This is a genomic window from Streptomyces erythrochromogenes (assembly GCF_036170895.1).
Taxonomy (GTDB): domain Bacteria; phylum Actinomycetota; class Actinomycetes; order Streptomycetales; family Streptomycetaceae; genus Streptomyces; species Streptomyces erythrochromogenes.
Genome location: NZ_CP108036.1, coordinates 7,767,454 through 7,879,955, shown reverse-complemented (window position 1 = coordinate 7,879,955; position 112,502 = coordinate 7,767,454). Strand labels below are relative to the sequence as shown.

The window sequence follows — 112,502 nt, the reverse complement described above, 5'->3', positions numbered from 1 at the left end:
GTGCGGTGCCGCCGGCGGATCGGCAGCGGTCGGTCATTGTCCTGCAGTAGCCGATGATCACGGGTATGTGTCTAGCGCAAGGACCCACGGCGCCGGTTCCGCTTGTCGTGTGGCGTGCCAACGCGTCCCCCTCACGGACCATGCCGGGCTGGGCAACCACGCCGCCAACCACGGCCAGGAGCCCGTACGCCTACCGCAGCACGCACACCAACAACCGGTCACGGTCCGGGGCCCGCTGTCCGGGTCAGGCCAGTCCTAACGCCCTGTCCATCGAAGAGTTGCGGCGCACGAGCGGACTTTGACCGGTTCCAGCACCCGCAGCCCGGGAAACACACCCGAAGCGCGGGGCGTCAGGTCGGGCCCGAGAGCCCTGCGGACGCACCTGACAGCGCTGACCACCACCGCGGCGAGGAGCAGCGTCCACGCGGCCGGGCCGCGCACCCCGGTCCCCGAGCCGGCGTAGCGGGCGCCGTAGTCCGGAGGGCGGCTGGTGCGCCCGGCCCGCGGCGCTCAACGCGAGACCGAGCGCGGTACCGGCGTAGAACTGCCGCAGGCTCACCACTCCTTCCCCCTTACATCCGGACGGCGCATTCCACCGAGGCCGTATCCGTGCCGACAACGGCCCGCGCCCTTCGCTCACTCGGCGGCAGTGGAGACTGCCCCGACCTGTAACGTGGCGATCTTCGGGCGGCGTGGGCCCCCGGAGTCCCAAAGGTGAATCCCATGACGATCGACGAGCTGCCCATCGCGTGGAGCCTGTCCCCCGAGGAGGTCCAGTCGGGGTGGCGTGCGCTGTGGTGGACGCCAAGGGCGGGCAGGAGTCGAGTCAGCGGTCGACCAGCCGTGGACGCGGGGCCCCGCCCGTGGATTCCGCGTCGGTGTCGTCGGTGCCGACCGGGCCGCGGGGAAGAATCCGGTCCAGCCACTTCGGCAGCCACCAGTTGGTCCGGCCGAGGAGTGTCATGGTCGCCGGTACCAGCACCATGCGTACGACCGTGGCGTCGATGAAGATCGCGGTGGCCAGGCCGAGCCCGAACATTTTGGCGGAGGGATCGTCGGCGACGGCGAAGGACAGGAAGACCGCCACCATGATGAGGGCGGCCGAGGTGATGATCCGGGCGGTGCGCGAGATGCCCTCGACGATCGCCGTGCCGTTGTCTCCGGTGCGCAGGTACTCCTCGCGTACGCGGGAGAGGAGGAACACCTCGTAGTCCATCGACAGGCCGAACAGGATGGCGAAGAGGAACATCGGGATGAACGACACGATCGGAACCGTCGCATCCAGCCCGATGAGTGCGCCTCCCCAGCCCCACTGGAAGACCGCGACCATGATGCCGTAGGCCGCGCCGATGCTCAGCAGGTTCAGCAGCACCGCCTTGAGCGGTACGAGTATCGAGCGGAAGACCAGCATCAGCAGCAGGAACGACATCGCCAGCACGGCGGCGACGAACGCCGGCAGGCGTTGGCTGGTGCGTTGGCCCACATCGGACAGGCTCGCGGCAGCGCCGCCGACGTGGGCCCTGGCCGGGCCGTCCCCGATCGCCGTGGGCAGCACGTCGGTGCGCAGCCGGGCGATGGTGTCGGCCGTGGCCTTGTCCTGAGGGCTGGTGGTCGGGAACACCACGAGGGTCGCGATGCCGGTGTCCCGATCGACGTGCGTCGGCGCGACGGATGCGATGCCCGGATCCGCCGCGACCGCGGCGACGAGACGGTCCAGCACGCCCGGATCACCGGCGGGGTCCGCGGCGATGACGAGGGGACCGTTGGTGCCCGGCCCGAAGCCCTCGGCGACGAGGTCGTACGCGCGGCGCTCGGTACGGCTGTGGGGCAGTGAGCCGTCGTCGGGCAGGCCGACGCGCAGGCCGAGCACGGGCAGCGTCGCGGTCAGCAGCAGCCCCGCCGCGCCGATCGCGTACGGCACCGGGTGCTGGCTGACGTGCCCGATCCAGCGACGCCACCCGGCGGCGTGGGCGGCGCCTGCCGCCGGGTCCCGCCGCCGTGCGAGTCGGCCCGGCTTCCCGGTCTGCAGAGCCCGGCCGACCCGGCCGGCCCGGGCCAGGCGTGGGCCGGCGGCGCCGAGGAAGGCCGGCAGCAGCGTCACCGACGCGAGCACCATGGTCAGAACGACGATCGAGACGGCGAGCCCGCCCACCGTCATGAACGGCACGTTCGCGACCGCCAGGCCGAGGATCGATACGACGACGGTGCCGCCGGCGAAGACCACGGGCCGCCCCGCCGTTGCCACCGCTCGCCCCGCAGCCTCGTGGGGATCGAGCCCGCACGCGAGGTACTCCCGGTGCCTGGCGAGCACGAACAGCGCGTAGTCGATGCCCACTCCGAGCCCGACCATGCTGCCCAGGACGGGGGCGAAGGTCGGGACGTCCGTCACCCCCGCCAGTACCGTCATCGTGGCGACTCCGATGGTCAGCCCGAAGACCGCCATGCCGATCGGCAGCGCGGCGGCGACGAGTGAACCGAACGCCAGGAACAGGATCGCGGCCGCGGCGAGGAGGCCGATCAGCTCGCTCGCGCCGCCGTCGGGGTCGGAGAAGGCGTAGAAGAGGTGCCCGCCCATCTCGATGCGCAGGGGCAGCTCGGCGCGCAGCCGGTCGCCGAGATCGACGAGGGCGTCGAGGTCTTCGGCCGACAGCCGGCTCTGGTCGGGGTACTGCACCCGGACGACCGCGATCCGCCCGTCGGCCGAAACGAGGCCGCCGCGCACGGCGGTGTCCCGGCCGGTGTCGAGCGCCCCCACCGGGTCGCTCGTGCCGAGCACGTGCGGCAACCGCTTCACCTCGGCCCGCAGCCGCGTGAGAGCGGTGCGCGCGCCGTCGTCGTCGAAGAACGTCGCACCGTCGTCGAGGGGTGTGACGACCATTTGGGCGGTCATCCCCTCCTGGCCGGTGCCGGCCCGCTCGATCAGTTCCGCGGCCCGTCCGGAGTCCAGTCCCGGAGCGGTCATCGAGTCCGCGGTACGCCCGCCGAAGGCTACGGCTGCGAGGACGGCGAGCGTGGCGGCGATCAGCCACGCCGCGATCACCCGCCAGGGATGGCGGGCGGCGCTTGCGCCCAGGCGCAACAGGGCTTTCGAGAGCATCGGGTCCTCCAACCACCTCGTCGGCCGTCCTTGTACGGCCGCCGATACCGAGGCTCGTCGCCGCGGCGCTCCGCGGCATCGGCCCGAAGGCCGCGGATCCGTCGGCCCCGGGGCGGAGTGACGACCCGTCCTTTCGGCCGATGCGCGGCACGCCGCGGTCCCTAGGCTGAGAACTGTGCTCCGAGACGACCTGCGAACCCTGTGGACCGAACCCCGGCCGCCCGACCCGCCCGCCCGGGTGCGGCGGGACTGGGCGCTGCTCGCCGCGGGCCTTGCCGGTGTGGCGCTGGAGGCCACCCTGCGCGAGAACGTCGTGTGGCGGCCGGTGGCGGTGGTGGTCGCCGTATGGCTGTGCCTGCTGCCCCTCTGGCGCCGGACCCGCCCGCTGGCGATGGTGACGCTGGCGTTCGGCTCGGTGATCCTGCTTCCGGTGGCCTCGCTCGTCGCCGCACCGCGCGAGCCCGTCGGCCTGTACACCGGCGCGGTCGTGCTCGTGCTGGTGTACGCGCTGCCCCGGTGGGGATCGGGACGCGAGATCGTGCTGGGCGGCGCGGTGATCCTCGCGGCCGGCGCGCTGTGCGTCGTCACGGACGGGACCCCGGTCGTCGAAAAGGTCGTGGGCTTCGTCTTCCTGCTGCTGCCCGGCGTGGTCGGGGCTGCCGTGCGGTTCCGGGTGACCGCTCGCGAGCGGCAGTTGGACCAGGTGCGCTCCCGCGAGCGCGAGCAGCTCGCCCGGGAACTGCACGACACGGTGGCCCACCACGTGTCGGCCATGGTGATCATCGCCCAGGCGGGCCGGGTGCTCGCGGGCACCGACCCGTCAGCCGCCGTCGAGGCGCTGGAGGAGGTCGAGGAGGAAGGGGCGCGCACGCTGGAGGAAATGCGCGCCATGGTCGCCGCGCTGCGCGACCGCGGGGTCGGCGCCGAGCTGGCGCCCCCTGCCGGAGTCGCGGATCTGGAGCGCCTGGTGCGCACCCCGGGGGGTCGCCTCAGGGTCGACCTGGGGCTCGAAGGCGAACTGGACGCGCTGCCCCCGGCCGTGGACGCGGCCGTCTACCGGATCGTGCAGGAGTCGGTGACCAACGCGCTGCGCCATGCGGTCGACGCGACCGAGGTCGTCGTCCGGGTCGCCGCGGAACGGCACACGGTGCGGGTGAGCGTGCGCGACAACGGCCGGCGCACCGGCCGGGGTCGCGACGGATACGGACTTACCGGATTGCGCGAGCGCGCGACGCTGCTCGGCGGCACACTACGAGCCGGCCCTGGTACCGACCGGGGCTGGCATGTCAACGCCGAACTGCCGAGAGCGAGGAGCGAGAGCGGTGTCCATTCGCGTCCTCGTCGCTGACGACCAGACGATCATCCGCAACGGGTTGCGGATCATGCTGAACGCCCAGCCCGGCATCGAGGTGGTCGGCGAGGCCGCCGACGGGCGGGAGGCGGTACGTCTGGCCCGCGAACTGCGCCCCGACGTCTGCCTGTTCGACATCCGCATGCCCGTACTCGACGGGCTCGAAGCCACCCGGCTGGTCGCCGGCCCGGGCGTCGCCGACCCGCTGGCCGTGGTCGTCATCACCACGTTCGACCTCGACGAGTACGTCTACGGCGCGCTGCGTGCCGGCGCCCGCGGATTCCTCCTCAAGGACACGGGACCAGACCTTCTGGCCCAAGCCGTACGGTCGGCGTCCGGCGGTGAGGCGCTCATTGCGCCCAGCGTCACCGTCCGTCTGCTCCAGACATTCGCGGACCTGCCCGCCGGCCGGCCCGTGGCCCAGCCGGTCTCCCCCGTCACCGCCCGCGAGGAGCAGGTGCTCCTGGCCGTCGCTCGCGGGCTGACCAACACCGAGATCGCCGATGCACTGCACATCAGCCTCAGCACGGTGAAGACGCATCTGGCCAGCCTGATGGCCAAACTCGGCGCCCGCAACCGGGTCGAGATCGCGATGTGGGCCTACGAAACGCGCCGTATCCTCCCCGGAACCTGAGCCGGGTGCCGGGCCATGTCCCATGAGTCCCCGCCCGGACATCAGTGCACCGGTCGGCTCGCGTCGGGTTGACATGCGGGGCCGCGGGCGGCGGCCCCGGCGCAGGGTGCGCCGGACATGACCGGCCGGACTGGCCACTGTGCTCCAGGGGCTTCAGGGGCTTCAGGGGCTTCAGGCAACCGCGCTCGGACGATGCCTGCAGGCGCGGGGTCGACGCCGATTCGGTGAGGATGCCGCGGCAGCACGGAGCATGCGCCTTGGGCTGGGCCTCCCGCAGACAGCTGGGCGGACGCGTACGCCGGTGCTGGCTTTCTCGTTGCAGTACTCATCCCTCGGCTCGCAAGCCCAGGTCAACCCGCGTCGACGGCAGGGGGTCGGGCCTTCGGCCTCGAAGGTCACCCCTCGCTTGTGAAGGGACGTAGCACCGGTCGGTGATAGCAATCACCCTGCACCGACCTACGTGCGGAGGGACCGTATGAACCCAAGGTGCTGCGCGGGGTGACGACTCAGGAAGTGCCTGCGTCGGGCCCGGAACGACGACGGAGGAGTCCGCGCAGATTCACCTGTCGAGGACCGTCGCGGCGGGTGCCCGTCCCGTGCCCTGGTCGGCCTGCCGTGGGCGGGGGGGTTCCGCTACTCGGCGGCCTTGGCGCAGGTCACCTTCGCGAACTTCGAGGTGACGGTGTACGTGTCGTTGGGGACGCCGGTGAACTCGAAGAACCCGTCCTGGATGGTTTGGGTGGTGTTCACAACGGCACCGGAGGAGTTCTTCAACGTGACCGTCTCCGCCACCGGGAATCCCCTGCCGGACACGCCGTAGGTCGTGCCCGGGCCCTTGGTCACGGTGCACTTGATCGCGGCCTCCTCGTCCGACACCCACTTCGGGCAGATCGCCGTGGCCCGACGTCCCGCGGCGCTGTAGGTGTCGTTCGGCAGCCCCATGACCTCGAAGAAGCCTCCTGTGATGGCTGTGGTCGTGCGCACCGTGGTGCCCTGTGAGTCCCTTACGGTGACGCGTTCGCCGGGCCTGAACCCTTCGCCCGACACGCCGAACGTGTTGTTGGGGCCTTCCGAGAGGAAGCAGATGGCGCCGGGTGCGGCCCGTTGCGCTGCATCGGCCGTGTTGACAGCGGTCCACCCGCTGAACGCCATAGCAGCTACGGCCGCGGTGGACAGGGTCCTTCTTCTCATGAGATGTCCTTCCCCCGGCTGACGGCAGTCACTTTGCTCAACGAGGGCCCCGACCGCGCACGTCTCCCGTGTCTCACGGAGGAGTGTCGGCGGTGAACATGTCAGCTCAGCGGCAGGCCTCAGAGACGACGGGTAATGCTCAGGGCCCGGTTCCTGCCGGTTGCAGTTGAGGGGACGGCGCCTTCGACCTCGGCGCGAGGGAGCGGAGATGCTGACGACACGTGAAGGTCTGTGGTCATCCACATCCCCAAGGGGCGCCTATCCGTTCCCCACTATTCCACTGGTCGGGACGGGCCGCATGTGGGCGTGGTCGGCAGCGCCGGGAGCGGCCAGAGCCCTGCCGCCGCCCCTCGACCGTCCGCCAATCGAGCGGCCCGGTCCCGTAGTCGGTGGTGGCGAGGGCCGCCTCGGAGCCGACGCCCACCGCTGCGTTCCCGGGGACGGCGGGCGAGGTACCGGGCAGCGCGCGAAATGGCGCTGCAACCGGGCGAGACCGCCGGGGTCCGGGAGGGCGGGGGCAGCACCCGCAGCCTGGCCGGTGAAGCGCTTCTGGGCGGCGCGGCGGACCGCGTCGGAGACGGCCGGCACCAGGCGGTAGGCCATCGCCGTCTGTGCCCGCCTCCCCAGTGATTCGGCGAACGGCTGGGGCAGCGGCGGGTATCCGGCCGGCATCAGCAAGGACTCCCTCAATCGGTCGGGGCGGGTCAGCGGGTACGGGCCGGCGGGGCCGGTCCGGCCGTGGCGGAACGGGGCGCGGACGGGCCGGCACACCGGGTACAGGCCGGGGGCGGCAGGCCACGGCCCGCCGCTCCCCCGGTGCCCGGGCTGCGCGCCGGCAGGACCGTGCCGGCGGTGCGCTGCGGGCCCCCGCCGTACGCGACGTCGGTCCCGCCACCGGCGGGCGGGTGCCGGTCAGGGCGGCGGCCTCACGCAGCAGCACGCCCGCGTCCGCGGCCGCCTCCCTATGCGCCCGGAACTCCTGCGCCGGTGCCAGGCCGCAGCGGCCTCCCACAGCAGTGGCGTGCCGGCCCGGGATGCGGGCCGGTTAGCCCAGGCCCTGAAGCAGGTCGGAGGCGAGGGCGGTATCGCTGGTCGTCCCGGGCCGGGGAGGGTGATGCGGCTGGCCTGCGGGGGTGCGCGGACAGCGCAGTGCGGGTGAAGGCGGCGTAGCCCCCGGGGCCGAGGACGACGGCCAGGCTTGCTGGGGCTGCCCCGCCCACGTGGCCGGCCCACAACACCGACCATGCGGCCCGGGACTCCTCCACGGAGATCACGCGTCGACGGTGCCGGGGCTGCGCGGGACGCCACGGCAGATGGGTGCCCGTCAGGCCCCGAGTTTCAGGGTCATGACCAGCAAGCGGTCGCTGAAGCCCAATGGATTCACGGGCCCAGCAGGGTCCCGCCGGGCAGGGCCGGTCCTCCCGGCCTCCCGGTCGTCCCTCATGTCAAGGAGCACCATCATGACCCGTACCACCCTGCCCCAGCGTCTCGCCCTCCTCGGCGCCTCCGGGGCCCTCGCCGCCGGTGGAGCTCTCCTGCCCACCACCGCCTTCGCCGCACCCGCGGCTCCGCAGGGCACAGGGGTCCAGGCGGTGCACCAGCAGTTGGCGCACACGGGCCGCAACACCACGACTACCAAGACCGAGATGGTGACCACGACACGAAACCTGCCCCACGGCAAGACCATGACCCAGAAGACCAAAACGGTCACCGAGACCACCAGGGACCACCACGGCAACAAGGTCAAGGTCGTCACGACCACCACGGTCACCAAGACCATAAAGAACCGCCTCGGCAAGGTCATCAAGAAGACGGTCACGGTGACCAAGCACCAGCAGAACCTCCCGGCCCCGAACAACAACGATGAGAGGACCACCGGTTACACCGACGGCTACACGGCGGTCAAGGAGAACTGCCAGGCCAGGAAGGGACGGCCCCAGGCAGGAGGCCCCACTGCGCTTTCGGCCTACGACAAGGCCTGGGATGAGGGAGCCTCCGCAGCGGCCGCCAGGTACTGCTGAGAAGACGATCCGGCCGGCGCGCAGGCCCCATAGATCAGCAACAGAATGCGAACGGCATCCCTCGCGGCATATCGTCACGGGCTACCCGGGCCCTAGCCCGGCCGGCGGCCCCGTTCACGAGGGTTGTTGCCCAGTGCCTGACCACCTGACGCGGACAGGTGGTCAGGAACTGGGCACGCCCCCGGGCAGACCCGTGGGGGAACGGATGAAGTTGCCGGGCAGTGTGTGTCGCGGCCGGTACAACGACCGCCCCCGCCAACGGTTCCGCTCCCCCTCCACAACCCAAGTGTTCGTCTACGCCGACATCAACGTCACCGACACGCCGCTCTTCACCGGCGTGAGATGCGCCCAGCCCGCCGGACGCGCCGCCCTCATCACCTGCGGCCCCCTCCCCGCCCGACACGGCAGACGCGAACCGTTCCGCGACGCCATCACCGCCATCCACGACGCCACCGAACGCATCCACTCTGTCCGCCAGAAAGCAGCCCGTCTGAAGGCGACTCTGGTCTGAGTGTGAGTCCGGACAGAGTGATCGGGCACTCTGTGCTGGGCGCCAGTGAGGACCCGCGCATCCGCCGGTGGGCGGTGCCGGGGCGTTGGGGCCTCCCGGTGGTACCGCTTCCCCCAGAGCGCTCTGGGTGCCGGGCCTCACCTGTGTACGCGCTCGGCTTCCGGGGCTGGCGGGACGCAGGTCGGACCTAGCGAGCACGGGACGTCGATTTGCTAACCCTGTGGGCCGAGGAATCCGTACGCATTCGAGCCAAGGCGACAACCAACAGCACAGCCCTCGGCCTAATGCCCAAGGGCGCGTCGGCTGCTGGCGTCGTCGACGGCTCCGGCTCCTACGTGCGCTACTTCGGCGGTGCGCACAACGTGTGCGACAGCAGGGGGTACATCGACTACAACCAGTGGAACAAGGTCACCTACGAGGGCATAACCGGATACGTGCCTGAGCCCTGCATGGTGCCCTTCAAGCCGTAGCCGCCCAAGATCCCGAACGAACGAACCGCGATCGTCCCTGTTGCCAGACGCCCACGGCTGCCCCTGGTCCAGACCGACGCGAGCACGGTAGGGGTACGGCCCAGTCGAGCATTCACGCGGCGAGCCCGTAGCCGGTGAGCCAGATTCGCCACCGGCTGCGGCGCACGGGCAGGCAGGGGCGCAGGCCGGGCGTCGGCTGTGCGACGGGCGTCCCAAACTCGCACTCCGGGCAACAGTCCCTCCCCACCCGTGCGGGGCCGTCCGCCTCCACCGCGCCTGGGTATGAAGGTGGAGAGCGCCAGTACGGCAGTTGAAGCGACGCTTTACGGCGGAAGGGGTCCGGGAGCCCGGTCCCCGGGTGCACCGAGCACGTGGGTCACGGCCGCACAGCTGCGCCCGCTGCCAGGCGTCGGCCTGGGCGGCGGGTTACCACGTGGATCCGGCCTGTCCGCTGCGTCCCCACTGCTGAATACAAGCGCCGTTGGTGGTCCCGGAGTTCTCGACGGAAGGCGAAGACCGTGACGATGGTCGCGATCCGCGTTTCGGTGACGGTGTGCAGGCCCGCCCCGTCGGCGAGGCGGGCCACTCGCGGCGGGGCATGAAGTGCCAGGCCCCGGGGCCCGAAGGTGGCAGTGTCGGCCCGGTCGCGCAGGTGCTCCACCAGGATGAGCGTGCCGCCGGGACGCAGGGTGCGGGTGATCTCCGCGAACAGCGCCTCCCGGTCGGCCGCCCGGCGCCGTTCGTGGGCCGCGAAGATTGCGAACACGGTGTCCTGCGATCCGGTGGCCACGGGCAGCCGGGAAGCGCGGCCGGGCAATGTCCCGGGACGTGGAGGAACGCGTCGGCAGGCACGGCGGATCACATCAAATGCGCTCCAGTGGGTCCCTTGTTGCTGCAGTTGCTGCAACTGCCCATTCCTACTCGACCATGGCTCACCGAAGGGCTTGCCATCAGGATGATTGGTATGATTTTACCTGAGTCTCGCGCGTTCAGCGTCGCGCTTCACCCGTACAACACCTCGAAGCTGAGCCGCGATCGGGCCAAAAGGCCAAGGCCCGACTCGCCACGGATGGTTGTTCAACGGGCTGCCTGATCCGTCGCCTTAGTTGAGTATAGGAACGCATCATGACTGATGAGTCGAGAGATCCTGCAACAGGAAAGCACTCATGCACGCCAATTCCTGTCGGAACTCACGTCATTCCGATACCGCCCCACGTGGGGGAACATTTGAACTCGCTGGCGGGAGGTCAACGCCCGTCAGTACAGGGGACACGGGTATCGATCTGCCGTTTGAGCGGCAGCCTCGAACTCCATTTGGGCGACGTTGATACTTCCACATCAGAGGAATGATCGCACCCGCCGCTAATCGACACCCCTCAGTTCACATCTGACCCACAAGCAAGCTGGCTACACAGAGACCTTGTCAAGGGAACTCCCGTAACCAACTCCAGCCAGTACCACTGACCGTTTGGGTTAATCTCCAGGAAGAAGTACTGGCCGTCCGGTGTAAGGACGAAATCAATCGCCCCAAAACGAAGTCCCAGGCGCCTGACCAGCTCCGTGCAGAACGAGTTCAGATGCTCAGGCAAAGTCACGATGGAGTGTGGGAGGTCGTAGACCTCGGCGCGACGGAAATCTACACGCGCTTCTTCGGACTCGGCTGACTTGATCCCAACGGCAAAAACTTCCTCACCAAACACGGTGACGCGCACGTCCATCGTCTTCTGTATGAACTCCTGCAGGAACGTTGGCCCGAAGCGAATGGACTCCACCTTGTCGAGGTCGTCGGCTGAGAGCAAGTGAGTGTAGAGCCTGCACCATCGATCAGAGTAGGCGATGAACGGGTCTGTCAGAACCTTGACGACGACCCCTTCGCGGCACGAGGAGATGAATTCCGTAGCGGAGTCGACGTCATTCGTCACCGTGTAGCGAGGAATGGTGAAGCCGATATCAGCGGCCACCTTGAGTTGCGAGACTTTGACGCTCGCGGATCTGATCGCCTCGGGGCGGCTGACCCAGCGCGAGCGCATGCCCGCCCACGCCGCACGAAGTAGATGGTTGCACTCCGATCGAATCCACTTTCCCTCTTCCGCTGTCAACTGGTCCGACAACGCAAGCTTCCCTGGCCGTCGGTACCATACGCTCTTGACGCAAGACAGATCCAGAACGTTCCCGTCCCAGCTAAGAGACGTTTTCGTGCCTGCGGCTGCACTCTCGATCGTAATCGTCGACGACGCGGGATACATCGCCGGATCATAGATCCTGAAATCTTCGCCCCGGCGTGACAACTCGGCCGTGACTGGCGCGATGTGGCCATCACAATCGGGTTCGGAAATGATGAGAATCAAACTTCCAACCCAATGTCAGAAAACTGCACGTCAGACCCGTCCGCCGTAACAGAGAGGTCTCCGGTCAAGGGGGCGCGACCCTGGAAGAGGAGGACGGAATCGCCCTCCTCAAAATTCTGCCATTCTGCCGCAACCCTCATGACGAACGGAAGTGGCCGGTCGTCATGAGGGGTTGACTTCGGTGAGAGCGGCACCTTCACTGCTCAGCGTCGCCACAGTGAACGTCGCCCCCTGCAACGTTTGTGCTCGCGCATGCCGTGCCCTTTCTCAGGAGCTTGTCGTATTCACTCCCAAGCGCCGCCTTCAGAGCTTCGTCCTGTTCTACCGGCAAAATGAGCAGGTATCTTCCCGAATTCTCTTGTGCGTCCGTCATGATGCTGCCTTCCTGACTAGACAGTCACTCTCCTTCATGCTAGGTCCAGCGCCAGTTGCGCGCATCTTGGTCTGCATTAGCGGTGCCCCGCCCGCACACAACTCGGACCCCACGTACAGGTAAGGGCCCAAGTGGTACGGGGCGGGGGCTGATCAGCAGTGGGATCAGCATCCTGCTGCGGGCCGAGGGATACCCGTACTGGGCCGGCCCGGGCTCGACGTGGACCCCGAGTCGACCCGGATCGATGGCCGGTCCTGATCTGCGGACGGCACACCGACCCCGAGATGCCAGTTGCACCCTCTCGGCACGGCGGCGTTCTTGCACGGTCTCCTGAGCGACACGGCGTTTCGGCAGAGGGAGACCAGCACAGAGCTGAGCGAGAAGGTGTCCTTCGTCAACTGGCGGACCGCTAGAGCGAGATGATCCGAAGGAAACGGCCGTCACGATTGAGCCGGCGGGGACGGCCTCCCGCCCAGCGAGGGTTCAGGCATGCGAGCCCGATCTCGTCCACCTCGTGGATCACGTCGCGGACGGTGTCCTCGTCCTCCTGGACCGGGCGGGCCATGCCGCGGACGGTGCCGCCGCCAGCCGAGGCCAGGAGCATCATCGCCCGCCGAAACCGCACCGAACTCGTTTAGAGGTACCAGGCCTGGTAGTTCGCGCCGCTGCAGGTGATGAGGCGGACGCCCTGGGAGACGCTGCCGTCCAGGCACCTCCCGGACTGGACATGCTTGACCACGTACCCGGAGAGGTTCGTGGTCCACTGCTGGTACGCCCCACCGTCACAGGTGACGAGGCGGATGCCTTGGGAGGCACTTCCATCCAGGCACTTCCCAGACTGGACATGCTTGATCGTGGCGGCCGACGAAACACTCACGATCCACTGTTGGTAGGCCCCACTGTCGCAAGTGACCAGGCGAACACCCTGGGAGAGGCTGCCGTCCAGGCACTTCCCGGACTGACTGTGCGTGATCGCGGTCTGGTACGCCTCCGCAGTTGCTGATGCCGGCACGGTCTGAGCCGCGCCTAGCCACGCAGCCGCCACCGTCAGCGCGGCCACACGACGCGAGACCCGTGACCCGAATACCCGACGCATTCGAACTCCCTCCGACGAGCCGCCTGAGCGGCGGCACCCTGTGATCGTCCGGGAGCGAACCTAGTGACAGATTCCCAGATTAGACAGAGCGCATGGGCGGCAAGCCGCGACTTCACCACGTCGGCACCGACAGACCGTCAGCCTCCCACCAGTCGGGATCCGGCGTGGTCGAGGGCGGGCAACTTCGGGCCGGGTGCGGTCAGTCACGGCGCCCGACGGTGTGCGGATGGGCGATGCCGAGCATCGCGTGGTGCACGCCATCGCCCTTGAGACGGCAGTCGCGCAGGAGCTTCCAGGTCTTCATCCATGCGAAGGCGTGCTCGACCCGAGCGGAGCGCGGTGCCGAGGCGTGGTTTACGTGGAGCGCTGCTGCTCCGGGGGCCGGAGCGGCAGCGGTCCTCGTGCGGTCGGCAGGCGCGGGTCAGGCCGCGTTCCGGGGCGTCCAGCCGCGTTGGGCGTAGGACAGGATGCCCGTGAGCGCGATCCTCAGCAGGGCGCGCAGCTCGACGTGGAGCGGGGCCCTGGACTCCGTGTCCTGGGTCCAGCGGTAGAGGAGGCCCAGGTAGGCGTCGCGGAGGAGGTTGCCGGCGAGCAGCGGGTCGACGTCGGCGGCCACCTCCCCGCGGGACTGCCCGGCCGCAATCACCTGGGTGAACACCGACCCGGCGTAGTGCGGCTCCTCCAGCAGCGGCTGACCCGACTTGACCCACGCGGTGAGCATCACCCTGGTCAGGTCCTGTTCCGCCTCGTTGAAGTCGGCGAGCGTGGACATGCACCGTTCCAGCTGCACCGTGACGTCGTCCTCCAGCGCCAGGGCCTTCTCCATCGCGCCCTCGAGGTTCCTGCGCCGGTGCTCGGCCCACGTGGTGACCAGGTCTTCCTTCTTCTGGAAGTGGTTGAAGAAGGTCCCCCGGGCCACATCGGCCCGTTCGGTGATGTGGTCGATCGTGGTGCCGTCGTACCCCTGCTCGGCGAACAGTTCCACCGCGGCGGTGTAGAGGTTGTCGTGCATGCGCCGCCTGCTGCGTTCGCGCCTGCCGACCGGTGGCACGTCGCGGGTGTGCTCGACGGTCATAGGGTGTCTCCTCCTGCGTCCCTGAAGGGCTCGTCACATGATTCCCGTTGACGGGTGGCGAGCCCCCGGACGCGTGGGCTGCACGCCACACTCACCCATAGGTGAACCATAGTTCATTGATGCATCAGAGTTCAACGTGTGCGGCGAGGGCGGATTCGATTCCCGCCACGGTTTCCCCGCCGAGCAGCCGACCCAGTGTGAAGTCACCCCCGAACTCCGTCATCAGGATGCGGCGCAGTTGCATCGCCATGAGCGAGTCCAGGCCGAGGTCGGTCAGTGGCCGCCGCTCGTCGAGACGTTCGGCGCCGGTGCCCAGCACGGCGGCGACCCGGGCGCGCACACCCGCGCCGGCGGGCGAAGCCATCGTACGGACGGACGGCGGCGCTGCGGCGGTTCGCGGCGCGGTCGGGGCGTCCTCGCGCGGCTCCAGGGCGATTCCCTCGAACGCCGCGATCACGTGTCCGTCACCGCTGCTCAGCACCACGTCGCAGCGGGCGGGCTCCTCGCCCCGCCCGGGGTCCGCAGGCCTCAGGAAGCGCGCGGTGCTCCAGAACTCCCCGTCCGGGTCCTGTCCGAGGAGCACCCGGTCGAAGGAGACGGGCAGGAAGGACGGGCCCCCCACCCGCCCCGCGCCGTACCGGGGCCACGACGCCAACATGGCCAGGAGTCCCGCCTCCGCCGCGACGGCGCCGCCCCCATCGGTGTGCAGGCGCGCCACGGCCTCGCCCTCGCGCCGCCACAGCTGCCGCACGGCGCGCAGCTCCGGTGCCACGGTGTACCCGTGGCCTTCGCCCCGCCGGTAGAACTCGGGCGCTGGCACGTACTCCCCGCACCGCGTCAGGGCGCCGTCCAGGTCCACCGGGTCCCGGCGGCCGCCGGACCGCGCGGTGCCCGAGACGCAGCGCACGTCCGTACCGGCGGTGTCCACGACCGCGTCCACCGTGAACCGGTACGCGTCCTCCGCGCCCACCGGCTCCAGCGCCACGCGCAGCGCGGTCCGCCGCTCCTGCGGGGAGCCGGGCGCGGGCAGCGGCAGGGCGCCCTCCAGCCGTACGCCTTCCAGTGTCACCGGACCGTCGTCGCCCGTGAGGTCGCGGACGGCCTCCGCGATCAGTCCCAGGTACAACACCGGAGGCACCAGGGCTTCCCCCGCCACCTCGACACCCCGGCCGAACGCGGCCGTGCCGAGCCGGGACAGCCGCACCCTCCGTTCGTACCCTCCCGGGACGACGGAGGGTGCCGGGGTCGGTACGGCCGGCACGGTCGGCACGCGGAAGTCCTCCGTGTGCCACGCGTACGCCGGCAGTGGCGCCCAGTTCCCGCCGCCCGCCGCCCGGTCCCCGTACACGCGCTGCCAGTCGACCGAGGCGCCCAGGGCGTGGGCCCGGCCGAGGGCGCACAGGGCGGACAGGGCCTCGTCCTGCTGCCGGACGAGCGTGCTCACGACGGCCACCGGTACGCCCGCCTTCTCCTGGCAGTCCGTCAGGGCCTGCGCCAGCAGCGGGTGCGGGGCGATCTCGACGAACACCGTTTCGCCGTCCTTGACGACGTGGTCGACGGACTCGGCGAACCGCACCGGCTCGCGGAGGTTGTCCCTCCAGTAGGCGCCGTCCAGCGTCGCGCCGCGCACGGCCTCGCACCGCACCGTCGAGAACAGCTCGATGCGCGGTTCCCTGGGCCGCAGCTCCCGGAGCCGGGCCGGGAGCTCCTCGCGCAGTTCGTCCATCACAGGGGAGTGGGAGGCCACGTTCACCTTGACCGGGCGGTTGAAGACGCCGGACCGGTCCAGCTCGGCCGCTATCTCGGCGAGCGCGGCGGCGTCACCGGCCAGGACCGTGGCGCGCGGGGAGTTCTCCACGGCGACGCACACGCCGTCCCCCTCGTGGTGCGCGACCAGCTCACGGGCGGCTGCGGGCGCGAGTTCGGTGGCGAGCATGGCGCCCCGCCCGGCCAGCCGCCGCATCAGCGTGCTGCGCCGGCAGATGACCCGGGCCGCGTCCCGTACGGACAGCGCCCCGCTGACACAGGCCGCGGCCGCCTCGCCCATGCTGTGGCCCAGGCAGATGTCCGGTTCCACACCCATCGCCCGCCAGTGCGCGGCCAGCGCCACTTCCACGGCCCACAGCGCGGGCTGCACCACCTCGACCGCGTCGGGTATCTCCTCGCCTCCGCGCAACAGGTCCGCGACGGACCAGCCCAGCTCCTCCTGCACGGCCTCGTCGCACTCCTCGAGCGCCGTGCGGAAGGCGGCGGAGGAGATCATCAGTCCTGTGCCCATGCCGCGCCACTGCGACCCCTGCCCGGGGAAGACGAAGGCGACCCGCCGCGGTGCGCCGAACCCGGCCTCGTGGACACCTCCGTGGGCGGAGGGCTCGTCGGCCGCCAGTTCGCGCAGGGTGCGGGCCACGTCGTCGTGGCTGCTGCCGACCGCCCAGAGACGGAACGGATGGGCGTCGCGGCCGGTGGCCGCCGACCGGCACAGTTCGCGCAGGGGGTGGGAGCGCCCCGCCCCGCCCGGCTCCAGGTGCGCCGCGTAGCGCAGGGCGAGCGCGCGCAGGGACGCGGACGAGCGCGCGCCGAGGACCAGCAGCTCGGGCGTAGCGGCGGGCGGTCCCGCCGCCGGGTGCGGCGGCGCGGCCACGACGGCCCCGGTGGGATTCGGTGCCGCGCCGGGCCGCGTCCCGGGCGTCCGCCCGGCCGCGTCCGTGCCCGCGTACTCACCGACCACGACGTGCGCGTTGGTGCCCGAGATCCCGAAGGAGCTGACGCCCAGGACGGCGCGTTCGCCGAAGGGCTCCAGCGGCCTGCTTTCCCGGACCACGTCCACCGGGAACCCGGCATCGGAGATGAGCGGATGGGGATTCGTCACGTGCAGTGAGGCGGGCACCGTGCGGTGGCGGACCATCAGGACGGCTTTGATCAGTCCGGCGATGCCGGCCGCCGCCTCGGCGTGTCCGATGTTGCTCTTCACCGAGCCCGTCAGCAGCGGGCGGGCGGTGTCCCTGCCCGTCAGTGCCTGTGCGAGGGCGCGGAGTTCGACCGAGTCGCCGACGGTGGTGCCGGTGCCGTGCGCCTCGACGTAGTCCAGTTGTTCGGGCAGGACACCCGCGCTGCGCCAGGCCGCGGCGAGCATCTCCACCTGTCCCGAGACGGCAGGCTGCAAGAGCAGGCCACTGCCGCGGCCGTCGCTGGTGACGGCGCTGCCCAGCAGCAGCGAGTGGACGGGATCGCCTGCGGCGAGCGCGTCGGACAGCCGCTTGAGCACGACCACGCCGACTCCCTCGCTGCGTACGAAGCCGTCCGCGGCGGCATCGGCGAACTTGCAGCGGCCGTCGGGCGAGAGCATCTCGCCCTGGGAGTAGGCGATGGCGTCGCGCGGGGAGAGGATGACGTTGACTCCTGCGGCCACCGCGAGGTCGCACTCACCGGTCAGCAGGCTCTGCCGGGCGGCGTGCACCGCGACGAGCGAGGAGGAGCAGGCCGTGTCCAGGGTGATGCTCGGCCCGCGCAGGTCGAGGGCGTGGCTGACCCGGCCCGACGTGACGGCTCGCAGGCCGCTGCCGGCCAGGGCCCGCACGTCGCCGGAGCCGACCGCGCCGAGCACCTCGCCGTACTCTGCGGTGGCCTGGCCGACGAAGACGCCGGCCCTGCTGCCGGCCAGGGAGGACGGCGGGATGTGCGCGTCCTCCAGCGCCTCCCAAACGACCTGGAGGAGCAGCCGCTGCTGCGGGTCCATGGTGCGGGCCTCACGGGGCGATATCCCGAAGAAGCCGGCGTCGAAGCCGTGGACGTCGTCCAGGAAACCGCCCCGCAGGGACCTGAGCCTGCCCGGCGCGGGAGCGGGCCCGGAGTAGAGGGATTCTGCGTCGAACCTGTCCCGAGGTACGGCGGTGACCGCTTCGCCGCCCGTCGAGAGCAGGTGCCAGAAGGCGGCGGTGTCCGCTGCCCCAGGGAACCGGCATCCGGTTCCGACGATCGCCATCGCGCCAACTGTGTCCACTGCGGGCCTTTCTGATCTAGGTGCAGTCCAAAAGTACACGCCAGGTCAAAGTTGCCCTCAGATCCCACATGAAGAGCGCGTTAAGCCTGTGCAACCAGGCGCGCCACGCCCCATGCCGCAGGGGCGAAGGCACAGTTCAGCACGGTCGCAGCCGACACCCCTGTCTTCGTCAGGACATGGTCAAGATCGAAACTAGCCTTCGGTAAAGAGTTGAATCGCAGTACATGTTTGTGTTTGAGTCCTGCTCGTGAGTGGCCGGTCCGGCTTCCCCCGCCCGGACCGGCCCCTTCTCCCAACCCCGAAACCCCGCAACAGGAGTGACGCATGCTTGGAATCAGGCAGCTGGGAACCCAAGGCCTCGAGGTCTCCGAACTCGGCCTCGGCTGCATGGGAATGAGCCAGTGGTACGGCGCCACCGACGACCAGGAGTCGTCCGCCACGATCCACCGCGCCCTGGAGCTCGGCTACACGCTCTTCGACACGGCCGAGGCGTACGGCCCGTACGACAACGAGGTGCTGCTCGGCAAGGCGCTCAAGGGGCGACGCGAACAGGCGGTCATCGCGACCAAGTTCGGCTTCCCCATGAAGCTCAAGGACGGCACCACCGCCGAGGCCGACAGCCGGCCCGAGCACGTCGTCGAGGCCGTCGAGGCCTCGCTGCGGCGACTGGGCACGGACCACGTCGACGTGCTCTACCAGCACCGCGTCGACCCCCGCGTCCCCATCGAGGAGACCGTCGGGGCCATGGCCGGCCTGGTGGAACAGGGCAAGGTGCGCTACCTCGGTCTGTGCGAGGCCGGTGCCGCGACCATCCGCCGCGCCCACGCCGTGCACCCACTGTCCGTGGTCCAGAGCGAGTTCTCCGTCTGGGAGCGCAACCTGGAGGCCGACGTCCTTCCCGTGCTGCGCGAACTCGGCATCGGGCTGGTCGGTTTCTGCCCGCTGGGCCGCGGCTTCCTCACCGGCGGAGTGCTCCGGGCCGAGGACTACCCCGAGGACGACTTCCGCCACCACGACCCGCGCCTGCAGGGCGCCAACTACGACCAGAACACCGCCGTCGCCGCCACCGTGCGCGAGCTGGCCGAGGCCAGGGGACTCACCCCCGCGCAGCTGGCCATCGCCTGGGCGCTGCACCAGGGCCCGGACATCGTGCCGATCCCCGGGACCAAGCGGCGCACGTACCTGGAGGAGAACACCGCTGCGGCCGCCGTCCGCCTCGACGCCGGGACGCTCGCCGCCATCGACGCGGCGGTCCGCCCCGACCAGGTCGCCGGACCCCGCTACAACGAGCGGATGATGGCCTACATCGACCGCTGACCACCCGCGGCCGCTCTCTCCCCGCTTCCCTCACACCGGCGTTCGAAACCCCTCCGGGCCGTCCCGCCCGGATCCCAGACCTTTTCGGGAGCAGTTGTGGACATACCGTATTGGCAGGAACACTGGCACGAACGGCGCGAGCCCTTCGCCGAGGAGTGCAGGCAGGCCCGTCAGGACCTGCTGGCCGACCTGAAGGACCCGGGCACCGCCCAGCGCCGCGTGCTCGCCGATGTCATCGACATGAGCGCGGGATCCGTGCACTGGCGCGAACGCGGCTACGACGTGGTGGCATCGGACCACGACCGGTTCCGCTCGGTCCTGCCGGTCATGCGCTACGAGGACTTCGTGCCCGAGATCGAGCGCGAGACCCGCACCAAGGGCGGCATCCTGACCTGCAGCCCCGTGATGCGCTGGCTCAAGACGAGCGGCACGACCGGGACCCCGAAACGGGTCCCCTACACCCTGCACTGGCTGCTCACCTACCGCATCCCGGCCATGAAGGCGATGTGGGGGACGTACCTGGAGCACCACCCCGAGCTCCTCGACCACCCCTACGCCACCCTCGACACGCAGACGGTCCGCGAGGACGTCCTCGACTTCGTCCACGGCATCGAGCACCAGGCAGTCAGCAACCGGCACCCGCAGATCAACAGCCGCGACTGGAACCCGCCGTGGTTCGAGTCCCCCTGGTTCGGCCCGGACGTGCCCACCGGGCACGAGGGCCGCATGTACCACCGGCTCCGCCACCTGGTCGGGAAAGACCTGCACTACATCTCGGCCATCAACCCCAGCACCCTGATCTCCCTGCGCGACCTCGTGGAGGTTCACGGCCCCGCCCTGGTGCGCGACCTGCGCGAGGGCACGCTGGAAGGGCGGCCGTACGGCGAACCGGACGAGCGGGCCGCAGCCCACCTCGAACAGGTGCTGCGCACCCCGGACTTCACCTTCAAGGACCTGTGGCCCTCGCTCACCCTCTACACCTGCTGGCTCTCGGCCTCGGCAGGACTGTACGCGGCCAAGCTCGACGCCGTGTTCCCGGGCGTGGCCAAGCTGCCCTTCATGAGCTGCGGCACCGAGGGCGTCACCACCATCCCGGTCGACGACTCCCTGCACAGCCAGCCGCTCGCCGTGGGCCAGGCGTTCTTCGAGTTCGTCCCCGCCGAGGTACCGCTCGGCGAACTCGTGAAGGTCGGCGGGCCGATCGACACCCTGCTGGTCCACGAGGTCGAGCAGGGCCGCGACTACCACCTCATCATGACGCAGGGCAACGGCCTGTACCGGCTGTGGACCGGGGACGTCTACCACGTGGACCGGATCGCCGACGGCACTCCCTGGGTCCACTTCGTCCACCGGGACGGCGTCTTCCACTCCTTCACGGGCGAGAAGATCACCGAGGCCCAGGTCACCGAGGCCATCACCCGCGGACTCGCCGCCTCCGGGCTGCGCACCGGGCTGTACATGTGCGGTCCCCGCTGGGGAGAGCTGCCCGGCTACGTGGTCGTGGCCGAGGTGCCCGAGCCCTCCCCCGAGCTGGGCCGCGCGCTCTCGACCGCCGTGGACGACGCCCTGCACGAGATCAACATCGAGTACGCGTCCAAGCGCGACAGCGGCCGTCTCGGCCCGATCGAGGTCCACCCTGTTCCGCCCGACGCCATCGCCGCGTACGTCGAGAGCCGCCGGCAGACGGGCAACGCCACCCAGTACAAGTACAAGCCGTTCCAGCGCGACACCGACTTCGTCGATGTCGTCAACGGCCGCTGAAGGGAACGTACCGAGATGATCGAGACCAAGAGGCCCCCGCAGAACATCCGCCGGGAAATCATCGGCCTGCCGGTCGAGGGCGCCGAACTCGCCCTCCACCTGTGGCGCCCCAGAGGCGAGGTGAAGGGTGCCGTCTTCTACTTCCACGGCCTGCAGTCGCACGCCGGCTGGCTCTGGGAGGTCGGGCCGCAGTTCGCGGACAACGACGTCGCCTTCTTCGTCCTGGACCGGCGCGGCAGCGGCATCAGCGGCGGCGCCCGCCACGAACTGCCCTCCGCCCGTACCGTCCTCGACGACTACGCCGCGGCCGTCGCACACGTCCGGGCCGTGATCGGGGACGAGGCGCCCCTGTCGCTGTTCGGCCACTGCCTGGGCGGCTCCTTCCTGGCCGCGCTGCTCCACGACCCGGCCTTCACCACGCGCTACGACGCGGCCGTCTTCTGCTCGGCCTGGCTCGGCAAACTGCACGCCACCCTGGACGAGGAGCAGCGCCGCGAACTCGCGGCCGACACCGCGGAAGAGCCGTGGGACGCCGGTCTGCTCGCCCGGGACTTCACCGACGAACCGCGCCACCAGCACTTCATCGACAACGACGACCTGGCCGTGCGCCGGTTGACCCGGCGTTCGCGTGCGGTCCTGCTGGAGCTCGAGCGCATGTACATGGAGCCGGCGCACACTCCGCCCTCGGTGCCGGCGGCCTTCGTCTCGGGGATCACCGACCCGATCGTCGACCTGGACGACGCGCAGCGCACCTTCCTGCGGATGACCGCGAGCGACGGTGCCCTCATCCGGTTCGCCACCGACAAGCACTACCTCTTCTACACCGACGTGCGGGCCCGCCTGGTCGACTGGGCCTCCGCCTTCACCCTGCTGCAGGGGCTGGACCGCAATGTCTGAGCCTGCCACAGCCGAGCTGTACCGGGTCGAGCTGCCCATGGCGGTCGGCTTCGACCACCCGGCCCACAGGCGCACCACCTCCGACAGCCTCGTCCTGCGGCTGACGGTCGACGGCTGGTCCGGCATCGGGGAGTGCGCCCCCCGGCGGTACGTCACGGGGGAAACGTCCGACCTCGTCGCCGACGCCCTGCGCGCGCTGCCCCTGGAAGCCATCGCCGCGAGCCTGCGCGACACCGGCCCGGCCGCCCTCCTGGCTCTGCTGCTGAACGAGGGCGCGGCCGCACACTACGCGCTGCCGGGCGGCAACAACCTGCACTGCCTGGTGGAGACCGCGCTGCTCGACCTGATCGGCAAGCGCCTGGGCCTGCCGGGCACGGAGCTGGTTCCCGGGCCCGGCGCGGTGAACGGCGCGGCCACCGCGTCGCTCCCGGTCTCCCAGGTGCTCGACCTCAGTCTCGACGTGGAGGAGTTCCTCGACACCCGCGGCCCGTTCCACTTCGTGAAGACCAAGGCTTCGTCCGCCATCTCCCGGGACGTCCGCACGGTCGCGGCGATCAGGGACCGCCTGGGTGACCGGGTCCCGATCATGGTGGACGCCAATATGAGCTGGGCCCCCGACGCGGCCGTCGGCCACACCCGGTCCCTGCACGAAGCCGGAGCCACGTTCGTCGAGGAACCACTGGCCAAGGGGGCGTGGCGGCAACTGGCCCGCCTCCGGAAGGAGGGAGCACTGCCGGTCATGCTGGACGAGTCCGTCCGTACCGCGGCGGACGCCCGGGCGGCCGTGGCCCACGGCGCGTGCGACGCCTTCAACATCCGCATCGCCAAGAACGGCGGTCCGGTCGCCGCGGCCGGCCTCGCCGCGTTCGCCCGCGAGCACGGCCTCGCCTTCCAGATCGGCGTACAGGTCGCCGAAGTGGGCCCGCTCATCGCCGCGGGCCGTGCCCTCGCCCTGCGCAACGCCGACGCGCTGACCGTCGAGGGCGGCCAGTCGGACCGCTTCTTCCCCGACATGGTCGTCTCCCCGCGGCCGGTCGTGGACCGGATCGGCAACACCGTCCGGGGCGTCCCCGGCACCGGCTTCGGGCTCGAACTGAACCACCACGCCACCCGCTGGGCCCGGGCCCGCCGCACCGAGGGCGACCCGCTCTGGCAGGTGACGGCTCCCGCCACCACCCACACCGCACGCAGCGAGGACCACGCATGACGACGCCGGCTCCCACCTACTTCTCCGACCTGGTCGTGGAGTTCCTGCACCAGCAGGACATCGACACGGTCGTCTTCAACCCCGGCGCCTCCTTCCGCGGGGTGCACGACTCGCTGGTCCACGCCGACAACGCGGCCATCGCCCCGGAGATCGTGATGGCCTGCCACGAGGAGATCGCCGTGGCCATCGCGCACGGCTACCACAAGGCCAGCGGTCGCCACATGGGCGTCTTCGTCCACGCCAACGTCGGCCTGCTGCACGCCTCGATGGCCGTCTTCAACGCCTGGTGCGACCGGGTCCCGCTGTTCGTCCTGGGCGGCAACGGCCCCGTGGACGCGGGCAAGCGCCGGCCGTGGATCGACTGGATCCACACCTCGCAGAACATCGAGTCCGTCGTCAAGGACTACGTGAAGTGGTGCGACCAGCCCATCGGCCAGCGCGCCACGGTCGAGTCCCTGACCCGCGCCTTCAAGCTGATGAACACCCCCATGCACGCACCGGTGTTCGTCGCCCTGGACTTCGACACGCAGGAGCAGCAGCTGGAGGAGGGCGTACGCCTCTACCCCGCGACCGCGACCGAGCCGACCCTGCTGCCCCCGCTCGACCGGGAGACGGTCGACGACCTCGCCCGACGGCTGCTGGCCGCGCGCACACCGGTCCTGGTGGTGGACTTCTCCGGCCGCGACCCCGAGACGGTGGCTCCGCTCGTGGCACTCGCCGAGGCTCTCGGCCTGGCCGTCATCGACCGGGGCAACCGCCTCAACTTCCCCTCCAACCACCCCCTGAACGTCAGCCACACCGGCACCGACGAGATAGCCGGTGCCGACCTCGTGATCGCCCTGGAGGTGCAGGACCTCGTCGGAGCCCTCGGCTCCTTCCTCTCCCTGACCGACCAGGGACTGCCCGAGAACGGCGCCGACATCGTCACCATCGGCTTCAACGACCTCCTCACCAGCAAGTGGGCCGCCGACTACCAGCAGCTCGTGCCCGTCACCCGGTCGGTCGCCGCGGACACCCGGGCCTCGGTCGAGGCGCTGCGCGCCGTCGCCGAGGATCCCCGGGGCCCCTTCGCCGCTCCCGGCTTCATCGAGCGCCGCGACCGGCGTGCCGCCGCCCTGGCCGACGTACACGGCCGCAGCCGGGCCGAATGGGCCCGCCAGGCGGAGGAGTCCAAGCAGCGCGAGCACATCCACGTCGCCGGCGCCGTCGACGAGATCCACCGGGCGGTCCGTGACGAGGAGTGGATCCTGACCAACACCGGCAGCCTGACCGTGGACGGCTGGGTCAAGAAGCTGTGGCCCCTGGAGCGTCCCGGCAGCTACCTCGGCCTCAACGGAGGCGGTGGCCTCGGCTACGGGCTGGGCGCCTCCGTCGGTGCCGCGCTCGCCCACCGCGACGACGACACCCTGTGCATCGACCTCCAGTCGGACGGCGACTTCCTCTACACGCCCAGCGCCCTGTGGACCCTGGCCGCGCAGCAGGCGCCGCTGCTCGTCGTCGTCATGAACAACCGCCTTTACCTCAACTCCACCCAGCACGCACAGCGGATCGCCGGCAACCGGGACCGCGACATCGACCGCGCGCACATCGCCACCAGCTTCTACGACAATCCCGTCGACTTCGTGACCATGGCCCGCTCGTACGGGATCCACGCGCTTCCCCGCGTGGAGAAGATCGGTGACGTCGCCCCCACCGTGGGCGAAGCGGTCCGTCACCTGAAGAACCACCGGGCACCGGTGCTGGTCGAGATCCTCATGGACTGACCTGCGGGTCCACAGGGTTCCGGTTCCGATCCCGGGGGCCTTCCGCACCGCCTCCCGCACACCCGCCGTACCGCCTCGCCACCCACCCCCCACCCCACACCCCAAGGAGTTCTCACCGTGACGGTGCTCTTCGAATGCCTCCACGACCAGGTCCGGCACGTGGGCCTGGGCATCCCCGACGCCGGTGAGCCGCTGCGCCTGCACCGCTTGCGAGAGGACGACGACCTCGCCGCACTGCTCGCCGGAGCACCCGACGAGGAGGCGCGCACCGCCGCGGTCACCGCCCTGCTGGCCGACCGGCCCCTCGTCGAGGTGGCCGCACAGGACCGGCACCGGGTGCGCCCCCGACCGCCCCTCCTGCCCGCCCACATCGGCGACGCGCTCGTCAGCGGCTTCATGATGACCCACAACGTCAAGATCGACACGGGCACGCAGGACCAGCCGAACTGGTTCGTCAAGGGGCTGGGGGACATCCTGCGCGTGCCGGGGGAACCCCTCTCCGTCCCCGGCGGTGCCGTGGCCGTGTGCGAGGAGGCCGAGGTCGTCCTCGTGTACGTGGGCGACGCCCAGGGCGTACCTCGTTACGCGGGCCACACCTTCGGCAACGACCTCACCGACATCGGCCGCTTCAAGCGGCACGCCGGACACCTCTCGTACGCCAAGCTCTGCGACGCGGGCATCGCCCCGTGGCTGCACCTGGGCCCGCCGCCGCGATCGGCCACGGGCGAGGTCGTGATCGAACGCGGCGGCTCCCCGGCATGGAAGGGCTCCTTCACCACCGGCACGGACGCCATCCACTACGACGTGGCAGCCATGATGGACCGTCTGTTCGCCCACCGCTCCCTCCACCGGCCGGGGCGCGTGCACTACGTGTACATCGGCGCCGACCGCAGCAGCTTCCACGACGGCTTCCGCACCGCCGACGGCGACCGGGTCGCCATCGACGTGACCAGCCACGGCGTCCGGTTCGCACACCCGCTGGCCTGGACCGGGCCCGCCGAACGGCCGGCCGCACAGGAGTGGGGACGGTGAGCGCGGCGGACGTCCCGCGCCGGCTGAGCGACATCGAGGCGGCCTTCGCGTACACCCACGCCCTGATGGCCGGCACCACACAGGTCACCACCCGGCTGTCGCTGGGGGAGGCCGTGCCGGACGGTGTCGTGGAGCGGGCGGTGGCGCGGTGGGAACAGGACGTGCCCCTGCTGCGACTGCGCATCGAGGAGCGGCCGGACGGTCTGTGGTTCCGGGAGGCGCCGGGTGCGGCGGCGGAGCGGGTGCGCCGCGGTGCGCCGCCCGGTGCGCGGACCCCTGACGACGTCCTGCGGGCGGAGCTCAACGACGTCCTGCCCACCGGGGGGCCGCTGTGGCGGCTGCGCGTCGTCCGCGAGGCGCGGGAGACGCACCTGTTCTTCACCCGCAACCACGCCATTTCGGACGGGCACTCGACGGGAGCGGTCCTGCGGGCGCTGCTCGATCACCTGCCGGGGCCGCCGTACGGTCCTTCCGGCCGTCGTGCAGGTCCGCCCCCGGAGGCCGCCGGGGCGGGGCCCTTCGAGGACGTGCGCCGGCTGCCGCCCGACGCGGACGCGCTGGAGTACCTGCCGCCGGCCGTGCCCGCCCCGGGTGCCTGTGCACCGCCCGCGGCCGATCCGGCACCTGTACCGTTCGACGCGACCGCCCGGTGGGCCGATCGTACGGCCGACTTCACCGCGCTCGACCTGTCCGCGGAGCAGACCGGGCGGCTCCGCTCGCGCTGCCGGGCCGCGGGGGTGTCGGTCAACCAGTTCCTGGGGGCGGCGCTCGCCGAATCCTGGACCCGGGTCACGGGTCGCGCGGACGTCCGGTTGCTCACCGCGGTCTCCCTGCGGGGCCGGTATCCGGGCCCGCTGCCCGACGTCGGCTGCTTCATCTCCGTGGCCGGCGTCGCCGTGGAGCCGCACGCCGCCGGGACCACCGAGACGGCGCGGAGGTACGGCGCGGCGCTGCGGGCCGCGGACGCACGGTGGCGGCCGCCGAGGCGCGGGCACGCCGAGATCCGCCGGGCGGTGGCCCGGACCGCGGGGGCCGCCGAGGCGTCCGGGATCTGCCTCACCAACGTCGGTGTGGCCGACACGGCGTTCGGCGCGCACGCGGCCCGCGTCACCGGGTTCCGTACGGTCGTCAACCGCACCGGCGGCAACTACGGGCTGGTGCTCCACGCCGCCACCTTCGCCGGGGCGCTCTCCCTCGCCCTCGCCCACGGGGTCCCGGCCACCGGTCGCGCGACGGCGCGCGCTGTCTCCCGGGAGCTGCGCGCACGCCTGTTGCAGCCGGCCCCGGCGCCCACCGGGTCGTCCGTCGGGGTGCCTCGGGTCAGTCCTGCCGCAGGGCCAGGTCCAGCAGACCGGGAAAGCGCGCTTCGAACTCGGGCCGCCGGAGCCGGTTGAGCCGCTTGGGGCCGGCATCGCGCTGCTCCAACAGCCCGGCGTCCCGCAGGACTGCGAAGTGCCTGCTCAGGGTGGCTTTGGTCACCGGCACGTCGAAGCTCCCGCAGGAGCGTTCCCAGTCGTCGGCCCCGGCCAGTTCGCGCACGAGCGTGCGCCTGACCGGGTCGGCGAGTGCGAGCAGGGCCGCCTCCAACGGAACCTCGGCCGGGTCCGTGTGGACCGGTGGGAGCCGGTGTCCGGGGCCGGGGGGCGTGTCCGCTGCCGTCATGGCGGTTCTCCGTCCGTCGGGGTGACCGGAACCAGCGGTCACCGATTGCAGAGTGTTCGATGATCTGCGTACACTCCCGAGTGTTCGTCTCGTAACGAACATTCTACGGGGGTCCGGCCCCGTCCCGCGCACCCGTCCCCCCGCACGGACGGCCCGCCTCCCCTCTCCCACCCCAATCCCCCTTCATCCAGCACGGAAGGACGAGCACGTGACTCGCCATGAACCCGCCCCCGGGGCCCGGCCCGGACCCACTCTCTTCGCCGCCTGCCTGGGCTTCGTGGTCGTCATCCTCGACGTCAGCGTGGTCAACGTCGCCTCCAAGGCACTCACCGCCGAGTTCGGCGACAGCCTCGCCGGCCTGGAATGGGTGATCAACGGCTACACCCTCACCTTCGCCGCCTTCCTCCTCACCGCCGGCGCACTGGGCGACCGCTTCGACCCCCGGCGCATCTTCGTCGCCGGCTTCGCCCTCTTCGCCGTGACCTCCCTGGCCTGCGGCGCCGCCCCCACGCTCGCCACCCTCATCGCCGCCCGCGTCCTGCAAGGCGTCGGCGCAGCCCTGATCGTGCCGTCCTCGCTCTCCCTGGTGAACACCAACTTCCCCGACCCGGCCCAGCGCACCAGGGCCGTCAGCCTCTGGGCGGCCGCGGGCGGCCTCGCACTGGCCCTCGGCCCGGTCGTCGGCGGACTCCTCGTCGACACCCTCGGCTGGCGTTCGATCTTCTACGTCAACATCCCCATCGCCGCCGTCGGCATCCTGCTCACCCAGCGCTACGCCCAGGCCGCCCCGCCGCGAGACCCCTCGCGCCGTCGTTCGCTCGACCTGCCCGGCCAGTTGCTCGCCATCGCCGGCCTCGGCGCGCTGACCACCGCCATCGTCGAAGCCAATGCCCGGGGCTGGGGCGACGCGCTCGTCGTCACCTGCATCGTCGTCTTCGCAGCCGCCCTGATCGGCTTCCTCGCCGTCGAACGCCGCAGCGCCGACCCGATGCTGCCCCTGCACCTGTTCGGCCGGCGGGCGTTCAGCGCCACCTCGCTCATCGGCGTCCTGCTCAACTTCGCCTTCTACGGCCTCATCTTCGTCTTCAGCCTCTTCTTCCAGCAGGTGTGGGAGTACTCCCCCATCACCGCCGGGCTCGCCTTCCTGCCCATGACCGGCGCCATCATGGCCGCCAACCTGGCCTGCGGCCCCCTGGTCAAGAAGTACGGCGCGCGCAGCGTGCTGCTCACCGGCAACCTCCTCGCCGCCATCGGCTACCTGGCCGTCGTCCCGGCCGTCGGAGCCGACTCGTACCCGGCGGTCATCGTCCAGTTCCTCGTCGCGGGATTCGGGATCGGCCTCGTGGTCCCGGCCATGACCAACGCCATGCTCGGCGCGGCCGACCCGGCCAACGCGGGCATCGCCTCCGGCGTCCTCAACGCCTCCCGCCAGCTGGGCGGCCTCGTCGGTGTCGCCGTCATGGGCCTCCTCGTCGGGCAGGCCGCCACCGGACACTTCCTGACCGGGCTGCGCGCCGCCCTCCTTTCCGCCGTCGTCGCGCTGGCGGTCGCCGCCCTACTGAGCGCCACCGGAATCCGCAGGGCCTCCGCTCCCGCCACCCGCGCCGCGACCGCCTCGGCCGCAGCGAGCCGCTGAGCGCGGCGGCAACCGCAGGAAACGGCGCACCAGTGGGCCGCGGCCGGCCCCGGCCGGTGCAACCGCTGGCCGCGCCCCTCACCGGCGGACCTGCGGCTCCCCCAACCCGAACCGAAAGGCCCACCGTGCCACACCTCGTCCTGGAGTACTCGGGCAACGTCCGCGACTCCTTCGACCCCGCCACCGTCCTCGCGGAGGTCCACGCCGTGCTCACGACCGCGGGAGGCTTCCGCCCCCAGGACTTCAAGAGCCGTGCGGTCCGCCAGGACACCTACGCCGTCGGTGACGGCAGCCGCGAACAGTCCTTCGTCAACCTCGACGTGCGGACCTTCGCCGGCAAGCCGCCCGAGACCAGGGCCGCCATCGCCGAAGCCGCGCTCGCCGTCCTCACCCGGGCCTTCGCCCGGACGATGAGCGAGACCACCTGCGATGTCTCCGTCCAGGTCACCGAACTGGACCGCGCCTCCTACGCCCGGGCGCGCTCGGAACACGCCTGACTCCTCCACCACCCTTCCGCACCACACCCCAGGAGACGCACACCATGAACAGCTACGCGGGCCGGCGCGCCCTGATCGTCGGCGGCACCTCCGGTGTCGGCCTCGCCACCGCCCGGGGGTTCGCCGAGCGCGGCGCCGAGACCGTCATCGTCTCCCGCTCGCCCCACAAGCTCCAGGCCGCCCTCGCCGAACTCTCCGCCCTCGCCGGCACGTCCACGGCCACGCCCCTCGACATCCGCTCCGACACCGAGGTCGAGGAGTTCGCCCGGGCCGCGGGCACCTTCGACCACGTCGTCGTGTCCGCCGCCGAGACGCCCATGGGCCGCGTCGACGCGCTCCCGCTGGCCGACGCGTACGCCGCCATGGACAGCAAGTTCTGGGGCGCGTACCGCATCGCCCGCTCGGTCACGATCGACCCGCAGGGCTCGCTGACCCTGATCGCCGGCTACCTATCGCAGCGTCCCTCGAAGGCCTCCGCCCTGCAGAGCGCCATCAACGCCTCCATGGAGGCCCTGGCCCGCGGCCTGGCCCTGGAGTACGCCCCGCTCCGCGTCAACGCCGTCTCGCCCGGCCTCCTGCGCACGCCCCTGTGGGACGGCCTCGCGGCGGACGCACGTGACGCCATGTACGAGGCGGCGGCGGGCCGTCTTCCCGTGGGCCGCGTCGGGACCCCGGCGGACGTCGCCGCCGCGGTTCTCTTCCTCGCCGACAACCCCTACACCACGGGCTCCACGGTCTACGTCGACGGTGGCGGCACCATCGCCTGACACCCCGTGCCGCTCTGCTGCCCTGGTTGTCCACGCTCACGGCTCCGACGGTGGGGGGCTGCGCCGTCGCAGATCCTGCGGCAGGTCATGGGAGACGTGCTCGGCTAAGAGCGCATGTCCGGTGCGGTGCCGCGCGAGTACGTCCCCGCGCCTGCCGAGGACGATCGCGGCGACGCTCTCGCCGAGCGAATCCAGGAGCGTGAGCACGCGCAAGTGGGGGCTGCTCGACGGGCGGTTCTCTGAGGCCGGCCGCTCCCGGCCAGGGGTGGGCAGCCGCAGTGCCGCGCCGTTCTGAGAAGCGATTGCCGGGCAAGGAGCCTGCAGGCCGGACGGCCACGACCCCACCGTCGCGAGCCCGGACGCCGGATACCGGCGACAACTGCACGGTCCGACCGGCGGGAACTGACGCGCTGTCCGCACCCTTACCCGTTGCGCCGCCGGTGCCTATATTCGTCCCATGGCCACTCGTGACCCGGACCCGCCGACGGGAGTTGTGTCGGCGACAGCAGCTGGTGCGCGGCTGGTGTTCGTACCAAGTCGCCTGCGCGAGCTGGGTGTCGCGCTCGGTTCGAGCGTCCTGATCCCGTTGTGGATCGCGGCCCCCCTCCTTCTGGCGTTCCTGGTCGTCGTCCTGCTCACGCAGTCCGCAGTCGCCTGGGCCCTCTTCTGGATCATCCTCGGGCTGACGGTCCTGGCCGTGGTCGGGCTCATCGTGGGCTTGATGTGGGTGGTGCCGGCCACGATGGTCCGGTGGATCGAGTTCCGCCCGCACGACAGCGCGACGCACCTCGTGATCGCCCGTTTCCTGCGGTCGTCGACCGTCGCCGCGGCCGATCTGGAGCGCATCGTCGTGGTCGAGCGGTTCAGACTGGGGCAACGAAAGTCGATCAAAGTCGTGCTGCACACGGGACGCGGAGGAGAGATTGCCTGCGAGCCGGCCTTCCGCGCCCCGGTGTGCCTGGCCGACACGGAGGGCCTGCTCGCCTGGCTGACCAGCCGACTCGGCTCAGATCGAGCGGTGGTCGAGTACCAGAAGGAAATCGACCAGAACTTCTGCTGCCCGGACGAGTGGTGGACACCGTCGGCGCTTGCTGCCCTGTGGCAGGTGCCCGTCAGTGCAGTGGACGAACTGGCCGACCGCCACGGCATCCGCAACTACCGGTACACGCCACGGGGCGCTGCGAGGGACACGGTGACGGTCTACCACCCGGGACGGGCGCACGAAGTCGCCGAGCAGCTCCGCGGGGAACGCTCCCTCCGCCCCGAGGCTGGCAGCGCTGATGCCGCTCCCGGCGCATGACCAGACGCAGTGCTCACGGGATGCTGGTGAGTGGCCAGGGGTTCGGCCCCGCGCGCCGGACCGCCGCCCGTATGTGGACCACGGCCAGGACGGCGCTCATGTGGGCCTTGCCCTCGGTGTGGCGGACGTGGTCCCTGCAGAACCAGACGGCGTTCTCGGAATGCCCCTCGTGATCGAGCCGTGGCGCTGTCGGACGGAAGTGCACGAGCCTGAACGGGGGCGTCACCGCTGCTCCGCTCCATTCCACGGAAACGATCGCGGTCGCAAGTCCATGCCCGGTCCTGGTCCGGGCGCGCCCGTTCCTCGTGTCCGGGCCCGCTCCCGGACCGAAGTGGAGACCCGGTCGGCCAGGGCCTGTTCGCGAGGTGGCTGCGCCGGGACCTCGCGGACATCGTCCAGGGGGAAGTTCCCCGGCGCCGGTCGGCCGGTGTGCGGACCAGGCGGAGCAGCAGCCCTCCCCCGGGGGCGAGTACTGCCGCGGCGCGCAGCACCGTCTCTCGCCGACATGGGCGATCCACGGCACGTCGTTGAGGGAAGCTGCCAGGTCATCCGTCAGCAGCAGGGCGAGCCTCCGCAGTTCGTCCGGGACGGGATCGGCCACGAGGCGGAGCCAGGCCAGTGCGGCAGGCACTCGGACATCTGCGGGCTGTGCGGGATCGGCCCAGAGGGCACGGGCCCAGGCGCCGGTGCCGGTGCCGGTGCCGGTGGGCCGCCCGGCGAGGGCCAGGATTGAGCCATCGCAGCTCACGAGCGGGTAGATCCCAAACCCTGGCAAGAATCGGCGGGTGGGTTCACCAACATCAAGCATCCCGTAGCCGGCCGACTCCCACGGGACGGGCCACTCCGCCACCGGGCATCGCACCGACAAGACCCGGACCTCATGGACCGCGACGATTTCGGCAACCTTCAGCCTCGCACCGTCCAGCCCGCTGCGGGCCCAGGGGCTCTTGGGCAAATGGGGTCTCGGACGGCTCTACGGCTGGAGCGACGCAACTCGGTTAACGTGCGACGGCGTTCCCGCGCGGCCACCTGACCACCGCCACGAGGAGACCGCCTACGAGCCCGGTGCAATCACCCCCGACGGCCAGTGGCGCCCCATGACCGAGGCGACGGCAAGGCGGTCACAGCCCCTCGTCGGCCCCTGGACAGCGCGCTCGTGGAGATCGTCCGGCCCGCGTATCGGGAAGGCCCCCTCGAAGAACTCACCGGCCCCCGGGGCGACCCGGACCCGGTCTACCTCGGCCAAGCCCCGCCAAGCCCTCGCCAAGCCCGACATGACCGCGACCATCGACTACGCGGACGGCCCGCTGATCGGGCGGCACCCCGACAACTGGGAGCAGCTCCCGTACCCCGACAAGCCCACCGGACGCCGCAGGCTCTGCCGCCGCGTTCTGGCAAGGACACCGGCCCCGAGGCACCGTGCCCTCCCTCGCCCGCGATGCGTGTCAGTAAGGGCGGCCGACGGCCATGGCTCGATCCCTGCGGCCGCCCACTGGACGGGCCGGGCACGTGCTCGACGACGAGACGGATGTCCCTGCGGCCGAGGCCGAGGAACCCTGGAGGTCATCCTCTCGGGCCGGTGTCCGGACGAGTCCCCCATGCTGTGGCAGCAGCGGTGACCGACAGCGCGGCGAGCAGTGCGAAGAGTGCGGGGTAGCCGCCGAGGGGTCCGGCAAGGACCGCGCCGGCGAAGGGGGCAAGGGCGGCTGCGGCGTGTGCGGGTGCGCCGAGGAGGCCGGAGAGTCGGCCGTAGTGGGTGGTGCCCCAGCGGTCGGTGACGGCGGTGGCCTGGAGGAGGGTGAGGTTGCCGCGGATCACCCCGGCGAGGACGGAAACCGCGACGAGCAGGGCGTACGGGCCGGCCACGGCGGCGAGGGCTGCGGTGGTGAGGGCGCCGAGGGCGATCAGGGTGACGGTGCGGGCGGTGACGCCGAGCTGGCTGGCGAGGGCGCCGTACAGGGTGCGGCCGAGGGTCTGGCCGGCGCCGCCGAGGCCGAGAGCCCATGCGGCTTGGGTGGTGGTGTAGCCGCGTTCGATCAGCAGGGGGACGAGGCCGATGACGACGGCATACATCGCGAACGCGGACAGGGTGAAGGTGACGGCCAGCATCCAGAACGCCCGGCTGCGCACCACGCCTTCGTGGCCGCCGGTGACGTGCGGCGGGCTCGGCGGGGCCGGCGGCCACGGGGCCTTCAGCGCGATCGCGTGGGCGGGGACGGTCAGGGCCGCGAGGACGCCGGCGAGTACTACGTAGGTTGCGCGCCAGGACATGTGGTCGGCGAGGACCGCGGTCAGGGGTGCGAAGACGGTGGAGGCGAGTCCGCCGGCGAGGGTGACGATCGTGAGCGCGCGGATGTGGTCGGGGCCCCACCAGCGGGTGAGGGCGGCGAAGGCGGGCTGGTAGAGGATGGCGGCCATCGCCGCTCCGGCGAGGAGCCAACCGGCGACGAAGACGGCCAGGTTGGGGGCCGCGGCTATCACCAGCAGGCTCAGCGAACCCAGGACGGAGCCGGCGGTCATGACCGTGCGGGGGCCGCGGTGGTCCAGGACGCGGCCGACGTGGATCCCGGCGCCGGCGGAAACGACGAGGGCGGCGGAGAACGCCGCGGTGGTCGCGCCCGCGCTCCAGCCGGTGTCGGCGGTGATGGCCGGGTTGAGGACGAGGAAGGCGTAGTAGACGATGCCCCAGCTGGTGATCTGGGTGAGGCAGAGGGCGGGCAGGACGGCGCGTGGCCGCGACCGGACCCCCGTCCCGGTCGCGGCCACGCCGCTTTGAAGGCCGCCCACCTCAGCAGCCGCCGGAGGAAGCGGGAGCGGCGCCGATGGTGAGGGAGGCCGGGGCCGCGCAGCACCCGCCACCGGTCTCCTCCGCGGCGGCGGGCTCGTCGAAGAGGCCCGCGCCGCCGCACACGCCGGTTTCGGGGAGGGTGAGTTCGACGCGCTCGGCGGCTTCCTGGTCGCCAGCGAGGTGGGCGGCGATGGAGCGGACCTGCTCGTAGCCGGTCATCGCGAGGAAGGTGGGGGCGCGGCCGTAGGACTTCATGCCGACGAGGTAGACGTCCTTCTCGGGGTGGGAGAGCTCGTTCACGCCGTGCGGGTAGACGGTGCCGCAGGAGTGCTGGTTGGGGTCGATCAGCGGGGCGAGCGCGGTCGGGGCCTGGAGGCGCTCGTCCAGGCCGAGGCGGAGCTCGTCCAGGAAGGTCAGGTCGGGGCGGAAGCCGGTCAGGACGATGACCTCGTCGACGGGGTCGAGGCGGCGGCCGTCCTCCCCGACGAGGACCAGGCGGCCGTCACCGTCGCGTTCGACGGCGTCGGTGCGGAAACCGGTGACCGCGTCGGCGTGGCCGCCGTCGACCGCGGCCTTGGCCGCCAGGCCGAGGGCGCCGCGGGCGGGGAGCTGGTCGGCCTCGCCGCCGCCGAAGGTGGAGCCGGAGATCCCTCGGCGCAGGATCCACGTGGCGTGCGTGCCGGTGCCGTCGTCGGACGTGGCGAGATCGGCGAGGTAGGCGAGGGCGGTGAAGGCGGAGGCGCCGGAGCCGATGACCGCGGTCCGCTTCCCGGCGTAGCGGGCGCGGACCGCGGGGTCCTTCAGGTCCGGGACCCGGTAGGTGATGCGGTCCGCGGCGGCCTTCTCGCCGAGGGCGGCGAGTCCGCTGCCGCCTGCGGGGCTGGGGGTGGACCAGGTGCCGGAGGCATCGATGACGGCGCGGGCCAGGACCCGCTGCTCGCGGCCGCCTGCGTTCACGTAGTGGACGACGAAGGGCTGGGTGTCGCGGTCGGCGTCGACGATGCGGTCGCGGCCGGTGCGGGAGACGCCGGTGACGCGCGCCCCGTAGCGGACCTGCTCGCCGAGCACGTCGGCCAGCGGCTGGAGGTAGCGCTCGGCCCAGTCCCCGCCGGAGGGGTAGGTGCCCTCGGCGGGCTTGGTCCAGCCGGTCGGGGCCAGGAGCTTCTCGGCGGCCGGGTCGACGAGTTCGCCCCAGCGGGAGAACAGCCGTACGTGAGCCCACTCGCGCACGGCGGCCCCGGCGAGCGGTCCGGCTTCCAGGACGAGGGGCGTGATGTCGCGGTCGAGGAGGTGGGCGGCGGCGGCGAGTCCGGCGGGGCCGGCCCCGATGACGACGACGGGCAGCTCGGTGGTGGTCTCGCTCATTGGCATGTCTCCGGGTCTTCGTGCAGGCGGGCGGGTGGGCGGGGGCTTCAGTGGGTCAGCAGCAGCCGGCGCCGGCGGCGACGGCTTCGCTCTTGGCCTGCGGGGCGCAGCAGGCTCCGGCGGTTGCGGCGTCCTCGCTGGTGCCGCAGCAGGGTGAGGACTGGGCGGGCGCCACCTCGGCGGGTGCGGGGGCGGTGCCGCAACAGGAGCCCGTCATCGCGGCGCGGTTCGGGCTGGTGGGGTTGACCGGCTCGTTCATGAGGACTCCCTTGTGTTTCGAAGTTTGTCTATGGCTTGCGTGATCAGCATGGCACTTGTATCGACAGACGTCAACATAGACGTTCATCTAATTATTAGGAGTTGCCGCGGACCACGCGGAAGCCGTCGCCATCGGGGGCGGGCAGTCGGGGGCGGCTGCAGCGCATGCGCTGGTCAGGGCAGGGCTGAAGCCGGTGGCGCTGGAGGCGTCGGACCCGGGAGGAGGCCGTCGCCCATCCGACCGCCTACGCCGCCCGCCTGCAGGCCGGCATCCGCGCGGGCCGGCGCGTGACAGCGGTCCGGCCCGACGTCGCCGGGTCCACGGTCGACCTGGAGGGCGGCGGGCAACTGTGGGCGCGGGCGGCCGCCGCCTCGGGCAGCTTCGGCCGCCCGCACCGCCCTGACCTGCCGGGCCAGCCGGGCCAGCCGGGCCTGGAGACCTTCGCCGGCCAGGTCCTGCACCGGCCTGGACACCGCCCCGCTCGAACGGCTCCTGAGGACTCCGCCCGCCCCGCCGGTCCCGGACGACGGCCGCTACCGCGCCGCCCTCACCGCCGGCGTCCCGACCGGCGCCCGATGTTCAAGCGGCTCACCGACGACCGGGTCACGTGGCCGACGGCACCATGGAGCGGCTGGACGCGCTGATCCTCGCCACCGGCTACCGACCCCATCTGCCCCACCTTGCCGGACTCGACGGCACCCTCGACCCGGCCGGGCGCGCCCGCCACCGCGGCGGCGCCTCCCCGGCCCGTCCGGGCCCGGCGTCCGTCGGGCCGGAGCGGCAGCACGGCCTGTCCTCCAACACGCTGCGCGGGGTCGGCCGCGGTGCCGCCCGGGCGGCCCGCCGTCCGGGCGCCCATCTGGCCCGTGCCGGATCCCCTGCCTTCTTAGTTCGACGTGTGTCAACATAGACGTATGTCGAATGTGAAGGTTCTGCCGCTGCTGGAGCCCGACGCCGTCGCGGCCTGCTGCCCGCCGCTGAACGAGCGCCCGATGTCGGCCGAGGAGGCCGAGGTCGCCGCGAAGATGTTCAAGGCCCTCGGTGACCCCGTGCGCCTGCGCCTGTTCTCCGCCGTCGCCTCCCACGAGGGCGGGGAGGCGTGCGTGTGCGACATCTCCGACGTCGGAGTCTCCCAGCCCACCGTCTCCCACCATCTGAAGAAGCTGAAGGAGGCCGGGCTGCTGTCCTCCGAGCGCCGCGGGACGTGGGTGTACTACCGGGTCGAGCCGTCCGTGCTCGCCGCCATGGGCGCCCTGCTGGCCGGCGCCGGGAAGACGGCGTGACCGGCGTGACCGGCGTGCGGATCGAGGAACTGCTGCCCGAGCACGCCGAGCAGGTGCTGCACATCTACCAGTCGGGGATCGACGAGGGCAACGCCACCTTCGAGACGCAGGCCCCCGACTGGGCCGCGTTCGACAAGGCCAAGCTGCCCGGCCACCGCTTCGTCGCCCTCGACGAGGACGGCCGGGTGTCGGGCTGGGTCGCGGCGAGCGCGGTCTCCGACCGGTGCGCGTACGCGGGCGTGGTCGAGCACTCCGTATACGTCCACCCCGACGCCCGCGGCCGCGGCGTCGCCCGCGCCCTGCTGGACGCCCTGATCGCCTCGACCGAGACCGCGGGCATCTGGACCGTCCAGTCCGGGATCTTCCCCGAGAACACCGCCAGCCTCGCCCTCCACCAGCGCGCGGGCTTCCGCGTCATCGGCACCCGCGAACGCGTCGGCCGCCACCACGGCACGTGGCGGGACGTGATCCTGTTGGAGCGCCGCAGCACCGTGGTTGTGTGAACCGATCTGGGAATCCTGGTTCCCGACCGATCGGCACAGGTCCAGGATTCGGCCATGGCCGTTCCCCTCGCAGCCATCGCATGAGCCCGCGGGGAGCCGGCCCGGTTCCTGGAGCTGACCACGCTCTACCACCCGCCGAACCCTCCAGGGATGACCGTCGGCACCTCCCGCATGTCCAACCGCGGGGACCAGAAGGACATCCTGGCCGGCGCCCAGGTGGTCGAGCAGATTCTGCACCGTGTCCTGCCAACGCCGAGACGCAGCCGCCTACGGCTGATGCAGGACGACCGCAGCGACACCTACCGCAGCATCCACCGCGGCGCTGCGGCTGTCGCCGAGGGCTCCTTCGCAGCCCTCCGCAATCCGCACAGCCACGCCGACGGCCTGCTCGAACGTGCCCAGCACGAGGCGCTGACGGCAGGGCAGGATCAGGCGAGCAGGGAGGCGATCTCGCGGGCGGCTTCGCGAGCGGTGCGGCCCACGCCGATCAGGGTGGCGGAGGCCGGGCCGGTCCAGTCGCCGTAGCCGAGGAGGTGCAGCCGCGGGTCTTCGGCCGCGCGGGTGCCGACGGTGGCGATGCGGCCTCGGGTGCCGCGCAGGCCCAGGCCGGCGAGGTGTGCGAGGGCGGGCCTGAAGCCGGTGGCGCAGATGACCGCGTCCGCGGCCTGGCGGGTGCCGTCGGCCCGCTCGACCCCGGTCGGCGTGAGGCGGGTGAACATCGGGCGGCGGTGAGGAGTCCGGCGTCGCGGGCGGCGCGTACGCGCGGGACGGCGACGATGTCGCCGAGGGAGGCGACGCCGCCGGTGTCGGTGCGGCCTTCGTCGAGGGCCCGGCGGCGGGCGGTCGCCGCGTCGAAGAGGGCGCGGCCGTCGATGTCGTCGGCGAGATAGCGGGGCGCGCGCCGGTTGACCCAGGTCAGGTCGGCTCCGTTGTGGGCAAGGTCGGCGGCGATCTGCGCGCCGGAGTTGCCCCCGCCGACGACAACCACGCTCTGCCCGGCGAACTCGGACGGTCTGCGGTACTGCACGGTGTGCAGCTGGCGGCCCTGGCGGTCGCGCCGGCCGGGGACGGCGGGCAGGAAGGGGCGGGTCCAGGTGCCGGTGGCGCTGATGGCCGCTCGCGCGGTCCAGGATCCGGAGTCAGTCTCGACCCGCAGGCGGGGCCCGTCGCGGTGCACGCTCTGCACCCGCGTGCCGTGGTGTACGGGCAGTTCGTACCGCTTCTCGTAGTCGGTGAGGTAGCCCACGACGTGGGCAGCGTCGGGGTAGAGCTCGCCCGGCCGGGAGGGCATGAGCCGCCCGGGCAGGGAGGAGTACTGGGCCGGGGAGAACAGGCACGGGGAGTCCCAGGTGTGCTGCCAGGCCCCGCCGGGTGCCGCCTCGGCGTCCAGAATGACGTGCTCGATGCCCAGGCGGCGCAGGTGGTAGCCGGCGGCGAGCCCGGACTGGCCGCCGCCGATCACCACCACGTCCGTGCGCTGCGTCATGCCGCAGGCGTCCCGGAGTCGGTCTGGCCGCGCATGAAGATGACCGCCACCAGAGCCAGGCCCACTGCGGCGCCGATCAGCTGCATGCCGATGAAGCCGGGCACCGAGGCCGGGGCGATGCCCGCGAAAGTGTCGGTGAAGGCGCGGCCGATGGTGACGGCCGGGTTGGCGAAGGAGGTGGAGGAGGTGAACCAGTAGGCGGCGCCGATGTACGAGGCGACGGCGACGGGCGCGAAACGGAGCCGGTCGGTGCGGGCCAGACCGAAGACCAGCAGGATCAGACCCGCGGTCGCCACGACCTCGCCGAGGAGGAGGTTCCCGGCGGAGCGGTCGTGAGTGGACCACTTCACCAGCGGTTCGCCGAACATCGCGTCCGCGAGGATCGCGCCCGCGATCGCGCCGGCGATCTGCGACGGCACGTACACGGCGAGCTCGCGGGCGGTGACGCCGGCACCGCCGCGGCGGGCGGTCCACCACTCCGCCAGCGTGACGGCCGGGTTGAAATGGGCACCGGAGACCGGGCCGAGGAGGACGATCAGTACGCCGAGCCCGAAGACGGTGGCGGTCGAGTTGGCCAGCAGCTGCAGCGCGACGTCGTCGGTGACGTCGGTGGCCTGGATGCCGGAGCCGACCACGACCGCGACCAGGGCGGCGGTGCCGACCAGCTCGGCGGCCGCGCGGGCGATCAACGGGGTACGGGGCGTAGTCGCGCCGGGCGCGGGCTGCGGCGCCATATCGGCGGCCGTGACGTCGCTCGCGGCGGGCTCGGTGGCGGTCAAGGCAGGTTCCTCTCGGGCAGGTGAGGCAGGAAGCGGGTCATGAGCAGGCCCGCTTGAGATCCGCTTCTGCGGTGGCCCGCGCGGTCTGAGCGAGGTCGGAGAAGTGGCCGGCGAGGGCTTCGATGACCTCCGGGCGCAGGCGGTAGTAGATGTACCGGCCGCACGGCTCCGTCTCCACGACCCCCGCTTCCCGCACCCTCATGTGGTTGGAGAGGTTCGTCTGCTTCGCGCCCGTCTCCTCCACCAGGTGGGTGGTGCAGAGCGTCTCGCGGGCGAGCAGAGCCACGATCCGAAGCCTGAGAGGGTCGGCCAGAATCCGCATCAGATCAGTGTCGACTGACGTCATCATGGACTGATACTGTCACATCAGTTGGGGCTGACACCAGCCTGCACTGACCTAATTGGATCCTTTGAACGGGATCGCCATGCCCACGCCCTCCTCGCCCCTCCTGCCGGACGAACGCCCGGCCGCCGAGACCGCCCGCCTCGCCAACCGATTCGCCGGCCGCTTCGCGCCGGAAACCGTGCTGGACGTGCTCGCCGACTCCCACACGCGTCTCACCGAGCACGCCCGGGTCGGCCCGCACCCGGTCGTGCCGGCCGAACGGCTCGACGCCCTCGCCGAGGCAGGCGTGGACCTGGCCGACGCCTACCTCAAGCCGCTCACCGAAGAAGTCGTCCAGGCGTCCGACTACATCATCACCATGGGCTGCGGGGACGCCTGCCCGTACTTCCCCGGCAAGACCTACCTCGACTGGCAGCTCGAAGACCCGGCCGGCCAGGGCGTCGAGGCCGTCCGCCCCATCCGCGACGAGATCAAGGGCCTCATCGAGGGCCTGATCACCGAGATCGACGCCAAGTCGAAGGCCTGAAGCACCTGCCGTGACCGAGACGCCCCCACCGACGACGTCCACGACGTCATCGTCATGGGCTCCGGCCCCGCCGGATGAGCCGCCGCCCTCTACACCGCCCGCGCACTTCCCCGGGTTCCCCGACGGAATCGACGGCCCGGACCTCATGGTCAACGTGCAGGCCCAGGCCGAGAAGTTCGGCGCCGAGATGATCGCGGGCCGGCCGTCGGCGCTCGCCGGCCCACCGACGGCTGCGCGGGCTCCGGCTGGCCCTCGCCTACACCCTCATCACCCTGGCCTATGTCAGCGCGCTGTCCTGGATGGTGATCCGCACCGACGGACGCTCCTGGCGCGCCGCCGTGAGCACCTCACTGATCTACTCCACGGACGACAGCCTCCAACTCGACGGCCTCCACGACGACGAAAACACCCGCGGCACCCCCGCGTACGGGTGCTGCACGCTGCGCCCGGCGACACGCTGCGCCTGGTCTTCACCTCCCCGGGACCGGCCGACCCCGCCAAGGGCGGGGCCCGGCCGGCCGCGCTCGCCCGCACCGCGATGGAGCGCGACGCCACGGTGCGGGCCGAGGTCCCACTGCGGCTCGACCAGCTGGCCGAGCAGGCCTGCGAGGAACTGGCGGCCGGCCCGCACGTGGTGACCACCTCCCTCGACGCTTCCGTCGTCCCCGCGGACCCTGCGCTCGTCCGCATCGCCGTCCGCAACCTCCTCGACAACGCGCTGCGCCACGGCCGCACCCCGGCACCGCGCCCGCCGCCGCCCGCGCGGAGGTGCACGTCATGGTCCGCGGCGCGACCGTGGCCGTGGCCGACCGGGGGCCGGGCATCGCTGCCGCAGACCTGCCCGGCCTGACGGAACGTGGCCGTGCCCGCCGGAGGGGCCATGGGCACGGCGTGGCGAGGTCGGGGCGCTCGGAGCCTGGGTCATGATCGGCTGCGTGAAGACTTCCGGACGTCTGGCCGCCTTCGCGGTCGCGGGCCTGCTCGCCACCCTCCCCGCGTGCTCGGAGTCCGACGGCCGCGGTGGGGCGGGCGCCCGCACGGGCGCGGACACCGCTCGGCCGAAGGCGCATGGGGCGCCGTTCCGGGGCGGGCACCCCGGCGCCGCGGGCGCCCGTGACCCGTACTTCCCGGAGCTCGGCAACGGCGGCTACGACGTCACCCACTACGCCCTGACCCTGGCCTACGACCCCGGCAGCGGTCGCCTCAAGGGCACTGCGGAGATCACGGCGAAGGCCACTGCGGACCTCAGCGCCTTCAATCTCGACCTCCTCGGCATGCAGGTGCAGAGCGCCACCGTCGACGGCCGCGAGGCGCAGGTCCGGCAGGACGGTCAGGAGCTGACCCTGCAGCCGCGCGACCATCTCAGGAAGGGCGCCGCCTTCCGCAGCGTCGTGCACTACGCGGGCACGCCGGAGTCGATCACCCATGACCACGGCTGGCGCGAAGGCTGGTTGAGGACGGACAACGGAGCGGTGGCATTCGGTGAGCCGACGGGCTCGATGTCCTGGTTCCCGGGCAACCATCACCCCTCGGACAAGGCCTCGTACGACATCACCGTCACGGTCCCCAAGGGGGTGCAGGCGATCTCCAACGGGCGGCTTCGCGCCCAGCACACCAACGGCGACCGCGCCACCTTCCACTGGCACCAGGCCGAGCCCATGGCCAGCCACGTGGCGACCGTGGCCATCGGCAGCTACGACATCAGGACCTCCCGGACCCGGTCGGGCATCCCGGTCGTGTCGGCCATGGACACGACCGCGGGCGTGGACGAGGACGGAGCGGTCCTCGGCCGGTTCCCCGAGATCATGGAATGGGCCGAGGGGAGGTTCGGCCCCTACCCCTTCTCCACCGCCGGGGTGATCGTCGATCAGGCGGCCGATGTGCCCTACGCCCTGGAGACCCAGACCAGGCCGACCATTCCGGCCGGCATCTTCCACACCACCAACGTGGTGCACGAAATGGCCCACCAGTGGTTCGGCAACTCCGTCACCCCGCGAACCTGGCGGGACATGTGGCTCAACGAGGGCTTCGCGACCTATGCGGAGTGGCTGTGGACCGAAGACCACGGTGGGGCCAGCGCCCAGGACCACTTCGACCGCAACCACGCCAAGGCCGCGGACGACGACGAGTGGGACTTCCCGCCTGCCGAGCCGCCGAGCGCTTCGGACATCTCCGGCCAGCCGGTGTACGTGCGGGGCGCGATGGTGATCCACAAGATCCGCCAGGCCGTGGGCGACGAGGGCTTCCGTGCCCTGGTACGGGGCTGGACCCAGAGCCACCGCCACGGCCACGCCTCCACGCGGGACTTCACCTCGTACGTGGAGGCCAGGGCCGGCCGGGACCTCGACTCGATCTGGGACTCGTGGCTCTACGGCGACGGGAAGCCCTCGTGACGGGGTCGACGCGGTGTCAGGTCCTGATGCGCCGGCGCGCGGTCCCGACGAGATTCATGTACTTGTCCCAGTCCCACACGGTCCCGGGGTCGTCGTGAGTGGACAGCGGGACCTCCACGTGGCCCAGAATGTGGTCCCGGTCGACCGGCACGTCGTACTTCGCGCAGATCGTGGCCGTGAGCACCGCGGACGTCTCGTACATCTTGTCGGTGTAGACCGGCTGATCGGTCCAGCCCTCGTGCTCGATGCCGATGCTCCGGTAGTTGTACCAGACGCTGCCGGAGTGCCAGGCCACGTCGCGCTCGCGCACGCACTGGGCGATTCGCGTGCCGGTTGCGCTGATCATGTAGTGCGCGGACACCCTCTCGGCGGCGTCCTTGAACTTGGCGAACATGACCGGCAAGATGTCCGTTGTCAGATGAATGACGACGTATTCGATGGGATACGCCTCGGGACGGTCGGAGACCGTGTAGTTGGACTCGGAGGCTTCGACCCAGACGGCGGGGGCGTAGTCCACCGAGGGGTCCGTTCGCAGTGTCGCAGGCGGCCCTGCGGCGACGGGGACCTTGTGCCCGGGGCCCGGCAGCGCAGGTTTCACCTTCTCCTCGGGTCTCATCAGCTGGGGCAGCCCGACAGCGGCCAGAGCAGTGCCCGCCGCGCCGGCAGCACCCCACAACAGCCGTCGTCGGGTCAGCGGGCTGTCTTCCATGGCCACTCCTCATGAAGTCGAGCAGGCAGGCAGAAGGACGACGCGCCGCGAATCCCGGCATCACGATGCGCAGGCGGCACGTCCCTTAATCTGATGCTTCACCAGCGCCCGCACCCCGGCAAGCCGGTCCTCCACCACTCGGCGCACGCGCTACTCCACATGCTCGGCGGGCATGAGTTCGAGCTCGCCGACTCGGCCGGGTGCCCCTCCGGTCGGCTGAGCATGACAGTGGGGCCACCGGAAAGGCTCGTGGCCGGTAAGCCCAACCGGGCAACAGGACCCCCCCGACGTTGCAGCCGCCCGTGTCGGGTTCGACATTCCCCTCACGCCCGCCCTTCGCCAACGATCGACGGCCTACGGCACACGCCGACACGTGCGATGTCCCGGCCCGGCGGTGCGGCGCGCCCGCGCGATGCCGCCCACGCTGAGGGCGACGCGAGGACGAGACGATCGCGGAGCTGGAGATGCCCCTCGGCTCGACGACGACCCGGCCGGCGAAGCGACCCGGGGCGCCGGCCGGCTCCACGGCCTGCTGACCCGGATCCACCTCTCGCGGTACCGGAGGGGAGGGGAGGAGCCTGGCTGGGTACGCGGGGCCTGTCCTCGATCCGACCGTGGCGAGAGATTGACGCAGCAACCACTCCGGAACGCCCGTCTGTTCGGCTGAGCGGCGCTCACGCCCCGTGCCCATACTGAAATGAGGGGAGGAACTCCGACATCTGATCATGAAGAGCGCCGCCGAGGAGGCGAGCCGAAATGACAGTGGAGCAGTTGTCACAAGCCGACAAGGGTTTCCTGGAGCAGATGGAGGATGCCGGTCGGCGCTACGCAAGCCGTACCGGAGAACGCGACGGTCATCGGGAGGCCCTCGAGCAGCACGGCATCCTCTATGCCGACACCCGGGAACGGGTCAACAGCAGGCTGAACCGTCTCGGCGTCGACTGGGCGATGGCCACAGCGATCGAGCGGACACCGGCGACCGCCACGACCGGTACCAGCCTGGACCTGGACCGCGAGCTGGTCAGCACCGACCTGTTGATGCTTGAACGGTTCATGGGCCGCAACGATCTCATCGGAATCGACTACCTCGAAGGCGGCTTCCTCGCCGCCCGCTCGATCGGCCGGATAACCGTCCGGAGTCCCGGATCGTCCCACCACGGAACCGGCTTCCTGGTGTCCCCCTCGCTGCTGATGACGAACAACCACGTGCTGGGCTCCGCCGAGGAAGCGGCCGCCGGAGTGATCGAGTTCAACTTCCAGGCGGGCTTGGACGGCCAGCCGCTCGTTCCGGTCGTGTTCCAGCTCGATCCGCAGAGCTTCTTCATCACCCACCGTGACCTCGACTTCACCGTGGTGGCTGTCTCCGGCCGCTCCCGCGACGGTCAGCCGCTGGCGGCCTTCGGGAGACTGCCGCTCAAGGAAGCTCAGGGCAAGGCCGTGATCGGGGAACTCGTCAACATCATCCAGCACCCGAACGGCGAGCCCAAGCAACTTGCCCTCCGGGACAACCAGATCGTGGACGTGCTGGACGACTTCGTGCACTACTCGGCCGACACGGCGCGCGGCTCCTCGGGCGCTCCGGTGTTCAACGACCAGTGGGAGGTCGTGGCACTGCACCACGCAGGTGCTCCCCGCAAGGACCGCGACGGCAACGTACTGGCCGTCGACGGAACGCGCTGGCATCCGGGCATGGGAGAGCACCGGGTGGACTGGAAGGCCAACGAGGGCGTGCGGGTCAGCCGCATCCTCGGCGTGATCCAGCAGTTCCCGCTGTCCGGCGCCGCCGCAGCGCTCCGCGCGGAGCTGTTCGCGGCCGGCTCTTCCCTCCATCCCGTGGAAGTGTCGCCGCCGACGGTTCTGACGGACCGCATGAACGGCGCCGCGCCGAAGGGCGTAACGATGGACGGGAGCAGGAGCGGCAGCGGGACCGGTGAGCAGCACGCCGCGACAGGATCGGTCAGCTGGAACATCCCCCTGCACATCAGCGTCAGCCTCGACGCCGGCGCCGATGCCGATGCCGATGCCCTGCAGCCTCTGGCCGAATCGCCGGGTGCAGGACCGGTGCACCGTGCTACTGCCCCCTCGTACGTGGGACTGCCGACCGGGATCGGACGTATCGACGGCCAGTCGCCCGCCGAGCGGGACCTGGCAGCCGCCATGGTCAACCTCGCGGCCTTCCAGGCCCGCCCCTACTACGACGAGGCCGCGGACCTGATGGCACGCGACGCCTACTACGCGGGCCTTCACGTCGGCAATCCCACAAGCCTGCGCCTCGCGCTCACCGAGCACCTGGAATCCACGCACGAGCGCCGGCCGGCGTACAAGCCGATGCGCCTGCTCTACCCGTGGGTGGACCTGCACCCCGACGAGAAGCTCCACGGCATCTACTCGGACAAGGGCTTCACTCCACAGGAACTCATGGAGGCCGACGCGGCGGTGGAGGCCGCCCGCATCGGACGCTGGCAGGAGTTCATGCTCCACGAGAGCGCACCCGGCCGGGAGGCCGTCGAAGCCGAGCTCGACCTCCTGGAGGCGTCGCTGCCCTTCAACTGCGAACACGTCGTGCCCCAGTCCTGGTTCGCGAAGAAGGAGCCGATGCGTGGAGACCTGCACCATCTCTTCGCCTGCGAGTCGACGTGCAACAGCTTCCGCGGAAACATCCCCTACTTCGACTTCCCGGACTTCGACGAGGCCATTCGGCACGCCTGCGGGCGCCGGGATCCGGGAAAGTTCGAGCCCTCGGCGGGCAAGGGGCCGGTCGCCAGGGCGACGCTCTACTTCTTGCTCCGCTACCCCGGCAGGATCGGCGACGAAGCGCGCGAACTCCAGCTGACCGGCCTCGAGATGCTGCTGAACTGGCACAGAGAGCATCCGGTGGGCGTCTACGAGCAGCACCGCAACGCGGCGATAGCCGAGATGCAAGGCAACCGCAATCCGCTGATAGACCACCCGGAGTGGGCCGAGGAGATCGACTTCGCGGGTGCCTGGCCCTGAGGCCGGCGATCGCGTCCGGTACACCGCTCCCGCCCACGCATCGGCTGTCAGTGGGGTTTTCACCCCATGTCGATCACCGCACAACTGAGCGATTCGATGGAGCTGCCGGGCGGGGCTGCACTGGTCAACGGCTTTGCCTTCGAGAGCCGCGCAGACGCGTCGCGCCGTGCCCTTCTCCAGAACGGGCACGAGCTGGAGGTCTACGACCTGTACGAGGTCTTCTCGGGGGAGCGGGCGCCGACCGCGGTCTTCCCGCTCTCCTGGCCGGGTGGGACCGCGGCGTTCACTCGGTGAGCCCGGACGCCGTGTTCGCGGTCTTCTCGGGCCAGCGCGCGGTCCGGGCCGTCGGCCCGCGAGGGGAGCAGTTGTGGGAGTACCGGCACGGCTGCTGGGGACCCGAACTCGGCCACGCGCACACGGGGGACGAGCAGGAGGTGTGCCGCGGGCCTGGCGGATACCACGCGTCCCGTCGCGGGACCGGCCGCCAAAGCTCATGCGGTCGCCGACGGCGGACGGTAGCGGTAGGGCCCCGGGGCCCTACCCCCGGCCGCGTCCTTCCGCAGGGCTGGGCCGGGAGTAGGTGTCGGCAGGTGGTCCTCGTGGCGATGATTGGGGGCTATTCCTGGCCGGCGCAGGGGTCGCAGCAGGAGGGGGCCGGTTCGACGCAGACGCTGACGGTGTCGGTGTTGTTGGTGGTGTCGGGGTCCTTTTCGTTGCCGGTGGCGGTGGCGGTGTTGCCGATCAGGCCGGCTTTGGTGGCCTTCGCTCGCAGCACGAGGGTGGCGGTGGCGCCCTCGGGCAGGTCTCCCACGGTCCACTGCCCGGTGGCCGGGGCGTAGCTTCCGGGGCCATCGGCGGAGAGGAAGGTGAGGCCGTCGGGGAGCTGGTCGGTGGCGGTGACGCCGGTGGCGTCGTTGGGGCCGGTGTTGTGGACGGTGATGCGGTAGGTCACCGTCTGGCCGACGGTGACGGTGGTGGCGTCGGCTGCCTTCGCCACGGTCAGGTCGGCGGCCGGCTTGACCTGTGTGACCTGCTCGTTGGAGGTGGACGTCAGGGGCTCCGGCGTGTCACCGAGCCGGTTCTCGTAGGAGGCGGTTGCGGTGTTGCTGATCTGCTTGCCGGCGCCGGACCGGTCGATGACGGCCCGGTACTCCACCGTGGTACCTGCCGGCAGGGTCTCGGTGTTGGGCAGGCTGCCCCCTTCCACGGCGGAAGCACCGTTGCCGAGATGGAAGACGACCTTGTCCGCCTGGGCGTCGTAGTACGCCTGGTCGTCTCCTTGCGCGTCGCTCTTCGCTCCGGCGTTCGGGCCGTCGACGATGCGCAGGGAGCCGGGCAGGTACGTCGTGTCCTGCGGGATCACGTCGCTCACGATGAGGTTCTCGGCCCCGCCGCCGCCTTCGTTCTTCGCGGTGATGCGGTACGTGACGACGTCGCCCACCTCCAGCGGCCCCGCGGGAATGGCGGTCTTGGCGAGCACCACGTAGGGAGCGGTGCCGAAGAAGATGCCGTCCAGGAAGTTGCCGACGCTCCGGTTGCCTCCGGCAGCCGAGATGGAACGGAAGGCGAAGCGCGTCAGCGTCTGGCCTGCCGGGACGGTGTAGGTGCCGGTGTAGTAGCCCCAGGCGGTGTTGCCGTCGGTGAAGCGCCTCTGCTCCACCGCGGAGCCCGGAGCGCCGATGTCCAGTGCCATGGTGTCGTCCCCCTGGCGCCCGCGGTGGTACAGCCGCCAGTACAGCTTCGTACCGGGGGTGGTCGGCAGGTCCTGGTAGAGCGTGGACACCTCATTGGCGTTGAGCTCGGCGAACTGGGCACCGTCGGCCGCCGGTACACCGTTGAAGCCCGAATGCCACAGCTCGATCCTGCGGTCGGAGGCAGTGGTGAGCCAGCCCGGGACCCGCTTGGCCGCCTGCGTCTGTGAGGCGTCCGGCAGGATTTCGACATCGGTCACGGCAGGCTGTTCGAAGCTGCCGTTGGCCAGGGCTACGCGGAGCGGAGCAGCGGGAGGTGTGGTCATGGTTCTTTCCCCTCGGGACGCTTCTGGAATGCGCCGCCGGCCGGCCGCACAGTGCGTGCCGTGGCGGAGCCGAACATCCCGTAGCGCACCGCATTCGACCGAACACGTAAAGTGACGAACGGAGGGGTTTGGCCAATCCCGCGAAGCACGTTTGCGGAATCCGCCCACGGGACCACTCCCCCCACACCGTCACGGACGAGGCCAAGGCCACCGCAGGCACCACGCAGGCCTCCCACCCCTCTCCCGCCCGCCCCGTCATGGCCGAAAGTCCCCGTTGCGCCTTGGCGGCCATCCCCGACAAGAGTGAATCCACCACCCGCGAAGTTGACACACCTGGTGCAGCGGCACGGTCAAGCGGGAAGGGCGCAGCATCCGGGACTCAGGCGAGTAGACAGCAGCCAGCGATCGCCGCCGACAGCGATTCGAATGACCACTTGAAGTCATCCCGTCGTTCGCGCGTAAAAGGTTCTGCCATGCCACAGGACCTCCGCCCCAGCCGTCTCCACGACCGGCCGCGGCGCCGACCGTCGACGCTGTGGCGCTCGCCCCGCCGGCCGGGCCGGCCTACGCCGTCGTGAACGCCGCGCCCGTCGCCGCCCCGGCGGCACGCACCCTGGCCGCCGCGCCGAGCGAGAGCCCGCTGACGGGCCCCGGCCTGACACTCGACCTGGAACGCGCGCTCGACCTGGAGGGGCAGGGCATCGCGACGACCGGGGTCAACGGCGCGGCGATGGAGCGGACGACGTCCGGCTCAACGTCGCGAGGACAGCAAACTCACGTACCAGCACGGCAAGCGGGGCATCGCCGGCACGGTCGTCCTAGAGGGCGGCGTGCAACTGCCCAAGGGCGGCAAGAGGGTCGTGACCCACAAGGTGAGGGTCGACGTCAGGAGCGGCGCCGCCACCGGGCAGGTCGGGGCCTCGGCCAACGTCAGGATCGACACGGTCAACGAGCCCGGAACCGCCGAGTTCGTCAAACAGGCCCGCACTGCCGATCTCAGGGCGTGCTCTCGGCGGATGCGGCGAAGTCAAGCACTGGTCCCTTTTCTCGCCCCCCTACCGCGACACAAGGAAGTGGACCTCACGGGGCCTGATCTCCAGGTCGCTCAAGCCGTCGGGCGTCGCGCCCATCTCGCGGGCGAGGTCGGCCGTCGCCCGGAAGGCCTCCTCGGATTCGAACGCGCCGGTGGTGACGACGGCGTCGCCGTCCGGGGTGACCCAGACCCCTACGGACACGAAGCCGGGCTGCCGCCGCATCGCCTCGGCGACCTGGTGGCACTCGGCGACGAACTCCTCAACGTGCTCGGGGGCCGGGTAGTGGAAGGCAACGAAACCGAATGACATGCCATGTCCCCTCTCGGGTTATACGATGCCGTACAACGCGAGACTAGACTGGTTATACGGGTCCGTACAACAGGGATTGCAGCGTGAGGTGGGCCACAGATGGGCGCATTGCGCACACCGCGGGAGCAGTGGATCGAGGAGGGGCTGCGGGCGCTGGCCGCGGGCGGTGTGGACGCGGTGCGGATCGAGGCGCTCGCCAAGGCGCTGGGGGTGACCAAGGGCGGCTTCTACGGCTACTTCGCCGACCGCGACGCACTGATGGCCGGGATGCTGGACACCTGGGAGCGCGAGAGCGTCGACGACGTCATCGACCAGATCGAGCGGGAGTGCGACAACCCGCGGGACAAGGTCCGCCTGGCCGGACAGCTCACCTTCTCCAGCGACCGCCTGCTCCCCATCGACCTGGCCATCCGCGACTGGGCCCGCCGCGACCGCACCATCGCCGCCCGCCTGCGCCGCGTGGACAACCAGCGCTTTCAGCTGGCGCGCGACGCGATCAGCACCTTCTGCGACGACCCTGACGAGGTCGAGGCCCGCGCCCTGCTCGCGTTCTGCACGGCCGTCGGCAGCCACTTCCTCGCCGCCGACCACCCCGGCACCACCCGCGCCCAGGTCATCGCCCGCGCCGCAGACATCATCCTCGCCCTCCCCCACGGCAACCCCGGTGGATGACACGCTTTCTGGGCGGCCGAGTCGTGGGCGGCACCGGCATCAAGCACCACCCACCCCGACGATTCACCAGGGACAGCTACCTCGTACTGCCAGAGCGTGCCGTCCGGTGTCGTCACCGCCGTGAGGCGGTGGAAGGAGGTGCGGCCGGCCGGGCACCCGGTGAATGGGGCCCGCTGTGTGAGGTGTTCGGGGGACTGCGTAAGCAGCGCTTCGGCGCCGCCGCGGATGGTGGGCGATGTGTTGGCGTACTCGCGCCACGGCAGGCTGAGCCGGTCGGCCCGCGCCCGCATCGCGTGCCCCCTAGGGGACGGTGACGAACACGCCGTGCCAGCCGCTCGCCCCGTCGGGGGTCGTCCGCGCCCGCTGTTCGGTCTGGACCTGGCCGGTGCCGTCGGTGGCGCGGACGGTGATCGTGTGTCCGCCGGGGGTGGCCTGCCACGGGTACGACCACTGCCGCCAGGTGTCGACGCCCGCCTGGACAGCCAGGTCGGCCTCCTTCCAGGGGCCGTCGTCGATCCGGACCTCGACGCGGGTGATGCCGCGGCCCTGGGCCCATGCGACGCCGGCGACCATGACCGTGCCGGCGGCGGGGCGTGCGAAGGGCTTGGGGGTGTCGATGCGGGACTGGGTCTTGATCGGTGCGCGGCGCGCCCACTTCCGCTTCACCCAGTACGGGTCGTAGGCGTCGAAGGTGGTGAGCTCGATGTCGGTGATCCACTTGCACGCCGACACGTACCCGTACAGGCCCGGCACGAGCATGCGGACGGGGAAGCCGTGGTCGAACGGGAGCGGTTCGCCGTTCATCCCGACCGCGAGCATCGCGTCGCGGCCGTCCATGACGTCCTCGACCGGCGATCCGAGCGTCATGCCGTCCACGGAACGGGCCACCAGCTGATCGGCGTCGCCGCCCTTCGACGGCGGTTCCACCCCGCACTCGGCCAGCAGGTCGGCCAGCCGTACGCCGAGCCAGCGGGCGGTGCCGAGGTAGGGGCCGCCGACCTCGTTCGAGACGCAGGTCAGGGTGATGTCCCGTTCGATGAGCGGGCGTGCCAGGAGCTCGCCGAGGGTGTAGGTACGGGGCCTGCCGACGCCCTTGCCGTGGATGCGCAGCCGCCAGGTGCCGGCGTCGACCATGGGGACGGCGAGTGCTGTGTCGACGCGGTAGAAGTCCCGGACGGGCGTGGTGAAAGGGCTGATGCCGTCCACCATCAGCCGGGTGCCGGCCGGAACCGCGGGAGCGGGAGAGGCCGGGGCGGGCAGGCGGAGGGCGTTGCGGGAGGTGACGGCTCCCAGCCCCCGCTGCCCGGACAGCACCTGTCCCAGCGCTCCGGCGGTGGCCGCCGCGGCCGCGGTGGCGGCAGCGGCGTTGAGGAATCCCCGCCGGGTCCAACCGGCCCCGCTGCGGTCGGCCCGGTTCGGCGAGCCGGCGGGATCGGCTCTGCCCGCCAGGAGGTAGAGCACCGCAGCGCCTGCCACCGCGCCCGCCGCCGAGGGCAGGACGTCCGCGGCTCCGCCGCTGTCGGGCCGGCTCAGGGCGGCGGCCCCGCCGATGATCCCGAACGCCAGCACCCCGGCCGCCCCCGCCCGCCGGTACCGGAGGCCGAGGATGCCCAGGGCGGTCGCGAACAGGCTCAGCAGGACGAGGATGCCGAGTTGGAGGACGAGCTTGTCGTTCTCTCCGAACGTGCGGATCGCGAAGTCCTTCACCGGCGCCGGGGTGCGGTCGATGACCGCGCCCCCGACCACCGTCACCGGTCCGGCCGCGGGCCGCACCAGGGCGGCCGTCAGCTGGGCCACCGCCAGCGCGGTGGAGCCGGCCAGCAGGCCCGACAGTGCCCCGAGGCCGGCCCGGGCGAGTGTGGTGCGGAAGCTGCTCACACCCGGCATTCGTCGGCACCCATCGGGCGGATTGGCCCGTCACCCGAACGAATGGGTCCCGGTGAACGTCCCAGGCCCTGCCCTCATCCGGTCCTCCGCGGTCCCCGGGCTTCCGGCCGGTCCGGAGAGGCGGGTTCACTCGCGTGGGGGAAACGAGCGGCCGCCCGCGTGACGAGTTGCCCTCCCATCCGCACGAACGTCCGCTCCGAAGAACCGTTCACACCCACCCCTTGGCCCTGCACCGGACCGGCAATGGACGAAGGACTCATATGCGATGGACACGCCGCCCCCGGCCGGACGGCCGGCCCAGGCCGGGGGCCCGGCACTCGCCCTGGCCTACTACCGCGGCCTGACCTACCGTGAGGTCGCCCAAGCCCTGCGCACACCGCTTCCGACCATCGGACACGCATGCGCGACGGGCTGATCCGGCTCCGCGACTGCATGGGGGTGACCACATGAACCTGCACCACACCGACGTCCACAACGGCGACGGAACCGTCCCCCTCCAGGGCGGAGCGGCCACCGCCACCGCGGTCGGCCTCACCGTCGAACCCGCCGGAGGATCCTCCCGGCCCACCACCGATCCCCTGCTGCTGATGGCCCTGCCCGCCTGACGGGAACCGCAGCGACCCACCACGTTCTGCGGGCAACCAGTGCCTGCAGCCGAATCACAGAAGGAGGGCGCATGCCCAGCACCCCGAAGATCGGGGACGTCCCCGGCGAGTTCCGCCTGTCCGGCGGGCAACTCAGCGGAGGGGCCTTTCACCTCGGCGACTACAGCCTCCACGAGCAGCGCGGAAACCCCGTGGTCCTCGCCTTCTACCCCGGCGACGACACACCCGTCTGCACCGCGCAGCTGTGCTCCTACTCCGACGGACTGGAGCAGTTGCAGTCCGCGGGGGCAGTGGTGTGGGGGATCAGCGCCCAAGGCATCGACAGCCACGAGCGGTTCGCCCGGGCCAGGCAGCTGCGGATGCCGCTCCTGTCCGACCCGGACCGGGCCGTGGCACGGTCCTTCGGAATCACCGCGCCCCTGATCGGACTGAGGCGTTCGGTGTTCATCATCGACGCGGGTGGCCGCCTGCACTGGAAACACGTCACGGCCGTGGGCGCCACCTTCCCACCGGCGGCGGCCCTGGCCTCGCAACTGGCCACCCTGCCCGTCTGAACCCGTCAGCGCGGCGGCCACCGGCCCGCCGACCCGCCGACCCGCCACCCGTCACCCGTCACCCGTCACCCGTCACCGGCAATCCGCCCGGCCTTCGACTGCGAAGTACGGGTGGAACGGCCGCGCACCAGCGGCGTGTCGAGTGGCGGGAGCAGTTGTGGCGGGAGCGGTTGTGGCAGAACACCGGAAGACGGCGGTCGCCGACGTTGACGTTGTAGGGGACGGCCGATGAAGCCCGCGGCGACACGTCTCGCCGCTCTGTTGAGTCACTTCTTCACCGGCCCCCTCCCCGTACGACTGCGCGACTGGGACGGCGCTGAGGCCGGGCCCGCCGACGCGCCCCTGGTCGTACTGCGCTCCCCCGACGCCCTGCGCCGCCTGCTCTGGCAGCCCGGTGAGCTGGGCCTCGCCGAGGCCTACGTCAGCGGCGACCTCGACGTGGAGGGCGACCTCGCCACCGCCCTCTCCCGGGCCGGCCGGGCCGTGCGTGAGCAGGGGGTCGTACGTCCGCGTCCGGCCCGGCTGGCGGCGGCCGCAGCCCTCGCCGTCGGACTGGGCGCGGCCTCCTTGCCCCCACGCCGGCCGGACGGGCGCGCGCGGCTCACCGGCCGTCTGCACAGCTCTTCCCGGGACCGCGCCGCGATCAGCCACCACTACGACGTGTCCAACGCCTTCTACGCGCTGCTCCTCGACGAGTCGATGGCGTACTCGTGCGCGTACTGGGCCCGGCCCGCCGACGCAACGTACGGTCTGGCCGAGGCCCAGCGGGACAAGCTGGAGCTGATCTGCCGCAAGCTCGGACTGCGGGCCGGCGATCGGCTCCTGGACGTCGGGTGCGGCTGGGGCTCCCTCGCCGTGCACGCCGCCCGGGAACACAAGGTGCGCGTCACCGCGGTCACCCTCTCCCGGCAGCAGCGGGACTTCGTGGCCGAGCGGGCCGTCCGCGAGGGCGTGGCCGGACAGGTGGAGGTCCAGCTGAGGCACTGGCGCCACATCGACGGCGGAGGGTACGACGCGGCCTGCGCCGTCGAGATGGGCGAACACGTCGGCGACGCCGAGTACCCCGCCTTCGCCACCAAGCTGCACGACGCACTGCGCCCCGAGGGCCGGCTCCTGATCCAGCAGATGTCACGCGGCGCCGACGCACCCGGCGGAGGACCCTTCATCGAGTCGTACATCGCACCCGACATGCACATGCGGCCCGTCGGCCGCACCACCGACATGCTGGAGGCCGCCGGACTGGAGATCCGCAGTGTCGAATCCCTGCGCGAGCACTACGCGGCCACCATCGACGCCTGGCGCACCCGTCTCGAAGACCGCTGGTCCGAGGTCGAAGACCTCGTCGGCGAGACCACCGGTCGGGTGTGGCGCCTCTACCTGGCCGGCGCCTCGCCGGCCTTCGCCGAACGCCGCATGGGCGTCGACCAACTCCTTGCGGTACGCCCCACCCTCGACGGCGGTTCAGGCATGCCCGCCACTCCCGCCGCCTGGTACCCGTAGGAAAGTCGCCGGTGAGCGGAACGTCGGGGTCGCGGCGCGCTGGGCCGGGTGGGGCGCTGCGCCTACGTCACCAGGCGCAGCGCCGTCCCCGCGATGCCCAGCCGTACGCTCTGGCCCCACGTCAGCTCCAGGGCGTCGCGTTCCATCCCGTCGCCGAACACCACGATCCGGTCCGACTCCACGGTCAGCTGCAGCCCCTGCCCCCGCCCCAGCTCACCCGCTACCTTCGTCGTTCCGGACGTCGGAGAGGGCCAGGCCTCCCGTACGAACCACAGGAGCCGCCGTTCGCAGGGCGCGGGCAGCTCGGCGCGGCTGCCGCGCTCCAGCCACAGGGAACGCAGCCAGCCGGTGGCGCCCGTTCCGGTGCCCACCAGCACCCCGGAGGATGCCTGTGCCTCGCCCGGGCCCTTGTCGCCGTCGGAACCCAGGCGGTAGCGGGCCGTCTGGTGACCGGGTGAGCCCAGGTAGATCTCGTTCAGGGCGAGGAGGCGCTGGGTGTCGTCGGCGACGGCCTCGACCATGGTCAGCTCCTCTGCCCCGCTCCCGGCAGTGGTCGCCGCACGCAACAGGGCGGCCGCGTCGGTGCAGCGGTGACGGACCAGGATCCCCGGGTTGCGCCCCGGGTCGGTGTCGATGCCCACCACCGGCTGTCCGTCCAGATACTTCGCGGTGTTGGCGACCAGGCCGTCCTGGCCGACCACGACCACCACGTCCTCCGGGGCGAACAGGAAGCGGTCCAGGTCCGCCCGCTCCACCCGGGAGCTGCGCCAGGTGAGCGGTACCGCCGCCGCCACTTCCCGCAGTGCGTGCTGCGTGCGCTCGTGGCGGCGGAGCACCTCGTCGATCGACCGGCCCCGGCTGGACAGGAAGAACGCGGCCTGCCCGTGCGTCCCGTGCCGGGCGAGCAGTTCCTCGTACTCGGTCCTGCGGTGCACGAGCACCGCCCGCGGGGCGAGGCTCACGCGCCCGAGCCGCCTTCCGGACGTCCGAGCCTGCCGAGGAGGCCGGTGAGGACGTCGGGCGAGAGCGTGATGCTCTCGATCCGCGGCAGGTTCTCCGCCAGCCGGGTCGCCGCCAGGGCGTGCAACGTGCCCGGGTCGACCTCGCCGTGCACCCGCAGCCAGGCGGCCTGGGCCTCGGCGCGCGCCGCGCCCGTCTCGCGCTCCGCCTCGGCGTCCGCGCGGGCCAGGCGGACCTTGCGGGCCGCCTCGGTCTCGGTCCGGATGCCGTCGGCCGCCGCCTTCTCCTCGGCCTCGCGGCGGGCGTTGGTGCCGCGCTGGTCGATCAGCTGCTCCTCGCGCCTGGCCAGTTCGATCTGGCTGGCCAGCTCGTTCTCGGCGATGGCGCGCTCGCGCTCGACGGCGACGGCCCGGCGTTCGTAGGTGGCCCGGTCCGCCTCCTGCTGGATCTGCTCGCGGGCCGGGGTGCGCAGGGCGCGCTCCACCTCGGCCTCGGGACGGATCGCCACGACCCGCACGGCCACCACGTCGATGCCGGTGGCCGGGAGCCTGGGCTCGGCGGCGAGGCCGGCGGCGACGTTCGTCCGCACGGAGGCGACGCCGTCCACCAGGGCGACGGCCAGCGGGGTGCGGGCCAGTACGTCCAGCGCGTGCTGCTGAGCGGTCTCGGTGAGGAGCGTGGCGATCTGCTCCAAGGGGGCCCCGCGCCAGCTCCCGGTGTCCGGGTCGACGGAGAAGTCGAGTCGGGCCGCGGCTTCGGCCGGGTCGCTGATCCGGTAGGTGACGGTGGCCTGCACGGCGACGTCCTGGAAGTCGGACGTACGGGCGTGGAACGCCATGGCCAGTTCCCGGTCGTCGACCGGGACTTCGGACAGCGCCGCCGACAGCGAGCGGTACCAGAAACTGAGCCCCCGCCCATCGTGGACGAGTCGGCCGCGCCGGTGGTGGCGGATGTGCGTGGTGGGCGCGGAGCGCAGATGACGCCAGCCGAAGCGCCGGGTGATGTCGGCCATGACGGCCCCCCTTCATTTCGTCAGTGCGACGATAAAGGAACGCCCCCCATATCGTCAAGAGGACGAAAAGAGGGGTGAGGGGAAGGCAGGAGGGCGGGGACGCCCACCCGCGCCTGGCACACGAAGGTCCCCACCGCCCGGCCTCCAGGGCACCAACTGCTGCACCTGCGCGCCGGCACCGGCACCGGCACACACGGCGATGCCGTCAGGCCCGCGCGTACGGGCCCTCGGTCGCCATCGTGTTCTGCATCGCCGTCAGCCTGCGGACGAAGAGGAGGGCGAGGACGCCGGCGACCGTCGTGACCAGGTCCGCGGCGATCCCGAGCTTTCCTGCCATGAGCAGCTCGTCCACGGTCTCGGCCGCCATGGGGCGGGCCGATCCCGGTCGGCCTGCGAGGATGGCGGAATGCCTGATCCAGGGACCACCGCCGTCGTGATTGTTCTGCCCGACGCCGCCCCGCTCCTCGATGCGGCGTGGCGCATCGACCCGGCCCTGGTGCGTCACGGGGTGCCGGCACACGTCTCGCTCCTCTACCCGTTCGTACCGGAATCGGTGCTGACGGTTCAGGACGAGACGAACGTGCGTTCCCTGGCGGCGAGTTTCCCGGCGGCCGATCTGCTCCTGGAGCACGTCGTGACGGAGCCGGGCTTCGTCGCCGTCTCCGTGCCGGAACTCCAGCCGATCGTCGATGCGTTCCACGGCCAGTGGTCCGGATTGCGGCCGTACGGGGGGCGCTTCGGGGCGCGGCCCGCCGCCCATGTCACGGTCGCCACGGGTGCGGGCGACCCGGCAGCCGCCGCCCGTGTCCGCGCCGCGGTCGGGCACCTGTTGCCGCTGCGCACCCGTGCGGCGGCGGTCCAGCTGGTGGTGTTGGCGGAGGACGGCTGGCGGCCGCGGTTCACCGCGCCGCTCGGCGGCCCCGACGGAGCGTGAACACCTCAATGGATGGCCCACGCCGCGGAGCGAAGCGGCCCTGCACCCGCCCACGGCTCCAGCACCCCTTGCGGCCCCTCCCCCTCCGGCCCTCCCTCCCAACCGTCATGCGTACCCGCCGTGATCACTCAGGTGGGATCGGGTGGCGGCAACGAAATCCGGAGCAGGGTCGTCGAGCAGGCGCAGCGCGGCCGCGTTCCAGGGGCAGCGGCGGGCGCGGAGCTCCGTGGGCAGGCCGAGCACGTGAAGGCCGAAGATGTCGTCGGGCTCGCGCGGGATGCCGCGCAGCCGGTCCTGATCTCCGTTTCGGTGCCCGGCAGCCGGCAGTCGACCACTCCCCCACCCGGGAACGGGGTCGGGAGCGGGGTCGGCCGCCCGGGGCCGGCGTCACTTGCGGCTGTGGGTGCGGGTTCCGGCGGCGAGCATGCCCGCTGCCGCGACCGCTCCCAGCCCCCACGCCACGGCCGTGCCCGCGCTGCCCAGGACCACCGGCGTGCCTGCCATCCAGCCGTACAACACGGGCGCGTACAGCAGCGGGAGGGCGGTCGGCATGGGGATCACCACGGCGAGCACCTCGGCGAAGCCGAACGGCTGGGTGCGGCCGCCGGGCAGGGAAAGGGCCCGCCTCACCGCCCAGTGCATGCGGGCCGACGCCCCCAGCGCCGTCGCCGCGACCCCCAGGGGATACCACCAGCTCTCGGCCAGCCAGGCCGCCAGATAGTCCATCCTCCGCATTCTGCCGGGCCCCCGCCGACAAGCCGTCACTCGTCGTCCACGGCGGACCAGGATCAGGATGCGGACCCGGGGCACGCCAGAACTTCGACCCGGACCGCTACCGGGTCGTCCTGTTCGACGAGCGCGGCCGCTACCGCGGTGCGGGCCGCTTCTTCCCCAAGCAGTGGGAACGCTTCCTCGACCGCCATCTGGGCAGCGACACGACCCGCGCCCATGTGCTCGAGGCTCTCGACCGGTTCGCCGGCCGGGGGTGAGGCCGGACAGCCCCGCCGGGTCCTGGTGCGCCGCCGCAGTGGGGGTCAGAAGGAGACGTCGAAGTAGTCGATGTCGGTGAACTCGACCCGGAGCTCGTCGGCTCGGGTTCCGCCGTCCTTGAAGTAGATCTCCTGCAGTCCCTCGGCGACGATCGCCCGCAGTTCGCGGTCGTCGGCGCCCTGGGCGCGGGCGTCGAAGAGGCGCTGGGCGTAGGCGGCGGGGAGGTGGACGGTGAGGCGGCGCACCCGGCCGTCGTCGGTGGTGCCGACGGGCGCGGTGTAGCCGAACCGGGCCCGGGTCTCGACCGTGATGCCGGTGCTGGTGGCGGCCTCCTTGCGGCGGCGGCCGCGTACCACGGGCTGCCAGCGGGCGCGTACGGCTGTGTCGATGCGGTCCGCGACGGGCCTGGGCGGGGTCTTGCGGTCCCCCTTGCGGTAGCGCTCCACCGAGCGCTGGCTGACTCCGAGTTCCGCAGCGACGGCCTTGGTCGTCTTGAGCCGCTTCAGCAGGAAGTTGATCCGGCCCTTGAGGGTCTTGGGCGGCTGTTTGGTGAAGGCCTCCTGGTCGGCACGGATGATGGCGTCCTCGATCTCTCCCACAGCGGGTTCAGCTCCTCAACAAGGGTTCCTGGTCATGCAGCTTGAATGCCGGCTCTATTCGCCTTGAACCCCGGCCCTATTCGCCGTCGTCGAGGACGGCGTCGCCGCCCTTGATGTGGCGGGCGGGGTTGAGGCCCTTCTCCATCAGGTCGACCGCCCACGCCATCTCCTGCACCCCTTCCACCTTGGCCAGACCCGGGGTCGGGCCGAGGCGGAAGCCGCCCATCAGCGGCTTGCCGGACGCCTCGTACGGCAGGAAGTCCAGCGGGGAAGCACCGGGGCTGGGATAGACGACGCAGTCGGAGAGCACCGCGAGGGGGAACAGGCCGGTCAGCTTCACCATGTTGGTGAGCTTGCGGTGCATGTTGACGCGGGCCTTGGAGATGACGGCGGCGCGGATGTCGGGTCGCCAGGTCGGGCGCTGCATGGCGGGCCACGGGTCGCCGTCCCGATAGGTGCGGCCCTGGGGGCGTTCGCGGAGCTTGCCGATACCGCCCTTGACCGTGGCCTTGATCGCCGCGAGGACGGCGGCCATCGCCGGATCGGCCTGTTGGTGGACCTCCATCGCCGCCAGGAATCCGGCGTCGGTGAGATCGGCGGTGACGCCGAGGTCGGCGAGGGTGTCCACGTACGCGGTCTTGAGGCGGTCGTGCCACGGGTCGAGGTAGGCGCCGGTCTCCCGGCGCAGGTAGGCCTCGACGGGGCGGACGTCGTGGCCGAGTTCCTGGGCGTAGGCGAGGGTGTGGGTCTGGTACCAGGCAGGTCCCGTCGGCCGGGTGCCGTCCGGGGTGAACGGCGACGGCAGGCGCGGGTCGAGCTCGATGTGGGAGAGGTCGGCCAGCCAGGAGCCGGGGATCTTCTTGTTGAACACCGGCCGGTGGAAGTGGTCGGGGGCGGACAGGCCCACCACCAGGCGTGCCGCGGCCGCCAGGAAGGCGGTGTTCAGGTCCAGGCCGACCGCGTACGGGAGCAGGCACTCCTCGTCGGAGAGGAGAACGGGGTCGCGGACCCACTGATAGGCCTCCTCGTTGAGGAAGCCCCCGCTCCAGCCGGACCGCACGACGACGGGGTGTTCGGCGATGGCCTCGGGCGGCGCCGGATCCATGGGCTCCGAACCGAGGCTGCCGGGGTTGTGGCCCGACACCCACGTCCCGTTGTCCTGCACGGCCCTGGTGGGCGGGCGCAGGGCGGTCATCAGCTCCAGCCCGGACACCGCGGTGGAGCCGCGCGGGGTGAGGACCCGCTGGGCGTAGACGCCGAGGACGCGGGCGATGTCGGCGGGGTCCATGGCGGCGACGCCGGGCCAGGAACGGGTGTCGAGGGCGTCCCAGGACAGGATCGCGAGCTGCACGCACTGCCGCGCCCTGCCTTCGGCCTTGCGGTAGATCCGGGCCCACGGGCCGAAGCCGCGCTGCGTGAGCTGCCATTTCGCCGCTCCGATCTGCTTCACGACCGGGTGGTCGTCCGCCAGCCGCAGTGAGCGGCGCTCCTCGCGCCCCTCCAGCCGCTCCGGAAGTCCGAGCTTCACGGCGGCGGAGGCGGTGAGCACGATCAGCGGGTCGGAGTCCTTGCCGTTGCGGTTCAGGCGCGCAGCGCCGAGACCGGACTCCTTCAGCGTCCACTCCACCAACTCCGTGATGGTGGCGGCCGGGCAGTCCAGCACGATCCCGTCGACGCCGTACGCACTGCCGTCGCCGTCCAGGACGGCGAGCGGGCCGTGCGGGAACCGGGAATCGGCGGACGCGGCAGTGGCGGCCGTGGCGGCCTTTCTCGGAAGGGGGCGCCGCGATGCCACCGTCGGACGGACCTCGGCCTCGGACGCGGCAACGGCCGGACTGCTGGGCGTGGTCGGCGGGGCGGCCGGCTTCGGTGAGGCGGGGGCAGGGGCCGGGGCCGGAAAGCGCTGGGCCAGGCCTTCGAGGAGGCGCCGATAGGCCTGGAGGCGTTCGGGTTTCGGCTCGGCGCGTCCTTCCTCCCAGGCCTGGATGCTGGGGATGCGTACGCCGAGGGCCTGGGCAACGGCGGCCTGGGTCAGGCCGGCCGCTTCACGGAGGCGGACTCGTTCCGCAGGGGCCGGGAGAAGGTGACCGGCCTCGACGGCGGCAAGGAGGGCGTCCACCGCGGCGAGGGGGTCGGAAGGCTGGCTGCTCATGGATAGGGGTCTCCTGCCTGGTCTTACCGGATGCCCTGGCGGATCTCTTCGAGGCGGGTCACCAGGCGCTGATAGCGCTGGGAGGAGGCCTGGGACGACTTCATCCCCTGGTGGCGGGCGATCTCCCGCCATTCCATCCCGCGGCGCCGGGCCTCGATGACGACCTGTGCCTCCAGCCGGTCGAGTGCCGTACGCATGTCCTCGAACAGGCCCAGAGCAGCGGCGACGTCCTCGTCCGAAGCGCGGTGCTGTTCCGTTCCGCCGCTCCCGGCCGCGCCGGCCAACAGCCCGTCCAGGAAGGCGACGTCACGTTGCAGGCCCTCCGCGAGAGCTCCGTCGACGGGCGGTCGGCCCGCTGGGGCGACCGGCCGGCGGCGGGCGGTGGTCTCGGTGTCGTCCGACATGACGCCATCCTACTCCACAACCCAATGAAACAACGTTCCGTTGTTTCATTGGGTTGGCCGCGCCGAGCAGTGCGCCCGAGTAGGCCGCTCCATCGCACGGATGTGACGGAGTGCTCGAGTCCGCAGGATTGAACGCCTGAGCTCACGAGGTCCAGGGGTAGGCCGGGTCCTCGGTGATCTTCACGTGCTGCGGGGCGTTTCGGGGGAAGGACCAGATGCGGCCCAGGGTGCTGGTGGCGGTCACCGTGGTCGCGTCCAAGGTGACTTCGGCGAACGGATTGGACGAGCAGGAGACCGCGACCCATTCCAAGGTGAGGTGGTCATCGTCCCGGGTCAGGGCGACCCAGCCGATGCTCCCGTGGGCCGACGATTCACCTGCCGAGGCCCGGCTTTCGGCGTAGGCGCACGAGGCGAACATCGTCCCGCATGTCGTGGAGCTGGTCCGCGGGGGAGGATCTCATGAAGCTCATCACCGACAGCGATCCGTCGCCGAACATGATGAAGTCCCCGTAGGGAGCCTCCCGGGCACGCCAACGGTCCTGCACCAGGTCGGCGTTGAGCGTTGCGTCCGAGGAATCCACACCCGTCATGATGGCATCGGGGAACGGCCTGCGGATGGGCTGCCCGGTCGCCCACCGCCATCGGCCGCCCAGGGGTGGCGCCCGGTCGATGAGCGACGGCTCAATCCGCGCCCACCGCACGTCAGCCAACGGCACGACCAGACCAACGATCAGATGATCTGAAGGAAGCGGCCCTACCATCCTCGCCATGGAGGCCAACAGCCGTGCCCACGAGGCCTTCTGCGAGCGGTATGCCCGCCCTGATGGCGTCCACCCCTTCGACCACGACGTTCCCCCCACCGAGGAGGAGCTCGCCGAGTGGCGCATCTGGGCCACGACCGTCTTCCTGCCCAACATCCAGAAGATGCGCGATGTGGTCGTCACGAAGGCCGACCTCCTCATCGAGGAGGAGGTGCCGCCTGTCCTGCTCGTACTGTGCGCCCATGTCGCCGGCTACGAGGTCACCGCTGCGCGCTGGGCATCGGGTGAGTTCGGCGAATACAAGTCCGTCATCCAGTTCCCGGGGCCCGAACTGAAGGAGTACGCCACCACTCGCTTCGCGCGACTCAAGAAGCAGCAGGCCGCGCTCCTCGGTCGGCGGCGGTGAAGCCCGCGGAGGAGCGGCGATGCATTCCAGAGCAGCCATCCGGTGATCTCTTAGCCGGAGCGGCTGCCCACGCCGCAGGTCTGCCCAACGGCCGTTCCCCATCGGGAAGGCCCGGGCACCCACACCGGGCGCCCGCCCCCGGCCGCCGGCCCTCCGCCGCCGACCGCCAGGGGTGGGCCTCCGGTCAGCCCAGCAGTCGGCGGGCCTGCCGCACCGCCTCGGACAGCTGCCGGACCTCGGGGTCCTCGGTCCGCTCGGCCAGCCGGGCGGTCACCTCCGACAGCCTGCCCAGGCCGACCGCGCCCGGAACCGCCTCCCAGCCGCCTCCCCGCTCGCGCAGCGAGGAGGCCAGGTACGCCGCCGCGACCGCGACCTGGAAGCGGGGAGCGGCCTGCTCCCAGCTGCCGCCGGTCAGCGCGGAGGCCTCCACCCGGCCGGACTCCTCGTGCGGAGCCCTGCCGCCGGGGTCGAGCCACCGGACGGTTGCGGTGGCCACGTGTCCGGACGCGCCCGGCCGCAGCCGCACCGCGTACAGCGCGGTCACCGTGTGGCCCGGGCCGACCTCGCCGCCGTCCACGGAGTCGTCGCGGAAGGAGTCGTCGGCCACGCGCCGGTTGTCGTATCCGATCAGCCGGAACCGTTCGACGTTGCGCGGGTCGAAGGAGACCTGCGCCTTGGCGTCGCGGGCTCGCAGTTCGACCTGTGCGGGCAGCTCGTCGCAGAAGACCCTGCGGGCCTCCTCCTCGTCGGAGACGTAGACGGTGTGCCCGTCGCCCTTGTCGACCAGCCGCTCCATGAACGAGTCGTTGTAGTCGCTGCCCACGCCGACCCCGAAGAGGGTGATGCCGTGGTCGCGGCGGGCGCCGTCGATCCGCTCCAGCAGGGCGTCGGCGGAGGTGGTGCCGGTGTTGGCGAGGGCGTCGGACAGCAGGACGACGCGGTTGGTGGCGCCGGCCCGGCGGCCCTCGACGGCGGTGTCGTAGCCGCGGGTGACACCGGCCTCGACGTTGGTGGAGTCGGTGGGGCGCAGCCGGTCGACGACATCGTGCACCCGCCTGCGGTTGCCGTCCAGGCGGGTCATCGGGAGCCGGGTCTCGGCCTTTTCGCTGAAGGCGACGATGGCGACCGAGTCGTCGCCGCGGAGCCGGTCGGTCATCAGGTCCAGGGACTTCCGGACCAGGTCCAGGCGGCCGGGTTCGGCCATCGAACCGGAGATGTCGACGACGAAGGTGAGGGCGGCGGGCGGGCGCCGGTCCTGGCCGAGGCCGGTCCGGGTGGCGAGTCCGACGCGCATCAGGGACCAGCCGGCGGCGTCGGTGCGGGCGCCGTCGACGGTCACGGAGAAGCCGTTGCCGTCAGGCTGCCGGTAGTCCTGTCGGAAGCTGTTGACGAACTCCTCCGGACGGACGGTCGCGGGGTCGGGGAGGTTGCCGTCGGCGAGGGTCCGGCGGGCGTAGCCCCAGCTCGCGGTGTCCACGTCGAGGGCGAAGGTGGAGAGGTAGTCCGCGGGCGGTGCCGCGGTGCGGCGGCCGTCGTCCTCGCCCTCCGCCGTTGCGTCGGCCCTGTCGGCGGTGCCGGGCGAGCCCTGGGCGGGGCCCGGGGCGGGGTTGCCGCCGTGGGTCCGCCGGCCGCCCTCCTGGGAGGTGCCGCTGCTGCGGTCGTGGCCGCTGTCGGAGGCGCTGCACCCGGAGAGCAGCACCGCCCCGGCGGCGAGCACGGCGAGCAGGGCAGGTCTCGCCGGGCGGCGGTTGCGGTCGCGGTCGGGGCTGTGCGTGCGCAACGTCATGGTGTCCCCCTTCGGACGATCGGTGTCTGCGAATGTGACGTTCGGGAGGGCGAGTTGGAGCCGACGAAGGTGTTGCGAACGCGTCTCGAATGGGCAACGGCAGGCGGAACGTCAAGCTCTGGCGGAGATCAGGACACGATGACGTCGCGGAGGGCAACCCCGGCCGAGCACCGAGCGGTCCTGCGGGAACGGGGAAACAAGCGGGATGTCGCCGGCCTGCCCGAAGCACTGCGCGTCCGTCTGCTGGCCCACGCGCGCCGCTCCGGGGACTCCGACAAGCAGGGCCGCGCGGAACGGTGGTTGGCCCCAGGCGGGCATGAGCTCCGCCGGCGCGTCCGGTGGGCGGGGAAGGCGCCGCGATCGGCCGCGGCGTCGATCGGCCTCGATCGGCGTCGGCGTCGGCCTGCTTCACGCCGATACGCTGCGCATTGAGGGTTTTCGCCCTGCTGTCGATGTGCCACGTGCAAGGATGTCGCCCGTGACCGGATCGTCCTCCTCGCCTGTCGCCGCGGGCACGCCTCGCGACCGCGGGCTGGGTCCCCGTACCGCTGCCGTGCTCGTGTTCGGATCGTCGGCCGCGGTCCTGGTGGTGGAGATCGTCGCTCTGCGGCTACTGGCTCCCTACCTCGGCCTCACGCTCGAGACCAGCACCATGGTGATCGGCATCGCCCTCACCGCGATCGCCGCCGGCTCCTGGCTGGGTGGGCGCCTCGCCGACCAGGTCAATCCGCGCCGGCTCATCGGCCCCTCTCTCGGAGTGTCGGGAGCGGCCGTGGCGCTCACCCCTGCCGTGCTGCGCACCACGGCGGAGTGGGCACCGGTGGCTCTCCTGCTGATCGCGGCCCTGACCATCCTCGTGCCGGGCGCCCTGCTCTCCGCGGTGACGCCGATCGTGACGAAGCTGCGCCTCACCGACCTCGCCGAAACCGGGACAGTTGTCGGCCGGCTGTCCGGTGTCGGCACCGTCGGGGCCATCGTCGGAACGGTACTCACCGGCTTCGTCCTCATCGCGCGGTTGCCGGTCAGCGGCATCCTGATCGGCCTCGGAACCCTGCTGGTGGTCGGCTCGGCGCTGGTGGAGTGGCGAACGCGCGGATGGAGCAGCACCCCGGCCCTCGCACTCGCGGTCGTGGCCGGCGGCCTCGCCACCACCGTCGCGCCCGGCGGCTGCGACACGGAGACGAGGTACCACTGCGCGCGGGTCGTCACCGACCCCGATCGGGCCGGCGGCCGCACGCTCGTCCTGGACGGCGTGCGGCACTCCTACGTCGACGTCGACGACCCGACCCACCTGCAGTTCGCGTACGTGCGCGCCATCGCGTCGGTGGTCGATGCCGCCTTTCCCGAAGGTGAGCCGCTGGCTGCCCACCACTTGGGCGGCGGCGGGCTCACCTTCCCCCGCTACCTCGCGGCGACGCGGCCCGGGACGCGGAGCCTCGTGTCCGAGATCGATGGCGGGGTCGTGCGCATCGACCGCGACCGACTGGGCCTGGGGCCGGAAGGCGGTATCGGCGTACGCGTGGAGGACGGCAGGCTCGGCCTGCGGCGGCTGGAGACCGGAAGTCGCGACCTCGTCGTCGGCGACGCCTTCGGGGGCGTGAGCGTGCCGTGGCACCTCACCACGGTCGAAGCGATGACCGACGTACGGCGGGTGCTCAAGGAAGACGGCCTGTACGTCGCCAACCTCATCGATCACGGTGGTCTGGCCTTCGCACGTGCCGAAGTGGCCACCCTCGGCAAGACCTTCGAGCACGTCGCCGTCGTCGGCAAGCCCTCCGACATCGGCCTCGACCCGACCGCCCCTTCCGAGGGAGGCAACCTGGTCGTGCTCGCCTCCGACCGGCCGGTCGACCTCCGCGCGACCCAGGCGGCGCTGGATGCCCGGCAGAACGGCTGGAGGATCACCGCCGGTGACGACCTCGCCTCCTGGATCGGCGATGCCCGACTGCTCACCGACGACCACGCACCCGTCGACCAGCTCCTCCAGGCCTACAGCGCCGATCAGCCTTCTGCGGATCGGCGTCGGTAGCGCGGCTGGAGCAGGGCCGCGTACGGCAGGACCGAGCCGGAGGTACGTCGGGGCCGAGAGGATCCCGCTGTACGAAGCCCTACCGGCTGCGGCTGCGGACGAGGAGGTGGAGGAAGTACGGCGTACCGATCAGGGCCGTCATCAGTCCGGCGCCGATCTGGGTCGGGGCGATCACGGTCCGCCCCACCAGGTCCGCGGTGCAGACGAGTACGGCGTCCAGGAGTACCGCGACGGGGACCACCCTGACGTGGCGGCGTCCCACCAGGGCCCGGGCTGCGTGGGGGGCCACGAGGCCGACGAAACCGATCGTGCCGGCGGCGGCCACGGCGGTGGCGCTGAGCAGGAAGGCCGGGCGGCCGCGCGCCGGGTCCAGGCCGAGGAGCCGGGGGGTGTCCTCGTCGAGCGAGACGAGGTCGAGGTCGGCGCGCCGTTGGACGGCGAGGAACACGCCCACGGCGAGCACCACGGTGAGCGGCACCACATCGGAGGCCGGGAGCACGTCCGCTCCGGCGGTCGTTCCGGCGTCCACCGCCCCGGCGTCCACCACTTCGGCCGCGACCACCCCGGTCCGCCCCCCGCGACCGGCTCCCCACCCCAAACCGACCAGGTTCACCAGGGCCGAGCAGCAGCCGAGCTCCGCGGCCACCCGGCAGCAGGTCCCCGCGACGCCGGCCACGGCGCCGCACACCCAGACCCACCCCCACACCACCACTGCGCCGGCGCCGGCGCCGGCGCCGGTCGAGGAGCGGAAGCCGGGGGTCGCCGAGCAGGTCTCGGTGGAGGACTTCGCGGCGAACTCCGCGCAGGCCCGCTACGAACTGGAGACGGAGCGGGCCGCTCCCCGCAGGTGCCTGCGCCGGGCCGCAAGCCGGTTGAACGACGCCGTGTTCCAGCAGATGGCCGGATCCGTGAAGCTCAACAACAAGGCCCAGGTCATGCCGCATCTCATCGACCAGCTCTGCAGCTGCTTGGAGTGGACCGGCCGGGCACCCATCGCGGTCTTCACCCATGAGGCCCAGGGCAAGGGCGACCTGATGCTCGGCGTCAAGACCGCCGACGCATTGCGCGAGAACTTCCCGCGGACCGAGGCGAACAAGAACGACATCGCACTGCTGACCGCCGAGGCATTGCACAAGAAGCAGCCGGGCGCCTTCGAGGACTCCGGCCACCCGTTCACGGTGCTCGACGGAGCCACTCCCGCCGCTCCGCAACTCGACCCCGGCAAGGCTCCCACCCACGCGATCGTCGCCCCGCAGCTGGCTGCCACCAAGAACTTCCAGAAGAGCGTCGGCACATGGGGCAGCACCGTCTCCTCGACGACCGAGTACTCCAAGAAGGAACCGCTGCCGCCGGGCGCCCCCGGGACCGGCTACACAACCGGACTCGGTGCCGGAGAGGTCGGTATCACCTTCGACGCCGGTCTGGGCGCCTACGAACAGCACCAGGACGGCATCGAGGGCGAGGAGAACAAGCGGGCCGCCCGGTTGGAGAACTCCCGGCGCTGAAGTCCAGGGAGCTCCTGACCGCGCTCTTCCCGGAAGGCCAGGAGCGGGCGGCCAAGGAGTGCGCCGCCGCAGCCACTTCCCGGCTGTACTTCGCCTACTCCGACAAGAGCGCGATGTGGTTCGCGCTCACCGTGGCCGAGGTCGAGAACGGCAACGACAACGACGTGCACGTCGTCCCGTCCTCGCCCACGCAGATGCCGGAGCTCGACGCCACGGTGAAACGCGACCTCGCGGGGCTCGGGGTGGCCAAGGTTCGGCTGGTGGAGGTGTCCGCCCGGAAACAGACCCCGACGGTCACGGTCCATGACACCGGCGGCGCCGGCAAGACGATGCACTGGATCACGACCGACCGGGTCCCGCACGACGACATGCTGACGCTGATCAAGGCGAGCGAGCCGATCGTGATGACGACCGGCAACCAGAGCACCTCCAGGCGCTGTCGGCCGGCAAGACCATCATGTACGAGAGCATCGGCATGGAGCAGAGCAAGGCGTTCCGGCAATCGCTGTACGCGGGCGCCGGGGTCAAGCCGCCGGACATCGAGAGCATCGCCGCCGTCAGCCGGGACTACGACCAGCGGGGTACACGGGGCCCGGGTCAGCCCGAGTTCAAGGCTGCGGCGGCAGCTCTGCAGAACATGCAGCAGGAAGACAGGATGGGGGCTTTCAGCGGCCGGGCCTCCGCCACCAAGGACCTCGGCCGCCGGATCGGCGGACAGCACCTGCGCGACTTCCTGATGAAGACCGGGCTCGCCTCCGAGTTGCAGCGCAAGGAGGAGCAGCTCAGGTCGGACTACCGGAAGGCCGACGCCTACAAGGGCTTCGTCGACCACCTCCTCGGGCTCCCGGCCGGGGAGGAGTAGTTCCCCGGCCCTTCCGGACGTCAGGGCGACCTCAGCGGATGGTCGATCGCGGCCGTTCGCGCCCTTCGTGGAACCGGCTCCCCCAACCGCACGACCGCACTCATCCCGTCACCCTGTGAGCCGCTTCGGCGAACCGCGTACCGCCTCCACCAGGCAGGGGCGTGTCACGGACGACGGCGCACCCCGCCTCCTGAGCCGGGCGAACGCCCGGAAACGTGCCTCGCCAGCTGGGCGAACACCCGCCGGCGATCCGATATGCGAAGGATCTGTCCGTAAATCGACCACCCGTTGGCGACTCTCCTTCGGACCTGCCAGGCTCGTCTTCAGTTGAGCGTCAGATCACAGGCGCCGAACCGTAACCAGCCTTGATTCGAAGGGGAAACTTGTCATGCGCCGCCACGTCATCGCCGTATCCGCCCTCAGTCTCCTCTGCATTGCAGGCACCACGGGGCTCGCGGAAGCTCAACCCGCCGGTGGGCACGGCCCGTCCGCGATGGTCTTCACCGTCGTCCAGGGTTCCGGCGCGCCCACGGACGCGGACACGGACACCGTCGTACGCGCGGCCACCCTCAGCTGCGCCTACACCGCCGAGGGCACCCACCCCGCCCCGCGGGCCGCGTGCGACGCCCTCAACGCCACCGACGGCGAACTCAACCGCCTGCTGGCGGCACCGGACACGTCGCGGGCCTGCCCCATGTACTTCGACCCGGTCACGGTCACCGCGGACGGCGTACTGCACGGCAGGCGCGTCGCCTGGAAGCACACCTTCTCCAACACGTGCGTGATGGCCTCGACCCTGAACGAGAACCCGGTGTACGCGTTCTGACGCCGCACGGCCGACCGTTCGAGCCGGCGAGCGAAACCGACCGGTGCGCGTGAGGGGTTCGGGGTACCGGCGGTCGCCGGTACCCCGAACCCCGTCGTCGGTGCGCGGTGTCAGACCTGACCGCGCCAGCCGCCGGAGGCGGCGCCCCGGTCCTCGATGAAGTGCTTGAAGCGCTTGAGGTCGCCCTTGACCTGCCGATCGACGAAGCCGAGCTTGTCGCCGATGTTCTCCGCCATCCCCTCCGGGTCGAAGTCCATCATGAGCGTGACCTGGGTATGGGAAGGGTCGATGGGCTGGAAGGTCACCAGGCCCGACTGCTCGGTCTCTCCGCCGACGGTGACCCAGGCGACCTTGGTGTCGGGGATCTGCTCGGTGATCTCCGCGTCGAACTCCCGCTCCACGCCGGAAATCTTCGTCACCCAGTGCGTGAGCGTGTCCGTGCGCTGCTCGATCCTCTCCACGCCGTCCATGAACTGCGGGAACGACTCGAACTGCGTCCACTGGTCGTACGCGGTACGAACGGGGACGTTGACCTCGATGGATTCCTTGACCTGCGACATGTCCGACCTCCTGGTGTGTGGGGCCCGCACCTTGTGCGGTCACGGCGTGCGGCCGCGGCCGCTTCCCTGATGCGGGGTGGGGCACTCCATCGGTGCCCTGCTCCCGTGCGCCTGCCCCACCCCGCAAGCGGCACGCACCGAACGGACCGTCTTGCTGGGCCACACAGCCCACCGGCGGCCCTGGTCTGCTCGGCGCTCGGCCCTTTGGCCGTCACAGCTCCGCCAGGGCCGGCAGCAGCTTGGCCTCGGACCAGGCCAGGAAGGATTCCTGCTGGTCACCGCCGATCTGGACCAGGGCGACCTCGTCGAATCCGGCGTCGGCGTACGGGCGTACGGCGTCGACGAAGGCCTCCACGTCGTCGCCGCAGGGGATGGCGTCGGCGACGTCCTCGGGCCTGGTGTACTGCGAGGCCTGGGCGAACCCGGCGGGGCCGGGGAGTTCCGCGTTGACCTTCCAGCCGCCGAGCGCCCAGCGGAACTGCCGGTGGGCCCGGTCCACCGCGGCGTCGGGGTCGGGGTCGTAGGAGACCGGGAGCTGGCCCACGCGCGGTTTGCCCGTGCCGCCGTGCGCGTCGAACGCGGTCAGCAGCTCCTGCTTCGGCTCGGTGGCGATCAGCAGGTCGCCGTACGTGCCGGCGATCTCGCAGGACCGGTCTCCGGACACGGCGATGCCGATCGGGGGCGGGTCGTCGGGGAGGTCCCACAGTCGGGCGTTCTCGACGTCGAAGTGGGTGCCGTGATGGCTGACGTACCCTCCGGCGAACAGCGAGCGGATGATCTCCACGGCTTCTTCGAGCATGTCGAGGCGGACGTGGGCGGCGGGCCAGCCCGCGCCGACGATGTGCTCGTTGAGGTTCTCGCCCGATCCGAGGCCCAGCCGGAAGCGTCCCTCGGACAGGAGCTGCATCGTGGCGGCCTTCTGGGCGATCACCGCGGGGTGGTAGCGGAAGGTCGGGCAGGTCACGTAGGTCATGAGGGGGATCCGCGAGGTGGCCTGCGCGGCGGCTCCCAGGACGCTCCACGCGTACGGGGCGTGCCCTTGGGCCTCCAGCCAGGGGAAGGAGTGGTCGGAGATCACGGAGAAGTCGAATCCCGCCCGTTCCGCCCCCACCACGTGGCCGACCAGTTCCCTGGGTCCGGCTTGCTCGGTCATCATTGTGTATCCGATGTGCACCATATGGTGCGCCTTACCGCTGGGGAGCCCTCGAAACGCTCACCGGCGGGGGGCGAGGTCCAGGTCGAGGAGTGCGTTCTCCACGACCTCGGTCAGTGCGGGATGGATCCAGTACGGGGCACCGGCGAGGGTGGCGGCGTCGATGCCGAGGGCCACGGCCAGCACGAGGGGCTGGATGAGAGCGGGGGCCTGGGCACCCATGAGGTGGGCGCCCAGGAGACGGCCTGAGTCCGGCTCGGCGAGCACCTTGCAGAAGCCGGTGGTGTCCTCCATGGCCCAGCCGTAGGCGGTGTCGGCGTACGCGGCCGTGCCCACCGCGTAGTCCGGTCCCCGGTCGCGGCACTCCTGTTCGGTGAGACCCACCGAGGCGATCTGCGGCTGGGTGAAGACCGCCGCCGGCACCCGCTCGTGGTCGCAGGTGACCAGCTCGTCCGGGTGGCGGAGGTTGTGTGCGACGACCTCCGCCTCACGGTTGGCGACGTGCTTGAGGGGCACCGGCGAGCAGATGTCCCCCAGGGCGAAGACCCCTTCCGCGCTCGTGCGCTGACAGCGGTCGACGATCACCCGGCCGTCGTCGTGGGTGGCGACGCCGGCCGCTTCGAGATCCAGCCGGTCGCTGTTGGGAACCCGGCCCACCGCGACGAGCAGCAGGTCCGCCTCGGCCGTCGAGCCGTCGTCGAGGGTCAGCCGCAGCGCGCCCGGGCGGCCGTCGACCCGCATGAGTTCCCGGCCGAGCCTGAGGTCGTAGCGGGAGCGGACCAGCTCGGTGAACCGCTCGGAGACCGTCTCGTCCTGCGGGCCGAGCAGGCGCCGCTCCTTCTCCACGACGGTGACGGAGCTGCCCGCAGCGGCGAACACCTCGGCCAGCTCCGCGGCGATGTAGCCGCCGCCGAGGATCGCCAGGCGCCGGGGCGGGTCGTCGAGGCGCATGACGGTGTCGGAGGTTTCGTACGGCAGCCCCGAGTCCGCTACGGGCGGGGGGATCAGCGGGCGGCCTCCCGCGGCGACGACGACCTGGGCGGCTCCTATGTCGCGGGCGCCGCCGTCGGACCGCTCGATCCGGAGGGTCCTGGGGCCCGTGAACCGGGCCCGGCCCTCGTACACGGTGATGAAGTCCTGGCCCTCGCGGCCCCTGCGGCCCTTCTCCCGTTCGGCGTCCAGCCGCCGGAAGACCCGGTCGCGCACGGCTCGCCAGCGCACCCCGCCCGGCCCGGCGTCCACGTCGTAGGTTCCGGCATCCCTGACCGTGCGGGCCACTTGGGCGGTGTGGGCCAGCATCTTGCTCGGGATGCATCCGGCGTTCAGGCAGGTCCCGCCGAACCAGCGCTCCTCGACGATGGCCACGTCCAGGTCCGCGAACGAGTCGTCGACGACCGCGTTACCGGATCCGGCACCGATGACGACGAGATCGTGGTGACGCATCGGGCCCGCCTACGCCGACGCGCCGTCGGCGGGAGTCGTCGCCCGTCGGGCGCGCCGTATGCGGATGGGACCCCGCGCTGCGGCCGGGTCGACCGTGCGGCCGCCCTGGGTGATCTCGACCTCGCCGGCCGTGACCAGCCGGCGGGCGGCGCGGCGGGCCGGTTCCATGAGGTCGCGCCAGCCGTCGCCGTCCCCCGCGTACACCGCTCGCGCGGCGTCGGAGGGGCAGATCGTCGCGGTGGGGCCGCGGTGCTCCAGCAGCTTCAAAATGGCCTGCTCCATGTGCCGGCCCGTCGTCTCCTTCCGGCCGGCGCTCGTCATCACCGGTTCGTCCCTTCGGGGTGGTCGCCGCCCTCACGCCGGGAGCCGAGGTTCCCGTCACCCTTCATCTCGTGCGGTGACAGTCTTTCGCCGCCACCGGGGAAAGACTGGGGGTCGGGCTCGCGGTGTTCCTCGACGTGGTGGGGCCGCCGGGCCGTGGGCCGGGAAGGTGCGCCCGGGGGCGGCTCTGCGGCGCGGCGCCGGATGCCCCACCAGACGGCCGCGATGAGGAGCAGGGCGACCACGATGCCCACGGCCAGGAGTCCCGTGCCGGCCGCCCCGGCGGAGAGCTGGACGGAGTGGTGGAGGGAAGACAGGTCCGTCATGGTGATTCCCGCCTTTCGAAGGTGCTCCGGCTGTCAGCGGCGTCTGCCCGCGCACCCGTGGGGGAAACCCGATCAGGCCGCGGTCGGGAAGCGGTGGCCGCGCCGGATGCGGAGCTGTCGACGGCGGCGGCCGCGGCCGCGAGCAGCCGGTCGGCGCCGTTCCGGCCGCCGAGGGGCTGCCGTGCCGGTAGGCCCCGGTCGGCAGGAGCAGCACACGGGGGTCGGGTGCCCCCGCTCCCCCGCCGTCAGCGAGTGGTCCGTGTCGTAGGGCCGTGCGCCCTGGGCGGTGGTCACTTACGCACGGCCCTGCACCAGCGGGCCGGGGCGGCCCTCCGCTGCACCTGCCCCTCTTGACCGGGATAAACCGAATGTCCGGGCATGCCTGCTGGAGGCGGTGGGCCGAACCGGCCGGGCTGCTGCCCGCTACCGCCCAGGAAGGATCTCCTTGGCCTTGGCCACGGCGAAGCCCCAGCCCTGGGCCAGGGTGGGCTTGGCGGGGACGGCGACTTCTTCGGGGTTGGTCAGGACGTCCAGGAGGACCGGCCCGGGGGTCGCCAGGGCACGGCGTACGGTCTCGTCGAGTTCTGCGGGGTCGGTGAGGCGGATGCCGGTGATGCCCAGGGCGGTGGCGACGGCCGCGAAGTCGGGATTGTCGAGTTCGGTGCCGAATTCGGGCAGCCCCACCTGTTCCTGTTCCAGTTTGACCATGCCGAGGCGGCGGTTGTCGAAGACCACGAGCTTCACGGGGAGCCGGTAGGTCTTGATGGTCATCAGGTCGCCGAGCAGCATGCTCAGTCCGCCGTCCCCGCAGAAGGCGACGACCTGGCGGTCGGGTGCCCAGAGCTGGGCGCCGAGGGCCTGGGGCATGGCGTTGGCCATCGAGCCGAGGTTGTAGGAGCCGAGCAGGCGCCGGTCCGCGTGCATGGTGACGAAGCGGGAGAGCCAGACGGTGGCCATTCCGGTGTCGGAGGTGAAGACGGCGTCGTCGGCGGCGTGGGCGTCCAGGGCGGCGGCCAGCGCCTCGGGTCGGATGTCGTGGTCGCGGTTGTCCAGGGCTGCCCGCAGCTTCCCGACCGGCCGGTGTTCCCGGGCCGGGTCGGCCAGCCGCTGCTGTCCCTCCTGCCAGTCGGCGAACCGGTCGACGGCGTCGTCCAGATGCGTGCGGTCCCGGCCTGTCTTGAGGAGCGGGAGAAGCGCTTGCAGTGTGGCGCCGACGTCGCCGGCCAGACCCACGTCCACGGGCGTGCGGCGTCCCAGGTGCTCCTCGCGGGTGTCCACCTGGACGACCTTGGCGCCTTCCGGGTACCAGTCGCGGTAGGGGAAGTCCGTGCCCAGCATCAGCAGGGCGTCGGCGCTGTCGAAGGCGTGGGCGGCCGCGGGGTTGCCGATGAGGCCCGTCTGCCCGACCTGGAAGGGGTTGTCGCCCTCGAAGCCCTCCTTGGCCTTCAGCGTCAGGACCATGGGGGAGGCCAGTGCTTCGGCGGCCCGCAGGACATCGGCACGGGCGCCGCGCGCTCCCTGGCCGACCAGCAGGGTCACCCGGGAGGCGGCGTTGAGCAGGTCGGCGGCGCGGGCGAGGGAGGGGTCGTCGGGACGGGTGACGGCACGGTCGAGCGCGAAGCGTACGGGCCGGTCCTCGGGCAGTTCCTGGTCGCCGATGTCGCCGGGAACGGTCAGTACGGCGACCCCGCCGCGGGTGACGGCGGCCCGGACGGCGGTTTCGAGCGCGCGCGGCATCTGGTCCGGGGAGGTGACGGTGGCCCGGTGAACGGCCACGTCGCGGAAGAGCAGGTCGTTGTCGACCTCCTGGAAGTAGTCGCTGCCGATCTCGGCGAGGGGAACCTGGCCGCAGATCGCGAGGACGGGTGCACGGCTCTTGGCTGCGTCGTACAGACCGTTGAGCAGGTGCACGGAGCCCGGTCCGACCGTGCCCATGCACACCCCGAGGGTGCCGGAGAGCTGAGCCCGGGCGCCCGCCGCGAAGGCCGCGGCCTCCTCGTGCCGGCATCCGACCCACTCCAGGCCGTCGGTGGTGCGGATGGCCTCGGTCAGCGGGTTCAGCGCGTCCCCGACGACGCCGAAGACGTGCCCGACGCCCAGTTCCTGGAGTGCGTCGATGATGACCCGGGCGACGGTGCGTGCCATGTGGACCTCCGGTGCGGGTTCAGTGGGTGAAGCGGTCGGGATCGGCCGCCGACCAGTCGGCTGCCCACGATTCGGGCGGAGATGCCAGGAGCTGTCCTGGCGAGAGCCACTCGTGGAGTTCGGCGTAGGAGCGGACGGTGTGCGGGTCGACGCGCTGCAGCAGCATGTGCGGGCGCAGGCCCTGGGGGTCGTCGACACCCATCGCGGCCATGATTTCGCGGGCGCTCTTGACGGTGGCTTCCTGGTACCGGCGGACGCGCTGCGCCTTGTCGCCGACATCGAGGGCGCGGGCCCGCCGCTCGCTCTGGGTGGCGACGCCCACCGGGCAGGTGTTGGTGTGGCAGCGCTGGGCCTGTATGCAGCCGACCGCGAACATCATGGCGCGGGCGGCATTGGTGTAGTCGGCCCCCTGGAGCAGTCGCTTCACGAGGTCGCCGCCGGTGGCGACCTTGCCGGCGGCCCCGACACGGATGCGGTCGCGCAGGCCGGTGCCCACGAGCGCGTTGTGGACGGTCATCAGCCCCTCGCCGAGCGGCAGTCCGACGATGTCGACGAACTCCAGGGGGGCCGCCCCCGTACCGCCTTCGGCTCCGTCGACGACGATGAAGTCCGGGGCCGTGCCCTCCTCCAGGGCGGCCCGGCACACGGCGAGGAACTCGCGGCGCGAGCCGACGCACAGTTTGAATCCGACGGGCTTGCCGTCGGCCAACTCCCGTATCCGGGCCAGGAAGCGCACCAGCTCGCGCGGCGTGGAGTACACCCGGTGGTAGGGCGGGGAGACGACGGTGCGGCCCTGCGGCACCCCTCGTACCCGGGCGATTTCCGCGTTCACCTTGGCCCCGGGCAGGACGCCGCCCACACCGGGCTTGGCACCCTGGCTGATCTTCAGCGAGACCGCCTTGACGTGCGGGTGCGCGGCCTTCCGGGCGAACTGCCGCTCGTCGAAGCCGCCGTCGTCGGTACGGCACCCGAAGTAGCCGGTGCCGATCTCCCAGACGAGGTCCCCGCCGGGCCGCAGGTGGTGGTCCGACAGGCCGCCCTCGCCGGTGTCGTGGGCGAAGCCCCCCAGCCGCGCACCGGTGTTGAGCGCCAGGATCGCGTTGGCCGACAGGGAGCCGAAGCTCATCGCGGAGATGTTGAGCAGGGCCATGTCGTACGGCTGGGTGCAGTCGGGGCCGCCCACGCGGACGCGGGGAGTTCCGGTGGACAGGGGGCGCGGCGCCATCGAGGGGGCGAGGTACTCACTGCCGGCCTCGTAGAGGTCGCGTTCGCTGCCGAACGGTTCCTCGGCGTCGGTCCCCTTGGCCCGCTCGTAGACGAGGCTCCGGGTATCGCGGTCGAACGGGCGGCCGTCGAAGTTCCGTTCGATGAAGTACTGCTGGATCTCGGGGCGCACTGCCTCCAGCGCGAAGCGCAGGTGCCCGAGGACCGGATAATTGCGCAGAATGGAGTGGCGGCGCTGCAGGACGTCGTGGAGTGCCGTGAGCAGGAGCAGCAGCAGGGGCGCGGCAGCGGCCCACCACCAGGACGACACGGTGAGGGCGGCGGCAACCGCGGCGACCGCGGCTGCGCCGAGGACCAGCAGCAGGGCAAGTATCGTCAGCACACCCCCGCTTCTGTCCCCGCCCCCGCCTTCCATTCCCGGGCCCGGGTCGCGAGGAAGCCGGCCGCCCCTGGTTCCCGTAGCCGGCCGTAGCGCCGGAATGCACGGTGGACGGGCCCGCCGGCCGCACCCGGGCGAACTCGCCGTCGCCCAGGCTCCGCAACCGCCCGCCGCGTCGCGGGCAACCGGGTGGGTTTCAACCGCGCGAATGCGAACAGACGTGCCGCAGAACACCGACGTCAAGGAGCCAGCGATGCCGAATTCCTCCCGCCTCCCGGCCCCCCTGCTGCAGAACTGGGCCTGGCAAGCCGAGGCGGTCTGCCGTGAGGTGGGGTCCGAGCCGTTCTTCGGCCCGGCGGAGGAGGAGGGACGCAGGGGACGGAAGGAAAGCGACCGGCAGGCGAAGTCGCTGTGCGGAACATGCCCCGTGGTCGAAGCCTGTCTGCATCATGCCCTCGCCACGCATGAGCCCCATGGCGTCTGGGGCGGCCTCACGGCCCGGGAGCGCCGCCTGCTCCTCTCCCCTGGGGCCATGGCGACGCTCCCGTCGGCCTGACCATGGAGATGGCCGGGTGCCGCCCGGCCACCATGGGTAGCACCACCGTCTGCGGGTAGCCGCCACAACGAACACACCAGCCACACCGTGCCCGCCTGCACCGGTATCGCACGGCCGACCCGGGAGATCTTCCATGGCGTCCGCACTCATCGCAGCAGTACCGGCCCCGCCCACCGGCCTCTGCGTCCCGCCCGGGGTCTACCGCCCGCAGGCCGATACCGGGCTGCTCGCGCAGGCCCTGGTACACGAGGGCATCGGCCCCGGCACGGACGTCATGGACATCGGCACCGGATCGGGCGCCCTCGCGCTCCTCGCCGCGTCCAGAGGAGCCCGTGTCACGGCGGTCGACGTGTCCCGGAGGGCGGTCGCGGCCGCCCGCCTGAACGGCACCCGGCTCGGGCTGCCCGTACGCGTCCTCCACGGGGACTTCGCCGCCGTGAGCCGGGGCCGGCGCTTCGACATCGTCCTGGCGAACCCCCCGTACGTTCCCTCGCCCCGGGCCCGCCTGCCCGAGCGCGGCCCCGGGCGCGCCTGGGAGGGCGGCGAGGCCGGACGCGAGGTCATCGACAGGATCTGCGCGCGGGCCTCGGCGCTGCTGCGCCCGGGCGGTGTACTGCTCATGGTGCACTCCGTGCTGTGCGGATCCCGGACGACGGTGGACCACCTGCGCCGGACGGGGCTGTCCGCGGAGATCACGATGCGGGGCGTCGTGCCCTGGGGGCCCGTGCTGCGCTCCCGTAGGGCCTGGCTGGAGGAGCAGGGACTCGTGGGCGTCGGCGAGGAGCGGGAAGGGCTGGTGATCGTCCGTGCCGAACGACCCGGACGCTGAGGCCCGGCGCGTCTTCCTGGAACGGGGCGGCCCCGTGCTGGTGGAAGGCCCGGTGGAGGTCGTGCTCGACGACGGCACGGTGGTCCGCTCCGACCGCTTCGCGGTCGCGCTGTGCACCTGCCGCCGCAGCCGCACCTACCCGTGGTGCGACACCAGCCACCGGCGGCGAGAACAGCGGGGCCCGGAGGAGCGCGCCCCTGTGGAAGGAGACCGCCCAGACCGCCGGTGAACGCGACCGCTCCCGCCACGACCGACTCCGCACGCGCGGGCGCTCGCCGAGGTCGGGGCGGCGTCCCCGCCGCCGCGGTCGGTCCCTGCGCACCGGACGGCCCCCGCGGATCCTGCCGCGCTCCTGAAGGCCGACCCCTGGGGCGAGGACCTGCAGCTCGCCCTCCACCTGCTACGAGCTTCACTACCGGGGCTTCGACGACGACCGGGAGTGGGATCCGGACCTGCTCCGGCTGCGCCGGGCGCTGGAGACCCACCCGCTTCCTGCACGCCCTGCGGACCGAGCTGCGTGACGCGCCGGGCTCCGCCGAGGAGGCCTTCGCACCCCTCCTCGTCGACCCGTCGGCCTCTCGGGCAGCGTCGGCCGCCACCCCGACGACGGCGAACTGCGGCAGCTGCGCGAGTACGCGGCCCTGCGCTCCCCCTACCGCCTGAAGGAGGCCGACCCCACCTCCGGGCCGTCCCCCGGCTGACCGGCCGCGTCAAGGCGGGCACGGCGGCGATCGAGTACGACGAGCTCGGCATCGGAAGGGCCGAACACCTCCACGCGCGGATGCTCGCCGCACTCATGGCCGACACGCCTGCCATCGGGTCCGGCGGGCAGCCCGCCACGGTTGCCGGCGGGCAGCCGCCAGATGATCGACTTCCAAGGTGGCCGCGCAGCTGGTCGGCCGACCAGCCCGGCGCCACCTTCTGGCGTCTCGCCGAGCTCCTCCTCCCGGCCGGTGAGGCGTTTCTGAGCGGCGCGGCGGACCGCGTCGGCGATGGCGAGCACCCGCCGGAATCAGCAGTGCGCGGTTCTGCATCCGGTGTGCGCGCTGCAGCGACCCCTCCCCATGCGCCTCTACATGTGTAGAGTGCGGGCAGCAGCCATCCTCTACCGATGTAGAGGGCGGCCTCGTTCGACTTCAAGGAGCCACGGTGAGCGCGATCGTCACACCCGTCCTCGAGCGCAAGCCCCGACCCAAGCCACTGCGACCCTTCAGAGTCGGGGCCGGCGGCTTCCTCCTGCTGGGCACGGGTCACCTCGCCCTTGCGGCCGCGACGGCGCTGGGCGACCCCACCCCTCAGCAGGAAGCCTCCTCGGCAGCCATGCGGGAGTCGAGGATGACCCTGCTCGGCCTGGAACGCAGCACCCTCGACATCGTCCAGGGCATGAGCCTCGTCATGGCCCTCTTCGTCATCGCGTGCGGGCTCCTCGCCCTCACCGCCGTCCGGCACGCCCCGGAACTGGTCGAACGGCGCACCGCCTTCGGATGGACGCCCCTCGTCGCTTCTCTGGTGGGCCTGGCGATATCCGTCCTGTTCCTGCCCATGCCACCGATCGTCGTCCTCACCGTCACCAGTTGCGCCTTCGCCGTGTCCTTGCGCCGGGCGACGCCGTGATCCGGTCGCGGCGGGGCCGCCCGCCGCACCGGCCGGGCAACCGCGTGCACCACCTCGGGTTCGGGCTGGAGCTCTTCCCGGATCTTCTGTGAAGGGCCGTTGCTGTGCACGGTGGTTGGGCACTGTTCCGACCGGCTGCTGGACTCACGTCGGCCGCGGATCCCGCGCCGGCCGCACAAAGGACGCCGGGGAGACGGGACAACATCGGCATCGCCGTCGAGGACCCGGATGCCGCCATCGCGTTCTTGTGGAACTCGGTGTGGAGCTGGAGGGCAGGGCGCAGGTCGAGGACCTCGTCGCCGACCAGTCGGGTACGCATCGCGTCATGTTCGTCGTCGACGACATCGAGGACGCCGTTGCCAGCCTGCGCCCTCACGGCGCCGAACTCGTCGGCGACATCGCCCGGTTCGAGGACACGTACGTGCTCTGCTGCCTCCGCGGCCCGGACGGCCCGTGACGTGACCCGCCTGGCCCGGCCGGGCGAGCCGACCTACGGGTACGCGGACGGGGACTGGACGCCGCCCTGTCACGTGGGAAAGGTTATGGCTCCAGCCGGGCCAGGCGGCCGCCCGCCACAAAGGCGGGACAGCCGGCTGGCCGTTCGGGCTGCCGGTCAGCCGCGGCCCTTCGTCCAAGTGCCGGAGGAGCAGGCCATGAAGCGCCCCTTGAACGGCTGAGGCAGCTCGGTGATCTTGAGACGCTTGTACTGCGGCAAGTTGATCGTGTCAGCGTTCGCCAAGCACAGCGCGGCAGTGGGCTCCCACTTGCAGGAGCGCGTGTTGTACTGGCAGTCGCGCGCGGAAGCCTGTGAGGCGCCCACCATGCCTACCCCGGACGCCATGACAAGAGCGGCCATAACGATGGCTGCCTTACGCTTCATACTTCCCCCAAATTCGCTGTCTTCGCACACTTTCGGTGCGCTGTGGTCGGGAGCAATCTAGAAGGACTTGAAGGCCCACGCCTATGAAGTTGATCAAGATATGAGGTAACGGGTCGGCTCAGCACTGGTGCACCGGGACGCTGGGAGATGGGCTGCCGCCCGGCCACGGCGTGCAGGTCGGCGCCATGTGGCGGGCGATCCCGGTGGAGAGTTGCCTCGGGCCGGACCGTGCGGACTGATCCGGCGATGGCGAGGGGCCGCCCCAGGTGTTCCTGAAGGGCCTCCAAGCCCTCCAACAGTTCTTCGCGCGGGAAGGCCACCCGTCGGGGCGGGCAGTCGTCGACCAGCTGCACGGCGGTAGCAGAATCCATGACGCCCATCAATGGGCCGAGCCAATGGGCCGAGCCACTCAGGGACATGCGTTCGTGGTCCTGACGGCACAACCGTCGTCCACCGATCCGCCCGACCACCTGGGCTTGCGGAATCTCCAGGTCCAGCACGGCATCCTGCCTCGACTTCGAGTCGGCCAGGATGCCGTCCAGCGGGAATCCACGCTCGGTGTCCGGACGGGCCAGGCGCTCTTGACCGCCCCGCTCGTGGCCTCGTCCGGTGCCGGAAGGCCGGCGCGCATGTGCTCGCGGAACAGGTCACCCGTGGGTGACTCCCGTAGGTGGCCGGCCCGAGCTGGTTCAGCGGTTCAGCGGTTCAGCGGATCAGCGGGTGCAGCTGATCGCGGCGTCGGCCCAGTAGTAGCCGGGGCCGAGCCGGGAGGAGTTCGCGTAGAGCAGCACGCACTGTTCGTTGAGGTATCCGCTGATCAGCGCGTTCTGGCGGGCCCTCTTCTCGGCGTCCCGCTTCGCCTCCTTGGGGCTGTTTTCGGACGCGAAGCCCGTGAACACCCGCGTCTCCTGCACGCTGGCATCTCCTGCGTGCGCGACGGTGGGTGTGAGCGCCGCAAGACCCGCGAGAGCGATGGCGGCGCCACCCCGGATGAGCGTCTTGGTCATGCTGGTATCCCCTCTTGATGGAAATCGGTGTGGTTCAGCGCTGGCAGAACAGGTTGGCGACCGCGGCGTATACGCCACCGCCGACCGACTTGACATCGGTGGCACGGACGTAGCACTGGCTCGCCTGCCAGCCTGCCGACTGGGCGTTCGTGTAGGCCATCCGGACCGCGCCGTCCACCGCCTGGGACGGAGAGGTGCCGATCCCGTTGCCGGTGAACGTCCTCACCTCGGCCAGCAGGGCGTCGCCGTACGTGTGCTCGGCTACCTGGACGGCTCCGGCCGGGGCCGCCCGGGCGGACGTGACACTGCCGACGAGACACGCCGCCCCGGCAAGGGCAACGGCGATGGAACGCAGACGTACCGCGGACGAGCGGCTCACTGGATCTCCTCGATGGTCGCTTCGATGGTCACCGGAACGGTAGGTACGCATGACAGGGGCCGTGTCACTCACTCACACAGCATCCGAGTCCGAACCGTCCCCGTCGGAAATACCGGCCGTCACCGCACGACGGCGAGGGCGAGGGCCGCACCCGCCAGCCCCAGGAAGGCACCGGGGAGGACGATGTTGTGGAAGACACGGGCCCGGACATGGATGGCGACGGCGCAGATCATGAAGAACACGAGCCCGGTCGCGGCTGCTATCCCGACGGACCGGAAGCCCAGGAGCCCGAGCACGAGCCCCACGGCTCCGGCCCCCTTCAGTGCGCCGAGCGCCGGGAGCCAGGAGTGCGGGACGCCCACTTCAGCCGCGTTGGCCCGGACGAACCGGGCTCTCGCGAAGCTGGTGACGGCCTCCCAGATGTTGGCGAGGACCGTGAGGACGGTGACGCACACGTAGGCGAGGAACATGCCCGAGCTCCGTTCAGTACGACCGGGGGGTCGGCCGACCGTCGGCCTCCCCTGCGAAAACCCTCGCTCCGCTGCCCTCTTGGCGTCCAATACCTGCATCGATAGCCTGGCGGAATGGACGTCCACACTCGGTTGCTGCGTTACTTCCTCGCAGTGGCCGAGGAGGGGAACCTCACCCGCGCCGCTGAACGGCTGTTCGTGTCCCAGCCGGCGTTGACCAAACAGATCAAGCAACTGGAAACCCTGCTCGGGCTGACGCTGTTCACCCGGTCCCGCGCGGGCATGGCACTCACCGGCCCGGGCCGCACCCTGGCGGAGCGGATCCCTGTGCTCCTGTCCGACTGGGATCAGGTCCTGCGCGACACGAAGACCGCGGCCAGCCGGGCGGCCCGCGTGCTGCGCATCGGCTACCTCGCCAGCGCAGCCAACGAGACCACCCCGGGCATCATCACGGCGTTCGCCCGCTGTCGGCCGGGGTGGCGGGCCGAGATGCGGCAGGCCTCGTGGTCGGATCCGACCGCCGGACTCGCCGACGCGGATGTCGACGTCGCCCTCCTGCGGCTGCCCTTTCCCGGCCAGGACGCCCTGCGCGTGGAGGTGCTGTTCACCGAGCCCCGCTGGGTCGCCCTGCCCACCTCCCACCCGCTCGCCGCGTGCGAGCGGATTCCCTTCCGGGACCTGTGGGACGAGCCCTTCGTGGCAGCCCCGTCCGAAACCGGCGCGTGGCGGGAGTACTGGCTGGCCACCGACGAACGCGAAGGCCACCCGGTCCGCATCGGGGCCGTCACCGACCAGCCCGACGACTGGCTCAGCGCGATCGCCAACGGCTACGGCATCGCCCTCACCCCTGAGTCCTCAGCCCGCTTCTACGCCCGCCCCGGCGTCACCTACCGCCCCGTCAGCGGCCTCAGCCCCAGCTCCGTCGGCGTCGCCTGGGCCCCCTCGAACGACACCGACCCCGCGGTCCAGGACTTCGTACGCTGCTGCCTGGAGACCCGACCTGACCAGGGGTGAAAAAGGCCGATGGCTCGCACCGCCCGCGAATCCACGATCTGGATGGATGGCTGCCCGCACCTTCGGACAGGTGCGCGGTCCAGTCCGCGAGCGGTCCCGCGACAAGACTCCGGGCCGGCCGTCACACGGGGACGGCTGAGCGGCGGCCGGATGTCCGTGAGCGTCGCAGTGGGCCTGTCCTACCGCCTGCGGCAATCAGTCCCGTCCGACGATCCCGGCTTCCCAGGCGAGGACCGCAGCCTGGATCCGGTGGTCCAGTCCAAGTCGTTGGACCAGGCGCGAGACGTGTGCCCTCACACGGGTGATGGACAGACGGCACTCATCGGCGATCCGCTGGTTGGTGTGGCCGCCGCCGATGAGCGTCAGCATCTGCCGCTCCATGTCCGTGAGGTTGCCGATCCTCTCCAGCAGATCAGGGGAGCCCGCGGAAGGACGGCCTCGAGTCAGCGTATGCATGATCTTCGGATCGAGGACGTTGCCGCCGACACCCACGATCCGCACCGCGTGAGCCAGCTCGTCAGCACTGCAGTCCCGCACGACGAAGCCCGCGGCTCCGGCGCGGAGCACGTCAAGGACCCTCCCGTCCGGGCTGGAGCTGGTCAGCGCCAGAACCTTCGGGGGGAAGCCGAGTCCCAACAACTGACGGGTGGCCTCGACCGCACCATGGCCGGCAAGGGACACATCCATGATCACGACATCGGGCTGATACTCCTTGGCGGCTTTGACGGCCTCCACAGCATCAGCCGCTTCACCCACAACCACCAACGCGTCGACGGCCTCCAGTACCGGCCGCAGGCCGGACCGGCCATGACTTTCGACGATCAAGACGCGACTCACGCGCTTTCCCTTCATCCCGGCGTTGCAACGCCGCTGCGAGTTGGCGCCGTGACCAGTACCCCCCGCGGCACCCGGCGTACCCGGCCTGGCCCGACTGCAACGCCCCCGGCCCAACCGACTCGCTCAGCCCAGCGACCGGGTGTGGCTGAATGGCCTGTCAGGGGGTTCCAGGGCGATGAGAGGTCTCCACGCGCGGGCTCCGGCCGGTCGAAGCGGCCCCGGCCGGGTCCCGCCACGGACCCGGATGGCGCCGCGGACACCCCGCACGGCCTGGCCGTCCCCCTACAGTGCGGCTGTGGATGATCACGAGACGGAGCTCCTGGACGCAGGCAGCGGGGTGGGGAGGGCGTGCACCTGGTCCGCCACGCCCGCGGCGTGATGGTGGGATGGATGCCCGGAGACATCGACGAGTTGCACGCACGCCCGCACCAGCGGCCCGCACCAGCCGGGCCCGGGCGGCAGGAGCTGGCCGAACTGCACCACGCCACCGGTCTCGGCGAATCGGGTCAAGAAGCGGTGGGCCGCGCTCCGCTACCGGCCGTTGGCCTGGTGCTGAAGACGTGGAGCAGACCGCTCGACTCCAGCTGGGTAAGGAGCTGATCAGGTTCGACTTAGACGTCATCTCATTTGGTGAGTCTTCGGTACCAGATGAGGGTGCAGGCGATGCTGGTGAAGGCCAGGAAGTGTTCGGCTTTGCGTTCGTAGCGGCGGTGGAGGCGGCGACAGCCAGCGAGCCAGGCAAGGTCCGTTCGACGGTCCAGCGGTGGCGGCCCAGTCGCTGCGAGGACTCGATGCCCTTGCGTGCGATTCGATGTGTACGCCGCGCTGACGTCACCATTTCCGCAGGTGAACGTAGTCGTAGCCCTTCTCCGCGTGGAGCTTGGCGGGCTTGCGCCGACGGCGTCCGCGGCGCGCCCGGATGGGTGGTATGCCGCGGACGAGGGGCTGCGCCTGACTGTCGTGCAGGTCGCGCCCGCGATCCCGACGGACAGGGGCAGACCGGTCCGCTCGGTGACCAAGTGGATCTTCGATCCGTACTTGCCCCTGTCGACAGGATTCGGACCTGTCGGGTCCCCGCTACCGTCTTCGCGGCCCTGAAACAGGGCTCCCGGCCTCCGGCCCCGGTATGACTCGGTCCCCCAGTCGATGATGATCGGAAAGGTGGTGTCGCCGGGTGTCGGAGGCATTGGCAGACCGCTGATCAGAGGCACGAGCGCCGATCCCGCATGGGGTGAGGCAGTCTCTTCGTAACGTGGCTGCCGGCACGCTGATGCCGCAGGTGAGGCAGGGAGAAGGCAGCCGACGGGAGTACGCGCATGGCGGTTGACGATGACATCGACGTCTACCCGGGTCTGGATGTCGGCAAGGGTGGACACCACGCCACGGCCGTCAACCGGGCCGGGAAGAAGGTGTTGGACAGGCCGCTGCCCAACAGCGAGCCGAAGCTGCGCGAGCTGTTCGAGAAGCTGCAGGCCAGCCATGGAACGGTGCTGATGGTGGTCGACCAGCCGGCTTCCATCGGCGCCCTGCCTCTGACGGTCGCCCGGCACGTGGGCTGCCAAGTCGCCTACCTTCCCGGGCTGACGATGCGGCGGATCGCCGATCTGTACCCCGGCGAGGCCAACTCCTCGCCGCCCGAATCGAGGAACCCCTGGACGCCCACCCTCTTTCCCAGGTCCTGATCTCGATGGCCGGCATCGGGGTCAGGACTGCGGCTCGCATCCTCATCGACATCGGTGACGGAAGCGGATTCGCCCCCGCCGGACACCTCGCCGCCTACGCCGGCCTGGCACCCGTGACCAGAAGCTCCGGCTCGTCGATCCGAGGCGAACACCCGTCGAAGCGAGGCAACAAGCAACTCAAAAGGGCCTTACCCTGAGGCCTCGACGGCGCCTCCGGCGCCACCCGCTGGAACAGATCCCACAACTCATCTGCTGATGACCCGGTCCTGTTCGACGACCTATGGGCGAGGTCGCCGAGCACGGCGACGAACACGCCTGCCGGTGGATCGCCGTGCGCCACGCCGCCGTCCCCGGCTGCGCGGTGACGTCCCCGCCATGTACATCGTCGCGGGTGCCTTCTAGGGGCTGGCTGGGGCACAACCTCGATGTTGCCGCTGGACCGGACCGCTCGCCGTTTCCCGCTCACCGGCGAGCGGAGAAAGCCGCCAGCCGGGGCCTGGACGAGACCGCCCGCGAGGTGTTGTCAGCCCGACTGTTCGATGCATCAACGGCTCGGTCGATGACGGCGAGGCACGTGCAAGAGGCTGAAGCTCAATGAAGAGCACCAGGAAGGGCGGCTGCGTTACCACGCCGACTTGGCAACAGGCGGTGGATGAGGCTTGTGCTTCGGCTGGATCGACGGGCCGGCCCGCAAGCGCGACGTCGCAGGTGACGAACAGCCTCAGTCTGAATCAGCCCTCACTTTCGGGACGCCGTGCCAAGTACGCCACCTCCACGCCATGTGTCCCAGAAGAGCTATGGCTGCGAGGACAGCCAACACGCGAATCGCGCTCCAAGTAAATGCGGCATTCGGTCCCGCAGCGGCCGCCTCTAGATCCAGACGCCAAGAAGTCTCAAAGAAAGCGATCAGCGGAACAAGTAGGCGGAACGGAAGGCCGGCAATGCCGGGGATTCGTGCCAGGTTTCCGAGGAGCCCCACCGGGGCGCCAAGAATAAAAGCGAGCATTCCCCAGATCACGATCCTTGACCAAGCACCCCCGCCGCTCGGCTCGACAGCGACATCCATTCCCATCGGCGTAACCGGTTTCAAAGCCTTGAGTAGGTAGTAGACAACCACACCTACTGCCAATGCCGAAGAGGCCAGCAAAGCCGACTCGGCTTTCGATTGGCGAAAATAGCCGACCAAAAAGGCGAAACACGCCCACGACCAGCCTGCAGAGAACACGAGGCTCACTGCGTGAAAAATCGGGCCATCAAATTGGCCGGCGAGTGCTCCAAGCACGCCAATTGCCGCACCAGCCCCGAGGGCTACCAGCACGGGCGCGATGCGGGCACGTGAAAAATTCACTCTAGATTTCCTCGTCCTGCGGATAGCCGCTGAAGGGGAGTTGGTGGGCGTCCTGGGTTCCTGTGCTGATGATTACGCAGGAACCCAGGGCGCTCACCTCACAGTCCATGCCCGGCTGTTGTAGTGAGTGATCTAACGCGCCAAGCATCGGGCGGTGGGGGTTTAGTACTTGGCGTAGTAGGTGTAGCAAGTGTAAGCAAGGCCCGCCGTGTGGTTGGCGTTGGTGGTTTGTCCGGCAGGCTTGGTGTCCTTCACTATTATCCCGGCGATGTTCACGGTCGAACTGTGCTTCACGCTGCCGTGGTAATAGTTCGAGTAGCAGTACTTGCGATTGTCTCGCGCTTGCCAGCCGTAGCTCCACGTCCCACCGCCGGCTTGGACGACGCTCAGCGGGCTAACGCTGTTAGCCGAGACCGACCTGGCGGCCGGCTTCTTACTGCCCATTTTCGCCGGCTCGGTGAGTACGAGCTTCACCACCCCCAATTCCTTGGGGTCGCCCAGCTCCGCAGGCGCTTGGGTACCGTCTCCGCGGGTATGGAGGGAGATGGTGCTGCTCTGCGACGAACCGACGCCAACTTCGGCGGCGGCGGTGGCCGGCGTGGCGAAGACGCCAGAAGCCAGTGCTGCAGTCGCAGCAGCGAAAACCGCAGTTTTACCGAACCTCTTCACGGAAAATCCCCTCGTCTGCCCCCCCCTGTGGGGGCCAGGCAAGATCATCTTCCACAAAGAAGAGTTTGGCAAATTGGCCGTACCATTTCTTTGATTGAAATACGCCTTTAGTCCTATTGGGGTAGTGGACTAGTTTTGATCGGGAATGCTTTGTGTTCACGCCCTTGGGGCACAGCGGCGCAGCCGTTGACGCTAAGACCGTGTCCTATGCAGTGAGGCGTCGTTGTCCTTCGTATGGGGCGGGGTACGTGGAGTTGGTTTGTTCGGGACGGGTTGTGGGGGATCGCGAAGCCGTTGATCCCGCCGTCGAGGGTGCGGCCGCAGGGCGGCGGGACACAGGACACGCCTGATGAGACGCTGTTCGCGGAGATCGCCTATGTCCTGGTGAGCGGGTGCGCCCGGCGGGCTCTGCCGCCCTGTTTCGGGATATCGAAGTCGACGGCTCACCATAGGCACCTGATCTGGTCGAGGGCCGGAGTGCAGGGCCGGCTGCACGAGGAGATCCTGCACCGCCTCGACGACGGTGGCCTCCTGGACCTGTCCCGCACGGTCCTCGACACCGCCCACGTGAGGGCCAGAAAGGTGTCTCTATGGCTTTCGTTAAGACGGTGTCTTGATTGGCGGCCGTTCGTTCCAGGTGGCATGGGGATAGTCGAACGGCTGGTGCCGGATTCGCTGTGGGAGCTGTTTCAAGCAGCGATGCCAGAGCCTCCTGTACGTCCGCAGGGTGGTGGGCGGCGCCGGGCTGATGACCGGGCCGTACTGGCTGCGATCTTGTTCGTGGCTACCTCCGGCTGCGCCTGGCGGCAGCTCCCTCCGGTCTTCGGTGCCTCCTGGCAGACCGTGCATCGTCGCTTCACCGACTGGACGACCGCACGAGTCTGGGCCAAGCTCCACCGCGTGATCCTGGACGAGCTCGGCGCTAACGGCGACCTCGACTGGTCCAGGTGCGCGATCGACTCGGTCAGTGTTCGTGCCCTCAAAGGGGGACTTTGACGGGACCGAATCCGACCGATCGCGGCAAGAAGGGATCGAAAATCCACCTGCTGACCGATCGCAACGGACTGCCCATGTCACTCGGGATCTCCGGTGCGAACACCCACGACAGTCAGGGCCTTGAGCCTCTGGTACGCGGAATACCGCCCATCCGCTCACGCCGCGGACCACGCCGTCGAAGGCCTGGAAAACTGCATGGCGACAAGGGCTACGACTATGACCACCTGCGCAAATGGCTGCGCGCCCGCAACATCACGCCCCGCATCGCCCGCCGAGGCGTTGAGTCCTCCGAGCGCCTCGGCCGGCACCGCTGGGTCGTAGAGCGGACCATGGCGTGGCTGAACGGGTTCCGGCGCTTGCACCGCCGGTACGAACAGCGCGCCGAACATTTCCTCGGCTTCGCCGCAATCGCCTGCGCCCTCATCTGTTTCCGGCGCCTCGCCTCCTGATGTGGGCTCGCAGCAAGTTCAACGCCAAGTGGTGGCCGTACTGACTCGCCTGCTCCAGAGGCGTACGGCCGCCGGGAGCTGCCAGCTCGGGGTCAGCGCCAAAAGCCAGCAGTACCGCTGTGGTGTGAACCGTCAGAGGCTCGCCCGTCTGCCAGGATCCATCGCCCTCGGTATCGATCGCGTGCGTCAGCAACGTCATGTTGCTGAAGACCTCATCGGGATCGGCCCCTTCGCCCAGCAGCCGAGCCAAGGTCTCAGCATCCTCTTGCTCCACTGCCTGATGGGCAGGGGTCCAGTAGTCACTCATCAGGACATTCAACTGCCAGCACACCACGTCTACCAGCGACTATCTACAGCGCCCTTCACCAATCGAGACGCCTTCTAAGCCTTAGAGGATGTCTCACGTGGTGATGGTGTGAGCTGCGGCATCATCGCCTTTTGTGGGTGCCGATCTGTCGCAGCGGCTAGTTCCTGACGGGTTGTGGGAACTGGCCGCTCCTCTGCTGCCGCCGTTCGTCCCTCGTCCGCAGGGCGGTGGGACCGCTCCATGTGATGAGCGGGCTGTGTTGACCGCGGTGGTGTATGTCCTGACCAGCGGATGCGCCTGGCGGTACCTGCCGGAGGCGTTCGGTGTCTCGCCTGCGACCGCGCACCGCCGGTTCACCCTGTGGGCCACGGCGGGGCTGTGGCGGCGGCTGCACCGCGCGGTGTTGGACGAGCTCGGCGCACAAGGCGAGCTCGACTGGTCCTCGGCAATCATCGACGCCGCCTCGGTCCGGGCGACCGTCGATCAGGGCCAGAAGCCCGTGTCGATCGTGGTGACGGCTGGGCAGCGTGGGGACTCGCCGCAGTTCGAACCTGTGCTGGAGAAGGTCCGCGTGCCCCGCATCGGGGTGGGCCGGCCGCGCGTCCGTCCCGATCGGGTGCGTGCTGACAAGGCGTACGCCTCGCGCAAGAACCGCGCTTACCTGCGTCGCCGGGGGATCCGCTGCACCATCCCGGCCTGCTCGACCAGGCGCGTCACCGCAAACAGCGCGACTCTCGCGGCGGCCGGCCGCCGAAGTTCGACCCAGTTGACTACCGTGAGCGCCACGCGGTCGAGCGTGGGATCAACCGCCTCAAGAGGTACCGCGCCGTCGCCACGCGATACGACAAGCTAGCGGTCCGCTATGAGGCGACTGTCCTCATAGCGGCCATCGGCGAATGGCTGTGACCAGCACACAAGCGCGTCCAAAACCAGTCCGCAGGTATGGAGGTGCTCTCACTCCACGGCAGCATTGAGGAGAATCTGCGCCAGCTCGCGCGGCTGGGAGAACATCGGCCAATGGCCGGTGTCCATCTTGACCAGCCGCCAGCGCTTGCTGTTCAGCAGCTCGGCCACATCTTCGTCGGGCTCGGCGTCGTCAGGCTGAGCCCCCGGCATCACGCACAGGATGTATGTCGCGGGAAGCTCACCGAGCGGCCCCGCCAGCACAGCGGGCTCGGTCAGCGTGGCACCTGGGTGAGGCGTCGAGCCACGCACGAGGCGTGCGATCTGCTCATCGGTGAGACCCTCGCCGTCGTAATGAGCGGCTGGCGCGAGCGGCCAAAACCCTCCGTTCTCGGCGATCGATGCCTCCACTGCCGCCCCGCCGTCCGGCCAGGCGGAGACAAATGACTTGCCGTCAGTTGGAACACTTGAGTCGACGAATACCACGCGAGCCAGTCGGCCACCGATCCGCTCCGCAGCCTGACCTACCGGGATGCCCGAGTAACTGTGACCCACCAGGACTACGTCACGCAGACCCTGGCGTTCTACCTCGGCAACGATGTCCTGGACATGAGTCGCTTGCCCCGCCGGTACACCCCGCTTGTCAGCAAGACCGGACAGCGTCAACGGATAGACGCCGTGGCCAGCCGCGCGCAGATACGGCGCCACCTCGTCCCACGCCCACGCCCCGAGCCGTGCACCTGCAACCAGCACGAAATTCACCATGCCCGCACCGTAGCCGGGCAGCCTGACGATCTCCTAGAAAATATCTTCGATACACGCTCTAACGAGCTCGTGCATGGTTGGTGGTGCGGTGCTGGATCTTGATCCCTGATCATGTTCATGTGGTGGGGACAGTGACTCGTGCAGCGATCGGCGGATCACAGGTCTGTCGGCCTATGTGATCGCCGAACTCGTCGCCGAGGTAGGTCCGTTATGGCATGAGCGGCACCAGGCGAGACTGGAGGCCAGGCCACGCAAGCGGGCCGTCGGCGCTGGCGCAAAGCACCAGCTGGTCTTTGTCGACCGGCTCCTGGCCACACTCGTCCACCTTCGCCACGGTGCCACTCACGACGTGCTGGCCTGCTGGTTCGGCGTCTACCGGTCCACAATCATCCGCGCTGTCGGCGAGGTGCGGCCGCTGCTCGCAGCCCGCGGCTGCACCATCGCCACCGGCGTCCGGCTCCGCAGCCTCGCCGAAGTCATCGACCACCTCAGCGCCAGCGGACAGACCGGGATCATCGACGGCACCGAGATCCGGGTCCGCAGGCCCGCCGCCGGCCACAAGGACCGGGAGAAGTACATCTCCGGCAAGAACAAGCAGAACGCCGTCAAGGCCATGGTCCTCACCCATGCCGATGGCAAGCTCCTGTTCTGCAGTCCCGCCCAGCCGGCAAGCTGTGCCGACATCACCCACGCCCGGCAGTTAGACCTGGTCAAGCACCTGATTGGCGGCCCGGCCGTGGAGATCCTTGCCGACGCCGGCTACCAGGGCCTGGGCGCTCAGACCGGCGGCCGCGTCGTGACACCGCCGCACCGCAAGTTCAAGAAGAACCCGCCGGACTGGTACGAGGAGATCCACGAACGCCAACGCAAGGCGCACTCCTCACGCCGGGGTCTGGTGCAGGTTCGGGTGACAGGTTCAGTCACGCGGCTTGGAGGGCCGGTGTGGTCATGACGGTCTCGTATTCGATGGGTGTCAGGCGGCCGAGTGCGGCTTGTCTGCGGCGTCGGTGGTAGGTCCGCTCGATCCACGTCACGATGGCGATTCGTAGTTCCTCGCGGGTGGTCCAGCGTCGGCGGTCGAGGACGTTCTTCTGCAGCAGGCTGAAGAAGGACTCCACGGCCGCGTTGTCGCCGGCTGCCCCGACTCTCCCTATGGATCCGGCCATCCGGTGGCGGTCGAGCGCCCGGACGAATTTCCTTGATCTAAATTGCGATCCGCGATCGGTGTGCAGGATGCATCCGTCGACGTGTTCGCGCCGGGCCACGGCGTTATCGAGGGCGGTCACGGCCAGTCGGGACTTCATCCGCGCGTCGATGGAGTAGCCCACGATCCTGTTGCTGAACACGTCCTCGATCGCGCAGAGATACAGCTTGCCGTCGCCGGTGGCGTGCTCGGTGATGTCGGCGAGCCACAGCCGGTTCGGGCCGGCCGCGGTGAAGTCGCGACGGACGAGATCGTCGTGGACCGGAGGGGCCGGCCTTGCCGCCGCGGCCGCGTTTCTTGCCGAACACGCTCCACCAGCGGTTGTCCCGGCAGATCCGCCACGCGGTCCGGTCCGCCATCGACGCCCCGGCATCGCGGGCTTCGTCGGCCAGGAAGCGGTAGCCGAACTCCGGGTCCTCGCGGTGGGCGTCGAACAGCGCGTTCGCGCGATACGCCTGGGCGAGGACGGCGTCGCCAACCGGCTGGTCGATCCATCGGTAGTACGGCTGCCTGGCGAGCTTCAGTACCCGGCACGTCACCGCGACGGGCGTTCCCTCCGCAGCCAGCTCTTTCACGAGCGGGTAGATCCTTTTCCCGGCAGATGCGCCTGCGACAGATACGCCGCGGCCCGGCGCAGGACCTCGTTCTCCTGCTCCAGCAGCTTGATCCGCCTTCGCGCTTCCCGCAGTTCCGCGTTCTCCTGGCTGGTCGTCCCGGGCTTGGCCCCGTCGTCGATGTCCGCCCGACGCATCCATTTCCACAGCGTCATCGGGTGGACACTGAAGTCGGTGGCGACCTGCTCGACCGTCACACCCGGGCCGCGGTTCCTCGCGACCCGCACGACGTCCTGGCGGAACTCTTCCGGATAAGGCTTGGGCACAGCGACATCCTTCCCACCTGCCCTACAGGGCAGGCCAGTTCAGATGTCACCCGATCGTGCGGCACACCCCCGGATCCGGGTCGAGCACGGCATCGCACACCTCAAGAACTGGCGGGCACTCGCTCGCCACCTCGGCCGACGCGAGCAGATGAGTGACACGATCCAAGCCATCGCCGGACTGCTCTCACACCAGCAGACCGCCACCCGCGGGGCCCGTCAGCCACAGTGACCACCGCGCCGACCTGCACCTTTCGACGTGCCACCACCAACCATGCACGAGCTCGTTAGTGTCGTGACGTCGTGTCCGCCCGTGGCGGATCTGCCAGGGGCAGAGGAACGGCGTCCAAGGGGTTCCCGGGGTCAAGAGTGAAGTCGACGGCATCCCGCCTCGACAAGGAGAAGAGATGACTCCCCTCACCATGCTCGCGCCCCGCGCGGAGGAGGACGACACACCGCCCGGCCACTTCGACGACCACCTCGCGGCAAGGCTGCTCGACCAGCGGATCGTCCTCCTCGGCACCCAGGTCGACGAGGTGTCGGCCAACCGGGTGTGCGCGCAGTTGCTGCTGCTGTCGGCGCAGGACCCACGCTCCGACATCAGCCTGTACGTCAACAGCCCCGGCGGGTCGGTCACCGCGGGTCTCGCCATCTACGACACGATGCGGCTCATCCCGAACGACGTCTCAACGCTGGCGATGGGCTTCGCCGCCAGCATGGGCCAGTTCCTGCTCACCGTGGGGACGCCCGGCAAGCGGTTCGCGCTGCCGAACGCGCGGATCATGATGCACCAGCCCTCGGCGGGCATCGGTGGCACCGCCGCGGACATCGAGATCCAGGCGGAGAACCTCCAGTTCACCAAGAAGGCCGTCGAGCGGATCACCGCCCAGCACACCGGGCAGAGCGAGGAGACGATCGCGCGGGACGGCGACCGGGACCGCTGGTTCACGGCCGAACAGGCCAGGGAATACGGGATGGTGGACCGGGTGGTGGAGTCGCTCGCCGACATCCGCCCGGCCACGCCGCGCCGACGGACGGGGCTGTGACATGGGGTCGTACACGGTTCCCTACGTGATCGAGCGGACCGCGCAGGGCGAGCGGTCCTACGACGTCTTCAGCCGGCTGCTGAACGAGCGGATCATCTTCCTCGGCACCGAGATCGACGACGGGATCGCCAACGTGGTCATCGCGCAGCTCCTGCACCTGGAGTCGGCGAGCCCGGAGCAGGAAATCTCGATCTATCTCAACTCGCCCGGAGGTTCGTTCACTTCGTTGATGGCGATCTACGACACGATGACGTTCGTGCAGGCGCCGATCTCCACCTTCTGCGTCGGTCAGGCGGCGTCGACGGCGGCGGTGCTGCTGGCGGGCGGAGACCCCGGGCGACGGTTCGTGCTCCAGCACGCGCGGGTGCTGCTCGGCCAGCCGGCCAGCGGCGGCCGGCAGGGGACCGTCTCCGACCTCAGCCTCGCGGCCAAAGAGATGGCCCGCATCCGCTCGCAGGTGGAGAAGGTCCTGTCCCTTCACACGCACCACGACGTGGCGACGCTGCGCGGGCACATGGACCGGGAAAAGGTGTTCACCTCCGAGGAGGCCGTGGCCTACGGGCTCGCCGACGAGGTGCTGAGCCGACGGGCCGCGTTCATCTGAGCCCAAACCCGGCCGTGGCCGAGGGCCGGCGAGCGGCCGGTACGACGAGGGCGCGCCCCGTCGTACCGGCCCTCGGCCCGGTCCGGTCCGGTCCGGTCAGGCGGCGAGGCAGAAGCCGTCGTACTGCGACGTGGGCGACGTGGGCGACGTGGGTGACGTGCGGCTCCGGACCACCCGGCTCCGGGCGTGCCGGGCCAGCTCGTCACCGGCGCGCAGGAGCAGGTCGGCGAGGCCGAGCCCGAGGGCCTGGGCGGCGGCCGCGAGCACCTCGGAGGATGCTTCCTTGCGTCCGCGCTCCACCTCCGACAGGTACGGCATCGAGATCCGGGCCGCCTCCGAGACGTCCTTCAGTGTCCGCTCCTGGGCGAGCCGCTCGCGCCGGAGCACGTCGCCGACGAGGTCACGCCACAGGGGCTCCCTCGGCGCGCGTGGCTGTGGACCCCCCACGGGTCTCCGCAGGGCGCCGGCCGCCCCGCCGGAACCGGGCGACGGAGCTTGCGGGCGCACGGAGATGACGCGGGACTCGTTCGGCGTATGAGGGCTCACCCCCCTCACTCTAGGGATCCGGGGCGCGGAGGGAAGGGGGTGGCCTTCTGCCCAGGGTGAAGCCGCGCCGGTGCCCGGGGCGACGCAGTCCGGCCGTAGCTGGGAGCGACTCGGGCGGTGGTTGACCTCATCACGACTTCTCCCTGATGGGCTGAAAAGGTTCCCCGGGCAGCCGCCCCGGCTCAGCCCAGTCGTGGGACTGGTGGGCGGCGATGAGCGCGAGAACTCCGATGACGGGCAGGGCCCAGATTCCCGTGACGGGGAAGTAGATGACGCAGAGCGGGATGCCGATGGCGAGCAGGTACCAGCCGATTTGTGCGGGCAGTCGGCCTGTGGCGCGCGCGGTGTGCGGGAGAGCGTGCGTAGGCCATACCGGACCGCCAGGCCTGAAGCGCGCGCCGTTGCAGACGGGGCCTCTCGGCGGCACACGGGGTCACCAGACGGTGTTCGTCTCCGGGATCCGCACGATCCCGTCCCCCGGCCGTTCCGGCGGCGGCGCCACATCACGACCAGGACGAGCGCCCCGACCACCTCGGCGTGGCTATCCGGAGTCACGTGTCTCCCCCGACGGTCACTTGAGTTTCGGCATGCCGGCAGCCCGGACCTCCACCGGCTCTCGGTCATTCCTCGCTGCCGATGAACTCGTTCATGCTGGCCTTGGGCCGCTTGGTGCCGCAGCGCTGATCGCGCAGGGCTGCCAGCAGCTCATCGGGCTCGGGTCGCAGCCCGCTGCCCAGGTAGCGGATCCCCTCGCCCTCGGGCGCGGTGTCGGTGTCCTTGCCGATGGGGTGCCGGCGGCTGGTCGCGGTCCGCCATCCGAAGCGGGAGTCCCATACCGCGGCTGCGGCCGGCTGGTCGGTGCCGAGCAGCACGGCGGCGGCCACGGCTCCTCCGTCGAGCCTGCGCATCTCCACCTGGGCCTGCTGGGCGATGCCGGCTGCGGCCAGGACGTTGGCGGTGTGCTGCAGGTAGGGCTGGGCACTGCGGGCGCGGAGCTCCCGCTCAGCGAACGTGACGGCGGCGCGGTGGGTGATGGCGGGGTAGCCCAGCTGGAGAGCGGCGTCCTTCAGGTCGAGACCGGGCCGCTGCTCGACGAGGTCGGCGATGCGCCGGCCGCGCAGGGTGGCCAGGCCGGACTGCGCGGTGGGGAACTTGGTGATGCCGAGGGTGTCGGAGACGGTCGCGACGGTGACGGCGGGGTCGGCGTCCAGGAGCTCGGCGATCCGCGGCAGAATCTCGTCGCGGGGGATCATGTCGCCGCTTCCCTCACGGCGGCCGCCGCCGGCGCCGCGGCCGGGCCGGCCGTCCTTGTACGCAAGGACCAGGCGCCGGGGCCAGTGCTCGGTGCCCTTGGGGCCTTCCGGCACGAGGACGACGCCGGCGGCCAGGCCCGGGTCCTTCTTGTAGGTGTTCCAGCTCACGGGGGCGACTCCGAGCAGTTCGGCGGCCTCGTGGCGGTCCAGGAGGTCCTCGTCGTCGTCGACCGGGGGCAGCTCGGGGATGGGCTCGCCGGCGTAGTAGGCCTTGGTCTGCTCCGAGTCCCAAAGCTGATTGCGGGCCTTGTGCGAGCTGATCGGTGCCGGGTGGCCTTCCGCAGCGTACGGCTTCTGGTTTCGGACAGTGACGAGAGCCTTGCCGAGGGCGTCGGCCAGGTCGGACATGGTCTGGACGTGCTGCAGGCGTCCGGCGCGGATCACGTTCTTCTCCTTCATCACGGCGCGGGGCGCTCGTGGCGCCCCGCCGGCGGGGGTTGTTGGTCGGTCGTGGGGTCGGGCAGGCAGTTCGGGTTGCACGGCGCGCGGGCCTCGGCACCGCATCCCGTCGCAGGGCGGGCGGCCGCCTCGATGAGCGGGTGGAGGCGGGCGAAGGCGCTGCTGGCGCTGGTGTGCGGGGTGAGGCGGCCGGCGGCGATGACGTACAGGGCGTGCGGCGGGTTGCTGGTGGTGCGCACCCGGATGCCGACGGTGTCGCCCGGGCCGGCGGCGAGGCGGGGACCGCCAGGATGTCCGCGGCGGGGACACCGGCTGGATCATGCGCCCGCAGGGACACCCTGCCACCCGATCGCCCGCCGATTGCTGGAGTGCGGATCGCCTGCCCGGACATCGCCCGTGCCTGCGACCTCGCCCTGGCTTCCGCTGAACTCCTCCGCCACCGGCGCGGCTTCCTCCGCGGCGACCTCGACGCCGTCAGCGCCGGCCTGACCTTGCACCGGCGCTCAGGCATCGCCGAAGGCCACGTCAACCGCGTGAAAACACTCCAGGGAGCCATGTACGGCCGGGCCTCATCTCCAACTGCTCCGGATACTCATCCTTACCCGCCTGTGATCTTCACGGGCTTCTGGCCGAGCAGCGGCAGGAGAGCTGCTTGGGGCTAGAAGGGCGGTTGCCAGTCATGCCAGTTCGGCGCATAGCCAGGCGGGGGCCAGTGCTCTGCCTGACCGGGGTACATCCACTGACGGCCCACCCACTCGCATTCCGGGATCGCGCCTTCCCAGTCGTCTGTGCAGCGGTCGGCCCAGGCCCGGTCCACCTGACCGGCCGGGTAACCGCGTTTCCGGCGGCCTCTTGTACCCGCACGACCAGACCGAGCCCGTTGGCTCCGGGGTTTCCCCGCGGACCGTACCTCACATCGAGCACCCCACAATCGTGAGCATGCAGGAGGAACCGCTCCAGATCGGCCGGAGCGCAAGCCGTCAACTCTCGTCCCCAGAGCGTCACCTGGGGGCCGCGCACTGCGTCGACCGCGACGCAGAACAGCAGGCCGTCACCGAAGTAGGCATACACGGCCGGCTCCGCAGGCCCAGTACCGAACTCCACACCCAGGACTTCCCGAAACGATGGGCCGGCCTGGAACCGACGCAGCTCGGCCATGCCCAGCAGCACCGCGGCGACCGCACCGATAGGCATACCGAAACACAGCGGCCCGACGCCTTCCAGGGGCATCAGCTCCCAGTCGACCCGCGCCGGCCTCTTCACAGCACCTTGAGACTCTGCTGCCGCCATCTGTTCACCCGCCCCCGCCCACGCACCGGGCCTCCCCGCCCCGCGGCGCTCTACAGACTCGAGATCCGCATCATCGGAACCCGAACCGGTGACCGCCCGCCTGGAGCGCACCCGCACGTCGGCGTCCTGGGCCGCGGCACGGCCCGCATCATCATCATCGGCCGCGGACGCCCGCAGTCCCGCTTCGACGTCGAGGCCGTCTCTTGCCGCGTGCACCGAGGCCGGCGCGGCGGTGGAGGTCAACTGCCGGTGCGGCGTGGACACCGCCACCCTGTCCTGGGCCGCCACGTACAACGACCCCTGGTACGTCGACAAGTTGCTGGGCGACGGCCGCGTGGACGGCATCATCGCAGGCTATGGGGCCTTCACCGGGGTGCGCGAGTACGACGACAGCTGGCAGTGCGCCAACTCCATCGGCCTGATCCGCGACTGGGTGAACCGCCACAGCGGCACCCATCGCATGGCCACTCCGGGTGACCGCCTGTTCAAGTGAGGCATCACGGGAACACAGGGCGCAGGCAGCGCCGCCGCCGGCACTCCCCCGCGATGTCGTGCACTCCCCGCGTGGACGCACGGCATCGCGGGGGCCTGGACCCTCCGCGGGCCTTGCTGTCCCGACCTCATGACGCATGGCCCCCTGGCGGCGTCCGGCCCGCCTCGCGATCCGCCCGGGCGGCGCCCATGCTGGTGGGTAGGGCACCTCCGGCCTGTGAGGGCTGTCCTCCCACAGGGCCGAGCCGGGCGCCCGAGAGGAGGAAGCCATGCGTATCCGCAGAACGCTGGGCCTCATCCTGGCCGCAGCGACCCTTGCCGGCACGGGCGCAGTCGGAGCCGTCAGCGCTCAGGCCGCCTCGTCCCCCACCATCACCAGGGAGGAGTGCACTGCCGCGGGCGGACAGGTCAAGTCCATCCTCTACGGCGGCGACACCTGCACCCTGCCCGACGGAACCAGCCAGAGGATCGGTTGACGGGGCCCACCGGCCTCCGTGTGACGTCCCGTACCCGCCCCGGCGGCCGCAACCAGGCGCCGGGGCTCCGGAGGATCCGGCGCGCGATGCGGGCTCGGAGCAGGACACCGAGCGCCCGGGAGCCGTTACTGACGAGCCGTCTGAGTCGGGCGCACCCCCGTCACTTCCTCGAGCTGCGGCTGACGCCCGAGGCGATCTGGGACACGCGCGGCACGGAGATGCCGAGGATGTCGGCCACCTCGGCCAGGGTCTGAGTGGCCCTCAGCTCGATGACGGCGGCCTGCCGCGCAGCACGGAGTCCGGCCTGCAGATCGGGGACGGCGTCGAGGACGGTCCCCACTGCGCGGGCACGGTCTGCAGGGTCGGGGATGGCCGCGAGATCGGCGATCACGGAGCGGATCGCGTCGACGGCGGGAGAGGCCTCGGGCATGATCACAAGGCTACCTGCGCACGGACCGGAGCACCCCAACCAGCCCCACACGGAGGGGAATCGGCCTCGTGGCGGCCGTAGTCAAGGCGGGGCCGGACGAGGAGCCGGAAGCGGCTCGTCTGCGAAGTACGCTGACCCGCATGACCGATACCAGCACACACGACGAGCAGGTGTACGCCGACCTGCGCGCCCTGACGGACCAGTACATGGAGGCCGTCCGTGCACGCCTCGCCGAGATCGAGTCCCCGCTCACCCGTGAGCGCGGCGCCCGACTGGTCACTGATGACATGCTCACCGGCGCCAAACAGGCCAAGCTCATACGCAGCGCCGCCATGGGCGAGTTGAAGGAGGGGCGCACCCTCAAGCAGGTCGCGGAACTGACCGGGCTCTCCGTGCCGCGGGTCGACCAGTTGCTCAAGGCGAAGTGAGCGGGAAGAGCCGGGACGGCGAGGCCTGCGGGGACACCGCCGCGTAGCCCGCACAAGGTCCCGGGACGCGGCCCCGGGGCCCGTTTCGCCCGCCGGACCTCAGCCGGCCGCGTTGTCGGCTCCGCCGCCCCCGCCGCCCCCGTGGCCGCTGCGGTACGTGGTGTGCAGGGCGACGGCGGCGGTGGCCGCGGCGACGCCCCCCGCGGCCATGAGGCCGTCGCGTGAGCGCCAGGAGAGCACCGACCAGCGGGACTGCGCGGACAGCACGGAGCCCAGACTGAGCCAGGACCCGGCGGAGAGCAGCGAGAGGGAGGAGCCGATGGACGCGGCGGAGAGGGCGGAGCCCACGGAGCCGACGGACAGCACCGAGCCGACCGATCCGATCGACAGGACCGAGTCGACGGACCCGATCGACAGGATCGAATCCTTGGACCAGAGGGAGAGGTGGGACCTGTCGTGAGACCACCACGACGTGGCCGACGCATGCGGTTTGGTCACGGGATTCATTCTGTCACGCGAGCGGTCCTGCGCAGCTGCTCCTCGTCGGACGGCAGCAGGTCCTGCGCCCTGCGTTCCATCAGTACCGGCAGGTAGGTACGTACTCGCGCGTACCTGAGCTCCTCGTACGCGATCTGCACCGAGCTGTGCACCAGGCGGGCGTCGACCTGCGGGTACGCCTTCATCAGCCGCTCGGCTACGGCGCGGATGGTCAGTGCGTCCTCTGAATCCGCCCTCACACGCCTCAGCCTCCCTCGGCTTTCCTCTCCTCTCATTTTCGCGGCGCGGCCGTCAGTCGGGAAGTCGATCTTTCACCGCCGCGAGCCGGTGGCGGCCGTAATCACCGAGCGGTTTCTGCCGTATGCGGGCGGTCGCGGGCGGCCCCGGTGCGGCCGAGGGAGCGGTGGGTCCAGTGGCACTGGGCGTCGATCGTCACCCGCAAGGCCTTCCCTGCTTCGGCGGGGGGCGTACTCCACCCGTGGCGGCACCACTGCCGCCGATCCCGCCCGGTCGCCCGATCCCGACCCGACCTCGCTGCCCCGCTCAGTCCTCCAGACGGTGGAGCCACGTGGCGAGCAGCGTTTCGAGCGCCGCGGCCTCCTCGGGGGTCACGAGGTCGAGCAGCCGGCGTTCGTTTCTCATGTGGTCGGTGAAGGCCCGGTCGACGAGGTCGCGTCCGGCCGGGGTGAGGGCGACGATCCGGCCGCGCTGATCGTCGCCGGAGCGGCGGCGGGTGACGAGCCCCGAGCGTTCCAGGCGGTCGATCCGCTTCGTCATCGCACCGGTGGTGACCATGGTGTGCGCGGCGAGCTCGCCCGGCGCGCGTTCGAAGGGCTCGCCCGCGCGGCGCAGCGCGCACAGGACGTCGAACTCCCCTTCCCCGAGTCCGTAGCGGTCGTAGACGAGGCGGAGTTCCGCGCCGAGCCGGTCGGCGAGGCGGTGCAGTCGGCCGATCACGCCCTGCGGGCCGACATCGAGGTCAGGACGTTCGCGTCGCCAGTCGGCCTGGATGCGGGCCACCCGGTCCGAGGCGAGTTCCTGCCCCTGTCCTTGCTCCCGCACATGCTCCTCGGACGCCACACTTGCTTCCATGGAAGCTATATTACCTTCCATGGAAGGTAATAAGCGCTGGGTGGCACTGACCGCGGTGGCGCCGGTGGCCTGGGGAGCCAACTACTTCGTCACCCACGCATTCCTGCCGGCGGACCACCCGCTGTACGGGGCTGCCCTGCGGGCGCTGCCGGCCGGCCTGGTGCTGCTGGCGTTGTGCCGCCGTCGGCCGCGCGGCGCGTGGTGGGGACGGTCCGCCGTGCTCGGGCTGCTCAACGTGAGCGTCTTCTTCGTCCTCGTCTTCGCCGCCTCACAGCTGCTGCCCACAAGCGTGGCCTCGACCGTCATGGCGGTCTCCCCCCTGGCCATGATGCTGGCCGCCTGGCTCCTGATGGCCGAGCGGCCCGGCTCCGCCCATCTGGCGGGCGCCGCGATCGGGCTGGGCGGGGTGTGCCTCATGCTGCTCGGTGGCGAGGACGGGATCAGCGTGCCGGGCGTACTGGTGTCGGCCGCGGCAGTGCTGGTGTCGTCCTTCGGCCACATCCTGGCCAAGCGGTGGAACACCGGGACCGGCACCGGGACCGGGACCGGCACCGGGACCGGCACCGGGATGACCGGGACCGCGGAGGCCGCCGGTGCCGGTGTCCTCGCCTCGACCGCCTGGCAGCTCACCGCCGGGGGCCTGCTCCTGCTGCCGGTCGCCGTCGCCGTGGAGGGAGCCCCGCCACCGGTGTCCCCGTCCGTGCTCCTGGCCTTCTGCTACGTCGCCCTGGTCGCCACCGCCCTGGCCTTCTCGGTCTGGTTCGCGGGCCTTCGCCGGCTGCCCGCCGGGACGGTGGGTCTGATCGGGCTGCTCAACCCGGTCACGGGCGTCCTGCTCGGGACGGCGGTCGCCGGCGAGGTGCTGACGGGCCGGCAACTGGGCGGACTGGCCCTCGTACTGGCCGGGGTCGCCCTGGGCCGGCCCACGGCCGGGACCCGCCCGGACCGGCGGCTTCCCGCCGGGACCCCCGCCGCTCCCGGTCCTCACCCCGGGCTGCGAAGCGGTCCGGGGCCGAGCCGGTCCACGTAGCGGTGGTGCGGACGGCGGCGCCGCCTCAGGTACGCCGGAGGACGGGCTCCGGTACGCCTGCCCTGCGGGCGTGCAGCACGTGGGCGTCCAGCGGCAGGGGGCTGTGGCCGACGAGCTCGAGGCCGGCGTCGGCCAGCAGGCGTGCGTAGTGGTCGGCGCCGCGTTCGCGGCCTCCGACGTTGCACAGCATGTGCAGGTCCCAGGCGGTGGCCAGCGAGGGGGAACCGTCGCCGGGCAGGAGGCGTTCCACGACCAGCAGGTCCGCGTGCGCGGGCATCGCACGGGCGCAGTGGCGCAGGATCTCACGGCAGCGGTCGTCGTCCCAGTCGTGCAGGACGCGTGAGAGGACGTAGACGTCGCCGCCCGGCGGCACGTCGGCGAAGTCCCCTGAGCGGTACGCGCAGCGCGGCCCGCAGCCCGCGGCGTCGAGCCGGCGCCGGGCGGCCTCGACGGCGTGCGGGCGTTCGAGCAGGACGCCGCGCAGGTGCGGGTGTGCGGTGAGGATCAGCCCGAGGAGCTCTCCGTTCCCGCCGGCGACGTCGACGACCGTCGCGGGCGCGGCCGCCGGCGCCTGAGCGGCGGCCGTGATGACCGGGTGGGTGGGGAGCGGCCGGAACATGCGTGAACTCGCGGCCATGGACTGGTCGAAGAGCGAGGCGAGTTGGGGGTCGCGGGCGAAGTGGTCGAAGTGGTTCTCGCCGAAGATCTGGTCGAAGGCCGGCTGTCCGGTCCGCACGGCGTGGTCGAGGCCGCCGAAGGAGCGGTAGAACGGGCCGCCGTACATCAGGGCCAGCGGCCGCATCGACCCGGGCGTGTCCGCGCGCAGCAGAGCGCCGAGCTCTGTCAGGCGGAATCCTTCCTGCTCCTCGGCGACGGCTCCGAACATGGCCAGGTAGCGCAGGAGCGTGGCGAGGCTCCGGGGGTGGGTACCGGTCGCCCGGGCGAGGTCCTCGGTGCGCTGCGCGGTGCGGGTGTCCATGGCGTCGGGCAGGTCCAGCCGGGCGAAGGCGGCGAGTGCCTGTGTCGTCCACGCCCCGGTGAGGAGGTGGAGGAGCGTTTCGGCGGGCTGTCGCGCGCCGGGTCGGGCGTCAGGGCGGGGGCTGTCGAACCGGTCGGGGTGGTCAAGGTGGGCGGCCAGGGTGTCGCGGTGGTCGCCGCGTGCGTAGAGTTCCAGCCGCCCGTAGTCGCAGGCCGCGTCGGCGGGAAGGGTGAAGTAGAGGACCGTGCCGTCCTCGTGCGGGTTGTAGCCGCCGCCGTCGGGCCGCGCGCCGTGGCGGACGAGGATCGCGCACAGGCCGCGCAGCGCCAGTGGCTCCGGGCGCTCGACCTCGAAGGCGAGGTGCGCCTCGTGCCGGCGGGTGCGTTCGTAGGCGGCGATCGGTTCCAGGCCGGAGTGCGGGGGGACGGCCAGGGCGAACACCTCGACCGCACGCCGCTGCCCGGCAGAGCCGTACACCCGGGGGCGCAGGATCCGGACGTCGAGCTCTGCCGGGTCGCGCCCGTGGCGCCGGGCGAGGCGGTCCCGGACCACCACGCTGGGGTGCGAGGGAGTGTCGACGTCCAGTCCGCAGGCGGCGAATTGGGCCCGGAGGCTGTCCGTGTCCGGCGGGAAGAGCAGCAACCCCGCGTGGGCGAACCGGCAGTGCCCGGCCAGCGCCTGCAGGTCCGGGCCGTCGAGGCCCGGCAGGAGGAGAGGGAGCAGGGCGACGCTGTCGTGCTCGCGGACGAACTGGGCCGCCGCGCGCAGGCCGGCGATGTCGTCCAGGAGCAACGTTTTGTCGGGGAGGGTCGTCGTCATCGTGGGGGTGTCCTCGGGCCGGTACGGGGCTGGGCGGGGCAGGGCAGGGCGGGGTGCAGTCGGTGGCGGGAGTGCGCGAGGCTGCGAGGGGCGGTGCGCTGGTGTGCCGGTGCGCCGGTGCGTCACACGCCGACGTAGTTCTCGGCGAACCAGTCCTGGTAAATGCGTGAGGTGCGCAGCGAGTTGAGCCGTGAGCGCTGCAGGCCGGCGTGGAAGAACGATCCGGCACCGGCACCTCGGCCCTGTTCGGGTACCGCGTGCAGGAGGCGGGTCATCCACCCGGTGAACTCCTGGGCCCGCCAGATGTGCGCCAGGCACCGGTCCGAGTACGCGTCGAGTCCGGCGGTGTCCCCTTGGGTGAGGGCATCGGCAAGGGCTTCCGCCAGGATCTCGGCCTCCAGCACGGCGAGGTTGGCGCCCTTCGCGGCGGCCGGGGCGAGCAGGCTCGCCGCGTCGCCCGCCAGGAAGAGCGAGCCGTGGCGCAGCGGCGCGACGACGTCGCAGGTCAGGTCGAAGACCCCGCGTTCCAGGAGCCTGCCCCGTCGCAGCGGGCCGTGGTCCGCGGCGCGCATGCGGAGGTCGAGCTCGTCCCAGATGCGCTGCTCGGGCCAGGCGTCGGCGGGGGTGCCGCGCTGCCATTGGAGGTAGTAGCGGGTGACTTCCGCGGTGCGGGCCATGTGTCCGGCGAAGCCGCGGCCGTGGACGGCGTATCCGACGGCGTCGAGGCTCGGCGGGGTTTCGGCGAGCAGGCCGAGCCAGGTCACGCCGTGGTCGTGATGGTGGTGGCGGACGGCACCCGGCGGCAGTGAGCGGCGGGCCGCTCCGTGCCGGCCGTCACAGCCGGCGACGTACCGGGCGGTCCAGCGGGTGGGACGGCCGTCGGGCTCGCGGGTCGTGACGGACGGCCGGGGGCTGTCGGCGTCGCGTACGGCGAGCGCCTCGGTGTGGAAGCGGATGCGTCCGCCGATGTCGAGGTAGTGGGTCAGGAGGTCCGTGACCAGGTTCTGCTGCGGGTAGACGTGGTGCTGCCCGCCCTGGGCGAGGGCTCCGTAGTCGAGGCGGAAGCGGCCGTCCTCCGTGCGGAACTCGCACGTGCCGTGGCGGCGGCCGCCCAGGTGCAGGCCGTCGGCGAGGCCGTGGCGGTCCAGGATCCGCACGGTGTTCGGGGCGAGGAACCCGGCGCGGGCCCGGGTCTGCACATGGGTGCGGGAGGCGCGTTCCAGGATGACGCAGTCGATCCCCGCGGCCCGCAAGAGCAGTCCCAGGACGAGCCCGGCGGGACCTGCGCCGAGGACGACCACGTCGGCCGATTCACATAACGCGTAAGAGTTGTGACTTTCCGTCATAGCGGGTGAAGCATAAGCACACGAAGATCGACGGACCTACCCGAGCCATCCGAAGGCGGGAATAGAGTGACAATCGGCATGGATCGCCCGGCCCTGTGACGCCGGGGCCCGGGACCGGTTCCGCGGCCTTCCGGTGGTGCGCGCCGGGCGTACGGGAGCACGCGCACCCTCCAGCACGCCCCGACGCAGGCCCGGCCGTTCGGCGTACGACCCGGCCCGACCCGGCACGGCCGGACCCGACCCGACCCGGCACGGCCCGACCCGGCGAATGATCGGCGAGACGTCTCCTAGGCCTGCGGCTGCAGGAGGCTGCGGGGGTCGGCCGGGCGGGGTACGTAGACCGGGGAATCCGACTGGTAGAAGAGGTCGATGTCGGCCTCCTCTCCCCCGACGATCAGGGTGTCCCAGGCGCCGCTCTCCCGCAGGGTGCGGAGGGTGGCCGGGGCGATCGAAGCGAGGTGGACGCGGAGTTCCCCGTCCGTGGGCAGGCCGGGGAGCCGGGATGCCAGCCGATCGCGGATGTCGGCCATCCGGTCCAGCAGCACGTCCAGGTCGCTCCCGCCCGCGACATCGGCGCCGGAGCGGGCACCCGCGCCATCCCCACCGCCGGCTTCCGCGCTGCGCGCGATGATGTCCCTGATGGCTCGGGTGATGCCCTGTTCGTCGGTGGTGACCATGGCGTTCCAGGCCCGGCTCTTGTGCCGGTACTGGAGCATGGACATGGCGGCCTCGTGCCGGATGAAGTCGGCATCCCGCAGGGGTCTGCCCTGCCAGGACCGGCTGAGCGACCGCGCCAGCGAAGTGGCGGAGGCGAGGCCGCTGTTGAGGCCGCGGCCGGGCCAGAAGTGGATGGCGTTGGCCGCGTCGCCCAGCAGGAAGCCGTACGTGCCGGGGGTGGTCGCGGTGGGCCGGTGCAGCTGCGCGGTGAACCTCGGGCGCTGCACCATGTCGAGCCGGAACGAGGTGATCGCCGACAGGTCCTCCTCGGCCACGCCGAAGAGGCTGAGGCCCTGCCGGATCTCCTTCCAGAGCGGGGAGCTGCGCAGCAGGGCGGGGAGGAAGAGCGTGCCGTGGGTGGGGCAGCGGAACTCGTTGTCCTCCTCCTGGCGGCTCATCAGGCAGGGGCGGGAGGCGATGCACTCCTCGAAGACGTGACGGACAGGGTCGATGCCGATGACGTTCTTGGCCTCCTCCCGGGTGAGCCGCATGTTCAGGAAGCCCTCGCCGCGCAGCGAGTTGAGCAGGAAGCGGTTCTGCGACACGGTGAGCAGCACGCTCATGGGGTCCGGCAGTTTCGACTTGACCCGCAGTCCCAGCACGATGTCCTGAAGGTGCTCGCCGTCGAGGGAGTAGATCGAGGCGTCGGCCGCGCCGAAGCGGTCGGCGTAGTGCTCGCGGGTGCGGGAGCGGCCGCCTTCGGCGACGACCAGGACGTGTTCCTGGGTGATCCTGTTCTGCTGCTCCGTCACGTCGAAACGCTTGGCGACGAGCCGGATCGCCGACCTCCGGTTCGCCAGGTCCAGGAGCCGGTCCTCGATGTGGGCGATCCTGATGTTGCGGGGCGGGTGGCCGTCGACCGAGTCCGGTCCGACGGGCCACATCTCGCTGTAGGCGCCCGTGTCGTCGAACAGTGCGCCGCGGACCTCCTCGGAGAGGGCGAGGTACTGCCGGCTCTGGACGGTGACGACCTGCTGGCGGCGGAAGTTGCCCTGGGTCTCGTCCTTCCAGACGACCGTGGAGCCCTTCCTGGTCCAGCGCCCGTCGTAGAGCGTGATGGCGGTCCGGCCGGGAAGCATCTCGTCGAGCGCCAGCGCGAAGGCGAGGCCCACCGGGCCGCCGCCGGTGATGGTGACGCGCAGGGTGCCGGGGTCGGCGGTGCCGGTCCGGGGGACGTCCATGAGGGAGAGGTCCATGACCGTCTCCATGGAGTCCTGCGCCTCGTAGAGGAACGTTTCGTCACCGATCCGTAGGCGATCGTTCGGGCGCAGCACGTGCCGGGTGATGCGCTGGTCGTTGACGAACGTGCCGTTCCGGCTGTCCCGGTCGTAGAGCACGAAGCCGGCGTCCTCCGTGAGGATCTCGGCGTGCAGCCGGGAGGCACTGGGGCTGACGATCACCACGCTGTTGTCGCTCTTGCGCCCGAAGCTGAGGGGCTCGCCGCCCAGGACCACGCTCTGCCCGGTGAACGGACCCGTGCGCCCAACGATGACCGATGCCACTCCACACCCCTTGTGAACGTTGCCGCTGATTCCTCGTACGCCGTCAACACGCCCCCGAGAACGTGTTCGGTTCAACCAATTTCGAGAATTTTTTGAGCACCGCTGAACCGGGATCCGGGTCCGTACGTGATGTTCGCGTCGGCCGGCGATACGAGGGAGAACCGCCCCCATGCACAACGAAGAATCCGAGACCCTGACGGAGACCGCACTCGCGGCCACCACGGCGGTGACCGGCACGGGTACCGCCACCACCACCGCGGTGACGACAGCGGGTACGGCGGCGGGCGGGGACGTACTGATCGCGAACCGCTACCGATTGCTGTCCCGGCTCGGCGAAGGCGGCATGGGCACCGTGTGGCGGGCCCGCGACGAGACCCTGCACCGGGAGGTCGCCGTCAAGGAGGTACGGGCCCCGGCCGGTCTGCGGGCCGGTGACATCGCGCGGATGTACAGCCGGCTGGAGCGGGAGGCGTGGGCGGCGGCCCGAATACCCGACCGCAACGTGGTCACGGTTCACGACGTGGTCATGGAGGACGAGCGGCCCTGGATCGTAATGGAACTGATCCGCGGTCAGTCGCTGGCCGATCTGCTGCGCTCCGAGGGACCGCTCACCCCGCGGCACGCCGCGCACATCGGCGCGGAGGTGCTGAGCGCGCTGCGCGCCGCGCACGCCGTCGGGGTGGAGCATCGGGACGTGAAGCCCGCGAACGTCCTGCTCGCCGAGGACGGGCGGGTGGTGCTCAGCGACTTCGGCATCGCGACGGTCGAAGGCAGCACCGCCCTGACCATGACCGGCGAGGTGGTCGGCTCACCCGAGTACCTGCCGCCGGAGCGGGCGCTGGGCCGCCCCTCGGGCCCCGAGTCGGACCTGTGGTCCCTCGGCGTGATGCTGTACGCGGCAGTGGAGGGGATCTCCCCGTTCCGGCAGGACACCGCCCTGAGCACCCTGCGGGCCGTGGTGGACGACGAACCGCCGGCGCCGACCCGGGCCGGCCCGCTCGCCCCGGTGATCGCCGGGCTGCTCCGCAAGGAGCCGGGGGAGCGGACTCCCGCCGCCGAGGTCGCCGCATCCCTGCGGGACATCGCGCACGAGCCGGATGCCACCACTACCGCCTCCCGCGTCCTCCCGGCCACCGCGCGGACGGCCACCGCGGCGACCGTGGAGACGACTACCGAGACGACTGCCGAGACGACCGCTGAAACGACCGCGGGGACGCCGACGGGGACCGTCACGGCCGCGACCCACGTGCCCGAAGAGACCGCCACCACCTCGACGGAGCCCTCGCCCGAGCCGCCCGCCGAGTCCCCGGCGGCTTCCGGCACGCGCGGGCGCCGGGCGGCTGCGCTCGTCGCCGCCGGCGCGGCCGCCTGCCTGCTGGCCGCCGCCGGACTCGCCTACGCGCTCAGCGGCGACGGCGACGACGGCGGTGACACCGCGACCGGTTCGGGCGTACGGGTGTCGGTGACGGGCACGAACACGACCTACAGCGGCGGCTGCCCGACCCCCGAGGGCCGGGCTCCCGCGTTCACCGCCACGTTCACCGCGCCCGAGCCGACGCTGATCTCCTACCGCTGGGTGTCCGGCGACGGCTCGGTGGTGGATCCCCAGTGGCGCACCATGTCGATCGGCGACAAGGCCAACCCCACCGGACGCGACACCATACGCCTGACGACCTACGCCAAGACGGGCAACCTGACCACGGGGATGGCCGTGGAACTCCAGAGCCCCACGCGCACCCTCTCCAACCCCGTCCCCTTCTCCATCACCTGCACCGGCTGACCCCTGCCCCCGCCCCGCCCTGGCCTCCTCTCAGCGGCGCAGGTCGCGGAGCACTTCGCGGGCGGCCCGCGCGCCGGAGGCCAACGCGCCCTGGACGGAGGCGGTGGCGCGGTGGTCGCCGCACACGTACCGGCCCG

At 71.1% G+C, this 112,502-nt stretch carries 108 protein-coding genes and 12 pseudogenes (1 of these 120 running past the window's edge); 57 read left to right on the top strand and 63 right to left on the bottom strand.

Going from position 1 to position 112,502, the window contains the following annotated elements; all coding sequences use genetic code 11:
- Positions 1-826: 826 nt before the first annotated feature.
- The gene (locus OHA91_RS36180; protein WP_328740787.1) at positions 827-3,097 is read right to left on the bottom strand and encodes an MMPL family transporter; all 2,271 of its coding nucleotides are present in this window, start codon (positions 3,095-3,097) and stop codon (positions 827-829) included.
- A 175-nt stretch (positions 3,098-3,272) separates the two neighbouring features.
- Between OHA91_RS36180 and OHA91_RS36175 the strand changes: the two genes are divergently transcribed.
- A complete protein-coding gene (locus OHA91_RS36175; RefSeq protein WP_031147996.1) occupies positions 3,273-4,445 on the top strand; it encodes a sensor histidine kinase in 1,173 nt (390 codons plus the stop codon).
- Positions 4,420-5,082, top strand: coding sequence for a response regulator (locus OHA91_RS36170; protein WP_031147993.1), 663 nt, complete (start codon positions 4,420-4,422; stop codon positions 5,080-5,082). Before OHA91_RS36175 ends, OHA91_RS36170 begins: the two co-directional genes overlap by 26 nt.
- Before the next feature lie 633 nt (positions 5,083-5,715).
- Here OHA91_RS36170 and OHA91_RS36165 read toward each other — a convergent pair.
- Entirely contained in the window at positions 5,716-6,273 is a 558-nt protein-coding gene (locus OHA91_RS36165) for a hypothetical protein (protein WP_328740786.1), read from the bottom strand.
- Positions 6,274-7,733: 1,460 nt separating this feature from the next.
- On the opposite strand from OHA91_RS36165, the gene OHA91_RS36160 reads away from it, so the two are divergent.
- The 3 genes from OHA91_RS36160 (at position 7,734) to OHA91_RS36150 (ending at position 9,275) form a co-directional block, all read left to right on the top strand.
- On the top strand, positions 7,734-8,294 hold the full coding sequence (locus tag OHA91_RS36160; protein ID WP_328740785.1) for a hypothetical protein: 561 nt from the start codon (positions 7,734-7,736) through the stop codon (positions 8,292-8,294).
- Between the two features lie 286 nt (positions 8,295-8,580).
- A complete protein-coding gene (locus OHA91_RS36155) occupies positions 8,581-8,805 on the top strand; it encodes a hypothetical protein (protein WP_308289138.1) in 225 nt (74 codons plus the stop codon).
- Positions 8,806-9,089: 284 nt separating this feature from the next.
- Positions 9,090-9,275, top strand: a complete 186-nt coding sequence (locus tag OHA91_RS36150) for a hypothetical protein (RefSeq protein WP_328740784.1) — start codon at positions 9,090-9,092, stop codon at positions 9,273-9,275.
- A 376-nt stretch (positions 9,276-9,651) separates the two neighbouring features.
- Here OHA91_RS36150 and OHA91_RS36145 read toward each other — a convergent pair whose 3' ends face one another.
- The 7 genes and pseudogenes from OHA91_RS36145 to OHA91_RS36115 form a co-directional block, all read right to left on the bottom strand.
- A complete protein-coding gene (locus tag OHA91_RS36145; protein ID WP_328740782.1) occupies positions 9,652-10,182 on the bottom strand; it encodes a class I SAM-dependent methyltransferase in 531 nt (176 codons plus the stop codon).
- Positions 10,183-10,651: 469 nt separating this feature from the next.
- Positions 10,652-11,623: an MvdC/MvdD family ATP grasp protein gene (locus OHA91_RS36140; protein ID WP_266505113.1), complete on the bottom strand. Its 972-nt coding sequence runs from the start codon at positions 11,621-11,623 to the stop codon at positions 10,652-10,654.
- A gap of 812 nt (positions 11,624-12,435) precedes the next feature.
- Positions 12,436-12,630, bottom strand: a pseudogene (locus tag OHA91_RS36135) (helix-turn-helix domain-containing protein); the annotation flags it as partial.
- Positions 12,631-13,092, bottom strand: coding sequence for an RICIN domain-containing protein (locus tag OHA91_RS36130; protein WP_328740781.1), 462 nt, complete (start codon positions 13,090-13,092; stop codon positions 12,631-12,633).
- Between the two features lie 199 nt (positions 13,093-13,291).
- Positions 13,292-13,423 (bottom strand): annotated as a pseudogene (locus OHA91_RS36125) (IS5/IS1182 family transposase); the annotation flags it as partial.
- A gap of 90 nt (positions 13,424-13,513) precedes the next feature.
- Entirely contained in the window at positions 13,514-14,167 is a 654-nt protein-coding gene (locus OHA91_RS36120; protein WP_266505118.1) for a TetR/AcrR family transcriptional regulator, read from the bottom strand.
- Positions 14,168-14,291: 124 nt separating this feature from the next.
- Positions 14,292-18,149: a type I polyketide synthase gene (locus OHA91_RS36115; RefSeq protein WP_328740780.1), complete on the bottom strand. Its 3,858-nt coding sequence runs from the start codon at positions 18,147-18,149 to the stop codon at positions 14,292-14,294.
- Positions 18,150-18,491: 342 nt separating this feature from the next.
- Here OHA91_RS36115 and OHA91_RS36110 point away from each other — a divergent pair, with 342 nt between their 5' ends.
- The 7 genes from OHA91_RS36110 (at position 18,492) to OHA91_RS36080 (ending at position 27,538) form a co-directional block, all read left to right on the top strand.
- Entirely contained in the window at positions 18,492-19,484 is a 993-nt protein-coding gene (locus tag OHA91_RS36110; RefSeq protein WP_031147966.1) for an aldo/keto reductase, read from the top strand.
- Positions 19,485-19,580: 96 nt separating this feature from the next.
- Entirely contained in the window at positions 19,581-21,245 is a 1,665-nt protein-coding gene (locus tag OHA91_RS36105) for a GH3 family domain-containing protein (protein WP_266505123.1), read from the top strand.
- Between the two features lie 15 nt (positions 21,246-21,260).
- Complete coding sequence (locus OHA91_RS36100) at positions 21,261-22,142, top strand: alpha/beta fold hydrolase (protein WP_266505125.1); 882 nt, start codon at positions 21,261-21,263, stop codon at positions 22,140-22,142.
- Positions 22,135-23,349 carry an enolase C-terminal domain-like protein gene (locus tag OHA91_RS36095; protein WP_266505128.1) on the top strand — a complete coding sequence of 405 codons (1,215 nt, stop codon included), beginning with the start codon at positions 22,135-22,137 and terminating at the stop codon, positions 23,347-23,349. Before OHA91_RS36100 ends, OHA91_RS36095 begins: the two co-directional genes overlap by 8 nt.
- Positions 23,346-25,112, top strand: a complete 1,767-nt coding sequence (locus OHA91_RS36090; RefSeq protein ID WP_266505131.1) for a thiamine pyrophosphate-binding protein — start codon at positions 23,346-23,348, stop codon at positions 25,110-25,112. The genes OHA91_RS36095 and OHA91_RS36090 overlap by 4 nt, the downstream gene beginning before the upstream one ends.
- Positions 25,113-25,229: 117 nt before the next feature.
- Complete coding sequence (locus OHA91_RS36085) at positions 25,230-26,144, top strand: FAH family protein (RefSeq protein WP_328740777.1); 915 nt, start codon at positions 25,230-25,232, stop codon at positions 26,142-26,144.
- Positions 26,141-27,538 carry a phthiocerol/phthiodiolone dimycocerosyl transferase family protein gene (locus OHA91_RS36080; protein ID WP_266505137.1) on the top strand — a complete coding sequence of 466 codons (1,398 nt, stop codon included), beginning with the start codon at positions 26,141-26,143 and terminating at the stop codon, positions 27,536-27,538. Before OHA91_RS36085 ends, OHA91_RS36080 begins: the two co-directional genes overlap by 4 nt.
- On the opposite strand, the gene OHA91_RS36075 is transcribed toward OHA91_RS36080, so the two are convergent.
- Positions 27,465-27,806: an ArsR/SmtB family transcription factor gene (locus OHA91_RS36075; RefSeq protein WP_078959159.1), complete on the bottom strand. Its 342-nt coding sequence runs from the start codon at positions 27,804-27,806 to the stop codon at positions 27,465-27,467. The genes OHA91_RS36080 and OHA91_RS36075 overlap by 74 nt on opposite strands.
- A gap of 208 nt (positions 27,807-28,014) precedes the next feature.
- On the opposite strand from OHA91_RS36075, the gene OHA91_RS36070 reads away from it, so the two are divergent.
- From OHA91_RS36070 to OHA91_RS36050, 4 genes are all read left to right on the top strand, one after another.
- Complete coding sequence (locus tag OHA91_RS36070) at positions 28,015-29,442, top strand: MFS transporter (RefSeq protein WP_266505142.1); 1,428 nt, start codon at positions 28,015-28,017, stop codon at positions 29,440-29,442.
- A 125-nt stretch (positions 29,443-29,567) separates the two neighbouring features.
- Positions 29,568-29,939, top strand: coding sequence for a 5-carboxymethyl-2-hydroxymuconate Delta-isomerase (locus OHA91_RS36065; RefSeq protein WP_031147949.1), 372 nt, complete (start codon positions 29,568-29,570; stop codon positions 29,937-29,939).
- Between the two features lie 44 nt (positions 29,940-29,983).
- Complete coding sequence (locus OHA91_RS36060; protein WP_031147947.1) at positions 29,984-30,706, top strand: SDR family oxidoreductase; 723 nt, start codon at positions 29,984-29,986, stop codon at positions 30,704-30,706.
- Positions 30,707-31,163: 457 nt separating this feature from the next.
- Entirely contained in the window at positions 31,164-32,006 is an 843-nt protein-coding gene (locus tag OHA91_RS36050) for a hypothetical protein (RefSeq protein ID WP_158714740.1), read from the top strand.
- A gap of 13 nt (positions 32,007-32,019) precedes the next feature.
- On the opposite strand, the gene OHA91_RS36045 is transcribed toward OHA91_RS36050, so the two are convergent.
- The 4 genes from OHA91_RS36045 to OHA91_RS36030 form a co-directional block, all read right to left on the bottom strand.
- Positions 32,020-32,232 (bottom strand): hypothetical protein, encoded by a 213-nt coding sequence (locus OHA91_RS36045; protein ID WP_031147942.1) that lies wholly within the window; start codon positions 32,230-32,232, stop codon positions 32,020-32,022.
- A gap of 1,337 nt (positions 32,233-33,569) precedes the next feature.
- A complete protein-coding gene (locus tag OHA91_RS36040) occupies positions 33,570-34,772 on the bottom strand; it encodes an MFS transporter (RefSeq protein WP_408059216.1) in 1,203 nt (400 codons plus the stop codon).
- Between the two features lie 22 nt (positions 34,773-34,794).
- Entirely contained in the window at positions 34,795-36,159 is a 1,365-nt protein-coding gene (locus tag OHA91_RS36035) for an NAD(P)-binding domain-containing protein (RefSeq protein ID WP_328740776.1), read from the bottom strand.
- A 55-nt stretch (positions 36,160-36,214) separates the two neighbouring features.
- Positions 36,215-36,418 carry a hypothetical protein gene (locus OHA91_RS36030; protein WP_328740775.1) on the bottom strand — a complete coding sequence of 68 codons (204 nt, stop codon included), beginning with the start codon at positions 36,416-36,418 and terminating at the stop codon, positions 36,215-36,217.
- Positions 36,419-36,548: 130 nt separating this feature from the next.
- Between OHA91_RS36030 and OHA91_RS39960 the strand changes: the two genes are divergently transcribed.
- The 4 genes from OHA91_RS39960 (at position 36,549) to OHA91_RS36015 (ending at position 38,729) form a co-directional block, all read left to right on the top strand.
- Complete coding sequence (locus tag OHA91_RS39960; RefSeq protein ID WP_408059252.1) at positions 36,549-36,821, top strand: hypothetical protein; 273 nt, start codon at positions 36,549-36,551, stop codon at positions 36,819-36,821.
- A gap of 511 nt (positions 36,822-37,332) precedes the next feature.
- Positions 37,333-37,701: an ArsR/SmtB family transcription factor gene (locus OHA91_RS36025; RefSeq protein WP_031147930.1), complete on the top strand. Its 369-nt coding sequence runs from the start codon at positions 37,333-37,335 to the stop codon at positions 37,699-37,701.
- A 5-nt stretch (positions 37,702-37,706) separates the two neighbouring features.
- On the top strand, positions 37,707-38,204 hold the full coding sequence (locus OHA91_RS36020) for a GNAT family N-acetyltransferase (protein WP_037631801.1): 498 nt from the start codon (positions 37,707-37,709) through the stop codon (positions 38,202-38,204).
- 150 nt (positions 38,205-38,354) lie between these two features.
- Positions 38,355-38,729: a TIGR02391 family protein gene (locus tag OHA91_RS36015; RefSeq protein WP_031147926.1), complete on the top strand. Its 375-nt coding sequence runs from the start codon at positions 38,355-38,357 to the stop codon at positions 38,727-38,729.
- Here OHA91_RS36015 and OHA91_RS36010 read toward each other — a convergent pair.
- The 3 genes and pseudogenes from OHA91_RS36010 to OHA91_RS36000 all read right to left on the bottom strand — a co-directional run bounded on the left by OHA91_RS36010 (position 38,633) and on the right by OHA91_RS36000 (position 40,818).
- Positions 38,633-39,690: pseudogene (locus tag OHA91_RS36010) on the bottom strand (ArsO family NAD(P)H-dependent flavin-containing monooxygenase). The gene OHA91_RS36015 and the pseudogene OHA91_RS36010 overlap by 97 nt on opposite strands.
- Positions 39,687-40,469, bottom strand: a complete 783-nt coding sequence (locus OHA91_RS36005; protein ID WP_328740774.1) for an aquaporin — start codon at positions 40,467-40,469, stop codon at positions 39,687-39,689. Before OHA91_RS36005 ends, OHA91_RS36010 begins: the two are co-directional and overlap by 4 nt.
- A 37-nt stretch (positions 40,470-40,506) precedes the next feature.
- Positions 40,507-40,818: an ArsR/SmtB family transcription factor gene (locus OHA91_RS36000; protein WP_328740773.1), complete on the bottom strand. Its 312-nt coding sequence runs from the start codon at positions 40,816-40,818 to the stop codon at positions 40,507-40,509.
- A gap of 52 nt (positions 40,819-40,870) precedes the next feature.
- Between OHA91_RS36000 and OHA91_RS35995 the strand changes: the two genes are divergently transcribed.
- From OHA91_RS35995 to OHA91_RS35980, 3 genes are all read left to right on the top strand, one after another.
- Positions 40,871-41,341, top strand: a complete 471-nt coding sequence (locus tag OHA91_RS35995) for an arsenate reductase/protein-tyrosine-phosphatase family protein (RefSeq protein ID WP_328740772.1) — start codon at positions 40,871-40,873, stop codon at positions 41,339-41,341.
- 430 nt (positions 41,342-41,771) lie between these two features.
- Entirely contained in the window at positions 41,772-42,191 is a 420-nt protein-coding gene (locus OHA91_RS35985; protein ID WP_031147922.1) for a hypothetical protein, read from the top strand.
- 73 nt (positions 42,192-42,264) lie between these two features.
- Positions 42,265-43,734, top strand: a complete 1,470-nt coding sequence (locus OHA91_RS35980; protein WP_031147920.1) for a M1 family metallopeptidase — start codon at positions 42,265-42,267, stop codon at positions 43,732-43,734.
- A gap of 16 nt (positions 43,735-43,750) precedes the next feature.
- Here OHA91_RS35980 and OHA91_RS35975 read toward each other — a convergent pair whose 3' ends face one another.
- Positions 43,751-44,443, bottom strand: coding sequence for an N-acetylmuramoyl-L-alanine amidase (locus OHA91_RS35975; RefSeq protein WP_078959158.1), 693 nt, complete (start codon positions 44,441-44,443; stop codon positions 43,751-43,753).
- Between the two features lie 403 nt (positions 44,444-44,846).
- Here OHA91_RS35975 and OHA91_RS40070 point away from each other — a divergent pair.
- The 3 genes and pseudogenes from OHA91_RS40070 to OHA91_RS39955 all read left to right on the top strand — a co-directional run.
- Positions 44,847-45,005, top strand: a pseudogene (locus tag OHA91_RS40070) (IS110 family transposase); the annotation flags it as partial.
- Between the two features lie 194 nt (positions 45,006-45,199).
- Positions 45,200-47,437, top strand: coding sequence for an endonuclease (locus tag OHA91_RS35970; RefSeq protein WP_328740771.1), 2,238 nt, complete (start codon positions 45,200-45,202; stop codon positions 47,435-47,437).
- A 66-nt stretch (positions 47,438-47,503) separates the two neighbouring features.
- On the top strand, positions 47,504-47,731 hold the full coding sequence (locus tag OHA91_RS39955) for a hypothetical protein (RefSeq protein ID WP_408059215.1): 228 nt from the start codon (positions 47,504-47,506) through the stop codon (positions 47,729-47,731).
- 322 nt (positions 47,732-48,053) lie between these two features.
- Here OHA91_RS39955 and OHA91_RS35960 read toward each other — a convergent pair whose 3' ends face one another.
- Positions 48,054-49,454 carry a DUF7507 domain-containing protein gene (locus OHA91_RS35960; protein ID WP_266505172.1) on the bottom strand — a complete coding sequence of 467 codons (1,401 nt, stop codon included), beginning with the start codon at positions 49,452-49,454 and terminating at the stop codon, positions 48,054-48,056.
- Positions 49,455-50,509: 1,055 nt separating this feature from the next.
- The gene (locus tag OHA91_RS35955; RefSeq protein ID WP_031147910.1) at positions 50,510-50,797 is read right to left on the bottom strand and encodes an antibiotic biosynthesis monooxygenase; all 288 of its coding nucleotides are present in this window, start codon (positions 50,795-50,797) and stop codon (positions 50,510-50,512) included.
- 99 nt (positions 50,798-50,896) lie between these two features.
- Between OHA91_RS35955 and OHA91_RS35950 the strand changes: the two genes are divergently transcribed.
- On the top strand, positions 50,897-51,469 hold the full coding sequence (locus OHA91_RS35950; protein ID WP_266505174.1) for a TetR/AcrR family transcriptional regulator: 573 nt from the start codon (positions 50,897-50,899) through the stop codon (positions 51,467-51,469).
- Positions 51,470-51,769: 300 nt separating this feature from the next.
- Here the strand turns inward: OHA91_RS35950 and OHA91_RS35945 are convergent, their stop codons facing one another.
- Positions 51,770-53,356 (bottom strand): molybdopterin-dependent oxidoreductase, encoded by a 1,587-nt coding sequence (locus OHA91_RS35945; RefSeq protein WP_328740770.1) that lies wholly within the window; start codon positions 53,354-53,356, stop codon positions 51,770-51,772.
- 313 nt (positions 53,357-53,669) lie between these two features.
- Between OHA91_RS35945 and OHA91_RS35940 the strand changes: the two are divergent.
- The 4 genes and pseudogenes from OHA91_RS35940 to OHA91_RS35925 all read left to right on the top strand — a co-directional run.
- Positions 53,670-53,806 (top strand): annotated as a pseudogene (locus tag OHA91_RS35940) (sigma factor-like helix-turn-helix DNA-binding protein); the annotation flags it as partial.
- Positions 53,803-53,961, top strand: a complete 159-nt coding sequence (locus OHA91_RS35935) for an anti-sigma factor domain-containing protein (protein ID WP_381621483.1) — start codon at positions 53,803-53,805, stop codon at positions 53,959-53,961. The pseudogene OHA91_RS35940 and the gene OHA91_RS35935, both read left to right, overlap by 4 nt.
- Before the next feature lie 71 nt (positions 53,962-54,032).
- Positions 54,033-54,515: a peroxiredoxin gene (locus OHA91_RS35930; protein WP_266505183.1), complete on the top strand. Its 483-nt coding sequence runs from the start codon at positions 54,033-54,035 to the stop codon at positions 54,513-54,515.
- A gap of 228 nt (positions 54,516-54,743) precedes the next feature.
- Positions 54,744-56,015, top strand: coding sequence for an SAM-dependent methyltransferase (locus OHA91_RS35925; RefSeq protein WP_266505186.1), 1,272 nt, complete (start codon positions 54,744-54,746; stop codon positions 56,013-56,015).
- 62 nt (positions 56,016-56,077) lie between these two features.
- Here OHA91_RS35925 and OHA91_RS35920 read toward each other — a convergent pair whose 3' ends face one another.
- The 3 genes from OHA91_RS35920 to OHA91_RS35910 all read right to left on the bottom strand — a co-directional run bounded on the left by OHA91_RS35920 (position 56,078) and on the right by OHA91_RS35910 (position 58,354).
- Complete coding sequence (locus tag OHA91_RS35920) at positions 56,078-56,977, bottom strand: inorganic polyphosphate kinase (protein WP_031147902.1); 900 nt, start codon at positions 56,975-56,977, stop codon at positions 56,078-56,080.
- A complete protein-coding gene (locus OHA91_RS35915) occupies positions 56,974-57,987 on the bottom strand; it encodes an SPFH domain-containing protein (protein ID WP_031147901.1) in 1,014 nt (337 codons plus the stop codon). The genes OHA91_RS35920 and OHA91_RS35915 overlap by 4 nt, the downstream gene beginning before the upstream one ends.
- A 205-nt stretch (positions 57,988-58,192) precedes the next feature.
- The gene (locus OHA91_RS35910) at positions 58,193-58,354 is read right to left on the bottom strand and encodes a hypothetical protein (RefSeq protein ID WP_158714738.1); all 162 of its coding nucleotides are present in this window, start codon (positions 58,352-58,354) and stop codon (positions 58,193-58,195) included.
- 39 nt (positions 58,355-58,393) lie between these two features.
- Between OHA91_RS35910 and OHA91_RS35905 the strand changes: the two genes are divergently transcribed.
- Positions 58,394-58,921: a 2'-5' RNA ligase family protein gene (locus OHA91_RS35905; protein ID WP_266505193.1), complete on the top strand. Its 528-nt coding sequence runs from the start codon at positions 58,394-58,396 to the stop codon at positions 58,919-58,921.
- Between the two features lie 387 nt (positions 58,922-59,308).
- Here OHA91_RS35905 and OHA91_RS35900 read toward each other — a convergent pair whose 3' ends face one another.
- The 6 genes from OHA91_RS35900 to OHA91_RS35870 all read right to left on the bottom strand — a co-directional run bounded on the left by OHA91_RS35900 (position 59,309) and on the right by OHA91_RS35870 (position 63,656).
- On the bottom strand, positions 59,309-59,647 hold the full coding sequence (locus tag OHA91_RS35900; RefSeq protein WP_031147899.1) for a hypothetical protein: 339 nt from the start codon (positions 59,645-59,647) through the stop codon (positions 59,309-59,311).
- A gap of 308 nt (positions 59,648-59,955) precedes the next feature.
- The gene (gene tpg, locus OHA91_RS35890) at positions 59,956-60,510 is read right to left on the bottom strand and encodes a telomere-protecting terminal protein Tpg (RefSeq protein WP_328740767.1); all 555 of its coding nucleotides are present in this window, start codon (positions 60,508-60,510) and stop codon (positions 59,956-59,958) included.
- A gap of 76 nt (positions 60,511-60,586) precedes the next feature.
- Positions 60,587-62,662 (bottom strand): telomere-associated protein Tap, encoded by a 2,076-nt coding sequence (gene tap, locus OHA91_RS35885; protein ID WP_328740766.1) that lies wholly within the window; start codon positions 62,660-62,662, stop codon positions 60,587-60,589.
- 23 nt (positions 62,663-62,685) lie between these two features.
- On the bottom strand, positions 62,686-63,066 hold the full coding sequence (locus OHA91_RS35880; protein ID WP_266505199.1) for a hypothetical protein: 381 nt from the start codon (positions 63,064-63,066) through the stop codon (positions 62,686-62,688).
- Between the two features lie 142 nt (positions 63,067-63,208).
- A complete protein-coding gene (locus tag OHA91_RS35875; protein ID WP_328740765.1) occupies positions 63,209-63,376 on the bottom strand; it encodes a hypothetical protein in 168 nt (55 codons plus the stop codon).
- Positions 63,377-63,437: 61 nt separating this feature from the next.
- Positions 63,438-63,656, bottom strand: a complete 219-nt coding sequence (locus OHA91_RS35870; protein WP_328740764.1) for a hypothetical protein — start codon at positions 63,654-63,656, stop codon at positions 63,438-63,440.
- A 178-nt stretch (positions 63,657-63,834) separates the two neighbouring features.
- On the opposite strand from OHA91_RS35870, the gene OHA91_RS35865 reads away from it, so the two are divergent.
- Positions 63,835-64,233 (top strand): hypothetical protein, encoded by a 399-nt coding sequence (locus OHA91_RS35865; protein WP_051893076.1) that lies wholly within the window; start codon positions 63,835-63,837, stop codon positions 64,231-64,233.
- A gap of 184 nt (positions 64,234-64,417) precedes the next feature.
- Here OHA91_RS35865 and OHA91_RS35860 read toward each other — a convergent pair whose 3' ends face one another.
- Positions 64,418-66,019 (bottom strand): vWA domain-containing protein, encoded by a 1,602-nt coding sequence (locus OHA91_RS35860; protein ID WP_328740763.1) that lies wholly within the window; start codon positions 66,017-66,019, stop codon positions 64,418-64,420.
- 469 nt (positions 66,020-66,488) lie between these two features.
- Here OHA91_RS35860 and OHA91_RS35855 point away from each other — a divergent pair, with 469 nt between their 5' ends.
- Positions 66,489-68,048 (top strand): fused MFS/spermidine synthase, encoded by a 1,560-nt coding sequence (locus OHA91_RS35855; RefSeq protein ID WP_408059214.1) that lies wholly within the window; start codon positions 66,489-66,491, stop codon positions 68,046-68,048.
- A 79-nt stretch (positions 68,049-68,127) separates the two neighbouring features.
- On the opposite strand, the pseudogene OHA91_RS35850 reads toward OHA91_RS35855, so the two are convergent.
- Positions 68,128-68,655, bottom strand: a pseudogene (locus OHA91_RS35850) (iron chelate uptake ABC transporter family permease subunit); the annotation flags it as partial.
- A gap of 169 nt (positions 68,656-68,824) precedes the next feature.
- Between OHA91_RS35850 and OHA91_RS35845 the strand changes: the two are divergent.
- Complete coding sequence (locus OHA91_RS35845; protein ID WP_328740761.1) at positions 68,825-69,553, top strand: hypothetical protein; 729 nt, start codon at positions 68,825-68,827, stop codon at positions 69,551-69,553.
- A 94-nt stretch (positions 69,554-69,647) separates the two neighbouring features.
- Here the strand turns inward: OHA91_RS35845 and OHA91_RS35840 are convergent, their stop codons facing one another.
- Entirely contained in the window at positions 69,648-69,971 is a 324-nt protein-coding gene (locus tag OHA91_RS35840; protein ID WP_328740760.1) for a hypothetical protein, read from the bottom strand.
- Positions 69,972-70,010: 39 nt separating this feature from the next.
- Here OHA91_RS35840 and OHA91_RS35835 point away from each other — a divergent pair, with 39 nt between their 5' ends.
- On the top strand, positions 70,011-70,415 hold the full coding sequence (locus OHA91_RS35835; protein WP_328740759.1) for a hypothetical protein: 405 nt from the start codon (positions 70,011-70,013) through the stop codon (positions 70,413-70,415).
- Positions 70,416-70,803: 388 nt separating this feature from the next.
- Positions 70,804-71,241, top strand: coding sequence for a subtilase-type protease inhibitor (locus tag OHA91_RS35830; RefSeq protein ID WP_266505215.1), 438 nt, complete (start codon positions 70,804-70,806; stop codon positions 71,239-71,241).
- Positions 71,242-71,351: 110 nt separating this feature from the next.
- On the opposite strand, the gene OHA91_RS35825 is transcribed toward OHA91_RS35830, so the two are convergent.
- The 7 genes from OHA91_RS35825 to OHA91_RS35795 all read right to left on the bottom strand — a co-directional run bounded on the left by OHA91_RS35825 (position 71,352) and on the right by OHA91_RS35795 (position 78,786).
- Complete coding sequence (locus OHA91_RS35825) at positions 71,352-71,801, bottom strand: SRPBCC family protein (RefSeq protein WP_031149587.1); 450 nt, start codon at positions 71,799-71,801, stop codon at positions 71,352-71,354.
- 211 nt (positions 71,802-72,012) lie between these two features.
- The gene (locus OHA91_RS35820) at positions 72,013-72,978 is read right to left on the bottom strand and encodes an LLM class F420-dependent oxidoreductase (RefSeq protein ID WP_031149585.1); all 966 of its coding nucleotides are present in this window, start codon (positions 72,976-72,978) and stop codon (positions 72,013-72,015) included.
- Positions 72,979-73,014: 36 nt separating this feature from the next.
- The gene (locus OHA91_RS35815; protein ID WP_328740757.1) at positions 73,015-74,397 is read right to left on the bottom strand and encodes a mycothione reductase; all 1,383 of its coding nucleotides are present in this window, start codon (positions 74,395-74,397) and stop codon (positions 73,015-73,017) included.
- Positions 74,398-74,406: 9 nt separating this feature from the next.
- Positions 74,407-74,718 (bottom strand): DUF3253 domain-containing protein, encoded by a 312-nt coding sequence (locus OHA91_RS35810; protein ID WP_328740756.1) that lies wholly within the window; start codon positions 74,716-74,718, stop codon positions 74,407-74,409.
- Entirely contained in the window at positions 74,718-75,044 is a 327-nt protein-coding gene (locus OHA91_RS35805) for a DUF6479 family protein (protein WP_328740755.1), read from the bottom strand. Before OHA91_RS35805 ends, OHA91_RS35810 begins: the two co-directional genes overlap by 1 nt.
- Positions 75,045-75,467: 423 nt before the next feature.
- Positions 75,468-77,189: a thiamine pyrophosphate-dependent enzyme gene (locus tag OHA91_RS35800; RefSeq protein WP_031149577.1), complete on the bottom strand. Its 1,722-nt coding sequence runs from the start codon at positions 77,187-77,189 to the stop codon at positions 75,468-75,470.
- Positions 77,190-77,208: 19 nt separating this feature from the next.
- Positions 77,209-78,786 (bottom strand): FMN-binding glutamate synthase family protein, encoded by a 1,578-nt coding sequence (locus tag OHA91_RS35795; protein WP_408059251.1) that lies wholly within the window; start codon positions 78,784-78,786, stop codon positions 77,209-77,211.
- 106 nt (positions 78,787-78,892) lie between these two features.
- On the opposite strand from OHA91_RS35795, the gene OHA91_RS35790 reads away from it, so the two are divergent.
- From OHA91_RS35790 to OHA91_RS35765, 6 genes and pseudogenes are all read left to right on the top strand, one after another.
- On the top strand, positions 78,893-79,348 hold the full coding sequence (locus tag OHA91_RS35790) for a WhiB family transcriptional regulator (protein WP_328740754.1): 456 nt from the start codon (positions 78,893-78,895) through the stop codon (positions 79,346-79,348).
- A 133-nt stretch (positions 79,349-79,481) separates the two neighbouring features.
- Positions 79,482-80,177, top strand: coding sequence for a HemK2/MTQ2 family protein methyltransferase (locus OHA91_RS35785; protein WP_328740753.1), 696 nt, complete (start codon positions 79,482-79,484; stop codon positions 80,175-80,177).
- Positions 80,155-80,406, top strand: coding sequence for a CDGSH iron-sulfur domain-containing protein (locus tag OHA91_RS35780; RefSeq protein WP_031149569.1), 252 nt, complete (start codon positions 80,155-80,157; stop codon positions 80,404-80,406). The genes OHA91_RS35785 and OHA91_RS35780 overlap by 23 nt, the downstream gene beginning before the upstream one ends.
- 210 nt (positions 80,407-80,616) lie before the next feature.
- On the top strand, positions 80,617-81,261 hold the full coding sequence (locus OHA91_RS35775) for an iron-containing redox enzyme family protein (RefSeq protein ID WP_328740752.1): 645 nt from the start codon (positions 80,617-80,619) through the stop codon (positions 81,259-81,261).
- A gap of 65 nt (positions 81,262-81,326) precedes the next feature.
- Positions 81,327-81,791 carry an LIC_13387 family protein gene (locus OHA91_RS35770; RefSeq protein WP_328740751.1) on the top strand — a complete coding sequence of 155 codons (465 nt, stop codon included), beginning with the start codon at positions 81,327-81,329 and terminating at the stop codon, positions 81,789-81,791.
- 203 nt (positions 81,792-81,994) lie between these two features.
- Positions 81,995-82,248, top strand: a pseudogene (locus tag OHA91_RS35765) (hypothetical protein).
- 156 nt (positions 82,249-82,404) lie between these two features.
- Here the strand turns inward: OHA91_RS35765 and OHA91_RS35760 are convergent.
- The 4 genes from OHA91_RS35760 to OHA91_RS35745 all read right to left on the bottom strand — a co-directional run bounded on the left by OHA91_RS35760 (position 82,405) and on the right by OHA91_RS35745 (position 84,527).
- On the bottom strand, positions 82,405-82,671 hold the full coding sequence (locus OHA91_RS35760) for a hypothetical protein (protein WP_078959223.1): 267 nt from the start codon (positions 82,669-82,671) through the stop codon (positions 82,405-82,407).
- Positions 82,672-83,384: 713 nt separating this feature from the next.
- Positions 83,385-83,678, bottom strand: coding sequence for a hypothetical protein (locus OHA91_RS35755; RefSeq protein ID WP_031149563.1), 294 nt, complete (start codon positions 83,676-83,678; stop codon positions 83,385-83,387).
- Between the two features lie 34 nt (positions 83,679-83,712).
- Positions 83,713-84,057 carry a hypothetical protein gene (locus OHA91_RS35750; protein WP_031149561.1) on the bottom strand — a complete coding sequence of 115 codons (345 nt, stop codon included), beginning with the start codon at positions 84,055-84,057 and terminating at the stop codon, positions 83,713-83,715.
- A 119-nt stretch (positions 84,058-84,176) separates the two neighbouring features.
- Complete coding sequence (locus OHA91_RS35745) at positions 84,177-84,527, bottom strand: DoxX family protein (RefSeq protein ID WP_031149558.1); 351 nt, start codon at positions 84,525-84,527, stop codon at positions 84,177-84,179.
- A 114-nt stretch (positions 84,528-84,641) separates the two neighbouring features.
- Here OHA91_RS35745 and OHA91_RS35740 point away from each other — a divergent pair, with 114 nt between their 5' ends.
- A complete protein-coding gene (locus OHA91_RS35740; RefSeq protein WP_031149556.1) occupies positions 84,642-85,541 on the top strand; it encodes a LysR family transcriptional regulator in 900 nt (299 codons plus the stop codon).
- Positions 85,542-85,736: 195 nt separating this feature from the next.
- Here OHA91_RS35740 and OHA91_RS35735 read toward each other — a convergent pair whose 3' ends face one another.
- Positions 85,737-86,378 (bottom strand): response regulator transcription factor, encoded by a 642-nt coding sequence (locus OHA91_RS35735; protein ID WP_328740750.1) that lies wholly within the window; start codon positions 86,376-86,378, stop codon positions 85,737-85,739.
- Positions 86,379-87,001: 623 nt separating this feature from the next.
- Positions 87,002-87,454, bottom strand: a pseudogene (locus OHA91_RS35730) (IS5 family transposase); the annotation flags it as partial.
- A gap of 240 nt (positions 87,455-87,694) precedes the next feature.
- On the opposite strand from OHA91_RS35730, the pseudogene OHA91_RS35725 reads away from it, so the two are divergent.
- Positions 87,695-88,251 (top strand): annotated as a pseudogene (locus OHA91_RS35725) (IS110 family transposase); the annotation flags it as partial.
- Between the two features lie 530 nt (positions 88,252-88,781).
- Here OHA91_RS35725 and OHA91_RS35720 read toward each other — a convergent pair.
- A complete protein-coding gene (locus tag OHA91_RS35720) occupies positions 88,782-89,408 on the bottom strand; it encodes a hypothetical protein (protein WP_328740749.1) in 627 nt (208 codons plus the stop codon).
- Positions 89,409-89,570: 162 nt separating this feature from the next.
- The gene (locus OHA91_RS35715) at positions 89,571-90,077 is read right to left on the bottom strand and encodes a lactococcin 972 family bacteriocin (protein WP_328740748.1); all 507 of its coding nucleotides are present in this window, start codon (positions 90,075-90,077) and stop codon (positions 89,571-89,573) included.
- A 234-nt stretch (positions 90,078-90,311) separates the two neighbouring features.
- On the opposite strand from OHA91_RS35715, the pseudogene OHA91_RS35710 reads away from it, so the two are divergent.
- Together OHA91_RS35710 and OHA91_RS35705 are read left to right on the top strand one after the other, a co-directional pair.
- Positions 90,312-90,659 (top strand): annotated as a pseudogene (locus tag OHA91_RS35710) (transposase); the annotation flags it as partial.
- Positions 90,660-90,719: 60 nt separating this feature from the next.
- Positions 90,720-91,522, top strand: a protein-coding gene (locus tag OHA91_RS35705) for an IS5 family transposase (RefSeq protein ID WP_408059250.1) whose coding sequence is annotated in 2 segments (ribosomal slippage) — positions 90,720-91,059 and positions 91,059-91,522 — 804 coding nt in all. Because the reading frame shifts where the segments join, the coding sequence is not laid out codon by codon here.
- Here the strand turns inward: OHA91_RS35705 and OHA91_RS35700 are convergent.
- Entirely contained in the window at positions 91,494-91,829 is a 336-nt protein-coding gene (locus tag OHA91_RS35700; protein ID WP_030960656.1) for an ankyrin repeat domain-containing protein, read from the bottom strand. The genes OHA91_RS35705 and OHA91_RS35700 overlap by 29 nt on opposite strands.
- Positions 91,830-91,962: 133 nt before the next feature.
- Here OHA91_RS35700 and OHA91_RS40065 point away from each other — a divergent pair.
- Together OHA91_RS40065 and OHA91_RS40060 are read left to right on the top strand one after the other, a co-directional pair.
- Positions 91,963-92,211, top strand: a pseudogene (locus tag OHA91_RS40065) (transposase); the annotation flags it as partial.
- A 96-nt stretch (positions 92,212-92,307) separates the two neighbouring features.
- A pseudogene (locus tag OHA91_RS40060) lies at positions 92,308-92,735 on the top strand (transposase); the annotation flags it as partial.
- Positions 92,736-92,783: 48 nt separating this feature from the next.
- Here OHA91_RS40060 and OHA91_RS35685 read toward each other — a convergent pair.
- A complete protein-coding gene (locus OHA91_RS35685) occupies positions 92,784-93,497 on the bottom strand; it encodes an alpha/beta fold hydrolase (RefSeq protein ID WP_328740747.1) in 714 nt (237 codons plus the stop codon).
- A gap of 175 nt (positions 93,498-93,672) precedes the next feature.
- On the opposite strand from OHA91_RS35685, the gene OHA91_RS35680 reads away from it, so the two are divergent.
- Positions 93,673-94,449: a transposase gene (locus tag OHA91_RS35680; RefSeq protein ID WP_276328756.1), complete on the top strand. Its 777-nt coding sequence runs from the start codon at positions 93,673-93,675 to the stop codon at positions 94,447-94,449.
- On the opposite strand, the gene OHA91_RS35675 is transcribed toward OHA91_RS35680, so the two are convergent.
- Both OHA91_RS35675 and OHA91_RS35670 read right to left on the bottom strand, forming a co-directional pair.
- A complete protein-coding gene (locus tag OHA91_RS35675) occupies positions 94,418-95,074 on the bottom strand; it encodes an IS3 family transposase (RefSeq protein ID WP_328740746.1) in 657 nt (218 codons plus the stop codon). The two genes, OHA91_RS35680 and OHA91_RS35675, sit on opposite strands and share 32 nt — an antisense overlap.
- Positions 95,075-95,272: 198 nt before the next feature.
- On the bottom strand, positions 95,273-95,581 hold the full coding sequence (locus OHA91_RS35670) for a transposase (protein ID WP_328740745.1): 309 nt from the start codon (positions 95,579-95,581) through the stop codon (positions 95,273-95,275).
- 404 nt (positions 95,582-95,985) lie between these two features.
- Here OHA91_RS35670 and OHA91_RS35665 point away from each other — a divergent pair, with 404 nt between their 5' ends.
- Both OHA91_RS35665 and OHA91_RS35660 read left to right on the top strand, forming a co-directional pair.
- On the top strand, positions 95,986-96,624 hold the full coding sequence (locus OHA91_RS35665) for a ClpP family protease (RefSeq protein WP_328740744.1): 639 nt from the start codon (positions 95,986-95,988) through the stop codon (positions 96,622-96,624).
- A 1-nt stretch (position 96,625) separates the two neighbouring features.
- Positions 96,626-97,228 (top strand): ClpP family protease, encoded by a 603-nt coding sequence (locus OHA91_RS35660; protein WP_031157650.1) that lies wholly within the window; start codon positions 96,626-96,628, stop codon positions 97,226-97,228.
- Positions 97,229-97,324: 96 nt separating this feature from the next.
- Here OHA91_RS35660 and OHA91_RS35655 read toward each other — a convergent pair whose 3' ends face one another.
- The 3 genes from OHA91_RS35655 to OHA91_RS35645 all read right to left on the bottom strand — a co-directional run bounded on the left by OHA91_RS35655 (position 97,325) and on the right by OHA91_RS35645 (position 99,725).
- Positions 97,325-97,774 carry a helix-turn-helix domain-containing protein gene (locus tag OHA91_RS35655; protein ID WP_031157649.1) on the bottom strand — a complete coding sequence of 150 codons (450 nt, stop codon included), beginning with the start codon at positions 97,772-97,774 and terminating at the stop codon, positions 97,325-97,327.
- A gap of 620 nt (positions 97,775-98,394) precedes the next feature.
- Positions 98,395-99,471 carry a DUF6292 family protein gene (locus tag OHA91_RS35650; RefSeq protein WP_031157647.1) on the bottom strand — a complete coding sequence of 359 codons (1,077 nt, stop codon included), beginning with the start codon at positions 99,469-99,471 and terminating at the stop codon, positions 98,395-98,397.
- 14 nt (positions 99,472-99,485) lie between these two features.
- Entirely contained in the window at positions 99,486-99,725 is a 240-nt protein-coding gene (locus OHA91_RS35645; RefSeq protein ID WP_031157646.1) for a hypothetical protein, read from the bottom strand.
- Positions 99,726-101,032: 1,307 nt separating this feature from the next.
- On the opposite strand from OHA91_RS35645, the gene OHA91_RS35640 reads away from it, so the two are divergent.
- Positions 101,033-101,269 (top strand): hypothetical protein, encoded by a 237-nt coding sequence (locus tag OHA91_RS35640; RefSeq protein ID WP_328740743.1) that lies wholly within the window; start codon positions 101,033-101,035, stop codon positions 101,267-101,269.
- Positions 101,270-101,537: 268 nt separating this feature from the next.
- A complete protein-coding gene (locus OHA91_RS35635) occupies positions 101,538-101,744 on the top strand; it encodes a hypothetical protein (RefSeq protein ID WP_328740742.1) in 207 nt (68 codons plus the stop codon).
- A 160-nt stretch (positions 101,745-101,904) separates the two neighbouring features.
- Here the strand turns inward: OHA91_RS35635 and OHA91_RS35630 are convergent, their stop codons facing one another.
- Positions 101,905-102,174 carry a sigma factor-like helix-turn-helix DNA-binding protein gene (locus OHA91_RS35630; protein ID WP_266505251.1) on the bottom strand — a complete coding sequence of 90 codons (270 nt, stop codon included), beginning with the start codon at positions 102,172-102,174 and terminating at the stop codon, positions 101,905-101,907.
- A gap of 140 nt (positions 102,175-102,314) precedes the next feature.
- Here OHA91_RS35630 and OHA91_RS35625 point away from each other — a divergent pair, with 140 nt between their 5' ends.
- Positions 102,315-102,602, top strand: a complete 288-nt coding sequence (locus OHA91_RS35625) for a hypothetical protein (protein WP_031157642.1) — start codon at positions 102,315-102,317, stop codon at positions 102,600-102,602.
- Between the two features lie 99 nt (positions 102,603-102,701).
- Here the strand turns inward: OHA91_RS35625 and OHA91_RS35620 are convergent, their stop codons facing one another.
- The 3 genes from OHA91_RS35620 to OHA91_RS35610 all read right to left on the bottom strand — a co-directional run bounded on the left by OHA91_RS35620 (position 102,702) and on the right by OHA91_RS35610 (position 104,120).
- On the bottom strand, positions 102,702-103,100 hold the full coding sequence (locus tag OHA91_RS35620) for a hypothetical protein (RefSeq protein WP_328740740.1): 399 nt from the start codon (positions 103,098-103,100) through the stop codon (positions 102,702-102,704).
- Between the two features lie 5 nt (positions 103,101-103,105).
- Positions 103,106-103,339 (bottom strand): three-helix bundle dimerization domain-containing protein, encoded by a 234-nt coding sequence (locus OHA91_RS35615; RefSeq protein WP_031157640.1) that lies wholly within the window; start codon positions 103,337-103,339, stop codon positions 103,106-103,108.
- Between the two features lie 304 nt (positions 103,340-103,643).
- Positions 103,644-104,120 (bottom strand): MarR family winged helix-turn-helix transcriptional regulator, encoded by a 477-nt coding sequence (locus OHA91_RS35610; protein WP_031157639.1) that lies wholly within the window; start codon positions 104,118-104,120, stop codon positions 103,644-103,646.
- A gap of 91 nt (positions 104,121-104,211) precedes the next feature.
- On the opposite strand from OHA91_RS35610, the gene OHA91_RS35605 reads away from it, so the two are divergent.
- Positions 104,212-105,222 (top strand): EamA family transporter, encoded by a 1,011-nt coding sequence (locus OHA91_RS35605; protein WP_328740738.1) that lies wholly within the window; start codon positions 104,212-104,214, stop codon positions 105,220-105,222.
- 25 nt (positions 105,223-105,247) lie between these two features.
- Here OHA91_RS35605 and OHA91_RS35600 read toward each other — a convergent pair whose 3' ends face one another.
- The 3 genes from OHA91_RS35600 to OHA91_RS35590 form a co-directional block, all read right to left on the bottom strand.
- Complete coding sequence (locus OHA91_RS35600) at positions 105,248-107,020, bottom strand: methyltransferase (RefSeq protein ID WP_328740737.1); 1,773 nt, start codon at positions 107,018-107,020, stop codon at positions 105,248-105,250.
- Positions 107,021-107,142: 122 nt separating this feature from the next.
- Positions 107,143-108,366, bottom strand: coding sequence for a 4-hydroxybenzoate 3-monooxygenase (locus OHA91_RS35595; protein ID WP_328740736.1), 1,224 nt, complete (start codon positions 108,364-108,366; stop codon positions 107,143-107,145).
- Positions 108,367-108,653: 287 nt separating this feature from the next.
- Positions 108,654-110,585 (bottom strand): FHA domain-containing protein, encoded by a 1,932-nt coding sequence (locus OHA91_RS35590; protein WP_328740735.1) that lies wholly within the window; start codon positions 110,583-110,585, stop codon positions 108,654-108,656.
- A 169-nt stretch (positions 110,586-110,754) separates the two neighbouring features.
- Here OHA91_RS35590 and OHA91_RS35585 point away from each other — a divergent pair, with 169 nt between their 5' ends.
- Positions 110,755-112,365, top strand: a complete 1,611-nt coding sequence (locus tag OHA91_RS35585) for a serine/threonine-protein kinase (RefSeq protein ID WP_328740734.1) — start codon at positions 110,755-110,757, stop codon at positions 112,363-112,365.
- Positions 112,366-112,395: 30 nt separating this feature from the next.
- Here OHA91_RS35585 and OHA91_RS35580 read toward each other — a convergent pair whose 3' ends face one another.
- Positions 112,396-112,502, bottom strand: the final stretch of a protein-coding gene (locus OHA91_RS35580; RefSeq protein WP_328740733.1) for an NAD(P)/FAD-dependent oxidoreductase. It continues 1,135 nt past the right edge of the window; only the last 107 of its 1,242 coding nucleotides appear in the window; its start codon lies off the right edge, out of view; the stop codon is at positions 112,396-112,398.

Bases quoted from the DNA above. Each gene is read 5' to 3' on its own strand.
- OHA91_RS36180 (WP_328740787.1), bottom strand. From the start codon at position 3,097: ATGCTCTCGAAAGCCCTGTTGCGCCTGGGCGCAAGCGCCGCCCGCCAT.
- OHA91_RS36165 (WP_328740786.1), bottom strand. From the start codon at position 6,273: ATGAGAAGAAGGACCCTGTCCACCGCGGCCGTAGCTGCTATGGCGTTC.
- OHA91_RS36160 (WP_328740785.1), top strand. From the start codon at position 7,734: ATGACCCGTACCACCCTGCCCCAGCGTCTCGCCCTCCTCGGCGCCTCC.
- OHA91_RS36150 (WP_328740784.1), top strand. From the start codon at position 9,090: ATGCCCAAGGGCGCGTCGGCTGCTGGCGTCGTCGACGGCTCCGGCTCC.
- OHA91_RS36130 (WP_328740781.1), bottom strand. From the start codon at position 13,092: ATGCGTCGGGTATTCGGGTCACGGGTCTCGCGTCGTGTGGCCGCGCTG.
- OHA91_RS36120 (WP_266505118.1), bottom strand. From the start codon at position 14,167: ATGACCGTCGAGCACACCCGCGACGTGCCACCGGTCGGCAGGCGCGAA.
- OHA91_RS36115 (WP_328740780.1), bottom strand. From the start codon at position 18,149: ATGGCGATCGTCGGAACCGGATGCCGGTTCCCTGGGGCAGCGGACACC.
- OHA91_RS36110 (WP_031147966.1), top strand. From the start codon at position 18,492: ATGCTTGGAATCAGGCAGCTGGGAACCCAAGGCCTCGAGGTCTCCGAA.
- OHA91_RS36100 (WP_266505125.1), top strand. From the start codon at position 21,261: ATGATCGAGACCAAGAGGCCCCCGCAGAACATCCGCCGGGAAATCATC.
- OHA91_RS36095 (WP_266505128.1), top strand. From the start codon at position 22,135: ATGTCTGAGCCTGCCACAGCCGAGCTGTACCGGGTCGAGCTGCCCATG.
- OHA91_RS36090 (WP_266505131.1), top strand. From the start codon at position 23,346: ATGACGACGCCGGCTCCCACCTACTTCTCCGACCTGGTCGTGGAGTTC.
- OHA91_RS36075 (WP_078959159.1), bottom strand. From the start codon at position 27,806: ATGACGGCAGCGGACACGCCCCCCGGCCCCGGACACCGGCTCCCACCG.
- OHA91_RS36060 (WP_031147947.1), top strand. From the start codon at position 29,984: ATGAACAGCTACGCGGGCCGGCGCGCCCTGATCGTCGGCGGCACCTCC.
- OHA91_RS36050 (WP_158714740.1), top strand. From the start codon at position 31,164: ATGGCCACTCGTGACCCGGACCCGCCGACGGGAGTTGTGTCGGCGACA.
- OHA91_RS36035 (WP_328740776.1), bottom strand. From the start codon at position 36,159: ATGAGCGAGACCACCACCGAGCTGCCCGTCGTCGTCATCGGGGCCGGC.
- OHA91_RS36030 (WP_328740775.1), bottom strand. From the start codon at position 36,418: ATGAACGAGCCGGTCAACCCCACCAGCCCGAACCGCGCCGCGATGACG.
- OHA91_RS36025 (WP_031147930.1), top strand. From the start codon at position 37,333: ATGTCGAATGTGAAGGTTCTGCCGCTGCTGGAGCCCGACGCCGTCGCG.
- OHA91_RS36015 (WP_031147926.1), top strand. From the start codon at position 38,355: ATGACCGTCGGCACCTCCCGCATGTCCAACCGCGGGGACCAGAAGGAC.
- OHA91_RS36000 (WP_328740773.1), bottom strand. From the start codon at position 40,818: ATGATGACGTCAGTCGACACTGATCTGATGCGGATTCTGGCCGACCCT.
- OHA91_RS35980 (WP_031147920.1), top strand. From the start codon at position 42,265: ATGATCGGCTGCGTGAAGACTTCCGGACGTCTGGCCGCCTTCGCGGTC.
- OHA91_RS35975 (WP_078959158.1), bottom strand. From the start codon at position 44,443: ATGGAAGACAGCCCGCTGACCCGACGACGGCTGTTGTGGGGTGCTGCC.
- OHA91_RS35970 (WP_328740771.1), top strand. From the start codon at position 45,200: ATGACAGTGGAGCAGTTGTCACAAGCCGACAAGGGTTTCCTGGAGCAG.
- OHA91_RS39955 (WP_408059215.1), top strand. From the start codon at position 47,504: ATGTCGATCACCGCACAACTGAGCGATTCGATGGAGCTGCCGGGCGGG.
- OHA91_RS35960 (WP_266505172.1), bottom strand. From the start codon at position 49,454: ATGACCACACCTCCCGCTGCTCCGCTCCGCGTAGCCCTGGCCAACGGC.
- OHA91_RS35955 (WP_031147910.1), bottom strand. From the start codon at position 50,797: ATGTCATTCGGTTTCGTTGCCTTCCACTACCCGGCCCCCGAGCACGTT.
- OHA91_RS35950 (WP_266505174.1), top strand. From the start codon at position 50,897: ATGGGCGCATTGCGCACACCGCGGGAGCAGTGGATCGAGGAGGGGCTG.
- OHA91_RS35945 (WP_328740770.1), bottom strand. From the start codon at position 53,356: ATGCCGGGTGTGAGCAGCTTCCGCACCACACTCGCCCGGGCCGGCCTC.
- OHA91_RS35935 (WP_381621483.1), top strand. From the start codon at position 53,803: ATGAACCTGCACCACACCGACGTCCACAACGGCGACGGAACCGTCCCC.
- OHA91_RS35930 (WP_266505183.1), top strand. From the start codon at position 54,033: ATGCCCAGCACCCCGAAGATCGGGGACGTCCCCGGCGAGTTCCGCCTG.
- OHA91_RS35925 (WP_266505186.1), top strand. From the start codon at position 54,744: ATGAAGCCCGCGGCGACACGTCTCGCCGCTCTGTTGAGTCACTTCTTC.
- OHA91_RS35915 (WP_031147901.1), bottom strand. From the start codon at position 57,987: ATGGCCGACATCACCCGGCGCTTCGGCTGGCGTCATCTGCGCTCCGCG.
- OHA91_RS35910 (WP_158714738.1), bottom strand. From the start codon at position 58,354: ATGGCGGCCGAGACCGTGGACGAGCTGCTCATGGCAGGAAAGCTCGGG.
- OHA91_RS35905 (WP_266505193.1), top strand. From the start codon at position 58,394: ATGCCTGATCCAGGGACCACCGCCGTCGTGATTGTTCTGCCCGACGCC.
- OHA91_RS35900 (WP_031147899.1), bottom strand. From the start codon at position 59,647: ATGGACTATCTGGCGGCCTGGCTGGCCGAGAGCTGGTGGTATCCCCTG.
- tap (WP_328740766.1), bottom strand. From the start codon at position 62,662: ATGAGCAGCCAGCCTTCCGACCCCCTCGCCGCGGTGGACGCCCTCCTT.
- OHA91_RS35880 (WP_266505199.1), bottom strand. From the start codon at position 63,066: ATGTCGGACGACACCGAGACCACCGCCCGCCGCCGGCCGGTCGCCCCA.
- OHA91_RS35870 (WP_328740764.1), bottom strand. From the start codon at position 63,656: ATGACGGGTGTGGATTCCTCGGACGCAACGCTCAACGCCGACCTGGTG.
- OHA91_RS35865 (WP_051893076.1), top strand. From the start codon at position 63,835: ATGGAGGCCAACAGCCGTGCCCACGAGGCCTTCTGCGAGCGGTATGCC.
- OHA91_RS35860 (WP_328740763.1), bottom strand. From the start codon at position 66,019: ATGACGTTGCGCACGCACAGCCCCGACCGCGACCGCAACCGCCGCCCG.
- OHA91_RS35855 (WP_408059214.1), top strand. From the start codon at position 66,489: ATGTCGCCCGTGACCGGATCGTCCTCCTCGCCTGTCGCCGCGGGCACG.
- OHA91_RS35835 (WP_328740759.1), top strand. From the start codon at position 70,011: ATGTACGAGAGCATCGGCATGGAGCAGAGCAAGGCGTTCCGGCAATCG.
- OHA91_RS35830 (WP_266505215.1), top strand. From the start codon at position 70,804: ATGCGCCGCCACGTCATCGCCGTATCCGCCCTCAGTCTCCTCTGCATT.
- OHA91_RS35825 (WP_031149587.1), bottom strand. From the start codon at position 71,801: ATGTCGCAGGTCAAGGAATCCATCGAGGTCAACGTCCCCGTTCGTACC.
- OHA91_RS35820 (WP_031149585.1), bottom strand. From the start codon at position 72,978: ATGGTGCACATCGGATACACAATGATGACCGAGCAAGCCGGACCCAGG.
- OHA91_RS35815 (WP_328740757.1), bottom strand. From the start codon at position 74,397: ATGCGTCACCACGATCTCGTCGTCATCGGTGCCGGATCCGGTAACGCG.
- OHA91_RS35810 (WP_328740756.1), bottom strand. From the start codon at position 74,718: ATGACGAGCGCCGGCCGGAAGGAGACGACGGGCCGGCACATGGAGCAG.
- OHA91_RS35805 (WP_328740755.1), bottom strand. From the start codon at position 75,044: ATGACGGACCTGTCTTCCCTCCACCACTCCGTCCAGCTCTCCGCCGGG.
- OHA91_RS35800 (WP_031149577.1), bottom strand. From the start codon at position 77,189: ATGGCACGCACCGTCGCCCGGGTCATCATCGACGCACTCCAGGAACTG.
- OHA91_RS35790 (WP_328740754.1), top strand. From the start codon at position 78,893: ATGCACGGTGGACGGGCCCGCCGGCCGCACCCGGGCGAACTCGCCGTC.
- OHA91_RS35785 (WP_328740753.1), top strand. From the start codon at position 79,482: ATGGCGTCCGCACTCATCGCAGCAGTACCGGCCCCGCCCACCGGCCTC.
- OHA91_RS35760 (WP_078959223.1), bottom strand. From the start codon at position 82,671: ATGAAGCGTAAGGCAGCCATCGTTATGGCCGCTCTTGTCATGGCGTCC.
- OHA91_RS35755 (WP_031149563.1), bottom strand. From the start codon at position 83,678: ATGACCAAGACGCTCATCCGGGGTGGCGCCGCCATCGCTCTCGCGGGT.
- OHA91_RS35745 (WP_031149558.1), bottom strand. From the start codon at position 84,527: ATGTTCCTCGCCTACGTGTGCGTCACCGTCCTCACGGTCCTCGCCAAC.
- OHA91_RS35740 (WP_031149556.1), top strand. From the start codon at position 84,642: ATGGACGTCCACACTCGGTTGCTGCGTTACTTCCTCGCAGTGGCCGAG.
- OHA91_RS35700 (WP_030960656.1), bottom strand. From the start codon at position 91,829: ATGAGTGACTACTGGACCCCTGCCCATCAGGCAGTGGAGCAAGAGGAT.
- OHA91_RS35685 (WP_328740747.1), bottom strand. From the start codon at position 93,497: ATGGTGAATTTCGTGCTGGTTGCAGGTGCACGGCTCGGGGCGTGGGCG.
- OHA91_RS35675 (WP_328740746.1), bottom strand. From the start codon at position 95,074: ATGCCGGGGCGTCGATGGCGGACCGGACCGCGTGGCGGATCTGCCGGG.
- OHA91_RS35665 (WP_328740744.1), top strand. From the start codon at position 95,986: ATGACTCCCCTCACCATGCTCGCGCCCCGCGCGGAGGAGGACGACACA.
- OHA91_RS35660 (WP_031157650.1), top strand. From the start codon at position 96,626: ATGGGGTCGTACACGGTTCCCTACGTGATCGAGCGGACCGCGCAGGGC.
- OHA91_RS35635 (WP_328740742.1), top strand. From the start codon at position 101,538: ATGCGTATCCGCAGAACGCTGGGCCTCATCCTGGCCGCAGCGACCCTT.
- OHA91_RS35630 (WP_266505251.1), bottom strand. From the start codon at position 102,174: ATGCCCGAGGCCTCTCCCGCCGTCGACGCGATCCGCTCCGTGATCGCC.
- OHA91_RS35625 (WP_031157642.1), top strand. From the start codon at position 102,315: ATGACCGATACCAGCACACACGACGAGCAGGTGTACGCCGACCTGCGC.
- OHA91_RS35605 (WP_328740738.1), top strand. From the start codon at position 104,212: ATGGAAGGTAATAAGCGCTGGGTGGCACTGACCGCGGTGGCGCCGGTG.
- OHA91_RS35600 (WP_328740737.1), bottom strand. From the start codon at position 107,020: ATGACGACGACCCTCCCCGACAAAACGTTGCTCCTGGACGACATCGCC.
- OHA91_RS35595 (WP_328740736.1), bottom strand. From the start codon at position 108,366: ATGACGGAAAGTCACAACTCTTACGCGTTATGTGAATCGGCCGACGTG.
- OHA91_RS35585 (WP_328740734.1), top strand. From the start codon at position 110,755: ATGCACAACGAAGAATCCGAGACCCTGACGGAGACCGCACTCGCGGCC.